Below are 111950 nucleotides of genomic sequence, written 5' to 3' on the forward strand. Positions count from 1 at the left end.
GGGTACGCGGAGCGCGGGTACGCGGAGCGCGGGTACGCGGAGCGCGGGTACGCGGAGCGCGGGTACGCGGAGCGCGGGTACGCGGAGCGCGGGTACGCGGAGCGCGGGTACGCGGAGCGCGGGTACGCGGAGCGCGGGTACGCGGAGCGCGGGCGCGCGGGGCACGGGTGCGCGGGCCGCGGAGCGCGGGAGCGCGGGAGCGCGGGAGCGCGGGGCACGGGAGCGCGGAGCGCGGGAGCACGGGAGCGCGGGGGGCGGGTGCGCGGGGCACGGGTACGCGGAGCGCGGGCGCGCGGGGCGCGGGGACGCGGGGCGCGGTGGGGGGTGGCGGGTGGTGCCGGCCGGGCGGGTGGTGGAAATGGAGCACATAGAGCCGCCCCCGGCGGATGCGCCGGGGGCGGGTTCTGTTAGACGACCGCGCCGCGGTCGGGTTCCCTGTCTCGGTCTCGTTGGGTGCGCTTGGGGCGGGGCGGTGGGGCTGGGTAGCGCTTTTCCAGCTCGACCAGGAGGGGGGCTGCTGTGAGGTTGGAGGAGTACGTGCCTACCAGGATGCCCAGGAGGAGCGCCAGGGCGAAGTCGCCCAGGGAGTCTCCGCCCAGGAACAGCAGCGCGGCCAGGATGAACAACGTGGAGATACCCGTGTTGATGGTTCTGGGGAGGACGTTGATGATCGCGGTGTCGACGACCGGGCCGAGCGCCTCGGTGGAGCGGGCGTTGCGGGTTTCCCGGATGCGGTCGAAGACGACGACGGAGTCGTTGACCGTGTAGCCGATGATCGTCAGCATCGCGGCCAGGAAGATGCCGTCGACGGGTTTGCCGGTCCAGGCGAAGACGCCGACGACCACCGCCACATTCTGCAGCAGCGCCAGTACGGCGCCCGCGCCGAACGTCCAGCGGAAGCGGACGGCCAGGTACGCGAGCTGCGCCAGCAGGGCCACGCCGAGGGCGATCAATGCCTTGTTGCGGAGCTCGTTGCCCAGCGATGGGCCGATGCTCTCGTTGCGGATGAGCTCGGTGCCGCCGCCGATGCGGGAGATCGACTCGCGGATCTTCTCCGCCTCGTCGTCGCTGATCCTGGCGGTGCGGACGGTGATGTCGTCGGCCCCGGAGGCCTGGACGACGGCGTTCGGGTAACCGGCCTCGGCGACCGCGGCACGCGCCTGGTCGGGCGTGATCTGCTGGGCCGTGCTGACCTCCAGCAACCGCCCGCCGGTGAACTCGATACCCAGGTTGAGCCCCCGGAGCGCGACACCCGCGACGCTCACCACGATCGCGATCACGGTGATCAGCAGCCAGCGGCGGCTGTGTGCCATCAGGGCCGGACTCTTCGCCTCCAGCCAGGTGCGGACCCGGCCGTGGCCGGCGATACCGCTCAGCGCCGGGCGGTTCAGCACGAACTTCCGCGACACCACGAACTCGGCGAACACCCGGGTGACGACGAGGGCGGACAGCATCGACGCGATCACACCGATCGACAGCGTCACACCGAACCCACGCACCGGACCGGCGGCCAGGAAGAACAGCAGCCCGGCAGCCAGCAGCGTGGTGATGTTGGAGTCGGCGATCGCGGACAGCGCGTTCTGGAAACCACTGCGCAGTGAGCGCCGCAGCCCGTCGGTCCGCCCGCCGATGAAGTCTTCCCGGGCTCTCTCGAAGACCAGGACGTTCGCGTCGACCGCCATACCGATCGCGAGCACGAAGCCCGCCAGACCGGGCAAGGTCAGCGTCGCCCCGATCACGGTCAGGGCGGCGTACGACATCCCGGCGTACGTGATCAGGCCGATCACGGCCATCAGGCCGACCAGCCGGTAGACGAAGACGATGAACAGAGCGGTCAGCGCGACGCCGATGATGCCGGCCAGCGCGCTCGCCTCGATCGCGTCCTTGCCGAGCGAGGGCCCGACGGTCCGCTGGTCGATGACCTCGACCGGCAGCGGCAGCGCGCCACCGGAGATCAGCGCCGACAGGTCCTTGGCCTCGGTCTCGCCGAAGTTGCCGGTGATCGTGCTGTTGTTCTCGGGCAGGCCGATGTTGCACAGCTGGGTGCCGCCGTTGGGGTCGACCTGCGGCGCGGTGAGCACCTCGTTGTCGAGCACGATCGCGATCAGCCGGCCCGGCGCACCGGCCGGCTGGCAGGCGGCCTTGCCGGTGATCTGCGACCAGATCTTCCCGCCGCCGTCCTTGAAGTTCAGCTGCACGATCCAGCCGGCCGCCACCTGCTGCGCGTCGAGCACGGCCTCGGCGCCGCTGACCTTGTCACCGGTCATCGCGGGCTTGCCCAGCTTCAGCACGCCGCCGCCGTCCTGGCTCGGCAGGTAGAGGTCACCCGTCGCGGGCTTGGCCGGCTTCTCGGCGACCTGGTCGAGCACCTCGTGGAAGCTCAGCTGCGCGGTCTTGCCGATCACCTTCGCGGCTTCGCGCGGATCCTGTACGCCGGGCAGCTCGACGATGATCCGGTTCTCGCCCTGCCGGGTGACGCTCGGTTCGGCGACGCCGAGCGCGTCGATCCGCCGGCGCAGTACCTCGAGCGCCTTGTCGGTGTTCTTCGCGTCGGCCTTGGCCGACGGGGAGTCGCTGGTCTGCAGGACGATCTGGGTGCCACCCCGCAGGTCCAGGCCGAGCTCCGGCTTCGCGGTCAGGACGGTGTACGTCGAGGCTGCGAGGACAAGGAACGCGAACAACGCGCGGACCAGGGACGACCGGTTCACTACGAGCCTCCGGGAGATGGGCACCCTGGGTACGGGTGTCGTGACGCAGAGCAGACCACGATGCGTGGAACGCACAGTGTACGGAGAGGACCAAGTCACCGGCCAGAAAGCATTCGTGGCCAATTCAACGTTGCAGACAAGGGAAACGGCCACCCAGTGCCATGGCATCACCGAGCACCCGAACTGATTGACGCGTCAGGTGAGCACGCCCTAACTTCTCCTCTCATCACTCGCTCCGTAACCGCTCCAGGACCGAGTGTGATCACCCCTCCGCCCCGGTGGGTGACCAAGTTCCCCGAGGAGGAACAGTGCGTCGTATCCGCCTTGCCCTTGCCGCCGTCGTCGTACCGGCGATCGCACTCACCACCGCCGCCGGCACCGCCGGCGCCGCTCCCGCCCCGGACCCCGGTGGCCGGATCATCCTCGTCCAGCGCGCACCCGCCGAGCCCGGCACCAGCGCGGTGAAGGACACCTACATCGTCGAGCTGAAGCAGGGCGTCAAGCTGAAGAGCTCGCTCGGCATCGCGCCGCAGCGCACGTACAGCAGTGCGGTCAACGGCTTCACCGCCAAGCTCACGCCGACCCAGCTGGCGGCGCTGCAGAAGAGCCCGGAGGTGGTCGCGATCTCCGAGGACGTGTACGTCGCGAACGCCCTCGACACCACCCAGACCAACCCGCCGTCGTGGGGCATCGACCGGATCGACCAGCGCAACCTGCCGCTGTCGAAGTCCTACACCTACACCCGGACCGGCACCGGCGTGCACGCCTACATCATCGACTCCGGGGTCGACCCGAGCCACCCGAACTTCGGCGGCCGGGCCAGCTTCGACTTCAACGGCCTGGACAGCAACAACACCGACTGCAACGGCCACGGCACCCACGTCGCCGGCACCATCGGCTCCACCTCGTACGGAGTGGCCAAGAACGTCCGGCTGCACGGCGTGAAGTGGCTGAACTGCAGCGGTGGCGGCACGGCGTCGGCCGCGATCGCCGCGGTCGACTGGGTCACCCGCAACGCGGTCAAGCCGGCCGTCGCCAACACGTCGTGGAACTTCAGCGCCAACACCACGCTGGAGAACTCGCTGCGCCGGATGATCAGCTCCGGCGTGTTCCTGGCCACCTCGGCCGGCAACACCGGCGGCAACTCCTGCACCCTGCTGCCGCGCAAGATCGAGACCGCCCTGGTCACCGCGGCCAGCACCAGCACCGACGCGCGGGCGTCGTACTCGAGCACGGGGTCCTGCGTCGACGTGTACGCACCGGGCTCGGCGATCATCTCGACGCTGCCGGGCAACACCACCGGCTCCTACAACGGCACCTCGATGGCCACCCCGCACGTCGCGGGCGTCGCGGCGCTCTACCTGCAGACCAGCCCGTCGGCCACGCCGGCGACGGTCAAGTCCTACATCGAGGCCAACGCGACCCCGAACGTGGTCAGCGGCGGCACCACCGGCGGCACCGTCAACCGCCTGCTCTTCACCAACGGCCTGTAGCTCTGCGATTCTTCCGCGCCTCCGGCACGGGGGCACGCTGAGTCAGCCGCCGTACCGCGCTTCCACCAAAGCCGGTACGGCGGCGCAGCCGGCTAGTCGGCGGCGTCGAGACCGTTCTCGATCGCGTAGCGGACCAGCTCGGCGCGGTTGTGCAGCTGCAGCTTGCGCAGCGTGTTCTGCACGTGGTTCTCCACCGTCCGGTGCGACAGGACGAGCCGCAGCGCGATCTGCTTGGCGGTCAGCCCGCGCGCGACGAGCCGCAGGACCTCGGTCTCCCGCTCGGTCAGCTGCGGAACCTCCGGCCCGGCGCCGAGCCGCCGGTACTCCCCCAGCAGCAACCCGGCCAGTCCGGCCGAGAACACCGCATCGCCTTCGGCAGTACGTCGTACGGCGTCGTCGAACTCCTCCAGGGACGCCGACTTCACCAAGTAGCCCGAGGCACCGTTCTTCACCGCGGCCAGTACGTCGGTCTGCTCGGCACTCGCCGACAGCACGAGCACCCGCGTGTCCGGCAGCGCCTGCGTGATCTCACGGGTCGCGTCGACCCCCGAACCGTCGCCGAGCTGCAGGTCCATCACCACCACGTCCGGCCGGGTCGCCAGCGCGATCTTCACCGCCGACACCACGTCGGACGCGGTCGCGCACACGTCGTACCCACGACTCCCCAGATCCCGCGCGACACCTTCGCGCCACATGGGGTGATCATCAACAATCATCACTCGGGTCATCTCGATACCGTCATTTCCCACTCGGTTCCTTCTCCCGGTGCCGTGCGGACCGTGACGCTGCCGCCCAGGTCCGTGATCCGGCCCCGGATCGACTGGCTGACCCCCAGGTGCCCGTCGGCGCGTGCCGCCTCGAGCCGATCCGGGGTGGTGCCGGCTCCATCGTCGCGGACCGACACCATCACCTCGGCACCGAGGTCCTCGACCACGACCCAGGACCGCGCGTCCGGCCCGGCATGCTTCGCGACGTTGCTGAGCGCCTCCTTGACCGCGGCAACGAGCTCGTTGACGACACCGACGGGCAGCACGACGGGCACCGCCGGTACGACGACGTCGACGCGCGTCGTGGCCAACGGCAACAACGCGCTGCACAGGTCGATCTGGCCCTGCCGTTGCCGGACCGGCCGCGACGCCATCAACGAGCGCAGCGCGACCTCCTGCTCGGCCGCCAGTGCGGCCAGCTCGACGGCCTCGCCGCCGATCGCCGTACCGCGACGCTGGACCTGGGCAAGCACCTGCAGCACGCCGTCGTGGATCGAGCGGCTGAGCCGGAGCCGTTCCGCGGTCGCGCTCTCGGCGGCGATTGCCTCGCGCAACCTCAGGTTGGCGCGGCGCATCGTGGTCGCGGCGTACCCGACGACCAGACCGGCGACGAGCAGCAGTTGCACGTTGGCGAGGATCTTGGACACGTTCTCCACACCACGCAGCGAAAGCAACGCGAGACTCACCGTGATCGCGCCGACCAGTCCCCCGTCACGACCGCGCGAGATCGCCAGTGCGATCACCGGCCCGGCGGCCCAGACCGACGTCAGCACAGAGGCTCCGGCGCGGATGTCGAGCAACGGCTGGGCGAGCAACGTCGCGTACATGCAGCCGACGGTGACGACCAGGTCGGCGAACGCGAACCGCGTGTTGCGGCGGCCCCAGTGCCGGCTGTAGCCGATCGAGGCAACGACCGTCCAGGCGCCCATGATCGCCAGCTGCAGGATCGCGCCGGACGGATGAACGATGCCGGTCCACCGCACCCAGACCCCGAAACAGGCGAAGCCGAAGGTGATCACGCGGAACACGACCAGCGCGCGCCACAGCGGCAGCAGCAGATCGGCGCGGTCGGAGTCCATCAGCACAGTCTGCCAACGATCGAGGCCGCGACCCTGCGTCGTCGTACTCCAGTGGACCGAGTGGTATTACCTACCGCGTCCGCGCAGGATTCCCCGCCCGAATCGAGGTATTTGATCAGAACCACTTCAGCATCGCCGGTTTTCCCCGTACTCTCGCGCAGAAGTTCCACGCTCGGGGGAGCATGTGGTCACGCTACGTCAAGTCACAAACGTCGCGTAGCGGACCTTTCACACGCAGGAGGGGAATCGTGCGCAAAGTATCTGCCGGGCTGTTCAGCCTGGCCCTGGCGGCGACGATCGGACTGAGCTTCGCCCAGTCCGGCACCGCCGCACCGCCCCAGGAGGGCCCGGCCGTCACGGCCGACGAGCAGGCAACGTCCGACGAGCTGCCCAGCCCGCTCGAGGACAAGCGCCGCGAGCTGCGCCAGGAGGCACTCACCAAGGTGCTGAACGGCTCTGCCAAGACCGAGAAGCGCGGAGCCAGCACCGTCGTCAAGCTGGGCAAGAAGACCGCGGCCGCGAAGGGTCAGAAGACCGCGAAGGCCAAGGTCGACCAGTACGTCGAGCTGTCGCGGGAGAAGACCGACCGCATCTTCGTCGTGCTCGCCGAGTTCGGCAACGAGCGGCACCCGAGCTACCCCGACCAGGACACCGCTCCGGCCGTGCCCGGCCCGACCACCTTCGAGGGACCGCTGCACAACGCGATCCCGGAGCCGGACCGCGCGGTCGACAACTCGACCGTCTGGCAGCCCGACTACAACCGCAAGCACTTCCAGGACATGTACTTCGGCGCCGGCAACTCGGTGAAGAAGTACTACGAGAAGCAGTCGTCCGGCCGCTACTCGGTGTCCGGCACGGTCACCGACTGGGTGAAGGTCAAGTACAACGAGGCCCGCTACGGTCGCTCGAACGGCTACCCGTGCACCGGCAACGTCTGCAACAACACCTGGGCGCTGGTCCAGGACGCGGTGAACCAGTGGGTCGCCGACCAGAAGGCGGCCGGCCGCACCGCGGCGCAGATCAAGGCCGACCTGAAGACGTTCGACCAGTGGGACCGTTACGACTTCGACGGTGACGGCAACTTCAACGAGCCGGACGGTTACCTCGACCACTTCCAGATCGTCCACTCCGGTGGCGACCAGGCCGATGGTGACCCGCACCAGGGTGAGGACGCCATCTGGTCGCACCGCTGGTACGTCGGTCAGGCCGGTGGCCCGGCCAACAACCCGGCCGGCGGCGCGCAGCTGGGTGACACCGGTTTCTACGTCGGCGACTACACGATCCAGCCGGAGAACGGCGGGATCAGCGTCTTCGCACACGAGTACGGCCACGACCTCGGTCTGCCGGACCTGTACGACACCTCCGGGGCAGCGGTCGAGAACGGCGTCAACTGGTGGTCGATCATGGCGCAGAGCCGGGTCGGCAAGCCGAGCGACGGCGGCATCGGCGAGCAGGCGGCCGACTTCGGCGCCTGGGAGAAGCTGCAGCTGGGCTGGCTGGACTACGAGATCGTGAAGGCCGGGCAGAACAAGACGCTCGACCTCGGCCCGCACGAGTACAACTCGCCCAAGGCCCAGGGCCTGGTCGTGACGCTGCCGAAGAAGTCGGTCACCACGCCGCTGCAGCCGCCGACGGCGGGCGCGAAGTCGTGGTGGAGCGGTGAGGGCGACGAGTTCACCCACACGATGAACCGTCAGGTCGCCGTACCGGCCGGGACCACCACGCTGACCTTCAAGGCCAACTGGCAGATCGAGGACTGCGACACCACGGCGTGCGACTACGCCTACGTCGAGGTCAACGACGGCACCGGCTACAAGCCGATCGCCGGCAACATCACCAAGGCCGCCGAGGGCAACGGGATCGACGGCGACAGCGGCGGCTGGGTTCCGGCCACGTTCGACCTGTCGGCGTACGCCGGCAAGACGGTCGGCCTGCAGTTCCGCTACACCACCGACGCCAACACCGGTGGCTACGGCTTCTTCGCCGACGAGATCAAGGTGGCCAACGGCGCGACCACGGTGCTCAGCTCGGGCGCCGAGGCGACGCCGGAGGGCTGGACGCTGAACGGCTTCAGCTCGGTCGGTTCGACGATCACGACGCAGTACGACAACTACTACCTCGCGTCGCACCTGAACTACACGTCGTACGACGCGCACCTGCAGACCGGCCCGTACAACTTCGGCTGGGCCAGCACGCTGGCCGACAAGGTCGAGCACTTCCCGTACCAGGACGGCCTGCTGATCTCGTACTGGGACGCCTCGCAGGGCGACAACAACACCAACACCCACCCGGGTGAGGGCCTGATCCTGCCGATCGACTCGCACCCGGCCCCGATCAACCGGCTGGACGGCCAGACCTGGCGTCCGCGGGTGAGCGGGTACGACGCGCCGTTCGGGCTCGAGAAGGCGGACTCGTTCACGCTGCACGTGAACGGCTCGGCCAGCTACGTCCGCGGTCAGGACGCGGTCAAGACGTTCAACGACAGCAAGTCGTACTGGGACGCCTCGCAGCCGCAGAACAGCGTGAAGGTGCCGAACAACAAGGTGAACATCACCGTGGTGTCGCGCACCGGCACGACCATGAAGGTCAAGGTGTCGGCGCGCAACTGACGGCGCTGACATGACGAAGGGCCCCGGGGATTTCCCCAGGGGCCCTTTCGTCGGTCGTCCTAGATGGCCGCGACCTGGTACGGCGCCAGCTCGCCCGCGAGCTGCGGGTGCACCCGCGCCGTCAGCCTGGTCCCGTCGCCGGTGTGCTCCAGGGTGTCGACGGCACCCTCGGAGTGGACCCGCGAGACCAGGTCGCCCCGGTCGTACGGCAGCAGCGCGTCGACCGTGATGTGCGGCTGCGGCAGCGCGGCCTCGACCAGCGCCTTGAGCTTGTCGATGCCGTCACCGGTCCGGGCCGAGACCACGATCGCACCGGTCTCGCGGTGCAGGATCGGGGCCAGCGTCAGCTGGTCGGCCAGGTCGCCCTTGTTGATCACGATGATCTCGGGGACGTCGACCGCCCCGATCTCGTGCAGCACCTCACGGACGGCGTGGATCTGGGCCACCGGGTCCGGGTGGGACCCGTCGACGACGTGCAGCAACAGGTCGGCGTCGGCCACCTCTTCCAGCGTCGAGCGGAACGCCTCGACGATGTCGTGCGGCAGGTGCCGGACGAACCCGACGGTGTCGGTGAAGGTGTAGACCCGGCCGTCGGACGTGGTGGTCCGCCGGGTGGTTGGGTCCAGGGTCGCGAACAGCGCGTTCTCGACCAGCACGCCCGCACCGGTGATCGCGTTCAGCAGCGAGGACTTGCCGGCGTTGGTGTACCCGGCGATCGCCACCGAGGGCACCGAGTGCCGGCGCCGCTCCTGGCGCATCGTCGAGCGGGTGGTCTTCAGCTCCTTGAGCTCACGGCGCAGCTTGGAGATCTTGGTGTTGATCCGGCGCCGGTCGGTCTCGATCTTGGTCTCACCGGGACCACGGCCACCGATACCGCCACCGGCCGCACCGACGCGGCCACCGGCCTGGCGGGACAGGTTTCCACCCCAGCCACGCAGGCGCTGCTTCATGTACTGCAGCTGGGCCAGCTCGACCTGGGCCTTGCCTTCCTTGCTCTTCGCGTGCTGGGCGAAGATGTCCAGGATCAGCGCGGTCCGGTCGACCACCTTGACCTTGAGCTTGTCCTCCAGGTTGCGCAGCTGCGCGGGGGCGAGCTCGCCGTCGGCGATCACCGTGTCGGCGCCCAGGGCGGCGACCAGGTTGCGCAGGTCGGCCACCTTGCCGGACCCGATGAAGGTCGCGGCGTCGGGCTTCTTGCGACGCTGGATCACGCCGTCCAGGACCTCGGAACCGGCGGTCTCGGCGAGCAGCTTCAGCTCGGCCAGCGAGTTCTCGGCGTCCTCGGCGCTGCCTTCGGTCCACACCCCGACCAGGAGCACCCGCTCCAGCAGGAGCTTGCGGTACTCGACCTCGCTGATGTCGGTCAGCTCGGTCGACATCCCCACCACGCGCCGAAGCGCCTGGCGTTCCTCGAGCTCCAGGCCTTCCAGGCCCGGGCCCTCATTGTCATAACCCGACGACGAAGTGTCCTCGTCGTCGAGCGCGTCGTCCTGCGTCAGGTCGAGGTCGACGTCGTTGGCTTCTTCGTACGCATTCGAATGGGTCGTCATATACCTTCCATCGTGGCACGGCTCACCCGTACGGGCGACCCGATTACTACTGTCAACGACCCGGTCACCCGGTGAATTCCCCGCTCAAGCGGGCAACCAGCCCCGGTCGAACTCTCCACGAGCGTGCACGACGGCGGGCCCCCGCAGCTCCAGGTGGTTGTCGGCGCGCCACGTCACCGACACCTCACCACCCAGTACGCCGACCCGGTACGTCACCGGGCGCTCCTGCCGGGCCGCCAGCGTCGACGCGACGGTGACCGCGCAGGTGCCCGTCCCGCAGGACCGGGTCTCCCCCGCGCCGCGCTCGTGCACGCGCATCTGGACGTCGTACGGGCCGAGGCGGTGCACGAACTCGACGTTCACGCCCGCTGGGAAAGCCTCTTCCGGGGACCAGGTGGGCTGGTCCACCAGATGTCCCGGCTCGCGCAGGTCGTCGACGAACGCGACCGCGTGCGGGTTGCCCATGTCGACGGCCACGGCGGGCCACTGGTGGCCGTTGGCGCCGACGACGACACCGGCCGGGCCGACCTGGGGCTCGCCCAGGTCGGCCGTGATCGTGCCGTCGTCGTGGACCACGACCTCCTTGACGCCAGCGCGGGTCCCGATCCGGACCGGCTTACCGGTCGTCAGGCCCTCGTCGACCAGGTACCGGACGAACACGCGGATCCCGTTGCCGCACATCTCCGCGGTCGAGCCGTCGGCGTTGCGGTAGTCCATGAACCACTCGCCGCCGTCCTCGACGTACGACTGCTTCGCCCCGTCGATCACCCGCAGCACCCCGTCCGCGCCGATCCCGGCGTGCCGGTCGCAGAGGAACCGGACCACCTCCGGGTCGAGGTCCCCGTGGATCGAACCGTCGGGGTCGGGCAGCAGCACGAAGTCGTTCTCCGTGCCGTGCCCCTTCAGCCAGGGAAAAGTGCTCATGGACCGATCTTAGCCAGCGGCGTCGTAACAGGTCTTGGTGAAGTTTCTCCACACCTCGTCCGGCCAGCCCTTCCCCGCGGGGGGCGGTACGTCGATGGTGGCTCCCGGCTTGAACACCACCGGGCCGCTCGACGAGGGCCGCATGAAGAAGATGTCCAGACCGGGGACGGACTCACCGAACGTCGCAGGATCCGTCTGCTGGGGGAACCCTCCCAGCCGCAGCTCGATACCGTCCGAGGTGTACTTGCCCGGCGGATCCGAGACCATCTCGCCCGGCCCCGGAGTCCTCGTCGTCCGCTCGATGCGGTAGTCCGTGACCACCTGGGCGCAGGTCGACGGTCCCGCACCCGGCCCCGAACCGGCTGCCACCGGGGTCTCACCGGACGGCGGCAACGTCAACGCCCAACCGCCGACGCCGACGGCCACGACGGCCGTCGCCGCTGCCACGGTGGCTCCGCGACGGCGCCGGGTCCGCCGGCCGCGGCCGATTGCCCCGGCCAGCTGCTCGTCGGTCAGCGACTCCTCGGGCCCCGCGGCTTCGTCGAGCAACTTCTTCAGGTCGGTCATCGCACACGCTCCAGGTTGTTCAGCGGGTCGTCGATGAGATCGCGGAGCTTGTCGAGCGCCCGGGACGTCTGGCTCTTGACCGTGCCCTCGCTGCACTCCATCAGCAGGGCGACGGTCGCCACGTCCAGGTCCCGGAAATACCGCAGTACGACGGCCGCCCGCTGCCTGCGCGGCAGCCGGGTGAGCGCGTCGAGCACGGTCAGCCGGTCGGCGTGGTCGGGACCGCTGACCGGTTCGGCGTCCATCAGCTCGGCCGTCGACGTCTCCCGCCGGCGCCAGAACCGCCGGCGCTCGTCGATGAAGACGTTGATCAGGATCCGGTCCGCGTACGACGCCGCACCGTCGCCCTGCCGCACCTTGCCCCAGTGCACGTAGAGCTTGGTGCACGCGGTCTGGACCAGGTCCTCGGCCCAGTGCACGTCACCCCCGGTCAGCAGGCGCGCCGTCCGCAGCATCCGGCCGTAGTGTCCGCGCAGGTACTCCGCGTACTCGTCGTCCCGGCTCATCGTTCTCCACTCCGTCGTGATCTCACCCTGAACTACAGGCCGGGTCACCGATCGGTTGCACGTAAAGTTCGAGCTGTGGAGATCGCGTACTTCTGGGAGCGTGCGGACGCCGAGGCGGTGGCCGAGCGCCTCGGTGGGGAGCTGAGCCGCGGGCGCTTCCACGGGGAGGACGACGACGAGGACCACCCGTGGGTCGTCGTGACGGCTGCCGATCCGGCAGTACTGGAGCGCGTGGCGGGTGAGCACGACGGCTGGCTGGAGGCGCCTACCCACGAGCCGACTCCCGCGCCGCCGCCGCTGCCGACCGAGCCGCGCAGACTGAAGAACCGCTGACTCAACTTTTCCGAAGGACTCGCCCCGGCCGGTTGGCGGTCGATACGCCGTCGCGCAGTACGGGCTCCCCGGCGACCAGCACGTGCTCGATCCCGACGGACAACTGCCACGGCTCGTCGTACGTCGACCGGTCCGCGACCCGCTCCGGATCCAGTACTACGAGATCCGCGACGGCGCCGGGTTTCACCACACCCCGGTCGTTCAGACCGAGCCGGGACGCGGGCAGCGAGGTCATCCGGCGGACAGCCTCCGCCAGGGTCAGCACCGCCTCATCGCGCGCATACCGGCCGAGCACCCGCGGGAAGGTCCCGAAGCTGCGCGGGTGCGGGTGGCCCTCGCCCGTCGCGCGGAGGATCCAGCCGTCGCTCGCGACACTCGTCCACGGATGACGCAGTACGGCGACCACGTCGTCCTCGCTCATCCCGTGATTGACGACGCTCACCGCGGCCTCGTGATTCTCCAGCACGCGCAGGGCTGCCTCCGCCCCGTCCACGCCGTCCCGCCCGCCGATCTCGGCGAGGCTGAGCCCGCGACAATCGTGGTAGCGCCCGGGCGGAAGCGACGCGATCACGACGTTGTCCGGATCGAGGATCGCCTGCTCTCGTACCGCGTCGAGGACCTTCGTGCGTTCGGTGGTGTCACTGAGACGCGCGAGCAGCCCCGCGGTGCCGCCTTCCATCGTCCAGGTCGGGAGGCGGGCCGTGAGGGTGGTGCTGGAGGCGGTGTACGGATAGACGTCGCAGGCAACGTCCACCCCTTCGGCCCGGGCCTCGGCCATGCGTTCGAGGGCGGCGCCAACCTTCCCGTGGTTGGCCGGGCCCATCGCCTTGAGGTGAGAAACCTGCAGCCTGGCGCCACCGGCCCGCGCGGCCTCGATCGCTTCGTCGAGCGCCTCCAGCAGCCGGACACCTTCGTTGCGGAGATGCGTGGAGTACAGCAGCCCGTACTCCGCCGCGGTGGCCACCAGAGCGGCGACCTCGGGCGGCTCCGCGAAGGTGCCGGGCGCGTAGATCAGACCCGTCGAGAATCCCACCGCGCCCTGCTCGGCAGCGTCCCGCAGCAGCGCCTTCATCTGCTCGAGCTCCGCCTCGGACGGCGCGCGTTCGGCACCGCCCAAAACAGCCAACCGAAGCGCCGAGTGGCCGACCTGCAAGGCGATGTTGATCGCCAGGCCGGCACCGTCCAGGACGTCAGCGAATCCCCCGCCGTCCTGCCAGGACCAGCTGTTGTCCGGAGCCAGGAACGCCGTACCGGCTCGCATCTGGTCCAGGTCGGTGATCGGGAACGGCGACCAGCCGCAGTTCCCGGTGACCAGGGTGGTGACGCCCTGGTGCAGCTGGGTGACGGCCTCCGGACTGGCCTCCATCGAGAAGTCCGCGTGCGAGTGCAGGTCGATGAAACCCGGTGCCACAATGTTGCCTCCGACATCGATCACCTCGAGGCCGGGTGGCAGCTCGGCGCCGGCGGGCAGCAACCCCGTGATCCGCCCGTCGTCGAGCAGGACGGTCGCGGCCACCGCCTCGGCCCCGGTCCCGTCCAGGACCAGGCCGCTGGTGATCGCGCCGATCATGTCGTCACCAGCAGGATGCCGGCGTACATCACGCAGGCCGGGACCAGCAACAGCCAGCCGGTGATCATCATGTTCTTCAGGTTGGACGACCGGGCCAGGCCCATCGCGCCGACCATGTTGGCGTTCGGGAACGGCCCATAGGTGTCGGCCTTCGAGGCGAACAGCAGCACCACGACCCAGGCGGCCGGTCCCACCCCGGCGCCGGCCGCGAGTGTCCCGAACACCTTGTCGAGCAGGACGACCTGCGCTGCCGTCGCGCCCGGGACCCCGACCCAGCCCAGGAAGGCGATCGCGATCGCGACGCCGAAGCCCGACACCGTCGCCAGCTCCGGTCCGATCGCGTCCAGGACGACCTGGAACGGCGCCAGCTTGTCGATCAGCGCGAAGAGGGCCGCGAGCAACCAGAACAGCAGCAGGATGCTGATCAGCTTGGCGCCACCGCGGTACATGCGCTCGGCGATGTCGCGCGCGGGTAGCCGCCCGGCGATGCCGGTGACGATGCCGAGCACCGGCAGCGCCAGCAGCGGGAAGTTGGTGCCGGCCTCGGTGATGGTCGCGTAGACGACGCTGGCGAGCAGCGCGACGATGAAGGCGATCGTCGCCGCCCGCGGCGCCCTGGCGGTCTGGGCGCTGTCGTCGGTGACGAGTTCGCTCAGGTCGTACTCGTCGCCGGTGCGGACTGTGCGGCGCTGGATATAGGCGACGACGAACGGCCCGAGCAGCAGGGAGAGCACGGCCAGCGGACCGGCGCCGTACCCGAGGTAGGTCAGGTAACTGACGTCCGCCGCCGTCATGATCGCCACGTTCGAACCGGCGAACGGTGCCACGGTCAGGCCGGCACAGCCGCCGATGAACAGCATCGAGGCGGTAGCCGAGCGGGTGTAGCCCAGACGGGCGGTGATCGGCAGCACGATCGGCGCCGCGATCGCCACCGCACCCGCCAGGGTGCCGAGGCTCGCGACCAGCACCAGGCAGGCGATCATCACGCCGAGCACGACCGCCGTACGGCTGCGGTCCCCGACCATCCGCATCACGCCGTGCACGATCGTCGACGCGACGCCGGTGACCCGGAGCACCTCGCCGACGCCGGCGCCCAGCACGATGATCAGGCCGATCGCGGTGACCGAATCGGCCAGCGACTCCCCCAGCAGCGTGCCGGTCTCGAGCGGGCTGAGGCCGACGATCAGAACACCGGACAGCACCGCGAGCACGGTGCCGACGACGATGTCCATGCCGAGCAGGCAGAGCAGGGCGTACATCACGATCGGCAGCAGGCCCCACAATGTCGGGCCGTCGGTCGCCAGGCCGGCCACGATCGAGGCCACCAGGCCGATGGCCGCGAGCAGGTTCACCAACCGGCGGCGACCGGGCGGCAGTTCGACGTCGTAGGCATTCGCACCCTGCTCCGGAGCGGTCTTCCGCGGGACGGCCTCGTCGGGGGCGGTGTGCGGCGGTCCGGTGGTGCCCTTGTCCTGGTTCATCAGGGTCCTGTCCTGTCGTGGCCGGGGGCGGTCAGTGCGCGGCAGAGCGCGTCAGAGGGAGGCGGTGGCGATCGTGGTGGCAGCAATCAGGTCGGTGTCGACGCCGTGACCGAGACCGGCCGACTCCGGCACCTGGACGACACCCCGGCGCGCGACGACCGGTGGGGTCACCACGTCGCGCGCGTAGTACTTCTCCGAGGCCGAGACGTCGGACGGGAGAGTGAAGCCGGGCAGACTGGACAGCGCGACGTTCGCCGCGCGGCCGATGCCGAACTCGTGCATGCCACCGCACCAGACCGCGATCCCCGACGCGCGGGCCAGATCGTGCGCGGCGCGTGCGGCGGTCAACCCGCCCATCCGCGACACCTTGATGTTGAGCACCCGCAGCGCCTCGAGCGACAATGCCGTCTCCAGGTCGTCCAGCGTCTCCACGCTCTCGTCCAGGCACACCGGCGTCTCCACCGCACGCTGCAGCCGGGTGTGCGCGAGCAGGTTGCGCGGCGCGAAGGGCTGCTCGATCATCGTCAGCCCGAACTCGTCGAGCGCCAGCAGGGCGGCCAGGTGGCCGGCGGACTCCGAATAGATGCCGTTGGCATCGACATGCAGATCGAGGTCCGGGTACTCCGCGCGGACCGCGCGCACGGGTTCGACGTCCCAGCCGGGCGCGATCTTCAGCTTCACCCGTGGATAGCCGGCGTCCACCTGACGCCGTACCTGGGTGAGCAGGTCGTCGATGGTCGGCTCGATCCCGAGGGAGACGCCCGCGGTGACCTCGGCGCGGGTCCCGCCGAGCGCCTGGGCCAGTGGTACTCCGCGCAGGGTGGACCAGAGCACCCAGGCGGCGACGTCGACCCCGGCCTTGGCGAACTGGTTGCCCCGCACCTTCGCCCACAGCCGCGGTACCTGCTCGGGCTCGTCCCACTCCTGCCCGAGTACGGCCGGGAGCAGGTAGCGCTCGGCGATGTGCCAGCACGACTCCACCGTCTCCGGCGCGTAGTACGGGTCGGACGGCGAAGCGATCTCACCCCAGCCGATCGCGCCGGAGGCGTCCTCCAGCTCGACCAGGATGTGGTCCAGCTCGGCCTTGCGGTGCGAGCTGGTCGCGAAGGCGTGGACCAACGGCAGCCGGACCCGGTGCAGCCGGGCGGCGGTGACGCGCACGGGAGTTCCCTTCGGTTCAGTCGACGACATACAGCCCCAGTTCGGTGTTCAGCCGGTCCCGTTCCCCGAGCCGGCGGCGGGCACCCTTGGCGCTTGCGGTGGTCAGGGTCGCCAGCACATGAAGGACCGCGGCGACCACGGTCGGCGAGTCCACGTACGACGCGCTGCCGGTCGCCACGTAGATGCACTGGTCCGCGATGTCGGCCAGCGGGGCGTCGTCGTAGTCGGTGATCGCCACGAGTTCGCCACCGGCCTCGACGAACCGGCGCGCGATCTCGACGGTGTCCCGCCGGTAGCGGCGCAACGAGAACGCCACCATCAGATCGCTGGAGCGGACGTCGGAGAGCACGTCGACGCTGCGGACCACCGTGCCGTCGATCAGCGTCACGTGCGAGAGCCCGGCACTGAGGTCGAAGGCGAGCAGGGACGCGTACGAGAAGGATTTGCTCGAGCCGACGATGAACCGGCGGCGCGCCGCGACGATCCGGGCCGCGGCCCGGGCGATCGAGTCGTCGGCGAGGATCAGGTCGAGCGCGGCGGCGATCGAGGCCCGCTCCTGCTCGACCACCCGCTGCTGCAGCAGGGTGGAGGACCTGCGCTGCAGGCGGGCGTCGTACCGCTCGTGCGGGCTGGCCAGCTCACGGTTGAGTGCCCGCCGCTCCTCGGCTTCAGACATCGATCGCCTCCTGGGCCGGGCCGAAGAAGTACACCGCGGTAGCGGCGTCGACTCGCTGGCAGGAGATCGCGACCAGGCCCTTGCCGAGCAGGTCGGCGAAGGCGGAGCGCACGTCGCGGCGGACCTGGTCGGCGACGTCCGGGCGGGTTGCGCTGACGGCTGCGAAGTCGGCCGGGAGTGCCAGCCGCGGTTCGTCACCGTCGCCTGCCGGAATGCCCCAATCCGCTGCGGTTGCCTCGACCGGAGACGTCCGCGACGGGTTCGGCTGGTCTCCCCCGCACAGGTCCCACTCGACCACCACCCGGTCGGTGCCCGGTTCGCCGTACAGGTCGGGCTTGAACCAGCGGCCGCGGGCGCCGAGGACGTCGAGGTTGAAGTGCGCGTTGCGGGTCTGGAACGGGTCGTAGGTCCAGCGCATCGAGGTCATCCCGTTCGCCAGGGCGATCTCGCGCTGTGCCCGCTTGAGCAGCCGGCCGAGGCCGAGGCCCTGCCGGTCGGCGGCAACCACCGCGGTCTGTGAGTAGTGGTAGACGTTCACGCCGTCCGTGCCGCAGAAGCCGTAGGCGAGGGCGACCAGACTGTCTGCTGTGTCCAGCACTCCCACGACGGAGCCGCCGTTGGCCACCAGCGCACCGAGCAGCCGTGGGTTGAGCGCGTAATCGGGGCGCTGATAGCCGAAGACCGCGCGGTAGAGCGCGGCCGCCGCCGCGAACTGCGCCGGGGTGGTGAGAGTGACGGTACGGAACCCGCCGGCCGTGCGCTGCGCTGTCATCGATCTCCTGCAACCAAAGATACGTAACGGATCTTGCTTCTTTACTGAGTCAACCCGCTGAGAAGACTCTGGTCAATGCCTATCCAACAGGCGAAATGCACGAGATCACGCCGGAAGGGTGATGATGATACGTTCACTATCATGGAGAACGGATGGCAGCAGGCGGCAGCCGGACAGGCCACGCGGATGCTCGAGCGGTTGCACGAGTACGTCGCGCACGAGACCCCGACGGGTGATGCGGACGCGCTGAACGCGTTCGCCGACGGCCTGATCGCCCGGTACGCCGGCCTCGGTGGCACCGCGCGAAGGGTGCCCGCGGCAACGGGCGATCACGTGGTCGCGAACCTGCCCGGCCGAGGTCCACGAGCCGAAGAGCCGCCGCTGCTCTTCCTGGCCCATCACGACACGGTGTGGCCGGTGGGCCGGCTCGACGGTCCGATGCCCTGGCGCGAGGAGGACGGCATCGTCCATGGGCCGGGCGTCTTCGACATGAAGGGCGGCCTGGTCGTCCTCGAGACCGCACTGCAGCTGATCGCGGAGCGAGGGGCCGACCATCGGCCGGTACGGATCGTGGTCGCCGCCGACGAGGAGGTCGGTTCACCCTCCGCCCGTGAACTCGTCACCGCGGAGTCGGAAGGGGTGGTCGCCGCTCTGGGGCTCGAACCCCCGCACCCGAACGGCGACCTGAAGACCGCCCGTCGGGGCAGCAGCCGGGTCCGGATCGAGATCACCGGGCGGGAGGCGCACGCCGCGCTGGATCCGGAGTCCGGCGTCTCCGCGATCGACGAACTGGTCGACCAGTTGATCGCCGTACGTTCGGTGGTCGGGTCCTTCGACGACGTGCTGTGCAACGTCGGCACCATCTCCGGCGGCGGGCGGACGAACGTCGTACCAGGGACCGCGTCGGCGGACATCGGCTTCCGCTTCATCGATCCGGAGACCGAGCGCGCTGTGCTCGAGTCGATCGGCAAGCTGGAGCCGGTGCGGGACGGTGCTCGAGTGCAGGTGTCGGTGATCTCGAATCGGCCTGCCTGGCAGCCTTCTCCTGAAGGCGATGAGCTGTTGGCGACGGCCGCGGCCGCGGGTCGTTCGGTTGGCCAGGAGGTTGGTGGCGCGGTCGCGGCCGGTGCTGCGGACACGAACCTGACGGGCTGGCTCGGGGTGCCCAGCCTGGATGGCTTCGGCCCGGTGGGTCAGGGCGCTCACGCGACCCACGAGCAGATCATTGCCGCGAGCCTGCCGGAGCGAGCGGCTCTACTCGCCGCGATCATCACCAGCCTCTGAGCATGACAGCACCCCCGTCGCCCGGTGGCGAGGGGTGCTGTCTTTCCGGGGTACGACGCTCGGCAGAGGTGCTGCCTATCGCCGTTCGGAGTCAGCGCGGCCAGAGTTGGTGCACCGTGCCGGCAGCGCCACCGCCGCGGCGCTTCGGTTCGGCTGCCGCGAGGTAGCCGCCACCAGGGAGGAACTCCAGGGCTGCGACAGCGCCGATCTCGGCCGCCGAGGTGAGAGCATCACCCGACGGGACGAGAACGTGGCCGTACGGCTTCAACGCGGCGCCGTAAGCGTCGATGAACGGCGGTTCTGCGCTGACGGTAGCTGTGTTGCGCTGCGACGCCCGCGGCGCGGCGACTGCCTCGGGCAGCGTCATGCCGCGGTCGAGCCGGTTGGTCAGCGTCTGCAGGACCGTGGTGATGATCGTCGAACCACCCGGCGAGCCGAGCGCCAGGAACGGCTTGCCGTGCTTGAGCACGATGGTCGGCGACATCGACGACCGCGGCCGCTTGTTCGGCTGGATCCGGTTCGGGTCGGCCGGGTCCGGGACGGCGCTGAAGTCGGTCAGCTCGTTGTTGAGCAGGAAGCCACGGCCCGGGACGGTGATGCCGGAGCCACCGGTCTGCTCGATCGTCAGCGTGTACGACACGACGTTGCCCCACCGGTCCGACGCGACCAGGTGCGTCGTCGACAGGCCCTCGGTGTCCGGATGCTCGGCCTTCGTCACGCCCGGCGCGCAGGCGGCGTACGAACCGTCGGGCGAGCCCGGCTTGACCGGCTTGACGGCTGCCTTCTTCGGGTCGATCTGGCAGGACCGCTCGGCGCCGAAGCCCTTCGACAGCAGCTGCTTGGTCGGGACGTCGACGAACTTCGGGTCCCCGACGTACGCGCCCCGGTCGGCGAACGACAGCGCCGACGCCTCGAGGTAGTTGTGCAGGGCATCCGGGGTCTTCAGCTTCGACAGCTTCTTCGGCGCCAGGATGTTGAGGGCCTCGCCGACCGTCGTCCCGCCGGACGAGGACGGCGCCATGCCGTACACGTCGAGGCCGTCGTAGCTGACCTTGGTCGGGTCCTGCTTGAGCACCTTGTACTTGGCGAGGTCGGCCGTCGTCACGTGACCGGGCATCACCGGCAGCGTCGTCCCGGGTGTCTTCGGTGGGCTCTTCACGACCTTCGCGATCTCGCCCGCGAGCGGGCCGCGGTAGAACGCGGACGGGCCCTGCTTGCCGATCAGGTCGTACGTCCGGGCCAGTTCCTTGTTCTTGAAGACCGACCCGACCTTCGGTGCGTCGCCACCGGGCAGGAACAGCTTCGCCGTCGGCACGATCGCCGAGAAGCGGGCCTTGTTGTCGAGCGTCTGGCTGCGGAACGTCTCGTCGACCACGAAGCCGCGGTCGGCCAGCTCGGTGGCCGGCTTGATCGCCTTCTTCAGCGGCAGCGAGCCCCACGACCTCAGCGCGGAGTCCCAGGTCGCGAGCGTGCCCGGGACGCCGACCGAGACGCCGGAGGTGACCAGGTCGGGGAAGAAGGTGTACGGCGCGCCGGTCGCCGGGTTGATGAAGGCGTCGGCGGGCATCGCCGCGGGCGCGGTCTCGCGGCCGTCGATCGTGTAGACCTTGCGGTTCTTCGCGCTGTAGTAGACGAAGTAGCCGCCGCCACCGATCCCGGCCGAGTACGGCTCGGTGACGCCGAGCGCGGCGGCGGTCGCGACGGCCGCGTCGACGGCGTTGCCGCCGCGGCGCAGGACGCCGATGCCGACGTTGGTGGCCTCGGGGTCGACCGAGGCGACGGCGCCGCCGTACCCGATCGCCGTGGCGTTCTTCGCGGGCGGCTTGGGCACATGGCTCTGAGGTGTTGCCTGAGCAGAGACTCCGCCGGCGGTGAGGCCGGTCAGGACGAGCGCACCCGTGGTCAGGGATGCGGCCAGCTTCTTCGGTGTCACCGGGGTCCTCCGCAGGGGTCGGCGTACTGGGACAGGCCCTGCCTACCGGAACGCAGAGGTCTACGCCAGTTCTGGCGCGTCAGGACACCGTGCAGGAGTCGAGGAAACGGCGGACGAGGTCGTCGTTCCAGTCCTTGTGCTCGATCGGCAGCTTGGCGACCAGCCAGCTCTCGCCGAGCTGGACCTGGCCGATCTCACGGCCGCCGGTGCTGCCGACGTGGAAGACCTTGCCGCCGGACTCGACCGCGCGGATCCCGCTCAACGGCTGCGGCTCCGGGGCGGTGAACAGCTCGAGCTGGGACCCGGTGTCGGCCGTCCGCGCGCTCGGTGGCGTCAGCACGACGCGCTGGTCCGCGTTCTGCGGGGCGGCCGTCCAGCCGAGCGGGGTGAGCTTGCAGCCGATCCCGTTCCAGGGCTTGGGGTTGGTGACCAGCTGCACGACGGTTGCCGAGTACGTCGAGAAGGTCTCCTCCTTCGTGACCGACGGAGCGGCCGAGCCGGCCGTCGCCGACTCGGGCTGCGGCTGTGTCTGGGGCTGGGCCTGCGTGGTCGCGGCGTCGGTGGCGACCTCCGCTTCGCCACCACCCCACCACTCCCCCTGGTCGCCGACCACCAGTACGGCGGTGGTCGCGGCCGCCACGCACAGGACCCCGGTGACCCGGCGGCGCGCCCTGATCCGGCGCAACGCCCGGCGCCCGCGGCTCACGTCCGCGTCCACGTCCGCCGGTGGCAGGCCGTCGACCGCTCGGTCGGCGAACTGCTCCAGCAGCCTCTTCACGTCGTCCACGTCAACTACTCCCGGTCGTCGGGCCCGAGGCCTGGTCGTCGGCCATCAGGTCCTTCAGTCTTTTCAGTGCTTTCGCGGTCTGGCTCTTCACGGTGCCTTCGGTGCACTCCAGGATCCGCGCGCAGGTGGCCACGTCGAGATCCTGGAAGTAGCGCAGCACGAGGACCGCGCGTTGCCGTGGTGCCAGGTCCAGCAGGGCGCTGCGTACCGCCATCAGGTCGGCATGGTCGGTGACGTCGGGCTCCCGCGGTTCGAGCGGGTCCGCGGTCACCAGCTCGGGGTGGCGGCCGGCCCGGCGACGCTCGTCCAGGAAGGCGTTCACCAGGATCCGGTGCGCGTACGGCCCGGCACCTTCGTGCCGGATCCGGTGCCAGTGCACGTAGACCCGGGTGCAGGCGGTCTGGACCAGGTCCTCGGCGGTGTGCACGTCCCCCGCGGTGAGCAGCATCGCCGTTCTCAGCAGGCGGGTGCGGTCCGCGAGCACGTACTCACGGAACTCGGCCTCACGGTCACCCCCTCGCATCGACAGCCCCCAGGCCCTCTTCCACCCTGTCTACGTCGGCGGGTGCGGTTTGGTTGCCTCTTAGTGCCTGAATCGCCTGCCCGATCAGGTCGGGTGCGTCGTAGGGCAACCAAGTGATCCGCGGGTCCTTGCGGAACCAGGAATCCTGCCGCCGGGCGAAGCGCCTGGTCTGCTGGGCGGTCTGCTCCCGCGCCTCGGCCTCCGACAGCTCACCGCGCAGCAGCTTCACCACCTGGGGGTAGCCGAGCGCGCGGTTCGCCGTACGGCCGTCGAGCAGTCCGTGGTCGAGCAGGCCCTTCACCTCGTCGACGAAACCCTGCTCGAACATCCGGTCGACCCGGCGGCCGATCCGCTCGTCGAGCACCGGCCGTGGGACGTCGAGGCCGAGTTGCACGGCGCCGGGGTAGATCGAGGTGTGCCCGGGCAGAGTCGCGGCGTACGGCGCTCCGGTGAGCTCGATGACCTCCAGCGCGCGGACGATCCGGCGGCCGTTGCTCGGGAGGATCTGCTCCGCGGCCGGTGGGTCGATCTCGGCCAATCGCTTGTGCAGCAGGCCGGAACCGTGCTCGGCGAGCTCCTGCTCGAGCCGCTCGCGGACGACCGGATCGGTGCCGGGGAACTCGAACTCGTCGAGGATCGCCCGGACGTACAGCGCCGAACCACCGGCCAGGACCGGCACCACCTGACGGCGCAGGCAGTCGTCGATCGCCGCGCGCGCGAGCTGCTGGAACTCCGCCACGGTCGCGGTCTGGGTGACGTCGAGGATGTCGAGCAGGTGGTGCGGTACGCCGGCCCGCTCGGCCACGGTGATCTTCGCCGTACCGATGTCCATGCCGCGGTAGACCTGGTAGGCGTCGGCGCTGACCACCTCACCGCCCAGGTGCTTGCACAGAGCAACGGACAGGTCGGACTTGCCGGCCGCGGTGGGACCGACGACGGCGACGACGAGTGGTGCGGCCATCGGTCCAGTGTGACAGTGCGGACGCCCGGCGTGACGCAAGCGGTGAACTCTGGGACAAGAGTGATCAGGAGGGGCTTGTGGAGAACCCCGCGTGGGGGTAGGAACGCAGGTGAAGCCGGACCACGACCCGGGAGGGAACCCGTAGTGACGAACCAGTTCGAGGAAGAGACCGCGGCGGCCAAGGACGCGATCGACAAAGGTCCGCAGCTGAGCGGCGGAGACGTGGAGCTGAAGCGCAGCGGCGGCGACGTCGAACGCAGCGGTGGAGACGTCGAGCGGGGCCCGAAGGGCAAGTCCGGTGGTGACATCGAAAGCGGTGGGGACGTCGAGAGCGGTGGCGACGTCGAAAGCGGCGGGGGAAACTGAACAACCTCCCACATCTGGGGCCGTTCGGGTGGGAAGATCCCGCTAGCTGTCTGTAAGCAGTTCACTACGCAAGAACGGGAACCCCAAGATGGGCATCTTCGACAAGTTCAAGGGCAAGGCCGAGGGCCTGAAGGACAAGGCGACCGACCTGGTCGACCAGCACGGCGACAAGGTCGGCGGCGGCCTGGACAAGGCCGGCGACTTCGCCGACCAGAAGACCGGTGGCAAGTACGGCGACAAGATCGACCAGGGCGTCGACGTCGCCAAGGACCGTCTCGACGGTCTGGACGGCCAGGACGACGACATCGAGAACAAGCCGAAGCCGGCCTGATCTTTCTGCACCGAAGGGCCGCGGGAGTCGCTCCCGCGGCCCTTCGGCCTGTCCGCGCCCGGGTGCCGAGGGCAAGCACCTGTCGGCGGGGCGGTCTAGGGTTCCGGGGTGGAGAGATTTCAGGTGGTTCCCGCGGCGTACGTCGTCCTGCGCCGTGGCGACGAGGTGCTGATGTTGCTGCGGGCCAACACCGGCTACATGGACGGCTACTGGGCCGTCCCGGCCGGGCACGTCGAGCAGGGTGAGTCCGTGCTGGCCGCGGCCCGGCGCGAGGTGCTCGAGGAGGTCGGTGTCGAGATCGACCCGGCCGACCTGGTTCCGCTGACCGCGATGCACCGCACGGGCGGTAACGGCGAGTGGATCGACGAGCGGATCGACTTCTTCTTCACCGCCTCGCGATGGAGCGGCGAGCCGAGGTCGATGGAGCCCGGCAAGGCCGACGGTCTCGCCTGGTACCCACTGGACCGGCTGCCCGACCCGGTCGTGCCGCACGAGGCGCGGGTGTTGGAGGGCGTGCGCACGGGCAACCTCCCTCCGGTGATCGCCGAGGGCTTCACCGATTAGAGCATCGAGCGGATGAGCTGGTCCTGCTTCGGCAGCAGGGCCAACTCCTCCTTGGTGAGCGTGACGTTGCGACCGCGGGACGCCAGGGCCGTCGGGAGGTGCGGGGTCGGATCGATCGAGTTCGCCAGGTAGGAGTTGAGGGCCTCGCGCAACAACTCGGACAGCTCGGCGAACGCGGGGTCGAGCACGACCTGGGCGAAGATGATCGCCGTCATCGCGATGTCGAACTCGGCCGGGCCTTGCTCGGCGTTGCGCCAGTCGATCACCACCGGACCGTCGGCGGTCAGCATCACGTTGTACGGATGCAGGTCGCCGTGCATGACCACTTGCCCGGCGGCACCGCTCGGCGCCGGGATCGCGTGCAACCGCCGGTGCAGGTCGGCGTGCATCTCCCCCAGCTCCACCGGCCCGAGGTCACCGGCGATCACCGCATCAGCCAGCGTCGGCCCGCTCAGCCGCTGAATCACCATGTCCGGCCCGTCCACCCGCCCAATTGCAGGCACCGGATACCCGTGATTCCCTACCCACCGCATGAACTCGGCCTCGTCCCGCACGGGATGACCGTCGCGGTACCGCCGCAGCACCCACTCGTCGTCGATCGAGTAGACGTCCGCGTCCCGCCCAGAGGCGAAAGGTTCAGCCTCTGGGCTCAGCATCAGTTGACCTGGCAGCCACCGACGGCCGGCTCCAGGGGGGCCGGCTTTCCGATCGTGGGCAGGCCGAGCATGACGCCGGGAGTCGAGGGCGCCGGGGCGTCCTGCAGTCGCTCCCAGGCGTCTCCTGCGCGCGTACGGCGTACGGAACCGAAGACGTCGGCGACCAGGTGGTGCGGGGCGCCGTACGTGACCTCGACTGTTGCCATGTCACCCGGTCGCGGTGCCTCGACGCCTTCGGGGAGGGCGAAGTGGACGAGGCGGTTGTCGCGAGCGCGACCGGACAGACGGTGGGTGGCGGCGTCCTTGCGGCCCTCGCCCTCCGCGACCAAGACCTCCAGCGACTTGCCGACGAGCGCCTTGTTCTCCGACCAGGCCATCTCGTCCTGCAGCGCGACCAGCCGCTCGTACCGCTCCTGGACGACCGCGCGCGGGACCTGGTCCTCCATCGACTCCGCCGGTGTGCCGGGACGCTTGGAGTACTGGAAGGTGAACGCACCGGCGAACCGCGCCTGCCGTACGACGTCCAGCGTGCCCTGGAAGTCCTCCTCGGTCTCGCCGGGGAAGCCCACGATGATGTCGGTGGTGATCGCCGCGTCCGGCATCGCCGCGCGAACGTCCTCGATGATCTTGAGGTACCGATCACGCCGGTACGAGCGCCGCATCGTCTTCAGGATCTGGTCCGACCCGGACTGCAGCGGCATGTGCAGCGAGTGCATCACGTTCGGCGTCTCGGCCATCGCCTCGATCACGTCGGCGGTGAAGTCGCGCGGGTGCGGCGAGGTGAAGCGGACGCGCTCCAGCCCGTCGATCGCACCGCAGGCGCGGAGCAGCTTCGAGAACGCGTACCGGTCGCCGAACTCCACGCCGTACGAGTTCACGTTCTGGCCGAGCAGCGTCACCTCGAGCACGCCCTCGGCGACCAGCGCCTCGACCTCGGCCAGCACGTCGCCCGGGCGGCGGTCCTTCTCGCGCCCGCGCAGCGCCGGCACGATGCAGAACGTGCAGGTGTTGTTGCAGCCCACGCTGACCGAGACCCAGGCCGAGTACGGCGACTCGCGGCGGGTCGGCAGCGTCGACGGGAACACGTCGAGCGACTCGAGGATCTCGACCTGGGACTCCTCGGCGATCCGGGCCCGCTCCAGCAGCACCGGCAGCGAGCCGATGTTGTGGGTGCCGAAGACGACGTCCACCCAGGGCGCCTTCTTGGTGATCGTCGCCTTGTCCTTCTGCGCCAGGCAGCCGCCGACGGCGATCTGCATGCCGGGCTTCTTCGCCTTCACCGGCGCCAGGTGCCCGAGGTTGCCGTACAGCTTGTTGTCGGCGTTCTCGCGGACCGCGCAGGTGTTGAAGACGACCACGTCGGCCTGGTCGCCCTCGGGTGCACGGACGTAACCCGCGTCCTCCAGCAGGCCGCGCAGCCGCTCGGAGTCGTGGACGTTCATCTGGCACCCGTAGGTGCGGACTTCGTAGGTACGCATAACAGCCACCAAGAGTACGTCGGAGGGTGGGGTTTTCCCTACCTGGGTCGGGGCTTTTACACCCCTGACCCACGGCGGCCGCGCGACGACAGTTGAGGCTATGAACAGTTCTCGCCGTCAGTTCCTCGCCCGTTCCGCCGTCGCAGGCGCCGCTGTCGTCGCCGGCGGCACCTTCGCCTCCTCCCCCGGCGCCGCGGTGGCCGCCGTCGGGACCACCCGGATCACCGCGCTCACCGGCGTCACCGTGATCGACGTCGCCACCGGTCACCGCGCCAAGCACCAGACCGTGCTGATCAGCGGCGACCGGATCATCGGCGTCGGCCGCCACCTCCCGGTCCCGCGCGGCGCGACCGAGATCGACCTGACCGGGAAGTTCGTGATCCCCGGCCTGGCCGACATGCACGTGCACAGCCTCGGCGACGAGCACGTCTCGCCGCCGCTCTACCTGGCCAACGGCCTGACCACCGTCCGCGAGATGGCCGCGCCCGATCCGGTCGTCTACGACTGGCGCGACCGGATCGACGCCGGGACGCTGCTCGGCCCGCGAATGATCGTGGCGAGCCAGATCATCGACGGCGACCCGACGTTGTGGGACCCGAACCTGCTGCACGTCCTGGTCGTGAACGACGAGGCGTCCGCGCGCGCCGCCGTACGGCAGGTGAAGGCCGAGGGCGCGGATTTCGTGAAGGTCTACTCGCGGCTCGGCCCCACGGCGTACCGGGCGATCCTCGACGAGGCGCGGCGACAGAAGCTGACCGTGCACGGCCACGGGCCCGACCAGATCTCGGTCCAGGAGGTCAGCAACGGCGGGCAGCGCACCATCGAGCACATCCACGCGCTCGCGCTGTCGGTGTCCAGCCGTGAGGCCGAGGTCCGCCGGATGCAGCGGGCGATCACGATCAAAACCGGTGACTACAACGGCTGGTTCCGTCAGGTGCACCCGATCGAGTGGATCGCCGCGAACTCCTTCAGCCGCGCCCGCGCCGCCGGCGTGTTCGGGCTGCTGCGCCGCAACCGGACCCGGGTCACCCCGACGCTGACCATGCACAACGTGCTCGACATGCCCGACCACACCGGCCTCGACCCGGCCACCAGCAAGTACCTGAGCGCCGACTCGATCGGAACCTACGAGTACGTGCTGGAGAACCTCTACAGCGCGAACCGGCCGCCCGAGGAAATCGCCCGCCAGCGCCAGATGTGGGCCTACCGCCAGCGCTTCGTCCGCGAGCTCTTCGCCCACGACGTCCCGATCCTGGCCGGCACCGACACCGGTACGCCGTGGATGGTGCCCGGATTCGCCCTGCACCAGGAGCTCGAGATGCTCGTCGGCGCCGGCGCGACTCCACGCCAGGCCCTGTACGCCGCCACGGCCGAGCCGGCCAGGTTCCTGGGGATGGCCGACGACCTGGGATCGATTGCCCCGCGCAAGATCGCCGACCTGGTCGTGCTGGACGCCGACCCGCTGACCGACATCCGCAACACCCGGAAGATCCACAGCGTCGTCACCCGCGGCCGGGTGATCTCGCCGGAGGCCCGGCGGCGGATGCTCGCCGACGTCGAAGCCGCCGTACAGGCTCCGCCCGTCGGTCCGGCCCTGGCGGCCGGTGGGTGCTGCGGAGGTCACTGACATCGACGTCCACGACGCGGGCTGTGACCGATCGGTCACGGTCCGCGCTCGTGGTCGCAGATCGTTACCTCCGCGGAATCGGAGGGCCGTGCGAGGCAACCCTTGCCTCGGCTAGGTTCACGCCATGAGCGATTCCGTCACCTCGACGAACACCGTTCCGGTCAGCACCGGCCTGGTCGCCCTGACGGGCGTCAACAAGCACTTCGGTGACCTGCACGTGCTGAAGGACATCAACCTGTCCATCAGCAAGGGCGAGGTCGTCGTCGTGATCGGCCCGTCGGGCTCCGGCAAGTCGACGCTGTGCCGCGCGATCAACCGGCTGGAGCCGATCGACACCGGCACCATCACGCTCGACGGCCAGCCGCTGCCCAGCGAGGGCAAGGCCCTGGCCAAGCTGCGCGCCGACGTCGGCATGGTGTTCCAGTCGTTCAACCTGTTCGCCCACAAGACGATCCTGCAGAACGTCACGCTCGGCCCGCTGAAGGTCCGCAAGCTCGACGCCAAGCAGGCCGAGCAGCGCGCGATGGAGCTGCTGGAGCGGGTCGGCGTGGCCAACCAGGCCCAGAAGTTCCCGGCCCAGCTGTCCGGCGGCCAGCAGCAGCGGGTCGCGATCGCCCGCGCGCTGGCGATGGACCCCAAGGTGATCCTGTTCGACGAGCCGACCTCGGCGCTGGACCCGGAGATGATCCAGGAGGTCCTCGAGGTGATGATCGACCTGGCCAAGCAGAACATGACCATGGTCGTGGTCACCCACGAGATGGGCTTCGCCCGGAGCGCGGCCAACCGGGTCGTGTTCATGGCCGACGGCGAGATCGTCGAGGAAGCCCACCCGGAGACGTTCTTCACCAACCCGACCTCCCGGCGCGCGCAGGACTTCCTCGGGAAGATCCTCAAGCACTAGACGCCCCGCCGGCGCACCAGCCGGTCGCAACCGCTCCACAAACACGAAGGGGATTCCCAATGAGAATGCGCAACCTCGTCGCCGCTGTCGGCGTCGCGGCCCTCGCGCTCACCGTCGGTGCCTGCGGCAAGGACGGGACACCGGCGGCCAGCGGGGGTGGCGGCAGCACCACCGGTGACTGCGGTGACCTGCACAAGTTCGACGTGGCGACCGCGGCCGACGTGGCCGGCAGTGCGACGTACGCCAAGATCAAGGCGCGGGGCAACCCGGTCGTCGGCATCAAGGCCGACCAGCCGAACCTGGGCTACAAGGACGCCAACGGCAAGCGCTGCGGCTTCGACATCGAGATCGCCCGGATGGTCTCGGCGCAGCTCGGCTTCGACCCGGAGAAGATCGAGTACAAGGAGATCCCGTCCGCGAACCGCGAGACGGCGATCGCCGGTGGCGAGATCGACTACTACGTCGGCAGCTACTCGATCACCGACAAGCGCAAGAAGCTGGTCTCGTTCGCCGGGCCGTACTACATCGCCGGCCAGGACCTGATGGTCCGCAAGGACGACACCTCGATGGATGCCGGCAAGGACGGTCTGAAGGGCAAGAAGGTCTGCTCGGTGACCGGCTCGACGCCGATCCAGAAGGTCAAGGACGAGAACCTCACCGAGGCCTCGAACATCTCGGAGTTCAAGACCTACTCCGAGTGCGTGTCGCAGCTGCTGGACAGCAAGACCGACGCCGTCACCACCGACGACGCGATCCTCAAGGGCTACGCGGCGAACGCGCCGGACGAGCTCCGCGTGATCGGCAAGCCGTTCAGCACCGAGAAGTACGGCATCGGCCTGCCGCTGGCCGACAAGCCGCTGCGGGACAAGGTGAACGCCGGCCTCGAGGCCTCGTTCACCGACGGCACCTGGAAGGCCGTGTACGACGAGACGCTCGGCAAGTCCGGCTCCGCCGCGACGCCGCCGCCGCTCGAGAAGTACTGATCCACCGCCCGGCCACGGTGTCCGGCTCGATCCGGCACCGTGGCCGGGCCGCGTTTCCCTCATCTTCTGGAAGGTCGCGATGCTCTCGGTCCTCACCGACAACTGGGAACTGTTCCGGGACGGGTTCTGGCTCACCCTCCGGCTGTTCGTGGTCGCCGCTCTGCTGAGTCTGGTCCTCGGGACCGTGCTGGCCGGGTTCCGGGTCTCCCCGGTCCCGGCGCTGCGCGGAATCGGCACCGGCTACGTCAACACGTTGCGGAACACACCGCTGACCCTGGTGTTCGCCTTCCTGTTCTTCGGTGCCGCGAAGATGCAGCTCAGCCTGCCGACGTTCTTCTGGGCCGCGGTCACCTCGCTGACGATCTACACCTCGGCGTTCGTCTGCGAGGTCGTCCGCTCCGGCATCAACACCGTCTCCCCCGGGCAGTCCGAGGCCGCCCGCGCGGTCGGGATGACGTTCCTGCAGGTACTGACCATCGTCGTGCTGCCGCAGGCCTACCGGGCGATCGTCCCGCCGCTGGCCAGCGTGCTGATCGCGCTGCTGAAGAACACCACGATCGCCGCCGGCTTCTCGGTGCTGGAGGCCGGCTCGATCCCGGCCGCGATGGCCGAGCGCGGTGAGAACCAGATGCTGACGCTGGTCTGGATCACCATCGGCTTCCTGATCCTGATCACTCCCCTGGTGCTGCTGCAGCGCTGGGCCGAGCGCCGGACGGCGGTGGCCTGATGACTTCGGTCCTGTACGACGTCCCCGGACCGCGGGCGAAGGTCCGCAACCGGATCCTCAACGTCATCGTGGTCGTGGCCGTGCTCGGCGTGGTCGCCTGGCTGATCCACCGGCTGGCCGTCAACGGCCAGTTCGACAGCCGCCGCTGGGCGCAGTTCCAGTACACCGCGATCCAGAACGAGCTGCTCAAGGGCCTGCTGAACACGCTGCGCGCGGCCGGGCTGGCCGCCGTGCTGGCGGTGCTGTTCGGTGCGGTCTTCGCCGCGGCGCGGATCAGCGACCACCGGATCCTGCGGGTGCCGGCGACCGCGATCGTCGAGCTGTTCCGGGCGATCCCGCTGCTGATCCTGATGTTCTTCTTCTACTACGGCAGCCTGCAGTTCCACCTCGGCCTGTCGCCGTTCTGGGCGGTCGTGCTGGGCCTGACGCTCTACAACGGCTCGGTGCTCGCGGAGATCTTCCGGGCCGGCATCGCCGCGGTCCCGAAGGGCCAGCGCGAAGCGGCGTACGCGACCGGCCTGCGCAAGAACCAGGTGGTCCGGCTGATCCTGCTCCCGCAGGCGATCAGCGCGATGCTCCCCGCGATCGTCAGCCAGTTGGTCGTCCTGCTGAAGGACACCGCGCTGGGCTTCATCATCACCTACAACGAGCTCCTGTACGTCGCCAAGCAGATGGGCGGCCGGCTCGAGTTCGGCTTCCCCTACATCCCGACGTACTTCGTGGTGGCGGTCGTCTACATCGGCCTGTGCTCCCTGCTGTCGCTGCTGGCCAAGTGGCTGGAAGGCCGCGGCCGTCGCCGCGCCAGAATCACCGGCGGCCCGGCCCCGATCGCCGCCCCGCTCGACACGGGCGACACCACGAAGCTCTGACCGACCGAACACCGAACAGCCCGGGTTGCACTCACGTGCGGCCCGGGCTTGTTGCTGTGACGGGGTCTCCGGGCCGGGGTGGCGGCCGCCGCGACACGGCGCCACCCCCGGCGGAGGGGGCCGGGGGTGGGCGGGCCAGTTGGGTCATCCAGGTCAGTAGATGTTCGAGGGGCGGACCATGCCTTCGGCGAGGTCGCCGAAGCCGGGGGCCATGATGGCGCCCGGGTTGCCGAGCACCTCCTCGACGATGGCGGTCTCGGTGGTGATCAGCAGGGCGGCGATGGACGCCGCGCTCTCCAGCGCCGAGCGGGTGATCTTGACCGGGTCCATCACGCCGAAGTCGAACATGTCGCCGAACTCGCCGGTGAGGGCGTTGAAGCCCTGACCGACCGGCAACTCCGCGACGGTCTTCACGACCTCGTCGCCGTCGTACCCGGCGTTGATGGCGATCCAGCGCAGGGGTTCGGCCAGCGATTGCCGGACGATCTCGCGCCCGGCCAGGGCGTCACCGGTGAGCTCGAGCTTGTCCAGGGAGTCACGGGCCTGGGTCAGCGCCGAACCACCGCCGGCGATCACGCCTTCCTCCAGCGCCGCCCGCGTGGCGGACAGCGAGTCCTCGACGCGGTGCTGCTTCTCCTTCAGCTCGACCCCGGTGGCCGCGCCGACGTGGATCACCGCGACCCGGCCGGCCAGCCGCGCGATCCGCAGCTTCAGGTTGTCCTGGTCGTGCTCGTTCTCGGTCCGCTCCAGCTCCTTCTCCAGCTGGTGCAGCCGCGCCTCGACCAGCTCGGCCGCGCCGGCGCCACCGACCATCGTGGTCCCGTTCTCGGTGATCGTGATCCGGTGGCAGCTGCCGAGGTCGGCGGTCGACACCGAGTGCAGGTTCACCCCGGAGTCCTCGCTGACGACCCGGCCGCCCAGGACGGCGGCCAGGTCCTCCAGCTCCGCGACCCGTCGGTGCCCGAACCCAGGAGCCCGTACGACGACCGACCGGAACGTGTCGTGCACGTTGTTGCTGACCAGCATCTGCAGCGCCGGCCCCTCGACGTTCTCGGCCAGGATCACCAGGGGCCGCCCCGACCGCGTCACCGCCTCCAGCGTCGGCATCAGGTCCTGCAGCTGGCTGATCTTCTGGTTGGTGAGCAGGATGTACGGGTCCTCGTAGACCGTCTCCATCCGCTCCTTGTCGGTCACCATGTACGGCGAGATGAAGCCGTGGTCGAACTCGATGCCGTCGACGACGTTCAGGCTCAGCCCGTACGCCGGCGACTCCTCGACGGTGACCACGCCGGTCTTGCCGACCCGGGTCATCGCCTGCGAGATCACCGCACCGATCTCCGGGTCGTCGTTGGCCGACAGCGTCGCGACGTACAGCAGGTCGGTCTCGCCGCCGATCTCGGAGGTCCGTTCGTGCAGCGTCTTCACGACCACCGCGACGGCCTCCTCGATCCCCCGCCGCAGCTGCATCGGGTTGGCGCCCTCGTCGACCGCGCGCAGCCCTTCGCGCACCAGTGCCTGGGCCAGCACGGTCGCCGTCGTCGTCCCGTCACCGGCGACGCCGTTGGTCTTCATCGCGACTTCCTTGACCAGCTGCGCGCCCATGTTGGCGAACGGGTCGCGCAGCTGGATCTCGCGGGCGATCGTGACGCCGTCGTTGGTGATGGTCGGCGGTCCGGTGAGCTTCTCCAGGACGGCGTTGCGCCCCTTCGGGCCGAGCGTCACCTTGACCGCGTCGGCGAGCGCGTTCACGCCCTGCTCGAGCAGCTGCCGGGCGTCGGCGGAGAAGCGGAGGTCCTTGGCCATGGTGGATCCTTTCGGTCAGGCGACCTGGACCGGCGCGGAGCCGATCGGCTTGTCGGTGTCGTCGGCAACGATCCGCAGCTCGGCGGGCACGTCGAGGTCGTACAGCTTGGCCGCGTTCAGCCCGAGGATCTTGCGCTTCACGTCGGGCGTCAGCACGCCGTACTCGGACTGCATGTCCTCGGGGATCTGGAAGTCGACGAACTGCTCCACCAGCCACTTGGGCTGCCAGATCGCGTAGTCGCTGGCGAAGGTGATCCGGTCCTCGCCGATCCAGTAGAGCAGCTCGCCGATGATCTGGGCGAAGTAGCGCGGCCGGCTGTGCATGAACGGCATCGCGACCGCCAGACCGCCGTACACGTTGGGCTCCTGCGTCGCGATCCAGCAGAAGTCCTCGAGCCGCGGCAGGCCGACGTGCTCGACGATGAAGTTCAGCTCGGGGAACATCGAGGCGGCGTAGTCGATGTCCTGCACGTCGAAGGCGTCCCGGTTCAGCGGGTAGATCGTGGGGCCCTTGTGGACGTGGATGTTGGTGATGCCGAGGTCGACGCACTTGCGCAGGTAGGGCTCGGCCGACGGGTCGGACAGCTTCCAGCCCTTGGAGTCGCCCTTCCACTCCGCGGTGTAGAGCTTGACGCCCTGCAGGTTCCAGCGCGCGTGCAGCTCCTCGAGCTTGTCCAGGCCCTCGGCGCCGTCGCGCGGGTCCCAGGCGCCGTTGGTGATGAACTTGCCCGGGTTGTTCTCGGCCACCGCGCCGTCGCGCTCGGTGGTGTTGAACCCGTCGACGTAGAAGTCGGTCAGGTACGTCGGCTGGAAGATCGCCTTGTCGACGTAGCCGATCTCGAACAGGTCGTGCAGCAGGTCCTCCTCGGAGTAGGCGCCGAACTTCTCCGGCGTCCAGACGTACTCCTGCGGCGACAGGTTGCGGTGGTAGTCGTAGAAGCAGTTCGTGAACCCCGCGCCGTACCGGTTCTTGTTGTTCTCCGGCCGGCCGTTCCAGAAGTGCACGTGACTGTCGACGACGTAGTACTTCTCGCCGTTGCTCTCATACATGGTTCTTGCCTCCCTGGCAGGCAACAGCCTGGGCCCCGGGCGACCGGGGCCCAGGGGTTTCAGCTGGTGACCTCGACGAGGTCGAAGTCGATGTACTCCGCGGCCTCCTCCGGACTGGAGAAGAGCATCGTCTTGTCGTCGAAGTGGACCATCCGCCCGTAGTGGGTGGACATGATCTCCTCGAAGTCGGACTGGTCGAACTCGGCGCCGAGCGCGTCGGAGATCTCCTCGAAGTCGAAGGTGATCGAGCCGACGCCGTCGACGCGGATCATCGACGGGTACTCGGTGATCGTCACGTTGTCCTTGCGGCCCATGATCTCGGCCACCACGTAACCGTTCTGGTTGTTCATCAAGGTCACGCCGCACATGTTCGAGAACGAGCGGTCGACCGCACCGAACTCCTTGGTCGTCGTCACTGGTCCAGCTCCTTCGGGATCTCGAGGTCGAGGTCGGACAAGACGGTGCGGAAGCTGTCCTTGGCGGCGGCCAGCGAGTCGGCGAAGGTGACCACCTTCTCGTTGGGCTGCGACCAGATCGGCTGCAGCTCGTGGGCGGCGCGCAGGCTCTGCGGCACCCAGGTCGCCAGCCACTCGCCGAGCACGGCCTTGTTCGCCTCGCCGTGCTTCTCGTCACGGGTCAGCATCGAGAACAGCGCCCGGCTGTAGCCCAGGTCGCGGCTGTAGTCGTTCTCGCCGGCCCCGACGATCGTCGGGGTGATGTAGTCGCCGTTGCGGGCCGAGACCTGCATCAGCAGGTCGGACCGGAACAGCACGCCGACCAGCGACTCGAAGACGATGTTCGTCGCGAACAGCGCCTCGGCCCAGTCGCCGATCGCGGTCAGCCGCTCGGTGTTCTCCCGGACGCCCTGCCAGACCGGGTCGTTCTGCCAGACGTCGCGGTGCACCTTCCCGTCGAAGTCGATCTCGGACTCGGCCAGGTCGAGGTTGAACAGCGCCAGGTCCTGGGCGAAGCGCAGCTTGTGCGCCGCGTTGACGGCCATCGCGTTGTTGATCATGTTCGTCGGCGCCGACCGCTGGGCGGCGGTGAACACGTGCATGCCCAGCCCGTTCTCGGCGTGCATCCAGGCGCCGAGGTTGCGCTGGATGAACTTGGTCCAGGCCGGGTTCCAGTGGCTGTACGCCTTGGCCCGCTTGGCGTTCTCCAGGCTGAGGCTGATCTGCCGGACGATCGCCGCGTTGTTGCGGTAGATCGTCTTCTCCCACTCCTCGTTGGGGTCGCGGAACTGGTGCCAGTCCGACGACTGCAGCCGGGTCCAGTCCTGCGGGTAGCCGCCGGGGGAGTTCGCGAAGCCGTAGATCCAGCCCTGCGACAGGTGCCGCTCGGGATCGGGCTGGACGTCGAACGTCACGTCCTCGTACGTCGTGGCCCGCGCCTTGGCCGGCTTGTAGTAGTTGTAGCTGCGGCTGGTGGAGCTCGGGAACGTGAGCGCACCGGCCTCGGAGTCGGTGAACTCCGGGTGCGGGAAGCTCCGTTCCTTCTGGGTTTCCGGGCTGGTCTGTGTCATGTCCGTCTCCTACTCGGCCACCGAGGTGGTGAACTTGTCGTAGTGGATGTGCTCCCGCGGTACGCCGGCCATCTCCAGCAGGTCGATCCCCGCATCGACCATCGGCGGAGGCCCGCACAGGTAGGCGTCGCACCCGGCCAGCCCTGGCTCCAGCCGCTGCACCACCTCCGTCACGAAGCCGGTGTGCTCCCAGTCCTCCGGCCAGCTCTCCGACAGGACCCCGACGAACGCGAAGTCACCGAGCTCGGCCCCGAGCGCCTCGATCTGGTCGAGGTAGAACAGGTCCTTCTCGGTCCGGGCGCCGTAGTAGAACCGGATCGGCCGGTCGATCCCGTCCCGCACCGCGTGCCGCAGCAGCGACAAGATCGGGGCCATCCCCGCTCCCCCGCCGATGCACACGATCGGGCGGTCCGACGACTTCTTCAGCGTGAACGTGCCGTACGGGCCGTCGAGCTCGAGCGGGTCACCGACCTTCAGCTCACCGTCGAGCAGCCCGGAGAAGTGCCCGCCGGGGTACTTCTTGATCAGGAACTCCAGCGGCTGGTCCGGCAGGTTGGCCATCGAGAAGGACCGGTGCGCGTCGTGGCCCGGGATCGCGATGTCGGCGTACTGGCCGGGCTTGAAGGTGAAGGCCGACGGCTCGACCAGGTCCAGCCGCAGCGAGACGATGTCGTGCGTGACCGGTTCGATCGCGGCGATCGTGGTCCGTAGGTGCTGCAGCGGTACGGCGTTGCGCAGTTCCTCCTCGTCGTAGTTGATCAGCTCGACGGTCAGGTCCGAGTAGGCGTGCGACTTGCAGAGCAGGATGTAGCCCTCGTCGCTCTCGTACTCGGCCAGCGCGAACGTCGAGTACCGGTCCATCTGCACGTCGCCGTCCAGCAGGAACGACTTGCAGGCGGCGCACTGGCCCTCCTTGCAGCCGTGCATCAGCGCGATGCCCTGCCGGAACGCGGCGTTCAGGACGGTCTCGTCTTCGTCGACCTCCATCTCGAGGTCGACCGGCTCGAACCGTACGACGTGCTTGTCACCCATCGACGACTCCTGTTCGGGGCTCGGGCGACCGGTGGCGGCGAGTGGTGCCAGGGTTCACCGCCACCGATCTGCCTGGGGGAGGCTCAGACCTTGGCGGGACGCCCGGCCGGTCCGCCGGCCGTGTACGCGGCGAGGTGCGCCTCGCGGTCGGCGTCGGACATCTCGTTGAGGGTGATGTTCGGGCTGGCGAAGTTGATCCCCCGGACGTCGTCCAGGGTCCAGAGCTTCTTCGGGTCGTCGAGGTCCAGGTGCGGCTGCGGGATCAGCGTCTTACCGTCGTCGCGCACGTAGCCGAGATCCTTGATGATGTCGGCCAGGTCCCGGTTGTGGTGCAGCGTCTCCCACTCGCGGTGCCCGGTCAGCCGGCCCATGTTCGGCGTCGGGCGGCCCTCGTACTCAGGACGGAACGCCTTGATGTCGGTCCAGGCGCAGGTCTCGGAGCAGTAGGTGCGCCACTGGCCGTCGACCTTCTCGGTGACCATGTCCTCGCGGATCAGCGCCGGGACCATGCAGGTCCAGCACCGGTGCGGGTACTCGTAGTCGACGTTCTCGAACGCGATCGGCTTGTTCTTGCCCGGGTAGCGCAGGCGGTTGTAGTTCTCCCACCACTTGCCGTACTTGTTGTACCAGCCCGGGTACTTGAACTCGAACCACTCGAAGTCCTCGTCCGTCATCGGGTCGATCCGCCAGTAGTTCACCGGCCAGCCGGTGGCGAAGAACTGCGCCACCTCGTGCACGTAGCCCTTGTTGTAGATCCGGTTCCAGGCCTCCTCGACCAGGTCGTGCGGGATCTTCAGGCCGTACTTCTCCAGCGGGATCAGGTAGCTGCGGTAGTAGTCGTCGTAGATCCAGCGCCGCCACATCTCGGCGTAGGAGTCGCGGTCCTTGCGGCGGTCCTTCGTGCCGTACTCGATGAAGGTGCCGATCGCGGCGTCGACGACGCAGTGGTTGTTCCACCAGGCGTAGCGCAGGTCGCGCTCGAGCAGCTGGCGGTTGTCCTCGTCGGCCAGGGCCATCAGCAGGATCGAGTACCCGTTGCTGATGTGCCGCGACTCGTCGGACTGGACCGAGTGGAACACCGTCGGCAGCAGGTAGTCGCCGTTGGCCGCGGCCTCGTCGGGCATCGCGACGAACAGCGTGTTGGTGAACGCGGTCTCGGCCACCACCGTGAGGTAGATGTTGGCCGCGGTGATCGCGTCACCGGTGATGAACCCCTCGCCGAACTGCCGGCCGATGGTGCCCGCGTAGTTGTTCGCGAACGCCTTCTCGGTGATGTCGAACCCGGCCGGGTCGATGTAGTGGTTCATGTACAGCTTCTTCAGGTTCATCTGGATCGTCGAGTGCCGGACCTCGTCGATCATCTGCACCGCGAGCCCGTTGTGGATCTCCGGGTTCGGTACGGCGTCGATCGCCATCGGCATCGCCCGGGCCGCGGAGATCTCCGGGAACGGGATGATCGACAGGAACAGCTTCTGCCACTCCATCCACCGCTGCTGCACCTGGCGGAACATGTTGCCGCGGATCGCGCCGTCCATGGCGCCGAAGACGCGGTTGTCCTTCTCCTCCTCCATCGGGAAGTAGGACCGCATGATCTGCTTGAGCGGGTCCTTCTTCGGAGCTTTGTCGAAGCTGTAGTCGGTCCCGAAGCGTGTCGCGGGAGTGGCGAAGGTCGGCTCCCAGGACAGTTCGGTGATCTTGGCATGGGCCTTGCTCAGACTCTGCCTGCTCACGGTCTGCCTCCTCGGTCAGGGTCAGGTACGACGCCGAGGGCGCCGTGGTGCTATCGGACACCGTCCGAGCCCTTGCGCTTGTCTCAATCTGAGACGGACGGTGGGGGCAGGTCCCCGTAGCCTGGGTGCAAGCCCCCGATGACGAGAGGCGCCGCCTGTGGACGACCGTCGTACCGCCAAATCGCGCGGAACCAGCCTGGTCCTGCGGCAGGCGAGGGACCTTTACCTGTCGTCGGGTGACTTCGATCCCCTGGTCCGCGCGCCGATCCAGGCGTCCTGGGTCCGGTCGTCGCGGCTGCGGGTGGACACCGACCACCTGGACCCGAGCTACCTCGGACCGATCGAGGAGCCGTCGCCGCTGGCGCTCAGCGCGCGCCCGGTGCTGGCCGCACTGGCCGAGGAGCTCGCCAACGAATCCGTGAGCATCATCCTCACCGACGCGCACGGACTGGTCCTGCAGCGCAGCTGCGCCGACCAGTCGCTGGTGCGGGAGCTGGATCGCGCGTACCTGTCCCCCGGCTTCAGCTACGCCGAGGAGCAGGTCGGCACCAACGGCATCGGTACGACCCTGGAGGCCGGCGTCCCGACGATGGTCACCGGCAGCGAGCACTTCACCGGCCGGCTCGGCGGCTTCGCCTGTGCGGGCGCGCCGATCCACCACCCGATCACAGGCGCGCTGCTCGGCGTACTGGATCTGACGTCGTCGGTGGCGCACTCGAACGCTCTGCTGATGTACTGCGCCCGCTCGACCGCGCAGAAGATCGAGCAGCAGGTGCTGGCGCGGGCCGGTGCGCGGGAGCTGGCGCTGTTCCGGGACTACCTGGCGGCCTGCCAGCACCCGGGGAACGGTGTGCTCGCACTGAGCAAGGACCTGGTGATGATGAATGCCCAGGCCCAGCAACGGTTCGACCCGGCCGACCAGGCCGCGCTGCTGGCTCGCTCCGCCGATGCTGCCGGGGAGCCCGACCCGATGACGTTGGTGACCGACCTGCCGAGCGGGTTGGTCGCCCGGATGGACTACAAGCCGGCGTTCAGCGGTGCTGAGCTGGCGGGCGGCGTTCTGCGGATTCAGGTGCAGTCCGGTCTGGACTCCTCGACCGGTACGACGCCCTGCGTCGTACCGGTGATGCCGGGGCTGGCTGGGACCAGTGCGACCTGGCAGCGGGTCTGCCACGCGGTGGACAGCTCACGGCAGAGCGGCTCGTGGGTCGTGCTGGAGGGTGAGGCCGGCGTCGGCAAGATCGCGCTGCTGCGCTCGGTGAACCAGCTGCGCAACGGCTCCGGGCACTTTCGGGTGATGGACGCGTCCGAGGCCGGTCCGGCCTGGCTGGACACGATCTCCGACGAGCTGGCGGCCGGTGCAGGGTCTCTCGTCGTACGGCGTGCGCACCTGCTCGACGCGGAGACCGTGAACGGTCTGTCCGACCTGCTGCTCGAGTACGCCGACCAGCGGAGCGGGGTGTGGGTCGCTCTGACCATGCGCAGCGAGCCTCGCAACCCGGCCGTCGACGCGCAGCTGCTGCCGCACTTCGCGCACACGATCGAGGTGCCGCCGCTGCGGCACCACCTGGAGGACATGCACAAGCTGGTCCCCCACCTGCTCGGCCGACTCAACCGGGGCAACCAGCTCAGCATCTCGTCGTCCGCGCTGGCGCAGCTGATGCGCCTGCCGTGGCTGGGGAACGTGGAGCAGCTGCGGCGGGTCCTGCTGCGGGTGGCTCAGCACCGGCGGTCCGGCACGATCCAGCTCGACGACCTGCCGGGTGAGTGCCGGGCGACGACCCGGCGTCGGCTGACGCAGCTGGAGTCGCTGGAGCGCGACGCTGTGGTCAAGGCGCTCGTGATCCATCGCGGCAACAAGGACAAGGCCGCGAGCGACCTGGGGATGTCGCGGGCGACCATCTACCGCAAGATCCGTGACTACGGGATCGTGCTGACGATCTGAAACTGCGTGCGACCTGTCAGGGCAGGAGTTCGAAGATCTTGCTGACGATACCGAGCGCCGGAGCCGCGATGTCCGCGGCTCGTCCGACGGTCGTCTTGATCCGCTCGAGCTTGTGACGGGCATCTTCCGGTTCGGTCTGTGCCGCGCCGAGCTCGTCGGCGAGTTCGTGAATCAGCCGGGCGACTGCCTCGCGACCTGAATCGTCGAGCTCCTCGCTGCTCAGCACCAGCTCCAGCAGCGACGCCAGATCCTGACCGGCCGGCGCCGTGGAGTAGCTGTTCTGGAAATCCCTGACGACGGTGTTCACCGGACGATTGATGAAAGTCGTCGGGCCGTGAAAGTTGAAGTTCTCGGTCATGGAATCTCCTCCGGAGTTGATGATCACCGTCGCGCCCTTGAACTCGAACGTCCCGACCGCCCGGTCGGTCGACCGGGCCAGCTCGGCCCGGAACCGCTCTTCGGCCTGCATCAAGCGCTCCAGGACGGCATCATCCACCGCCGCCTTCCGCGCTCGCCCCGGCGCCGGCGAGGCGGAGTCGCTCCCCGTCCAGGCAAACTCCCAGTCGCGCGATCGGTCGAGTTGCTGCTCGAGCGCAGCCTGAGCCGGCCTGCCGCCGTGAATCGTCTCGGAGAGGTGACCGAAAAGCCTTCTGAACTCGGACAACGACGCGTTCTGCAGCGGAAAGACGAAATTCTCGCCGGCACCGATCGGGTTGAAGAGCACCAGACACGGCAGATCGCTCAGCCGTACGCCGAACCGGCGGGCGTTCTCGTACACGTCGCTCGCGTCGTACGGGATCCATTTCAGCCACTGCAGCGCCGCCAGCAGGCGGTAGAGCTGCGGCCGCGTCCTGGGTTTCCAGTACCGCTTGGCCCGCCGCCAACTCACCGGTCGCTCGTGCACGAAGATCTGAAAGAGTTCGCCGGACAGCGCGTTCAACTCGTCGAAATGGGTCCGGACGAACGTCGCCAGCTCCACGTCGGCGTCCGTGTAGAGCAACACTCCGCGGATCTTCGGCGCATCTTCCACCGCGTCCGCCAGTTGCAACTGAGCGAAGAGGTGCGCCGTGTTCGGTGCCGGCATGAGGCTGTACATGGCCTCAGGCGGATGCTCCACACAGAGGACCACGAGATCGCCGTCCTCCAGACCGGCCGATCGCACCGTCGCCCGCAGGTCGAACTCCGCGTCGGTAACGGGGTCCGCGAGCCAGGATCGAGCTCTTGCGGTCGAGGATGCCTCGAACTCGGCCTCGGTCAGGATGGTGTTCTGCCCCACGGGTTCAAGCAGCAGACCGGCTGACCGTGCCGCGGACAACGCGGCGGCGGTCAGATCGGCGATCGATTGGTCGGCGTCGATGTCCACCGAGCAGGTGGCCGACGCAAAGACCTCGGACAGGGCGTCCCAGCGGTCCGCGGGCCCGAACGTCAACGGCGTACCTTCGAAAGCACCACCCTCGACCATCAACCGGGCGATTCTCACGCCGAAAGGCGACCAGGTGGTGTCCACGAAGTCGCCTTCACGAACGGCGATGGTGATATGCATCGTCCCCACTCCGGTGTCTCCCAACGCCCGTGCTGACGTCCGCGGCGGCTCGAAAGCCTAGCGCATTCGTCAGCACTGAAATCGTGTTGTGCGTGGCCCTGCTCTTGTCCACACTTGCCGGGATGAACCAGATCTCGAAAGCTGACGGACGCGGTGGGATCGATGCCGGGCTGGTACGGCGGCTGGTGAAGGCGCAGTTCCCGCAGTGGGCCGAGCTGCCGGTCGAGCCGGTGAAGGTGGACGGGTGGGACAACCGGACGTACCGGCTGGGCTCGTCGATGACGGTGCGGCTGCCGAGCGCGGCGGCGTACGCGGACGCCGTGGGCAAGGAGAACGAGTGGATTCCGCGGCTCGCGCCCTTGTTGCCGGTGCCCGTGCCGGAGGTGCTGGGCAACGGCGTGCCGGGTGAGGGGTACGGCTTCCACTGGTCGGTGCGGCGGTGGCTCGACGGGGAGACGTCGTCGCTCGAGCGGATCTCCGATCTGACCGCGTTCGCGGTGGCGGTCGGGGAGTTTCTGCTGGCGCTGCAGGCGTGCGACGCGACGGGCGGGCCGGTGCCGGGTGGGCACAACTTCCACCGGGGTGGGCCACCGGCGTACTACGACTCGGAGACTCGTGCGGCCCTGGTGGCGCTGGACGGGCAGGTCGATGGTGCGGCCGCTTCGGCGGTGTGGGAGGCCGCGCTGGCCAGTCGCTTCGACGGGCCGCCGGTGTGGTTTCACGGAGACATTGCCTCAGGCAACCTTCTGGTGCGGGACGGGAAGCTGTCGGCGGTGATCGACTTCGGGACCTCAGGGGTCGGGGACCCCGCCTGCGACCTGGTGATCGCGTGGACGATGTTCTCGGGCCCGAGTCGTGAAGCGTTCCGGCGTACCGTCGCTGCTGATGCCGGCACGTGGGCGCGGGCGCGCGGCTGGGCCCTGTGGAAGGCGCTGATCGTGCTCGCCGACGGCCGCGACGAAGAGACCAACCGACTGGTGATCGACGAAGTGCTCGCCGACCACCAGCGCCACGCTGTCGGCGGCTGACCTCGCCCCCCTGCTTTCCTCACGCGCCGGCCCGCCGCAGGCGGGCCGGCGCGTGCTCTAGCGGAGGGTGTTGAAGGAGTCCCGCAGGATCTCGATCGCCTCGGTCGTCTCCGGCTCGGTCAGCGTCATCGGCGGGGCCATCCGGAGGACGTTGCCGTAGAGGCCGCCCTTGCCGACCAGCAGGCCGCGGTTCTTCGCCTCCTGCTGGAGCTTGGCCGTGGTCGCCGCGTCCGGCGCGTTGTCGCCCGGGTTCACGATCTCGGCGGCCAGCATCAGGCCCTTGCCGCGGACGTCGCCGAGCTCGGGGAACTCGTCCGCGATCCCCCGCAGCCCGTCGGCCAGCTGCGCGCCGCGCTTGGCGGCGTTGGCCTGCAGGTCGTGGTCGAGCAGGTACTCGATCGTCGCCTTCGCGGCGCTGGTCGAGATCGGGTTGCCGCCGAACGTCGACAGCGAGTTCGCGTTCAGGCTGTCCATCAGCGCGGGCGTCGCCACCACACCACCGATCGCGAACCCGTTGCCGAGCCCCTTCGCGAACGTCATCGCGTCCGGTACGACGTCGTGCGCCTGGATCCCCCAGAAGTGCTCGCCGGTGCGCCCCCACCCGGTCTGCACCTCGTCGGAGATCAGCAGGATCCCGTACTCGTCGAGGACCTCCTTGAACGCGGCGTACAGACCGTCCGGCGGCGAGGAGAACCCGCCGACGCCCTGGATCGGCTCGACGATCAGGCAGGCGACGTCGCCCGCGGTCGTGGTCGCGATCACCTCGCGCAGGTCGTCGACGCACGCCTTGACGTAGTCGGCGTCGGGCAGGTCCTTGAACGGGCTGCGGTAGCGGTAGGCGCCCTGCAGGTACTGGACGTTGACCGGCGACAGACTGCTCGCCGACCAGCCGCGGTTGCCCGTGATCGCGACCGTGCCGAAGCCGCGGCCGTGGTACGAGTTGCGCATCGCGAGCACCTGGTTCGACCGGCGCTTCTGGGTCGCGAACAGCAGCGCGGCCTCGTTCGCCTCGGTGCCGGAGTTGGTGAAGAACACCTTGGCGTCCGGGATCCCGGACAGCTCGGCGATCTTCTCGGCCAGCTCGATCTGCCGGCGGATCAGGTACACGGTGGAGGTGTGCGCGACCCCGGTGCTGAGCTGCTCGCGGACGGCGTCGGAGATCTCGGCGATGTCGTACCCGATCGCGTTGGTCAGGATGCCGGCGAAGAAGTCGAGGTACTGCTTGCCTTCCCCGTCAGTGACCCGGCGGCCGGATCCCTGGACGATCTCGATCGGCTCCTCGTAGTACAAGGCGAGCCAGTCCGGCATGACGGCCTTGTGACGCTCCCACAGCTCCGCATGTGTCATGTCTTAGCAATACCTCATCTCGGGGTTGACCGACAGTGCCCTAGGGTGCTGCGGTGACGCAGCCGAGCATCCCGCACGTGGACATCGAATCCCTCGCCCACTTCGACGAGGTCCTGGCCGCGGGAGCGACCTCGATGAACGGCTGGCGGGTCCAGTCCGTCGACCTGTCCGCCCGTACGGCGGCGCTGCTGCGCCTGACGCCGATGGGCTCGCTGTTCCTCGGCTGCGCGCTCGAGGAGCCGGCCGCCACCTGGATCCGCGACGGCGGCGGGTTGCTCTTCCCGGCCATCCCGAAGCTGCCGTTCGACCCGTACCGCGGCACCCTGTACGACGCCGACCAGCTGTACGCCGGCCTCGACGCCGGCTACGCGGCGACCCCCGACGCCCAGATCTACGCCTGGTCACGGCAGCACGACGAGAAGGGTGACACCAGCCGAACCCTCGCGGCAGCGCTGCACGACCACTCGATCGCCGACGCGTTGCACGAGCTGCCCGACGGCCGACCCTGGATCGGGGTGATGGGCGGCCACGGGATCAAGCGCGGCGACCCGACGTACCGGTCGGCCGTCGAGCTCGGGCGGGTGCTCACGCTGGCCGGTCTGACCGTTGCCACCGGCGGCGGCCCGGGCGCGATGGAGGCGGCGAACCTGGGCGCCCTGCTCGCGTCGTACGACGTTGCCGCGGTCGACGCGGCGCTGGAGACGCTGGCCGCCGTACCGTCGTTCCGCCCGTCGATCGCCGCCTGGGCAGCGGCCGGTCTGGAGGTCCGGCAGTCGTACCCGGGCGACGGCGGTGTCTCGATCCCGACCTGGTTCTACGGCCACGAGCCGCCGAACGTGTTCGCGTCGTCGATCGCGAAGTACTTCTCCAACGCCCAGCGCGAGGACGTCCTGCTCAGCCGGGCCCGCGGCGGCATCATCTACCTGCCCGGCGCGGCCGGCACCGTCCAGGAGATCTTCCAGGCCGTCACGCCCAACTACTACGGCGACCCGGCGACCCAGATCCCGATGGTCCTGGTCGGCGTCGACCACTGGACGTCCCGGCTGCCGGTCTGGCCGCTGCTGCAGTCCCTGGCCGCCGGCCGCCCGATGGAGTCGTCCGTGCACCTGGTCGACTCCATCGAGGACGCCGCCAAGCTGGTTCAGACCACGCGCTGAGGCTTGAACTGCATCCGCGGGTTCGCGTAGGCCTCCTGCGACTCGACGAGCTGCAGCTCGCGCTCGCCCGACTCGTGGGTGCGCGTGAGCAGGTCGAACACGCTCGACGTCGTCCGCGCGAGCGCCTCGGCGAGATCGCCCGTACGCCGGTAGTGCGCCGTGAACAGCGCGGCCGTCACATCGCCCGAGCCGTTGGCCTTCATCGGGATGTACGGCGTCCGCACGATCCACGCGCCGCTGTCGTCGACGGCGAGCATCTCGATCGTGCCGTCCTCGCGGTCCGGGCGCTCGACACTGGTGACGAGCACCGTCCGCGGCCCGGTCGCGCGCACCAGCTCCACCGAGGCCAGCGTCGACTCGAGCGTGTCCGGCTCGGTGCCGGTCAGGAACCCCAGCTCGAACTGGTTGGGCGTGATGATGTCGGCCGCCGGCACCACCCGGTCCCGCAGCAGCACCGGGATCGCCGGCGCGACGAAGCACCCGGACTTCGCGTTCCCCATCACCGGGTCGCACGAGTACACCGCTGACGGGTTGGCCGCCTTGACCCGCTCCACGGTCTCGAGGATCACGTCGGCGATCCCCTCGCCGCCCTGGTACCCCGAGAGCACCACGTCGATCTGCGGCAGCACCCCACGGTCCTCGATCCCGAGCAGCACCTCGCGCACGTCGTCCGGGCTGATCATCGGTCCCCGCCACGCGCCGTACCCGGTGTGGTTGGAGAAGTTCACCGTGTACACCGGCAGCACCTCCACCCCGATGCGCTGAAGCGGGAACACGGCCGCGGAGTTACCCACGTGCCCGAAGGCGACGGCGGACTGGATCGAGAGGATCTTCACCGCTCGATCATGTCACTGCGGCAGCTCCAGGAGGGCGAGGGGGACGTGGTGCTGGCCGGCGTGGATGTCGCGGTCGTGCAGGCTGCCTTGCGGGACCGGGCGGGGGAACGAGATCTTCACGACCCTCAGCGCGGGGATGCGGAAGATCTGTACGCCGGCCGGCGGTACGCCGTACAGGGTGCAGATCACGTCCTCGTTGAGGAACGTCTCGTCGGCGGTGAGGTGGTAGGTCGCGTCGTCGCGGAGGAAGACCTCGAGGGTGATCCAGAACGGGCCGGCGTTCTTCGAGCGGACCTCGACAGCGCGGTCTTGCAGGGTGTCAGGCATCGGCGGAGGCCTTCCGGAGCTCGGTGCGGAACATCGCGGTCGGGGTCTCGGAGTCGACGACGTGGTTGAGCGCGAACTCGTAGATGGGACCACGCTCGGTCTCGGCGGGTGAGGTCGCGAACGCCAGGCTCGGCAGGTAGTCCATGTCGGGGGTCGGCAGGTGCAGCATCAGCGGGTTGGCGATCTTGGCGACGGCCGTCGCGGAGGCCTGGTCGGCGGCCCGGACCAGCAGCATCACGCCGACCTCCCGGGCGGGCGTGGTCGCCGGATCCAGCGCACCGAGGATCGCGTTGTGACCGTAGAGCCGGATGTCGAGCTGGTAGTCGGTCTCGCCCAGCGTCTGCTGCACGCGATCGATCAGGACCTTCTCGAGCAACGCGGCCCAGGTCTCGATGTTCGCCAGGATGTGCGGGTCGCGGATCGCAGTGAACGACATCGTCTCGTAGCCGGTGAGCCGGGCACCTTCGAGCTTGACCGTGTGCTGCCCGGCGGGCTCGAACACCGAACCCTCGACGCGCACGATCCGGTCGTCGACCGCGGCGTACGTCGCCTGGGTGACGTCGAGGGTGCCGGCGGGCTCGCGCATGCGGAACGGGTTGGCGGTCTCGTACAGCATGTGGGCGGCCACCGACGTCGGCGTACAGGAGACGGCGGGATCGAGTGGTTCGATCGTGAAGCCGGTCCGGTCGATCCGGGCGAAGACGCCACCGGAGCGCGGGTTGGTCGTGCACTGGCCGCCGCACTCGACGATCTTGGCCGCGTGCCAGGTCGGCCCGGCCGGCATGCCCTTCATCAGCGCGAACGCAGCCACCACCGCGGTGTCGGTCGCCCGCCCGGCCAGTACGACGTCAGCTCCCGCGCGCAGAGCCTCCTCGATCGGTTCGTGGCCCATCATCCCGACCACGCGCACGCAGCTGTCGAGGGTCTCCCGGTCGAGCGGGCCGAGCGGGGCCAGCGGGTGGATCGCCTGCTCGGCCAGCCTCTGCCGGAGGTACGCGGGGTCCTGCTCGCTGTAGATCGTGGCGACGGTGAGATCAAGGCTCTCCTCGGCGAGGATGCCTTCGGTGATCCCCGCGATCCACTCGACGCCGCTGTCGGCTCCGCTCGTCCCGCACGACCCGATGACGAGCGGGATGCGTGCCTTCGCCGCCGCGCGCAGCAGCAGCCGGAGGTCGCGGGCGACCGCGGCGGTCGACGTCTTCGGCGTACCGGATCCCAGGTAGTACGGACCCGAGTCCGTCGATCCGCCGTCGACCGCGATGACGTCGGCGCCCAGCGCCAGGCCTCGCTCGACGGTCTCCGGCGCGAACCCCGCGCCGATCATGCCCGCGGGCACGAGCACGCCCACTGTCGTGTCGTTCAACTGATTCTCCTTCAGAGAGCTTTGGCAAGGCCGGCCGGCGACCGGCGGCGCAGCACTTCGATCCGTACGACGGCCACCAGCGCGAGCGCGGCGAACAGGGCGGCGTCGATCGGCATGTAGTCCCAACCGGTGAGGTCGACCAGTCCGCCGACCACCGCCGGACCGACGAACCCGCCGCTCGCCCAGCCGACGGTGTACAGCGCGGTGTAGGTACCGAGCACGCGGGTCGACGGCGCGAGGTTCCACAGCACGACGGCGCCGTTGATCACGAACCCGGCCGCCCCGACCGCGCCCACGGCGAACGCGATCACGGTCGCGGTGGACGTGTGCACGAGCGTTCCGACGGTCAGCGACACGACGAAGACCGTCGCGCCCAGCGCCATCACCCGCAGCCGCCCGATCCGCTCGGACAGCAGCGCCAACGGGTACGCCGCCAGCAGGAACGCGACGCCGCTCGGCAGGGTGAGCCCACCGGCCTGGCCGCGGGACAGCCCGAGGCTCTCGATCCCGTAGTTGGTGATCAGCGACCGCGACGCCGCCCAGGCGGCCCCGAAGAGCAGGATCGCGCCGATCACCAGGAGCCGGACGCGGTCGGTGTCGGTGACGATGTCGCGGACGATGTCCCGCATCCGGGTCGCCGGTACGTCGTACTGGTCGGGCCTGCTGTCCTGCTCGACCGCTTCCCGGTACGCCGGGGAGGTGCTGTCCCTGACGCGCAGAACGAGCACGGCCGCGGAGATCAGCATGATCAGGGCGGGGACCGAGAAGGCCAGCTTGGGGTGCGAGTCGATCAGGAACGTGCTGATCAGCGCCGCGACGATGATGGTCAGGCTGGACGCGATCTTCACCGCGGCGTTGGCCCGGCTGCGGCGCTCCGGCCGGATGAAGTCGGGCAGCAGCGCCTCCCCCAGCGGCTTGAAGCTGTTGGCCACCAGCGCGTACGCGAACATCAGCGCGACCAGCGACGGCAGGGTCGACGCGAGCGGGATCCCGGCGAACAGCAGCGCGGCGACGGGCATGCCGACCGCCAGGTACGGGATCCGCCGGCCCCAGCGGGTGCGGGTGTTGTCGGACCGGTTGCCGATCCAGGGCTGGATGAAGATGCCGAGCAGGTTGTCCATGCCCATCAGCAGGCCGATCAGCGCGGCGCTGCCGACGTGCTCGCGCAGGAGCGGCGGCACCTGCGCGTCGTAGAAGTTCCAGGTCGACTCCTGGGCGAAGACCGCCAGGGCGACGAAGAAGGTGATGTGCCGCCCGGTGTGGGTCGCCGTGCTCGCTGTGGTCATCTGCTCTCCTCCTCTGCGGGCAGGCTAGTTTTGCTATAGCAAAACTGTCAACAGTTGCTTACTGGCTTGCTATCGCTGAGTTACGATGGGTCTCATGGACTCGACGCTGGCGGATCGCACCTATCGCGCGGTGCAGACGGCGATCGCGGGCGGCGAGCTGCGGCCCGGCGAGAAGGTCACCGAGCGCGGGCTGGCCGAGCGGTTCTCCGTGAGCCCGACGCCGATCCGGGAGGCGATCCGGCGGCTGGAGCAGGACGGCCTGATCGAGCGGGCGGGGCCGCGCACGGTGGTCGTGGCGTCGATCGGGGCTGCCGCTGTTGCCGACCTGGCCGAGGTGGAGGTCGCGCTGCGCGGACTGGTCGCACGCTTCGCCGCTCGCCATGCGACTCCGGTCCAGCTCGACCAGCTGGACGCGATCCTGGACGAGGCCGACGACCTGGTGATCGTCATGCGCCAGCGGCATGCTGCGGGACAGCCTGTCGATCGGTACCTCGGGACGCTGCTCGACGCCTTTCAGCGGTTCAACGACGCGGTCAGCGCTTGTGCCGGGAACCCGGTGCTGGTGCGGCTGCTGGAGCAGAGCCGGGTGTTCTCGCGGGACGAACGGCGGACGCGGTTGATCGAGCACGTGATGGCGGACGACAAGTTCGGCCTGGATCGGTACTCGAGCCATCGGGCGCTGGTGCACGCGCTGCGGGCCGGCGATGCGGCCGAGGCGGAGCGGTTGGTGACGAAGGACGCGCGGGGTGGGCTCGACGATCTGCTGCGGGCGCCGGGCGGGTCTGCCGGGTCCTGACGGCCGCCGGCTGCTGGACTGTCGGTGGGCTGCCCTAGGTTCTCGGGCATGGTGAACTTCGTGCTGGTTCCGGGGGCGTGGCTGGGCGCGTGGGCGTGGGACGAGGTCGCCGATCTGCTCGACGCCGACGGCCACGGGGTGTATCCGGTGACCCTGACCGGCCTGGCCGAGCTGCACCGGCCGGACTCGGCGCAGACTCCTCAGGCGCAGCACGTGGCCGACATCCTCGACGTGGCGAGGCCGCTGTCGGACGTGGTGGTGGTCGGCCACAGCTACTCCGGCATCCCCGCCGGGCAGGCTGCGGCCGCTCTGGGCGACCGGTTGCGCCGCCTGGTGTTCCTTGACTCCAACATCCCGATCGGCGGCCAGTCCTTCGCCGACGGCTGGTCGGTCGAGGGACGGGCTTGGCTGGCCGGGCAACTGGCGGAATCAGGCGGCTTCTGGCCGCCCTTGACCGCCGAGGACTACGCCGGGCAGGACCTGACCGCCGACCAGATCGCCACGATCGTCGAGCGTGCCACACCACACCCGGGCCGCGCGATCACGGAGCCGGCGGTGCTCCCCCGGCCGATCACCGAGCTGCCGACGACGTACGTGAAGTGCCTGATGGACGGCCCGACACCGAACGGCCCGGTCCTGCAGCACCTCGAGTCGCCGTCGTGGACCTTGGCCGAGCTCGACACCGGGCACTGGCCGATGATCTCCCGACCGGCCGAGCTGAGCCAGCTGCTGCTCAGCGTGAGCTGAGCCAGTACGCCGTACGGGTCAGCTGTTGGCGGCCGCGAGCTGGCCGCAGGCGCCGTCGATCTCCTGGCCGCGGGTGTCGCGGACCGTCGTCGGGATGCCGCCGGCCTGCAGGCGGCGGACGAACTCGCGCTCGTCGGCCGGGTCGGAGGCGGTCCACTTCGAGCCCGGGGTCGGGTTCAGCGGGATCAGGTTGACGTGCACCCAGCCCCAGTCGCCGCGGGCGGCGAGCTTCTCGGCGAGCAGGTCCGCGCGCCAGGCGTGGTCGTTGATGTCGCGGATCATCGCGTACTCGATCGAGACCCGGCGCTTGGTCTTCTCGGCGTAGGCCCAGGCGGCGTCGAGCACCTCGTCGACCTTCCACCGGTTGTTGATCGGGACCAGCTCGTTGCGCAGCTCGTCGTCCGGCGCGTGCAGCGACAGCGCCAGCGTGACCGGGATGCCCTCGTCGGCGAGCTGGTTGATCCGCGGCACCAGGCCGACGGTCGAGACCGTCACGCCCCGCGCGGAGATCCCGAGACCCTCCGGCGACGGCGCGGTGAAGCGCCGTACGGCACCGATGACGGCCTTGTAGTTGGCCATCGGCTCGCCCATGCCCATGAACACGATGTTGTTGACCCGGCCCGGACCGCCCGCGATCTCGCCGCGGGACAGCGCCCGGGCGCCGTCGACGACCTGCTCGACGATCTCGGCGGTGGTCATGTTCCGCGTCAGGCCGGCCTGGCCGGTGGCGCAGAACGGGCAGGCCATGCCGCAGCCGGCCTGGGACGAGACGCACATCGTGGTCCGGTCGGTGTACCGCATCAGGACCGACTCGACCAGCGAGCCGTCGAGCAGCTTCCACAGCGACTTGCGGGTCTGGCCGTTGTCGCACTCCAGGTCGCGGACCTTGGTGAGCAGCGGCGGCAGCAGGTCGGCGGCCAGCTTGTCGCGGGTCGCGGCCGGCAGGTCGGTCATCTCGGCCGGGTCGGACACCAGGCGGGAGAAGTAGTGGTTGGACAGCTGCTTGGCCCGGAACGCGGGCTCCCCCAGCGCCACCACGGCGGCCTTGCGCTCCTCCCCGCTGAGGTCGGCCAGGTGCCGCGGCGGCTTCTTGGCACGGCGCGGTTCATCGAAAACAAGCGGGAGGGAGGTAGTCATAGCTTCCCCATTGTCGCGCGCGCCGTGACCAGTTCACAAATTCACATCCGTCACGTGCGCGGAATCACAACGCTCCGGCGCCTGCTGCGCGACCACGCGACGCCGACAGTGACGACCAGTACGCCGAGCGGGACAGCCCCGATCGACCAACTGAGCCACAGCGGCGGACCCGGTTGCTCCAGCACCGCCAGGCCGGTGAGCTCTCCGACCGCCTGTCCCTGCGGCCCGTCGACCGCGAAGCGGAACGTCCAGTCGCCTTCGTCCCCCAGCGCCGCGATGTCCAGACCCCAGACGTCGAGCGCGCGCGGATGCCGTACGAGGGGAGTCTCCTCCGAGGCTCCGTCCGGCGAGACCCGGGTCAGCGTGCCCGTCTTGCCGCTGATCCCGTCCGCCGGCCGGAAGGTGAAGTCGAGCGACTGCAGCGCCCGCAGCGGCCAGACGCTGAACCCGATCTTGAGCGTGTACGGGCCCGCCTGCACCTGCTCGGTGTGGACGACGCGCACCGGGCTGACCGCCGCCGCGGGCGCGGCCGACATCGGTACGACGACCGCGAGGGCCAGCGGGATCGCCGCCACTCGGCGCAGCGTCATCGCGCGACCCCGGCGCAGCGTCATCGCGCGACTCCGGCGCATCATCGCGCGATCCCGGCGCATCATCGCGCGATCCCGGTCCGCCGGAGCATGGCACCGAGCTCGTGGCCGATGACGCCGGCAAGAGCACCTGCGACAACACCGACCACCACCGCCGGAAGGACTCGGGTGGGCGGCTCCCCGTCGTACACGATCATGTCCTGGTACGGCGCACAGGCGGCGACCCCGCCTGCGAGCAACGCGCCGATCGCGGGGTACCGCCAGCGGTTGCGCCCGTCGATCCGGAAGACCAACTCGGCCGCCGAGGCGACGAGCACGAGGCCCATCGGCATCAGCGCGGCCATCACCGGGACGCCGAGGATCGAGTCCCGTAGCGGCAGCGAGACCGAATCGGCGTACACCCGCGTGGCCCACGGCGAGACCCACCACAGGATCACCTGGAGCACGCCCAGCGCGGCCGCGGTCAGCACGATCACGCCCGTCCGGGCGACCAGCGCCCGGATCATCAACAGCAGCAGCGCCGCGATCACGCCGGTCCCCACCGCAAGCCAGTTGACCGTGTCGCCGAGGGCCTGCAGCACGACCACGATCAAGCACCAGAACCCGAGCAGGAGGCTCGTCGCGGCGACCAGTCCGACCAGGCCCCAGCGCTGGTCGAGTGCGGCCGAGAAGGTGATGATCGCGCCGATCATCGTGATGGAGATCGACAGCAGCAGCCCGATGTGCGGCGGCGACTCGAGCACGGCGTCGAAGCCGTAGAGCGTGTGCCACCACAGGTCCCACAGGCCGTAGAGCAGGAACGACGCCGCACCGCAGCCCGCGACCAGGTAGCCGATCGGGGCCTGAAAGGTGCCGAGAACACCGATCGGCCGACCGCCTGCGGTGATCGGACGCCCGGCGCGGGCCGCGGCCGTCGCGGCCAGGACGACGGCGAGGCTCGCCGTACCGGCGATCGCGCTGCCGGAGTACAGGAGGAGGTGCGGCAGGGTGAAGAATGTGTCCGGGCCGACGTCGGAGTGCCACTGGGCATCCCAGCTGAGTCCCAGCAGCGAGACAAAACTGCCGATCAGTACGGCGAACGCGGGCCGATGGCCGCTGGTGGCTCGCCCGAGTACAGCGGTGCTCATGGAGATCCTTCTCTACTTGGTGACCTGGACGGGAACGACGATCTCTTCGTGGGTCGCCCCGCGGCGCAACCGCACGGTGATCTCCCACTGGCCCGGCATCGGCAGCTGGACGCCTTCGGCCCGGTAGCGGCCCGGCTCCTCGAGCGTCGCGGTGACCGGCTCGGTCGCGTGCCCCATCTGCGGCATCGACGGGTCGAGGGTGACCTGATCGACGGTGACCGGCTTGCCCGCGCGATCGGCGACCTCGACGGTCCACGGATCGGCGCTCGGTCCGTCCCGGACGATGCGGACGGAGTAGTCCTCCGAGCCGCCGGTCGAGACCTCCTGGTCAGGTCCTCGGGTGACCAGGAAGATCGCTGATCCGGCGACGACCGCGATCACCGCACCGGTCAGCGTGCGTCTGTTCATCGTTGTTCTCCGTTCGCGAGCGGTACGTCGAGGACGAGCGGAACGGTGAGCACCGCGAAGTCCCGTTCGACCTGGATCCAGAGGTGGTAGCGGCCCGGGTACGGGAAGGTGGTCGTGAACCGCACCTCCGGGCCGAACGCCGCGACGGTCTCGTCGGGCGGGTTCGCCGTCACCGGGCCGGGGGCCATCGCGTGGCCGTGCAGCCAGACCGGCACCTGGTCGAACCCCGATCCGGTGACCGGTCCGGCGACGATCAGGTGGCCTTGCATTCCGAGCCAGAGCTGCAAGGCGGCGTCGACGGTCACGGTGATCGTGGTCGCGCTTCCGGCCGCGAGGCGGTCGGTGGTGATGGTGAGCTTGGTGCCGTCGACTGTTCTGGTGCCTGGTGGCTCAGGTGTTTGCGGTGGTTGCGCTGGTCCGGCGACGGTGAAGCCGGTGGGGCGGATCAGCTGCGTGCCGCCGCCTCGGCGGGCCAGCTCCACGGACACGGCGAAGCGGCCGGCGTCGTACGGGGTGAGCTCGACGCGGTACTCCCCCGCGGCGACCCGGATCGGGTGCAGGTGCGACATCTGGCCGGCCGGGCTGATCACCACGAGGTGCATCAGCGCTCCGTGGTGCGGTAGCAGATCGTCGACCGGGCGTCCGGTTGCGCCGTCGGTGAGCAGCAGACGCATCTCGGTACGGCGACCGATGGTTGCTCTGGGCGCCTGGACCTGGATGTTGACCGGTGGTCGCGCCAGGTCGCCGCGTGGCACGGGTGCGTACGGGGCACGCGTGTTCGCGAGAGTCGCGTCGGTCTCGCTGCCGGGGGCCGCCGGCGGTCTGATGGTTGGCGAGAGCAACGCACCGGTCACGGCCACGGCGATCGCCGCGATCATGCCGCCGGTGGCGACCATCGCGACTCCCGCGCGTCGTCCCCGGGTCGCTGCGAACAGCGCACACAGCAGGCAACCACCGGCCGCGACGAACCCGCCGTACGCTACGCGCTCGGCCGGCGGGATCACCTTGGCGGGCAGGGCGAACGGGATCCGCGCGGTGCGTCGGCCGTCGGAGAGCTCGAGCTCCCACGGACCGGGCCGATCCACTCTTAGCGTGGCGCCGTACAGGTCCGGACGCGGGCCGAGCTGGACGTTCGCGTGGGCCGTGGCCTGGCCGGGTGCCGACAAATTATCGGCGGCGTCCCGTGGGACGAGGGCGAGCGTCAGGGTGCCGGGCGGAGTCCCGCGGTGCGTCACGACGTCGACGCGGAGCGGACCGGGAATCGTCTCGACGCGACGGACGATCACGGTCAGCTCGCGGTCACCGAGGGACTGTGCGAAGGACTGGTCCTGGCCGGTCGGGCCACCGTCGGCGGCTGCTGTTCCCAGCGAGGTTGCCTGCAGCAACAACACGCCGGCCAGCAGGAGGAGGATTCTCATCGCCGCCGAATCTAGGGCCGTGCGGCCCTGGAGTCGTCACGGCGACGGGGGATCCGGCATCCCCCGTCCGGGGGATGCCACCCCGTGGCGGTAGGCGTAGACGACGGCGTGCACCCGGTCGCGCAGCCCGAGCTTCGACAGCACCCGGGAGACGTGGGTCTTGACCGTCTCCTCCCCCACGCCGAGCGCGGCGGCGACCTCGGCGTTCGACCGCGCGTCGGCGATCAGCACCAGGACCTCGCGCTCGCGCGGGGTGAGTCGATCGAGTCCCGGCGCGGTCGGCGTGGGGGCGCAGGTTGCGGCGAACCTCGCCACCAGCCGCCGGGTCACCGACGGGTCGATCAGCGCGTCACCCCGGGCCGCGATCCTGATCGCCGCCAGCAACTCCTCCGGCGGCAGGCTCTTCAGCAGGAACCCGCTCGCCCCGGCGTCGAGCGCGCGGTAGACGTACTCGTCGGAGTCGTACGTCGTCAGCACCAGGACCCGCGTCCGGTTGCCGGGCCCGGACAGGATTGCGCGGGTCGCCGCCAGTCCGTCCAGCCGCGGCATCCTGACGTCGATCAGCGCGACGTCCGGCCGCAGCCTGTTGCTCTCGGCAACCGCTTCGTGCCCGTCACCGACCTCGGCGACGCACTCGAGATCGGGCTGGGTGGCCAGTACGGCGCGCACCCCGGAGCGGAACATCCCGTGGTCGTCGGCCAGCAGGACGCTGACCGTCATCCCTGCTCCACCGGAAGGCGTACGCGCAGGTGCCAGCGCGAGCCGTCCGGGCCGTAGCTGACGTCGCCGCCGAAAACCTGAGCCCTGGCACGGATCCCGGCCAGACCACGACCGGCCGTCCACTGCCCGGGCCCAGTCAGACCGTTGCTGACGGCGACCTCGATCTCGCGCGATCCGTAGCTGAGACTCACCACCGCATCATCCCCGCTGCCGTGCCGCAGTGCGTTGGTGAGGGCCTCCTGCACGATCCGGTAGAGCGCGACGTCCAGCGAGGCGGGCAGCTCGCGCTGCGGTCCCTGGACGATCGCCTCGACCTTCAGTCCGGCCGACCGGACCCCGTCGAGCAAGGTGTCGAGGCTCTGCAGGCCCGGCTGGCGGTCGGACTCGTCGTACGGCCTGTGCAGGAGATCCAGCAGGCGGCGCAGGTCGAGCAGGGCGGAGCGGCCGGCGGTCTCCACCGCGGTCACTGCTTGCTGTACGGCGGCTCGCTGGTCCTTGGTGTCGCTACTGAGGTTGAGCCTGGCAGCGCCGGCGTGCACGGCGATGGCGCTCATGTGGTGCGAGAGCCCGTCGTGCAGGTCCCTGGCAATCGCACCCCGGTCGTTGGCGACGGCCTCCTGGATCGCCGCCTCCCGCTCGCGTGTCAGGTGCTCCAGCTCCGTCAGGTGCGTCCGGCGCGTCGTCGTCAGGCGACCGAGCAGCCCGGGCAGCAGGACACCGGCTCCGGTGATCACCAGCACTGCGGGCCAGTCGTCAACCGCCTGGTTGACCAGTCCCCCGGCGGCCAGAGCAGCCAGCGCCGCCACGGCCGCAGGGGTCCGCAGCCACGCCCCGGCCAGGAACGCCGCCACCCACGCGCCCAGGTTGTTCATCTCGGGCTCGGCGACCGCCCGGTCGGGCAGCAGCAAGGGACTGGTGACCAGTGCGACGGCGTGCGCCGCCGCGACCCAGCCCGCCCACCGCGGTGGCAGTGCGAGCGCCAGGTCGACCAGGATCAGCGCTCCCAGCGCGGCGATCGGCTTCCAACCGTCCAGCGCGGGGCTGGGCCGCAGCAGAACGGCCGAGTCCGTCAGCGCGCACAGCACGGCGACCAGCAGGGCCGCTGGACCGAACCGTCCTGGCGGCCACCACCAGGACAGTCGGGTCATCCGTCCACGTCTCCTAGGCCTCGGGCACGTCAGTCCGAGGAGCGTACCGTCAGGCGGCGTAGCCCTTCGGCGGGATCAGAGTGGCGAGCTGGTTGAAGGTGAGCCAGTACGTCGCCGTCGGCGCGAAGCCGGCCGGGTCGGCGATCAGCACGGTCATGTCGGCGGAGTCGTACCCGATCACGGTGAAGTAGTGGTAGATCGTGTAGTTCGGGTAGCCCGGCGGGTGGTTGCCGGCCGGAGCGACGATGTTGGCCACGATCGGGTAGTTGTTGTCGATGTCGAGCACGATGTCGTTCCACAGCAGGTCGCGCTGCGCCTGCGTCGGCGGGTCGTTCGGCATCTCCTTGGTCTCGTACCAGCCGGTGCCGACGCGGTTGTTGAGCACCCGCGTCACCTGACCGATCCAGTCGGTGCCGTTCGTCGTGGTGGGCAGCTCGTTGGCCAGCTGCTGCTGGCTCGGCGGAGTGACCCGCGCCGACAAGGCGATCCGCGTCGCCGCCGGACCGCACCAGTAGCCGGTCTCCTGGTACTGGAAGTCGACCTGCAGCGTCTTGGCGGTCAGCGTCGTCGTGGCACCGCTGGGCACGGCCTTGGTGGCTACCGGCTCCGCTGCTGGCCCGGCTACCGCCGGGCCTGCTGTTGGCATCAGCAACGCGCCGGTCAGCACCAGACCGCTGAGCACGGCTATCGCCTTCTTGCTCATCTCAGCTCCTCACAGTCGCCCCCGATGGCCGGGCGTGGCCATCCCAGCACCCAGTGCAGTCGCATTCGCTGGCGATGTAAAGAACTAACTACTGACTGGTTTTCATGGGTGCTTCTTTTCTCGCGCGGAATGACCGGCCCTGCCGGCGCCGTTGAACTGGACATCATGACTTCTTCGCTGCGTGGTGTGCCGCTGTCCGTGCTGGACCGATCGCGGACCCGCGTGGGCGAGACCGAGGCGGAGACCCTGCGTGGGACGGTCCGGCTCGCGCAGCAGGTTGAGCAGCTCGGCTACCACCGGTTCTGGGTGTCCGAGCACCACAGCGTGCCCGGAGTGGTCGGCTCAGCCCCGACTGTCCTGGCCGCGGCCGTCGCAGCGTCCACCGAACGGATCCGGGTCGGCACCGGCGGCGTGATGCTGCCCAACCACCGGCCGCTGGTCGTGGCGGAGCAGTTCGGCGTACTGGAGTCGCTGTACCCCGGACGGATCGACATGGGCCTCGGCCGCTCGGTCGGCTTCACCAACGGGATCCGCCGGGCGCTCGGCGTCGAAAAGGACGCGGCGGAGGACTTCGTCGACCAGGTGCGTGAGCTGCTCGGGTTCTTCACCGGTACGCAGCAGAACCACCTGCAGGTCCATGCGCGGCCCGGCGAAGGGCTGCGCGTACCGGCGTACGTGCTGGCTGTCGGGGAAGGCGCCCAGCTCGCGGCCTCACTGGGCTTGCCGCTGGTCATGGCCGGCGTGCGTGGTGAGTCTGCTCTGGTCGACTCGCTGGCTGCCTACCGGTCGAGCTTTGTGCCTTCGGTCTGGGCTGAGCGGCCGTACGTCGTACTGGCGGCTACTGCGGCTGTTGCCTCGACGACCGAGGCAGCTCGGCAGTTGCTGTTGCCCGAGGCCTGGTCGAGTGCGTACTCGCGGACCCGTGGCGTCTTTCCGCCGCTGGAGCCCGTGGCCCTGCGGCGGGAGATGAGTTCGAAGGAGCGTGGCTTCTTCGAGCAGTCGTTGCAGGGCCAGATCTACGGAACTCCGGCCGAGGTGGACGCGGCTTTGGGCGGGCTGGTCGAGCGAACGGGCGCCGACGAGGTGCTGATCACGACCAACACGTTCGACCGCGCCGAGCTCCTGGAGAGCTACCGCCTGCTCGCCGAGCTCACCCACTGATGCGGGCGAGCAGACCCTTCCGTACGTCGGGCCACTCGTCGGACAGGATCGAGAAGACGACCGTGTCCCGCCAGCTGCCGTCGGGCTGCTTGACGTGGCGGCGCAGCACGCCTTCGCGGGTCGCACCGAGCTTGGCGATCGCGGCCTGCGACCTGGTGTTGACGAGGCTCGTCTGGATCTTGACCCGGTTGAACCCGCAGTCCTCGAACGCGTGCTGGAGCATCAGGAACTTGCACGCCGGGTTGACCGCTGTCCCCCAGACGGCCGGCGCGTAGCCGGTCCAGCCGAGGTGGATCCGCTCGTTGGCCAGGTCGACGTCACCGAGGCTCGTCGTACCGACGACGGTGCCCTCGGCCCCCACCGCGGAGTCCTTAGCCAGCCGTACGACGTACGCCGTCCGGGCCTGGGTCGCCTTCGTCCACTTGACGCGCATCTCCTCGACCCCGGCCGGGCGACCGGCGGGCCCGCCGCTGAAGCCCGCGGCGTACACCCGGTCGTCGTCGATCGCGGCGTACAGCTGATCGGTGTCAGCGGCAACAAAACGGTCGAGGCGTACGAGGTCGCCGATCAGCGGGCGGCCGTCCGGAGCGATGGTCATGGAACCAGCCAACCTCCGGAACGGCGACCGGTCAAACCAAGAGGTGCAGCAGCAGCCAGACGACCGGGGCTGTGGCCAGCAGGGAGTCGAGCCGGTCCATCACGCCGCCGTGGCCGGGCAGCAGGTTGGACATGTCCTTGATGCCGAGGTCGCGCTTGATCATCGACTCGCCGAGGTCGCCGACCGTTGCCGTCAGCACCGCGACGGCACCCACGATCGCGCCGGCCCACCAGTGGCCGTCGAGCAGCCAGACGACCGAGCCGATGCCGGCGCCGATGCAGGCCAGCGTCGAACCGGCGAAGCCCTCCCAGGACTTCTTCGGGCTGATCGTCGGAGCCATCGGGTGCTTGCCGAACAGCACACCGGCCACGTAACCGCCGACGTCGCTGGCCACCACGACCAGGAAGAACGTCACCACCCGCTGGGGCCCGTCGTCGTCCGGCTGGACCAGCAGGACGGCGAAGCCGGCGAGCAGCGGGATATAGGCGAGCAGGAACACCCCGGCGGTGACGTCCCGGACGAAGCCGATCGAGCCGCTGGGCATCCGCCAGAAGATCGTCGCCAGCACGGTCAGCGCGAGGCCGACCAGCAGCGCCATCGGGCCACCGAAGTACGCCGCGACCAGCATCGCCGTCGTACCGACGAGCACCGGGACGCGCGGGATCACCGCGCCGCTGGTCTTCAGCGCGCGGATCATCTCGTCGACGGCGACCAGCACCGCGGCGAGCACCACGAGCACGAACAGCGACTTCTGCCAGAGCAGCGACCCGATGATCACCGCGCCGAGGGCGACGCCGACACCGATCGCCGCCGGCAGGTTCCGCCCGGCGCGGCTCGGCACAGGCGGGCTCTGGTCGAGGCCCATCACACCTCGAGCAGTTCGGCTTCCTTGTGCTTGAGCAGCTGGTCGATCGAGTCGACGTACTTCTTCGTCATCCCGTCCAGCCGCTTCTCAGCACTCTTGCCTTCGTCCTCGCCCGCTTCGCCGTCCTTGACCGACTTGTCGATCTGGTCCTTGGCGTGCCGGCGGATGGAGCGGACCGAGATCTTCGCGTCCTCGCCCTTGGTCTTGGCGACCTTGATGAACTCCTTGCGGCGGTCCTCGGTGAGCTGCGGCATCGAGACCCGGATCACCGAGCCGTCGTTGCCGGGGTTCACGCCCAGGTCGGAGTCGCGGATCGCCTTCTCGATCGCCGCCATCGCGCCCTTGTCGTACGGCGAGATGAGCACGGTCCGGGGGTCGGGGACCTGGAAGCCGGCCAGCTGCTGCAGCGGCGTCGGCGAACCGTAGTAGTCCGCCACGATGTTCGAGAACATCGACGGGTGCGCCCGGCCGGTGCGGATCGCGGCGAAGTCGTCCTTGGCGACCTCCACGGCCTTCGCCATCTTCTGCTCGGCTTCGCGGAGTGCTTCGTCGATCACGACATTCCTCGCTTCCTCGGGGCCGCGTCGGTGCGGCCGCTCAAACCCTACGAACGCTGGTGGACCGGTCCGCGGACGTGGTCCGCGTGTCGGTGATCCTAGTACCCCGGCGCGCTGACGCGGGGACCTACTGCCCCGGGGAGACGACCGTCCCGATCTTCTCGCCGCGCACGACCCGGGCGATGTTGCCCTCCTCGAGGCCGAAGATCACGATCGGCAGCGCGTTGTCGCGGGACAGGCTGATCGCGGTCGCGTCGGCGACCCGCAGACCGCGGGCCAGGAAGTCGTCGTACGACAGCTGGTCGAACTTCACCGCGTCCGGGTTCGTCTTGGGGTCGGAGTCGTAGACCCCGTCCACACCCTGCTTGCCCATCAGCAGCGCCTCGGCGCCGATCTCCAGCGCGCGCTGGGCGGCGACGGTGTCGGTGGAGAAGTACGGCATGCCGGACCCGGCGCCGAAGATCACGACCCGGCCCTTGGCCAGGTGCCGGTCGGCCTTGCGCGGGATGTACGGCTCGGCGACCTGACCCATCGTGATCGCGGTCTGAACCCGTGTCTCCACGCCGAGCTTCTCCAGGAAGTCCTGCAGCGCCAGGCAGTTCATCACGGTGCCGAGCATGCCCATGTAGTCTGCGCGGTTGCGCTCCATCCCGCGCTGCTGCAGCTCGGCGCCACGGAAGAAGTTGCCACCGCCGACCACGACGGCGACCTGGACGCCCGCCCGGACCACCTCGGCGATCTGCTTGGCGATCGAGTTCACCACGTCAGGGTCGACGCCGAGCTTGCCGCCGCCGAACACCTCGCCCGAGAGCTTGAGCAGGACCCGGTGGTAAGCCGGTGGCGAAGAGGCCGGACTCGTCTCGGTCCCCAGGGTTTCCGTCACGATTCCGGCCTCCTCGTCGATGATGCTGTGCTGTTTCGCCCTAACCGATGACGGTCAGGCGCCGACCTCGAAGCGGGCGAACCGCTTCACGGTCACGCCGGCCGCGTCGAGAACGGCCTTGACGCTCTTCTTGCTGTCCTGGACCGACGACTGCTCGGTCAGCACGATCTCCTTGAAGAAGCCGTTCACCCGGCCCTCGACGATCTTCGGCAGGGCGCCGTCGGGCTTGCCCTCCTCGCGAGCGGTCGCCTCCGCGATCCGGCGCTCGTTCTCGACCGTCTCGGCCGGGACCTCGTCGCGGGTGGTGTAGAGCGGGCGCATCGCGGCAGCCTGCATGGCGGCGCCACGGGCGGCCTCGACGTCGTCGCCCTCGAACTCGACCAGGACGCCGACCTGGGCCGGCAGGTCGGCCGCACGCTTGTGCATGTAGGCGGTGACCTTGCCGTCGAACACGGCGACCTTGCCCAGCTCGAGCTTCTCGCCGATGACCGCGGCGAGCGCCTCGATGTTCTCGGCGACGCTCTTGCCGTCGGCGAGCTTCTCGTTCAGCAGGCCCTCGACGTCGCCGACCTTGCTGGCCGCGGCGTGCGCCACGATGTCGGCCGCGAGCTGCTGGAACTGCTCGTTCTTGGCGACGAAGTCGGTCTCGCAGTTCAGCTGGACCAGCGCGTTCTCGGCGGCGGCGATCAGGCCGTTGGAGGCCGACCGCTCGGCGCCACGCTTGGCGGCCTTGGCGGCGCCGTGGATGCGCAGCTCCTCGATCGCCTTCTCGAAGTCGCCGTCGGTGGTCTCGAGCGCCTTCTTCGCGTCCATCATGCCCGCGCCGGTGGCGTCGCGGAGCTTCTTCACGTCAGCGGCGGTGTAGTTCGCCATTCCTCGTTCTCTCGATCTAGTCGGTGCGATCAGCTGGATGGGTCGCCGCCCGGGTGCCGAAGCGTTGCCGGGCGATCGGGGTTCCGGGCCCGTTGGGCTGCGGAACCTTGTCGATCCTGGTGAAGCCTTCGAGTTTTCCGGACCGGTGGCTGGTGGTCCCGGGCTTTCGCTCGGGCGGCCGTCGGGCTGGGTTCCAGACCGGGTGGCCGATGGTCCCGTGCTTTCGCACGGGCGGCCGTCGTACTGGTTCCAGACCGGCTGACCGATGGTCCCGGGCTTTCGCCTGGGCGGCCATGGTGCTGGTTCCAGACCGGGTGGCCGGTGACCCCGGGCTTTCGCCCGAGCGGCCGTCGTGCTGGTTCCAGACCGGCTGGCCGGTGACCCCGCGCTTTCGCTCGGGCGGCCGTCGTACTGGCGGATCGTGCGCCCGGATCCTGGGATCCGGGGCTTGATCCAGACCTCGCGGTCCGGGCCTTTCCTGGTCCGGGCCACCGCTTCCTGCTCGCCGGTCCGGGACCCTCGCGGGTCCCGGCGGCCGGTGTCAGGGAGTCGGCGGCCCGGAACGGGATCAGCTCTCGGTCTTCGGCGCCTCGTCGGCAGCGGCCTCGGCCGGAGCCTCGGTGGCCGGAGCCTCGGTGGCCTCGGCGGCCGGAGCCTCAGCAGCGGGAGCCTCGGTCTCGGCGGCCTCAGCAGCCGGAGCCTCGGCAGCAGGGGCCTCGGTGGCCTCGGCAGCCGGGGCCTCAGCAGCGGGGGCCTCAGCAGCGGCCGGAGCCTCGGTCGGCGCGGCCGGAGCCTCGTCGGCCTTGGCCGGAGCGGCCGCGGCGGCGTTCTGGCTCTCCAGCAGCTCGCGCTCCCAGGCAGCCATCGGCTCCTCGGCGCCCAGCTCCTCGCCGGCCGCCGCAGCGCCCTGGCCGCCACGCGACATCAGACCGTCGGCGACGGCGTCGGCAACCACGCGGGTCAGCAGGCCGACCGAGCGGATCGCGTCGTCGTTGCCCGGGATCGGGAAGTCGACCTCGTCCGGGTCGCAGTTGGTGTCCAGGATGCCGATGATCGGCAGCTTGAGCTTGCGCGCCTCGTCGACCGCGAGGTGCTCCTTCTTGGTGTCGACGATCCAGACCGCGGACGGGACCCGGCCCATGTCGCGGATGCCGCCGAGGGTCTTGAGCAGCTTGTCGTGCTCGCGACGCTTCTGCAGCAGCTCCTTCTTCGTCACGCCGGAGGCGGCGACGTCGTCGAAGTCCAGCAGCTCGAGCTCCTTGAGGCGCTGGAGCCGCTTGTTGACGGTCTGGAAGTTGGTGAGCATGCCGCCCAGCCAGCGCTGGTTCACGTAGGGCATGCCGACGCGGGTCGCCTGCTCAGCGATCGCTTCCTGGGCCTGCTTCTTGGTGCCGACGAACAGGATCGCGCCGCCGGAGGCGACGGTGCTCCGGACGAACTCGTAGGCGCGGTCGATGTAGGACAGCGACTGCTGCAGGTCGATGATGTAGATGCCGTTGCGCTCGGTGAGGATGTAGCGCTTCATCTTCGGGTTCCAGCGGCGGGTCTGGTGCCCGAAGTGCACGCCGCTCTCGAGCAGCTGCTTCATGGTGACGACGGCCATGACGTGGTTCTCTCCTGTCGCGTCCCGCACGGGTTACCCGTCTCGGTGACGCTGTCTCGGTTGTCCCGCGCCGGACCGGGGTTGGTCCGTCGCGCCTGACGCCCGCGCGAATCCCTCCCCGGCGGACCGGGACCAAGGGGATTCGGATGTGTGCAGGCGTGCGAAGTCGCCCCACCGAGGTGGGACGCCACCAGAAAGTCTACGCGAGAAGACCACCCCTGGTCGAACCGGCCCCCAGCCTGTCCACAGGCCCCGATCGACCCCACGAATTCCGCCCTCTCACCTGCACCTTTACAGCATGAGCCCGCTCCCGCTGATCCCCCTCGTCCCACCGCCCCCCGACGCGGCCTGGCCCCTCGACCCGCGCCCCCGAATCGTCCGCGCCTTCACCCCACCCCCCAAGCCCTGGCTCCCCGGCCACCGAGGCATAGACCTGGCCGGCACCCCCGGCCAACCAGTCCTCTCCGCCACCCCCGGCACCATCACGTTCGCCGGCCCAGTAGCAGGCCGCAGCGTGGTGGTAGTAACCCAAGGCCCCCACCGCACCACGTACGAGCCCGTGATCCCGTCTCTCCCCACCGGCACCACCGTCCAACAGTCCCAACCCATCGGCCACCTCTCAGCAGCCGCCTCCCACTGCGCCCCCGCGACTTGCCTCCACTGGGGCCTCCTAGAAGGCAAGACCTACCTCAACCCGCTGGACCTCCTACCGGCCCAACCAGTCCGCCTACTCCCCACACCCCCGGCCCAACCAGCCCGGGTATTCCCCACACCCCCGGCCCAACTACCGACCCAAGCCCCAACAACTCTTTCCCCGGCGCATGCCGAGCAACCGGCATCCCCACCCGACGCCCACCACAGCCCACTACCAACCGTGATCGTCACCCTCAGCGCCCTTGCCACCCTCGGCGCAACAATCCTGATCAGAAACCACTGACCAGAAATGCACTCAACTCCCCGGCACCCGCGCCTGCCACGCGTCCTCGTCCTTCGACCGCCGCTCGACCCCCGCCGGAAGCTTGCCCTTGGCAAGGTCCGTCAGCGTGGTGTGCTCGAGCACGTCCCGCAGACTCGCCCGCGCGGCGATCCACACCCGCTGCAGCACGACAGCGCGCTCGTTGTACTCGACGCTCTCCGGCCGCACCCCCGAGATGCTCACGATCGGCCCGTCGACAGCGCGCATCACGTCGGCGACCGAGATCTCGTTCGGGTCCACCGCGAGCTTCCACCCGCCGGACTGCCCGCGCTGGCTCGTCAGCACACCGGCCCGGCGCAGATCGGCCAGGATTCCCTGCAGGAACCCGTGCGGGATGCCCTGCTGCCGGCTGAGCTCCTCCGCCGACACCACCGAGGGATCGTTGGCCACCCAGCGCTGAGTGATCTCGATCAACGCCCGCAACGCATAGTCAGATTTTGCCGAAACCCGCATGGCCCGCAGTCTGCCCCATTCCCCCACCAGCCGCCCATCACCCCGCCGCACCCCCACCCACGACGGGCCCCGGATCCCACCCGAACCGCCACGCCAGCAGCGAGATCAGGCCCGCGGATGCGCTTGCTGGTACGCCGCCCGCAACCGCTCGCTCGACACGTGCGTGTACACCTGCGTCGTCGCCAGCGACGCGTGCCCGAGCAGCTCCTGCACGCTGCGCAGATCCGCCCCGCCTTCGAGCAGGTGCGTCGCCGCCGTGTGCCGCAACCCGTGCGGCGACAGGTCCAGCGCCTCAACCGCCCCGATCCGAGCGTGCACAACCCGCCGTACGGTCCGCTGATCGATCCGCCCGCCACGCGCTCCCAGGAAGAGCGCCGCCCCACTCCCGTCCCGGACCAACTGCCCCCGTACGGCCAGCCACTGCTCCAACGACTCACCCGCCGGTACGCCGTACGGGACCGACCTCTCTTTACGCCCCTTACCGAACACGCGAACCACCCGCCGGTTCCGGTCGACCTCGTCCAGGTCCAGCGCACACAGCTCCCCGACCCGGATCCCGGTCGCGTACAGCAGTTCCATGATCGCCAGGTCCCGCAGCCCGAGCGGGCTCCCGTCATCGGCCGCGACCGCCGCCGCATCCAGCACAGCGCGCGTATCCGCCTGCCCCAGCACGCCTGGAAGCGTCTTGTGCGCCTTCGGACTGGCCAGCAGAGCGCCCGGATCGGTCGCGATCCGCCCGGTCCGCTGGGCCCAGGCGGTGAAGACCCGCGCCGCCGTGGCCCGCCGCGCCATCGTGCTGCGGGCTTTGCCCAGGCTCTGCTGCTTGGCCAGCCAGGACCGCAGGCCCCGGATGTCGAGCGCACTCAGCTCATCGTGACCAAGCCGATTCAAATGATCGATCAAATCGGTGACGTCACCCATGTACGCTCGGACCGAATGTTCGCTGAGGCCTCTTTCCGCCGCCAGATGCCGTTCGTAGTCAGCCAGTAACGCAGCGAATTCCTCCGGTACGGAGGGCCCTTGGCTGACGTCGTCCGGTGCCATGGCACGACCATGCGTGAGCGGCCCCGGCATCGCAAGCAGCCGCGCGGCGGCGACACGAAGGAGGTCTGGCCCGTAGTCCCCCGGTCGACTACTGTTCGGCCCGATTGCCCTAGTAGCAACGGAGGCACCCCTGACCATGGCCCCCTCAGCGAACGGACAGACCGTAGGCCGGCGCCTGCCGGTCGAGTCGGCGTTCACTCGAGTCGAGGAGGCGCGGCACCGACTACCGCGTCTGTTCGGTCGACGCGACCTTGTCGTGCTCGGCCTCGGTGTGATGATCGGTTCCGGCATCTTCAGCCTGAGCGGCAAGCAGGCCGCGAACGTGGCCGGCCCTGCCGTCATCCTGTCGTTCGTGGTCGCGGCGCTCGTCTGCCTGCTGGCGGCCGCGTGCTACGCCGAGCTCTCGTCGACCATCCCCGTGTCCGGCAGCGCGTACACGTTCAGCTACGTCACCTTCGGTGAGATGTGGGCGTGGCTGGTCGGCTGGGCGCTGGTGCTCGAGCTCGTCACCGCCGCCGCGATCGTCGCCCGTGTCTGGTCCGCCTACTTCCTTGCCACACTCAACGGTTTCGGCGTGGTGCTGCCCGAAGGGCTGGCCCAGTTCTTCGGCCCCGAGGCCAAGGTGAACCTGGTCGCGCCGCTGCTGATAGTGCTGCTGACCGCGATGATCGTCACCGGCACCAAGCTCTCGTCACGGGTGCTGACCATCGTGGTGGCGGCCAAGGTGGCCGTGGTCCTGCTGATCGTGGTGGTCGGCGCGACGCACATCAAGATGGAGAACTTCAAGCCGTTCGTCCCGATGGAGCGCCCGGCGCCCGCGACCGCGGACCCGACCTTGCTGGGCTGGATGCTGGACTCGTCGTTCGGCTCGTTCGGCATCATGGGGATCTTCACCGCGGCCAGCGCGATCGTGTTCGCCTTCATCGGTTTCGACCTGATCGCGACCGCGTCCGAGGACGCCCGCAACCCGCGCAAGACGGTCCCGCAGGGCATGCTGCTCGGCGTCGTGGTCGTCACGATCCTGTACGTCGCGATGGCGGTCGTCCTGGTCGGCCTGCGGCCGTACGGTCAGCTCGGCGGTGGCGCCCCGGTCTCGGAGGCGATGGAAGCGGTCGGTGTCGGCTGGGCCGCGGACGTGGTCAATCTCGGTGCCTTGCTGGCGATGTCGACGGTGATCATGGTGGTGCTGATCGCCCAGAGCCGCGTGCTGTTCAACATGGGCCGTGACGGACTGCTGCCGAAGAGCCTCGGCCGGGTCAGCCGGGTCTACTCGTCGCCGGCCCGCGCGGCCACGGCGGCCGGTCTGGCCGCGCTGGCGCTCACGCTCTACCCGAAGGTGGTCGAGCTCGAGGAGCTGCTGGTCATCGGAGCCCTGTTCTGCTTCGCGTTCTGTGCCGTCGGAGTCCTCCGCCTGCGCCGCACCGAGCCGAACCTGGAGCGCGGCTTCCGCGTCCCGCTCGTTCCGCTGATCCCGCTGCTGTCGCTGGCCGCGACCCTGTGGCTGATGCTCAACCTGAAGACCGGCACCTGGAGCAAGTTCGGCATCTGGATGCTGATCGGCCTGGCCATCTACGGCCTCTACGGCCGCTGGCACAGCCGCCTGGCCAACGAGGAGAGCTGGGACTTCGAGGTCGGCGACACCGACCCGGGCACCGGCGGGCTGCAGGTCATCCGCCACGATCCCAACGAGTTGAAGGCGGAGCGCACGCCTCCGAAGTCCAACCGCGGCAAGCACATGCGCAACTGATCCACCGCGCCACCAACGCCGGCCAGGCCCTCGGGCCCGGCCGGCGTTTTCGTTGTCCACAGCCTTCGAAGTCGTCCCCGAGATCACCGCGGATCCCGGCATCTTCTTGAGTGGAGGTGGTCATCGATGAGGACCAAGGACGCAGTCGGGCAGTACGGCGAACAGCTCGCCGCGGAACATCTGAGCCAGCAGGGCTTCGCGATCCTCGCGCGCAACTGGCGCTGCGAGCAGGGCGAGATCGACATCGTCGCCCGCGACGGCCGGGCACTGGTCGTCTGCGAGGTGAAGACCAGGCGCGGCCTCGGCTACGGAAGCCCCCTGGAATCAATCACCTATCGCAAGCTCAGCACCCTGCGCCGGCTGGTCGGCCGCTGGCTGCAGGAGCACGAGCTCCGCCCACCGGAGGTCCGGATCGACGTGATCGCCGTCCTGGTCCCGCCCGGCGGCGCGAAGCCCACCATCGAGCACCTGAGGGGCGTGGGCTGATGTCCCTCGCCCAGGCCTGGTCCGTCGCTCTCGTCGGCCTGGAAGGCCACCTCGTCGAGGTCGAGGCCGACATCGCCCAGGGTCTGCCCAAGACCACGCTGATCGGCCTTCCCGACACCTCGTTGTCCGAGGCAAGGGACCGCGTCCGCGCGGCGGTCGTCAACAGCGGTGAACGGTTCCCCGACCGCAAGGTCACCATCGGCCTGTCCCCCGCGACCCTGCCCAAAACCGGTTCGCACTACGACGTGACGATCGCGTGCGCCCTGCTCGCGGCCAGCGGCGTGCTCCCGATCGGCGAGCTGCGGCACTGCGCCATCATCGGAGAACTCGGCCTCGACGGCCGGATCCGCGAGGTGCGCGGCGCGCTCGCGATGACGCTGGCCGCCGCCCGCGCCGGCTTCACCCGCATCATCGTGCCCGAGCTCAACGCCAACGAGGCCCGCCTCGTGCCGGACATCAGTGTGTACGGCGTGCGCTCGCTGCGGCAGGTGCTGGCGATGATCCGCGGCGAAGAGATCCCCGACGAGGAGCCACCGCGCGCCGAGCCGCGCTTGATGTCGGAGTCCCTGACCCGCGTCCCGGAGGTCGACCTCGACGACGTCCTCGGCCAGCGCGAGGGCCGCCGAGCCATCGAGGCAGCCGCGGCAGGCGGCCATCACCTGTACCTCTACGGCCCACCAGGTTCCGGCAAGACCATGCTCGCCGAACGCCTGGCCGGCCTGATGCCCGACCTGGGCACCGACCAATCCCTGGAGGTCTCGGCCGTGCACTCTCTGGCAGGCCTGCTCACCAACGACGCGGAGCTGGTCACGCGCCCACCGTTCATCGCCCCGCACCACACCGCGTCCCTGGTCAGCCTGGTCGGCGGCGGCTCCGGCGTCCCGCGTCCGGGCGCGATCAGCTGTGCCCACCGAGGGATCCTCTTCATCGACGAAGCACCCGAGATGCATCCGCTGACCTTGGACACCCTGCGCCAGCCGCTCGAGTCCGGCTTCGTCGAAGTTCATCGGGCGGCAGCCGTCGCGAAATTCCCTGCTCGCTTCCTCCTGGTCCTGGCCGCGAATCCCTGCCCCTGTGGCCAGTCCGGCACTCCGACCGGTATCTGCACCTGCACACCCCAGATCCTCAACCGCTACCGCCAGCGCATCAGCGGCCCGATCAAGGACCGGATGGACATCCAGCGCCAGATCCTCCCCGCCGCCCGAGGCGTCGGCACCGGCGACCACCCCGAGTCCACCGCCGACGTGGCAGCCCGCGTCCGCGCCGCCCGCGACCGACAAGCCCACCGCTACCGCGATACTCCGTGGCAGCTCAACAGCGAGGTCCCCGGCCCGGTCCTGCGCCGCGAGTTCCCGCTCGACACCACCAGCCAGTCCATCCTCGAAGCCCATTACGCCGAAGGCCGCCTCACCGCCCGAGGCCTCGACCGCGTCGTTCGTCTCGCCTGGACCCTCACCGATCTGGCAGCCGAACTCGTCCCCACTCCCGCCCTCACCCACGAAGCCTTCCAGCTCCGCACCGGCGCCCCGCTGACTCCCCTCGAAGACACCCGCCCCCTCAGAGAACCCGTCCCCACATGACCAACACCCCCGATCCTCAGCCCGTCCACCCCGGCAATCTCGCCGACGTGAGTCACCTCGGCCACCCCGCCCAGCCCAGTCGCCCCGCCCAGCCCAGTCGCCCCGCCCAGCCGAGCCGTCCCGCCCGGCCGAGCCGTCCCGGCGGCTTCGCCTGCGCTGACCGTTCCACCGACCCGGTAGTTGCCTCTAGCAACGCCCCCTCCACAGCCCTCACCGATCCGCCCTCCGACGAGGAACGACTGGCGAGAGCGGCGCTGTCCCGAGTCATCGAACCAGGCGACCCAGCCACCTTGAAGACCTTCGCCGACCTGACCCCGCTGGAGATCTGGGAGCTCCTCCGCAGCAAAGCCCCCGGCCTGGAGCGCTGGTCCTCCCGCCTCTCACACGTCTCCCCCGACAAGGACCTGGCCAAGGCTCACGCGGCCGGCGCCCGCTTCGTCATCCCCGGCGATGACGAGTTGCCCGACCAGATCGAAGTGCTCACCGAGGCCGGTCAGCAAGCCCGCCGCGGCGGCACGCCGTACGGTCTCTGGGTCAGAGGCACGCCCAACCTCCGCCACCTGCTCCAGACCTCGGTCGCGATGGTCGGCTCCCGAGCCTGCTCCTCGTACGGCGAAAACGCCGCCGCGGAGCTCGCAGCCGGTCTCGCCGACCAAGGCACCACCGTCGTCTCCGGCGGTGCCTACGGTATCGACGCGGCCGCCCACCGCGGCGCCCTGGCCAGCACCGGCACCACCATCGCCATCCTCGCCTGCGGCGTGAACGTCAACTACCCAAGGAGCAACTCAGCCCTCTTCGACCGAATCGCGGGCACAGGCCTCCTGGTCAGCGAACTCCCACCCGGCTGCGCCCCCACCAAGCTCCGCTTCCTGGCCCGCAACCGCCTGATCGCCGCCGCCACCCAAGGCACGGTCGTCGTCGAGGCGGCCATCCGCAGCGGAGCCCTCAACACCGCCACCTGGGCCGAACAGTGTGGCCGCCCGGTCCTGGCGGTCCCCGGCCCCATCACGTCCCGAATGTCCGACGGCGCCCACCTCCTCATCCGAGAACGCAATGCCACCCTCGCCACCTCAGTAGCCGACATCCTCGAAGCCACAGCTCCCCTAGGCCGCCACCTCACTGCCTACCCCCACAGCCCACCCACCCCCGAAGACGCCCTGACCCACGACCTCCGCCGCACCCTCGACGCTGTCCCAGTCCTCCGCCCCTCCCCCTCCACCCGTATAGCCACCATCGCCGGCCTGGCCCACACCACCGTCCAGGAGTGCCTCCAAACCCTCACCGAAGCCAACCTGGTCACCCACGAGGACTCCGGCTGGCGCCTCTCCCCCACCCAAAGACGCGCCCCCTGATGCGACGGCAGGATGAACCCATGCGCACCCTTCGGCCGTCTTCCGAGGACGAGATGGTCGCAACCTTCCTGGCTGCCGAGCTGACCTCGCCCCGCTTCAAGCTGTCCCTCACCGAGACCCTCGCCAAGCTCGGTCACCCACAGGCGCTGATCACCCAAGCAGACCTCTCCGACCCCGTGCAGAACAAGCAACGCCGACAGGTCCTCGGCGACTTCAGGGGCTACCGCCAGAACCGCGAACTCTTCACCGGCTTCCCAGAAGAACTCAGCTGGCAACTGGAGGCGCTCACCCCTCCAGAGTTCCTCAACATCCTCTACATCGACTACAGCTACTGGACCGCCCTGACCAACGGCACCCGCCGCCCTACTGACGCAGCCCAGTTCATCCGGCACGGGGGCCTGGTCTTCGACCACCTCCCCACCGAAGACTTCCTGCACCTAGCCGACCTCTTCCGCACCGGCACCACATGGGAACCACTCATCTGCGTACGAGCCGCCCCCGACACCCCACTCGTAGTCCTCGAAGGCCACAGCCGCCTCACAGCCATGGCCTTGGCAGCCAACCAACTCCCCCATGAGACTCCGTCCTCCTCGGCACCTCCCCAACCATCTCCAGCTGGCCCTGCTACTAGAACCACCCATCCACCGAGTCGATGCGGCCGCACTTCGCGGTGCCAATGCGACGCAGTACGCCGACGCTTAGACGGACTCCGCGTGGCGCAGCGCCGCTCGATCGCTCCCGGCGAAGCGGGCGCTCAGGTAGGCGCAGCACGGATCCATCCGACGACGGAGGCGCGGCCCAGATCCGCCATCTAGTCGGTGCGCCATGCCTACGCTGCGGCGCGCTGGCTGCCCGCACCGCACAATCGCTCCCCCATCCACACGACCGAGCTCGGCCCGGGCTGACCCGGCCCGGGGCAGGGAGGTGTCCGCTTGACGCGGGCGCGCTGGAGGAGGGTCTGCTTGCCGCGCGGACGGGATGCGGGTCGGCTGCTACTGGCTGTCGGGTGAGGTGTGGGTTGGCTGCCACCGGCTGTCGGGTGAGGCGCGGGTCGGCCGCCACCGGCTGTCGGGTGAGATGCGGGCGGCCGCCACCGGCTGTCGGGTGAGATGCGGGCCGACCGCCACCGGCTGTCGGGTGAGGTGCGGGTCGGCTGCCACCGGCTGTCGGGTGAGATGCGGGTCGGCTGCCGCTGTCGGGGGGCGCGGGTTGGCCGCGACTGGCTATCGGGTGAGGCGCGGGCTGGCTGTCCGTGGGTGGTTAGGAGAGATCTCGTCGGAGGGGGACGAGGGTGGCGATGCCGGCTGCTGCGGCGGCGTAGCCGGCGAGGATCAGGGCGCCGGCGGCGGCCGGTAGCAGTGTTGGGGTGCCGAGTGAGTTCTGGTCGGCGATGGTGGAGCTGAGGAAGGTGAAGCTCGTCAGGGAGGCGGTCGCTCCTCCGGGGAGGAACGGGTAGATGACGTTGACGCCAGGGAGGATCATCAGCACGTACTCGAGGAAGTAGAAGTAGCCGAGCACGATGCCGATGGCAAGCAGTTGGTTTCTGGCGAGGGCCCCGATGCCCACGCCGAGGACCATGTAGACGGCCGCCGCGATCGCGAGCTGGAGCAGGAGGGTCACCAGACTGCCCACGGAGACAGGGAGATCGACTCCGCGCGCCAGTACGGCGGCGGTCAAGGCGATCCCGGAGGCCAGAGACGCGGTCACTCCGTAGGCGAGACCGAACACGCCGTAGACCACCAGCTTCGCCCTGAGGACCCTGCCTCGTCGCGGGACTGCCAGGAAAGTTGTTCCGATCGTGCGGTGCCGGTACTCGCCGGTGACGGCGATCGTGCCGAGCAACGCCGGTACGAACAGCAGCACCCCGGTGATGCCGACGACGATGCCCACACCTTCGGGGGTATCGATCCCCGGCATCGGCGGTGAGGCGTGCTCCGGGCCGATGAACGCGAGCAGCCCGGTCAGTCCAGCGCCGCACCCAACAGCCGCAAGCGCCGCCCACCGCGGCAGCCGAGTCGCGAACAATCGGGTGATCTCGCCACGAATCAACTGCTTCACGCGGTCTGCTCCTTGTCCGTGTGGACGTAGGTCCGGGTGCGCTGATGGCCGGCGTTCACACCGTCCGCTGCCCGGGCCTGTGCGCGGGGATGACGGGGACCGCTCCCCGCTCGTGGGGTGGGGATCACGTGACCTGCTCCTTCGTTGTCAGGGCGAGGAAGGCCTCTTCCAGGGTTGAGCCTTCGGTGGCGAAGGCTGTCAGCGGGCCGGTCCAGGCGACTTGGCCTTGGTTGATCAGGACGAGGTCGTCGATGCTGTGCTGCAGTTCGGTGAGGACGTGGCTCGAGATCAGGACGGTTCGGCCTGAGGCGGAGAAGTCACGGAGGAAGGTGCGCAGCCAAACGATGCCTGCCGGGTCCAGACCGTTGGACGGTTCGTCCAGGACAAGGACGTCGGGGTCGCCGAGCAGTGCGGTGGCCAGGGCCAGTCGTTGGCGCATGCCGGTCGAGAAGCCGCGGACCCGTCGGTCGGCGTAGCCGGCGAGGCCGGCCACTTCGATGACGTGATCGACGCGGTCCCGGGGATGACCACCGAGGTCGCAACTGATGCGCAGGTGGCCTCGGGCGGTGGAGGACGGGTGGGCCGAGGCGATGTCCAGCACCGCTCCGACTGTGCTTGTCGGTAACGACAGGTCTCGGTAGGCGACATCACCGAACAGCGCAGTGCCTTGGTCCGCGCTGGTCAGACCCAGGAGCATCCGCAGGGTTGTGGACTTACCGGCTCCGTTGGGGCCGATGAAGCCGGTCACCCGGCCTGCTTCGGCTGTGAACGTCACATCAGAGACCGCAACGACCTGGCCGAACCGTTTGGTCAGCCCGGAGACCCGGATCGCCACCGCGGTCATCGGTTCACCGCCGTACGGGCTTCGGCGACGAGCGCGCCGGCGTACGAAGTGACACGCCTGTCTTCGGCTGGAGTGCCCGCCGGCGCCTCGTTGCTCAGTGCGGCCATGGCGGTGCTCCCTCGTTGATAGCCTGAATCATAGTGAGAACATTATCAGAGTGATAATAATCGGAGGACGGGATGGCGAAGAGGTCGCCGGTTGCCGACGTGGTGATGCATCCGGTGCGGTTGCGGATCATCCAGCAGTTGGCCGGTCGCGAACTGACCACCGCGCAACTGCGGACGGCGTTGCCCGAGATCACTCAGGCGACGCTCTACCGGCATGTCGCCGCCTTGGTGGAGGCCGGGATCCTGGCCGTCGTGGCGGAGCGCCGGGTGCGGGGAACGACGGAAAGGACGCTCACCCTCGGGGAGCGGATGGCGCACGCTGATCTCGACGAGCTCCGGACCATGAGCCAAGGGCAGCTGCAGAGCGCCTTCCTGGCGTTCCTCAGTCACCTGGGCGAGGGGTTCGACAGGTTCCTCGCGAGCGAGGATCAGGCGCTGCGCGAGTACGTCGGCTTCGGGCAGACGCAGCTGTACGTCACCGCCGAGGACCTACCGGTGATCCAGGCCGGCTTCGCCGAGCTCCTCGCGCCGTACCTGACCGACCAGGGCGACGCCGGGCGGCTGCGCGTCGCGCTCAACACCGCCCTCATCCCCGACCCGGCACCGCCGGCCGATCAGTAACAACCCTCAGGTGCTTCGTCGTGGGGAGACGTTGCGGCGGAAGGCTGGGGCCTCCTCGGCATGTCGCGGGAGGCAGGCGCGCAGGCACAGGCGGCCGGCGTACGGGAGCAGGCGTGCGGACGGGCTGAGCGGGCGTCTCCGGGGAGGCGCCCGCTCAGAAAGTCGTCAGCGGCCGAAGTCGGAGTCCTTGGGGACTTCCAGGTCGGACTTGGCGAGTTCTTCGATGTTGACGTCGCGGAAGGTGACGACCTTGGCGTTCTTCACGAAGCGGGCCGATCGGTAGACGTCCCAGACCCAGGCGTCGGCCATCGTCACTTCGAAGTAGACGTCGCCGCCTTCGGTGCGGACCTTGAGGTCCACGGCGTTGCACAGGTAGAAGCGCCGTTCGGTCTCCACGACGTACTTGAAGATCCCGACGACGTCCTTGTACTCCCGATAGAGCTGTAGCTCCATATCGGTCTCGTACTTCTCGAGGTCGTCAGCGCTCACGCCTCCACCTCGCTAGCGCTCGGCTCCGGCGTGAGCGCTAGGGCAGCTGTGCTCTTTGTTCGCTCGCTACGCTCACTCATCGGCTCTCCACTCCGGTGGGACTGGTCACAGTCTGTCCCATATCGGGCCGCAGACTGCGGCGGACATTCTCGAATCGCCGTCGATGTTGCGGACACGGGCCGTATTTGTCCAGCGCCGCCTGGTGCTCGGGCGTGCAGTACCCCTTGTGGACCGCGAAATCGTACTCGGGGTAGACGGTGTCCCAGTGCTGCATGATCCGGTCGCGGGTGACCTTCGCGATCACTGAGGCGGCAGCGATGCAGGCGGCGACCCGATCGCCTTTCCAGATCGCCAGGCCCGGTACGCCGAGGCCGTCGACGCCGAAACCGTCGGTCAGCACGTACGACGGGCGCACGTCGAGCCGGAACAGGGCCCGGCGCAGCGCCTGGACGTTCGCGACGTGCATGCCGAGACGGTCGCACTCGTCGGCCTCGATCGAGACGACCGACCAGGCCAGCGCGCGGGCGCGGATCTGCTCGTAGCAGCGGTCGCGCGCCTTGGCCGTGAGCAGCTTCGAGTCGGCGAGCTCGGGGATCTGACCGCGCTTGCCGTCGGGCAGGATCACCGCGGCGGCGACCAGCGGCCCGGCGCACGGTCCCCGGCCGGCCTCGTCGACACCAGCGATCGGGTCGAGACCAACACGGCGCAGGGCGCGCTCGTAGCCGTACAGGCCCGCGTCACGGCGAATCGTGCTGCCGCGTGGGAGAGCGCTCATCCGACCCTCCCCACACGGCACAGGCGAACACCACCACAGGACGAAGTACGACGCCTCGAGCCGACCGCCACCCCGTGCGCGGAGGTATCGAGGGCCGGTACTTGAGCCAACCAGCCGGCCGCTGGCGGGTGGGCGTCGGCGGTGCCGGGCGCGTGGGTGCCGAGCGGGTCGGCGCCGGCGCCGCCGGGCGCATGGGTGCCGGGCGCGTGGGCGTCGGCGGTGCCGGGCGCGTGGGTGCCGGCCGGCGAACGGGTGGAGACGTGAGGAAGCGAAGAGCTGGACCTCGTACGGCGTGCGGAGGTGGGCGGGTGTGCGGTGAGGGGCACGGGGGCTCCGCTTACTTGGGGGGTGCTGTCAGGGAGATCGACGGCTTCGCCGGCGGCGGTTCGGCGGCGGGCGGGATGGATTTGAAGGTGTCGGGGACGCCGAGCTTGGAGAAGTTGCTGGCGGGCCAGACGACCAGGATGGCGCGGCCGGTGACCTTGTCGAGGGGGACGAAGGCGGCGTCGCCGGGGCTGCCGCCGTCGGGGCCGGTGTCGCTGAGGTGGACGCGGGAGTCGCCGGACTCCGAGCGGTGGTCGCCCATCACGAAGACCTTGCCGGCGGGCACGGTGACCTGGAACTCCATCGCCGACGGCGCGTCACCGGGGTACAGGTACTGCGACTCCTCGAGCGGCTGGCCGTTGACCATCAGCCGGCCCTTCTCGTCGCAGCAGGCGACCTTGTCGCCGGGCATGCCGATCAGGCGCTTGATCAGGTGACCGTGGCTGGAGTCCGGGAGCAGGCCGACGACCTCGAAGAACCGGCCGATCGAGCCGCGCTTCTGGCCGCTCTCCTCGGTGCCGAGCCAGCCGCCCGGGTCCTCGAAGACGACGACATCGCCGCGCTCGACGTCGGTGAGCTTCTCGACCACCACCCGGTCACCGACCAGCAGGGTGTTCTGCATCGACTCGCTCGGGATGATGAACATCTGCCCGACGAACGCCCGCAGGATCGACGAGACGATCAGCGCTCCGACCACGATCAGCACGAACTCGCGGGCCGCGGCGGCCAGCCCCGAGCGGTGGGTGGGTTTGTCCGGCGTCGCCTCGGTCGATGTATCGGTCACTTCTTCAGCCCCGGCTTCTTGAAGGTTTCCGGAGGACGCAGCATCGTCATCCGGTCAGACGGCCAGATTACGCAACAGGCCCGGCCAACCACGTTCTCGATCGGCACGAACCCGCCACCGGGACCACCCATGTGCGCGCGGGAGTCGGCCGACTCGGCGCGGTTGTCCCCCATCACCCACAGGTGACCAGGCGGTACGACGACGTCGAACGGCTGCAGCGACGGCTTCGCGTCCTTCAGCAGGTACTCCTGCTCGTCGAGCGGGATCTTGTTGACCAGGATCCGGCCCGACCGGTCGCAGCAGAACACCCGGTCGCCGGGCAGCCCGATCACCCGCTTCACCAGGTGACCCTCACCGCTGCGCGGCAGGATCCCGACGAACTCGCCGACGCGGCGCAGCGGACCTGGGGTCGTCGGCTCCTCGTTCAGCCAGTTCGCGGGGTCCTTGAAGACGATGATGTCCCCGCGGTCGACGTCGCGGTGCAGGTAGCTGACCTTCTCGGCCAGGATGCGGTCGTTCGTCGTGAGTGTGTCGTACATCGACTCCGAAGGCACGTAGAACGCCTCGGCGACAAAAAGCCGCAGAACGACCGTGATGACCAGGGCGAGCACCGTCACCGTGGTCATCTCGATCAGCAGGCTCAGCAGCGGGTTGCGCTGCTTGAGCCTGCGATGTCGTCCTTTGCTGCGACGTGCCCTCTTGGCTACCGGGCGAGCGCGAGTCGCAGTGCTCGGCGCCATACCTGACCGTCGTCGCTAGGACTCAGGCGTCCCGCTTCTCCTTGATCTTCGCAGCCTTGCCGCGCAGCTCACGCAGGTAGTACAGCTTGGCGCGACGCACGTCACCGCGGGTGACGACCTCGACCTTGTCGACGATCGGGGTGTGCATCGGGAAGGTGCGCTCGACGCCGACGCCGAAGCTGACCTTGCGGACCGTGAAGGTCTCCTGCAGGCCACCACCCTGGCGACGGATCACGACGCCCTTGAACACCTGGACGCGGGAGCGGCTTCCTTCGATGACCTTGACGTGCACGTTGACCGTGTCGCCGGGGCGGAAGGAGGGGAGGTCGTCACGCTTGCTCGCGTTGTCGAGCTCGTTCAGGACGTTGGTCATCAGGTGTTCGCTTTCTCGCGCGTGCCACAGGTCACCCACGAAATAGGTGGTGAGAAGCTGAAGGATGTCGCCGTGCGGTGGTCACCCCCTGTGGCAGGAGCACCGCACACGCAACAGCGACCAAGTTTGCCACACGGCCCGGTCGCAACGAAATCAGCGTCGGCGCCGCCGCTTGGCGAGCAGCACGAACTCGACCTTCGCGGTGTGCGGCTCCCGCCGCACCTCTCGGTAACCGGCCTGGCGGTAGAGCCCCAGGTTGCGCTCACTCTCGGTACCGGTGAACAGCTCGTACGCCGTGACCTCGGGCGGCGCGGTCTGCTCGGCCACCTTCAGCAGCCTCTTCCCGACGCCCTTGCCCTGCCAGTCCGGCACGACCATCAGCCGCCCGATCCGGCCCACGGAGCCGTCGACGGCCAGGTGCACGGACCCGACGATCCGCGTGCCCGCCACGGCTTTCCAGACCGTGCCCTGGCGGATCCGCTCGAGAGTGCCCTCCACCGGCTCCAGCAGCGGCGGGATGGTGAAGTCGTCGTACGCCAGCGCCTCGGACAGGTACGCGGCCCGCTGCAGCGTGAGCAGCTCCCCCGCGTCGCTCTCGACAGCCGGCAGTACGTCGATCAGCCCGGCCGCGTCGTCCTTGCCTGCGACAACGCCTCCCCAGGCGGCCAGCAGGTCGGGGCGGCGCTCGGCGGTGCGCCGTACAGCCTGGTCGTGGCGCCACTGGGCGATCAGGGCGTGGTTCCCGGACAGGAGGACGTCCGGGACGTCGTGGCCACGCCAGGAGGTCGGCTTGGTGTACACCGGGTACTCCAGCAGGCCGTCGCCCGAGTGGGACTCCTCGGCCAGGGACTCCGGGTTGCCGATCACGCCGGGCAGCAGCCGGGCCACCGCCTCGACCATGACCAGTACGGCGACCTCACCGCCGTTCAGCACGTAGTCGCCGATCGAGACCTCGTCGACGCGCATCCGCTCCCCCGCGTACGCCGCGACGCGCGCGTCGATCCCCTCGTACCGGCCGCAGGCGAAGGCCAGCCAGGGCTCGGCGGCCAGCTCGTACGCAAGCTCCTGGCTGAACGGCCGACCAGCAGGCGTCGGCACGATCAGGCGAGGCTGTGCCGGGCCATCAAGAGGAGCCACAGCGTCCAGCGCCTCGCCCCACGGCTCCGGCTTCATCACCATGCCCGCACCGCCGCCGGACGGGGTGTCGTCGACCGTGCGGTGGCGGTCGTGGGTCCAGTCGCGCAGGTCGTGCACCCGGACGTCCAGCAGACCGCTCTTCGCCGCCTTGCCGACCAGACTGAGGTCCAGGGCGGCCAGGTACTCCGGGAAGATCGAGAAGACGTCCAGCCTCATCAGCCGGCGTCCGGATCGGTCGGGACGACCTCAGCGCCCTCCGGGTCGAGCAGGCCGGGCCGGTCGGCCACCAGCACGAAGCCCGCACCCAGGTCGATCTTCGGGACCAGCTCCTCGACCAGCGGAACCAGTACGGCGTTGCCGCCCGGACGGCGGATCTCCAGCAGGTCCTGCGACGGCAGGTGGACCACGTCGATCACCTCACCGGCCTGCTCGCCGTCGGTGGTGCGGACGGCCAGGCCGATCAGCTCGCGGTCGTAGTACTCCTCGGGGTCCTCCGGGCGCTCGTCCTCGCCGATCTCGGCCTGCAGGGCGAGGTTGCGCAGGTTCTCGGCGGCGGTCCGGTCGGGAGCCTCGACGAACTTCACCAGCAGGCGGCCGGAGTGCCAGCGGCTGGACTCGACGGTCAGGGCCCGGGCCGGCTGGTTCTCCGTCATCAGGACGGCGCCGTCGGCGAACCGGAGGTCCGGCTCGTCGGTCCGGACGATCATCCCGACCTCACCCTTGATCCCGTGTGCCCGGCCGATCCGGCCGACGGTCACCAACACCCGTGTGTCCCTCTCTGCTCCCACCGGCCCAGGCGGACCGGCGTACTGCCGAAAAATCAAGCGAAGGGCCGCACCCAGGGGGTACGGCCCTCCACAGAGACTGCTGCCGAGTCAGCGGCGCGGACGCCGGTTCTGCTCGTCGACGAAGTCGATCCGGACCGACTGCTCGGAGCTGAGCGCCCCGACCACCGTGCGGATCGCGGTCGCCGTGCGGCCGTTGCGGCCGATCACCTTGCCGATGTCGTCGGGGTGCACGTGCACCTCGAGCGTGCGGCCGCGGCGCAGGTTGCGCGACCGGACGCTGACGTCGTCAGGGTTGTCGACGATGCCACGGACCAGGTGCTCCAGCGCCTCGGTCTCCATGACGATCAGGCCTTGGCGTCGTCGGCCGGCGCGGCCTCGGCGGCCGGGGCCTCGGGCTCGGCGGCCTTCGGCTCCTCGGTCTTGGCCTCAGCCTTGGCCTCGGTCTTCGCCTCGGTCTTCGCCTCGTCCTTGACGGCGTCGTCCTTCTTGTCGGCCTTCTTCGCCGCGGCCTTCTTGGTGACGGCCTCGGTCTTCAGCGTGCCGTGGGCCTCGGCCAGCGCCTCGTTGAAGATCTCCAGCTTGTCGCGCTTGGGCTCCTTGACGCGCAGCGGCGCCGGGGCCTCGAGACCCTTGAACTTCTGCCAGTCACCGCTGGCCCGGAAGATCGCCTGGACGGCCTCGGTCGGCTGCGCGCCGACGCTCATCCAGTACTGCGCCCGGTCCGACTCGACGTGGATGAAGGACGGCTCGGCCTTCGGGTTGTACTTGCCGATCTCCTCGATGGCGCGGCCGTCACGCTTGGCGCGGGCGTCCATCACGACGATGCGGTAGTGCGGCGCACGCTTCTTGCCGATGCGCTTCAAACGGATCTTGACTGCCACGTTTGTGTGGTCTCCCTCGGGAAATACAGGTGGGTGAGCTGCACGCCGTCGTGGGGACAACGGATGACCACTCGAATGGGCCGGCCGGGGCGTGGAGTTAGAGGGCTGCACAACATCCGGACGGACTCAGCCTGACATTCTGCCAGATCGGGGGCTCGCAACCCAATCCGCACCAGTACGGCGTACGAGCGCCGCCGTCAGGCGCGGAACGCGGCCAGGTCCGGCAGGTGGTCGACGTACCCGTCGAGCAGCTTCCCGGCGGTGTTGACCGAGTCGATCAGCGGGTGCCAGGCGAAGGCGCGCAGCGCGGTCGCGCGCGAGCCCGACGCCGCGGCCTCGATCGTCGACCGCTCGACGGCCTTGACCGAGCTGACCAGGCCGGCCTGGTGGTCGGTGAGCTGGGAGACCGTCAGCGGGCGAGCGCCGTTCGCGTCGACCGTGCACGGGATCTCGACCACCGCGTCGTGGTCGAGGTGCTCGAGCGTGCCGCGGTTGCGGACGTTGAGGATCAGCGAGGCGCGCTCGTTGTGGGCGATCGCGCGCATCAGCGACAGCGCGACCTGCTCGTAGCCGCCGGCCGACATGTCGCGCTCGTCGCGTTCGCCGGCGTCGGCGACCTCGCGGCTCTCCACCATGTACGTCGACTCGCGCTCGGCGCGGGTCTTCTGCCACAGCTCGAGCGCGTCGCCGGGGTGGCGGGCGGTCTCGGCGTAGAAGTCGGACTGCTGCTCGAGCAGGAACTTGCCGCGGGTCTTCTCCACCGACTGCACCGCGGCGAGGGTCTCGCGGGCGAAGTAGTAATAGTGCAGGTACTCGTTCGGGATCGAGCCGAGCGAGCGCAGCCACTCGACGCTGAACAGGCGGCCCTCCTCGAAGGCGCCGAGGGCCTGCGAATCGGCGAGCAGCTCCGGCAGGCGGTCGACCCCGTCGTACTGGAGGCCGCGGAGCCAACCGAGGTGGTTCAGGCCGGCGTAGTCGTAGAAGGCCTGCGAGGCGTCCAGCCCGAGCGCCAGCGCGGCGCGACGGCCGAGGCCGGAGGGTGAGTCGCAGATGCCGATCACGCGGTCGCCGAGGTACGGCAGCATCGACTCGGTGACCATGCCGGCCGGGTTGGTGAAGTTGATGACCCACGCGTCCGGAGCCAGTACGGCGATCCGCCGCGCGATGGCAGTTGCCACCGGCAACGTTCGCAGCCCGTAGGCGATCCCGCCGGCGCCGACGGTCTCCTGGCCCAGTACGCCGAGATCGAGGGCGACCCGCTCGTCGATGGTGCGCCCTTCGAGGCCGCCCACGCGAATGGCGGAGAAGACGAAGTCGGCACCACGAATTGCTTCGTCGAGATCAGTAGTTGGACTCACCACTGGAGCATCGGAAAAAGAAAGTGCTTGCTGCTTCAGTACCGCGGTGATCGCGTTCAGGCGGTTCTGGTCGGTGTCGTACAGGGTGACCGCCGTGATGCGGCCCTCGCCCTGGTCGCCGAGCAACGCCTGGTGGACGAGGGGGACGCGGAAGCCGCCGCCGCCGAGAATGGTGAGTTTCACGCCAGTACCACCTGTACTCCTGCTTCGGTCAGTTGGACCCACCTGTTTATCGCCCGCACCACGGAACGACCGTAGCAAGGGACCGCTAGGCTGCGCGGAACTGGAGCAGGCCGGAGTGCGTCGGAAGGTGCGTCATGGTGGGGAAGCGGGGACGCGTGATCGGGCGGGTGGGTCCGGGAATCGTCGGCGAGGTGATGCTGCCGGTCCGCGGTGCCACCGAAGCCTTCTACGCTTACCCCGCGACCGACGAGGTCATCGAGGTCGGTACGCCGGTGGTGGTGGTGGAGTTCGACCCGCCCCGCTCGGTGTACGTCGCTCGCGCCTTCTGATTGTTTACGTTCCCTGGAGGGGAAATGTTCTGGACTTACCTGATCGGTGGCGCGGTTGCCCTGGTCGTGCTGCTGCTCCTGTTCCGGATGGTCTGGCGGGTGGCGGAGCCGAACGAGGCGCTGATCATCTCCGGTCTCGGCGCGCACTCCAGCGTCGAGCAGGTCAACGAGACGCTCGGCTTCAAGATCGTCGTCGGCCGCGGTACCGCCGTGCTGCCCGGTTTTCAGACTGTCCGGCGGCTGCCGCTCGACATCCGCGCGACGCCGCTGACCGTCACCTGCGTGTCCAGCCAGGGCATCCCGCTGCACATCAAGGGCGTCACGGCGTACAAGGTCGGTGACGACTACGGCTCGATCGCGAACGCGGCCCGGCGGTTCCTGGAGCAGAGCGACGAGCAGGTGATGGGCACCATCCACGAGCTGTTCGCGGGTCACCTGCGGGCGATCGTCGGTTCGACCACGGTCGAGGAGATGCTGCACGACCGGGAGACGCTGACCACGAACATCCGCGGCTCGCTGGCCGGCGACATGGAGAAGCTCGGCCTGGTGGTCGACTCGCTGCAGATCCAGGAGATCGACGACGAGTCCGGCTACATCAAGAACCTCGGCCGCCCGCAGGCCGCCGCGGTCGAGGCCGCGGCCCGGATCGCGCAGGCCGAGCGGGACCGCGAGGCGACCGAGCGCGAGCAGGTCGCCGCCGCGGCCAAGGCGGCCGCCGTACGGCAGAGCTCGATCGCGCAGGCCGGGTACCAGGCCGAGGTCGACCAGGCGAACTCGAAGGCCTCGCAGTCCGGGCCGCTGGCCGAGGCGCTGGCCCGCCAGCAGGTCGTGGTCGCCGAGACCGAGACCGCGAAGCTGAACGCTTCGCTGGCCGAGAAGCAGCTGGAGTCGAGCGTCCTGAAGCCCGCCGACGCCGAGGCGTACAAGCAGCGCACGCTGGCCAACGCGTCCCGGGACGCGCAGATCGCCTCCGCCGAGGCGAACGCCCGCGAGGTCACGCTGCGCGGTGAGGCGCAGGCCAAGGCGACCGAGCTGAACGGTACGGCCGAGGCGCTCGCCGTCCAGGCCAAGGCGATGGCCGAGGCCGCCGGTATCAAGGCGCGCGCCGAGGCGCTGGCCACGAACACCGACGCCGTCGTCGCCCAGCAGCTGGCCGAGGCCTACCCGGAGATCGTCCGCGCGGCGGCGAGCTCGTTCGAGAAGGTCGGCAACATGGTCGTGCTGAACGGTGCCCAGGGCATCGAGGACACCCTGGTCAAGACGATCACGATGGGTGGTTCCGGCTTCGCGCTGGCCAAGCAGCTGATCGACTCGCTGAGCACCAAGCCGGCCGAGCCGGCGACGCCGCTGGAACCGGTCAAGGACTGACCTTTCGACCGTAGGTTAATCAGTAACTGCACCTGAGCTGTATCCGTTCCTACCTGACGACGTCTGCGCTAGCTTGTTGGTCATCACTCCAGGCGTCACGGACATCACCGCCCGTGACCGGTCGCTTGAGGGACTGATCATCGTGCTCAGACGAACTCTCGCTGTGCTCGCCTCACTCCTGGTCGGTGCCGCCACCCTGGTGGCGGTACCGACGCAGGCGCAGGCAGCGCCCAACTTCAAGGCCCCCTTCCCCTGTGGTCAGCGCTGGACCTTCAGCCACCACTCGGCCGAGGTCCGCCGCGCTCTCGACTTCGTCCGCGCGGACGGCGGTACGACGAACGGCACGCCCGTGCTCGCCTCGGCGGGCGGTGTCGCGACCCGCTACTCCCAACCCTCCGGGGCCGGCAACTACATCGCGATCGACCACGGCGCCGGCTGGAAGACCTACTACTTCCACCTGTCGGCGTACTCCGTGCCCAGTGGCGCTACCGTCGCCCAAGGCCAGCAGATCGGGGTCACCGGAAGCACCGGCAACTCCTCCGGTCCCCACATCCACTACGAGCAACTGCTCAACGGCGTCGGCCAGAACATCGTCATCAACGGCCAGGGCCTGCCGTACCCGGGCTCGTACAACCAGAACTTCCTGACCAGCGACAACGGCTGCGGAGGCGGCGGCGGGACGCCGTTCACGACCTGGGGCTCCGGCATCCGGATCCGCTCCGACGCCCGGCTGGCCGCTCCGGTGGTCGGAACGCTGGCCGGCCCGACACAGGTGTTCGTACTCTGCCAGAAGCAGGGCGACACGGTGACGGCCGAGGGCTACACCAACAACTGGTGGTCCAAGCTGCGCGACCAGAACGGCTTCATCACCAACATCTACATCAACCATCCGGCGGCGCAGCTGCCCGGCGTACCGAACTGCTGAACCTGGTCCCGGATCCGCCTTGCCTGCAAGGCGGATCCGGGATTTCTGTCAGGCGGTGTGCAGCGTCAGGCCGTACGCGCCGAGGATCTCGTTGACCGGCTGGAACCAGGTCTCGCCGCCGCTGGAGCAGTTGCCCCAGCCACCGGACGTCACGCCCTGGGCCTGGTCTCCGGTGATGAACGAGCCGCCGGAGTCACCGCCCTCCGCGCAGACGTTGGTCTTGGTCGCGCCGTAGAAGAGCGCGCCGTTGCCGTAGTTCACGGTCTCGTTCTTGGCCAGGATCGTGCCGCAGTGCCAGTGGGTGGTCGACCCGCTGCGGCAGACCGACGTACCGACCGGTGCTTCCCAGGAGCCACGGACCAGCTGGTCGCTGACCTGACCCCAGCCGAGCACGACCGGTACGGTCCACCAGCCGCTGTCGACCTGGACCCACGCGTAGTCGTTGCCGGGGAACGAGGATCCGCGGAACACGCCTTGGGCCGAGCCGTCCCAGCCGCTGGTCCTGGCACCGGCGCCCGAGCAGTGGCCGGCGGTGACGAAGCCGCCGTGCACGGAGAAGCCGATCGAGCAGCGGACGTTGCCGGTGTAGTACGGGTCTCCCCCGACCGTTCCGGCCGCGAAGGTCCGCGGGGCCTGGGCCGCGACCTCCTTGACCGTGATGGCGCCGGTCGTGGCGAGCTTGTTGACGAAGGCATCGGTCGCCGCGGATCGCTTGCCTGCTTGGACGTTGACGACGATCGTGCCGGACCTGGGGTCGGTCGACCAGCCGCTCACTGCGGCCGGGACGTTCTTGCCGGCGAGCTTGTCGACGGCAGCCTTCCGCTGATCGAGTACGGCGGCCGGCACCTTGACTTGTTCGGCCTCGGCGCCGGTGCGCCTGACAGCGTCCGCGGCGGCCGGCGTCGTCACGCCGACGACGAGCTTCTCGCTCGCCGCGTCGTACCAGACGCCGCCGAACGCAGCACCGGCTGCCTTCTGCGCGGCAGGGACGAGCTTGGCGGCGACGGACTCGGCCTGCAGGCGTTCACGGACCTGCTGCTCGGTCAGGCCGAAGTCCTTCTGCATCGCAGCCGTCTGTCCCGGCACGGCCAGCGGCTGCTGTGTTGCCACGGCTTGCGTCGGCACGGCCAGCACTGTGGCGACCAGGGCTGTGGTCACGAAGATCTTCATGGTTGGGACTCTCCTCACCTCGGGGCGGTTGGGGTGCGGTGAGAGCGCTCTCGCGACACAGCGTGCTGGATCGCGCACGAACCGTCAAGAGTTCGTTGTCAGGGCAAACGCTTACAGCCCGAGATGAGCCAGTACGGCGAGCACGCGGCGGTGACCGGAGTCGGTCGGCGGCAGGTCGAGCTTGAGGAACACGTTGCCGACATGCTTGTGCACGGCCCCTTCGCTGATCACCAGCTTCTGGGCGATCGCGGTGTTGCCGAGCCCTTCGGCCATCAGCGCGAGCACCTCGCGCTCGCGCGGCGTGAGCCGGTCGAGCGGGTCGTTGCGCTTGACCATCAACTGGCTGACGACCTCGGGGTCGAGCACGGTCCCGCCGGCGGCGACCCGTCGTACGGCCTCGAGGAACTCGTCGACGCGGGAGACCCGGTCCTTGAGCAGGTAGCCGATGCCCTCGCTGCCGGAGGCGAGCAACTCGGCGGCGTACACCTCCTCGACGTACTGGGAGAAGACGAGCACGGGCAGCCCCGGCCGGACGCGGCGCGCCTCGATCGCGGCGCGCAGGCCCTCGTCGGTGAAGGTCGGTGGGAGCCGGACGTCGACGACCGCGATCTCCGGCGGGCTCTTGTCGATCAGGGCTTCGAACTCGGCCACGTCGGCCGCGACCCCGATCACCTCGAAGCCGGAGTTGCCGAGCAGCAGGCCGAGGCCCTCGGCGAGGATCGGGTTGTCCTCGAGGATCACGACCCGCACGGCAGGATCACCTCGACCGTCGTCGGCCCGCCGATCGGGCTGGTCAGTTCCAGGTGTCCGTCGATCGCTTCCACCCGGTGCATCATGCCGCGCAGCCCGCTGCCCCGGCCGAGCAGGTCCGGCTGGTCGCCGATCCGGGCGCCGCCGATCCCGTTGTCGCTGATCGCCAGGTAGAGCTCCGGGCCGCGCCGTTCGAGCAGCAGGTCGACGTGTCCGGCGGCCGAGTGCTTGGAGACGTTGGTCAGCGACTCCGCGACCACGAAGTACGCCGCTGCCTCGACTGCCGCCGGGACGTTGCCGAGCTCACCGACCCGCAGGTCGACCGGGATCGGGCTGCGGGCGGACAGGGCGGAGACCGCTCCGGACAGGCCCCGGTCCTGCAGGATCGGCGGGTACATGGTCCGCAGTACGCCGCGCAGCTCGGTCATCGCCTGCTCGGCGCCGTCCCTGGCGTCGTCCAGCAGCTCAGCAGCTTTCTCCGGGTTGTCAGCCATCAGCTGCTTGGCCACACCGATCCGCATGGCCAGTGAGACCAGCTGGGCCTGCGTGCCGTCGTGCAGGTCGCGCTCGATCCGGCGCAGCTCGGCACCGTGCGAGTCGACCGCTCCAGCGCGGCTCCTGGTGAGCTCCTCGACCCGCTGGGCCAGCTGGGCCGTCTCCAGCTCGGCCGGGCTCGGCGCGAGAGCCTTCTTGATCGCACTGGCGTAGGCAGTCGCCGCTGCCGGCGCAATCCACGTCAGGAAGGCCACGCCGGTGAGCATCTGCAGCGGGCCCAGCGTGAACGCGTCGCCCCAGGTGTGGACCGCGAGACCGGCCAGCGTGAACTGCCCCGGGTCGAGCTTCCAGAGCACCATGCCGAGCAGAGCGCTGGGCACGGCCAGCAGGGAGAAGACCGCCACGAACAGACCGATGAAGGTCAGCAGCGACAGCGGCAGCAGCCACAGACTGCGCCGGAACGACGGATCCCTCGCCAGCGCGCTCACGTCGAACGCCTTGCGCTGGGCTGCCGCCGGCAACTGCGGCTGCTCCGCAAGCTCCAGGTACCGGTTGGCGGCGGTGTGCTCGGCGTTCGCGAACCTGACCAGTCCCACGGTGACCCCCGGGATCGCCCACCCCAGCAGCAGCGCGAACGGCGCCGCCACGATCGTCGCGGTGCCGTACACGAACCGGATGAGCAGGTAGCTGCTGGCCCGCCAGCCGCGGGTGATGATCTTCGTGAGCATCGTCGTGCCTCCATCGTCGTCAGCACCGATCCTCCGCCACCGACGGACCCCGCGTCGGTACAGCAGGCTCTACTCTTCACCCGGGTACTGACTGGATCGTACCGAGCGCCCGACGCTTCTAGCGTCGATCGCCATGACGACTACCGTCCGACGACGCGCCGACCTCCCGGCATACCTCCTGATCGCCTTCAGCGGCATGTGGCTGGCCATGCTGCCCCTGCTGATCACCGGCTACCACCGCGACAGCAACGAGCCCGGCATGGGCGCACTGCAACAGATCTGCGTGTACGCCGCCATGACCAGCCCCGCCCTGGCTGCCCTGTTCGTGCTCCGGTACGTCGCCCGGGTGCCGGACCTGCGCGCCGCGCTGGGCCTGGTCCTGCCCAGGCCGTGGCGCAAGGGGCTGGCCGACTGCTTGCTGGCGCTGTTCGTGCCGCTGGCGCTGACCGTGGCCGCGCTCTGCGTGGGAGCGGCGTTCGGGGTCTACGCCTTCGATCTGCGGGACCTGTCCGGGTTCCGCGCCGAGTTCGCACCAGATGCCGGAGGCAACGGGATCCCGTGGTCCACGGTGGCCGGCTGGGCCGTCGTACTGATCCTGCAGATGCTCGTCTCGCTACCGTTCTTCTACGGCGAGGAGCTGGGCTGGCAGGGCTATCTGCTCCCCCGCCTGATGCCCTACGGCCGGCTGATCGGCTACGCCGGTACGGCCCTGGTCTTCGCTCTGTGGCACCTGCCGACCCTGATCATGGGCGGCCAGTACCCCGGCTACTCGCTGCTCGCCTCGGTCGGCGCGCTGGTCGTGTCCTGCCTGCTGGTCGTCCCGATCTTCAGCTGGCTGCGCCTGCGGTCGAACTCCGTCCTGCCCGCCGTACTGGCGCACACCGTGGTGAGCAGTGCGACGGTCCGCACCGCCTGGCTGCTGAGCGACTCCGACGTGGAGATGGATCCGATGTCGATCGGGCTGCAGGCCTGGCCGGGGTGGATCGTGATGGGGCTGTTCGTGGTCTGGCTGGTCCGGACCCGGCGGATCTGACGCCGCCGGGTCCGGATCAGGCGTCAGCAGACCGCGACACCCGGGAGTTTGGCGGACGGGCTGTCGATGTAGATGTTGGACATGTACCCGCCCTGGTCACGCAGCTTGGCCCACCAGTTGTTGCTGGTGCCCTCGGCGTTGACCGTGTCGCCCTGCTTCTGGCAGGAGACGAAGACCTGCGTCGGGCCGGGCAGCTCCATGATGATCGAGGCGGTCAGCTTCGCGTCCGAGCGGACCCGGACCCCGGCGCCGTACGTGGTGAAGTTGTACGTCGGCGGGTTCGGGTCGCCGCCGTTCACCAGCTGCATGTAGTAGGTCCAGTTCCAGTTCGGACCCGGGTCGGTGTGGTCGTTGCCGGGCATCTCGTTGTGGCCCTTGATGTACGTCCGGGTCTTCGGGATGCCGCGACGCTCGGCGATGTTCTTGGTCAGCGCCGCCGAGGCCCGGTACATCGCGTCGGTGAACCACGACGGCTGGGCGACGTAGCCCTCGTGCTCGATGCCGACCGTGTACGGGTTGGTGTTGCGGGCGTGGTAAGCGGTGTCTTTCTCGGCCACCATCTGGGTGACCTGCCCGTCGCTGGAGCGGACCACGTAGTGCGAGCTGACCTGCGACGAGGCGTTCTTGAACCAGCTGATCGTGCCGGCGTACGAGCCCTGCGCCACGTGGATCACGATCGTGCTGATCGCGGCGGTCCGGCCGACCCGGTAGTTGGCGCTGTTCGCCGCGTTCCAGATCGCACCCGGGTAGTCGGCGGCCTGGATCGAGGCCGGCGTCCGGGTGCCGAGCGGGGCCACGTTCGCGTACTTGCCGCGGTCCGGGGTCACCTTGACCGGCTGGGTGGAGACGCCCTCGGCGCCGACGCCGAGGCCGATGATCCGGTAGACCTCGTCGGTGTAGAGGCGGGCGGTCGGGCCGTCGGCGGAGTGCGAGTACTGCGCGACGACCTCGTACCACTTGCCGATGTCCTGACGCGTTTGCCCTTGCAGGCCGGCCTTGTCGGCGTACGCGTCGAGGACCGCAGCGGCGCCTCTGACGTTCGCGTCCTGGTCCTTGGCCAGCTTCTCGACCGGGAGCCCGGTGAGCTTCGCGGCCTCGGACATCGTCGGGTTCGTCGGGTTGCCGGCCAGGTGCATCACGCCGTACCCGTTGGCCTGGCTGGGCTGACCGTCGTGGCCGTCGAGGTGCGACTCGGCGTAGCCGATGCCGACCAGGAGCTCACGCGGTACGTCGTACTGGGTGGCGGCGGTCTTGAAGGCTTCGGCCAGGGTCGAGGTGGTGCCGGTCTCGACCGGGGTGGCGGCGTTGCTGGGCAGTGCGCTGAGCGCGAGCGCTCCGGCGGCGGCCGTGGCGAGCACGGCGGTCAGTCTGCGAACGGTGTGACTCATGGGCGGGAATCCTTCCGAGGGGCGGCGGAGGTTTCCCTCACGGTAGGGCAAAAACTTCCGGCCAGACCAGTAGTTGAGTGAACTTTTTCCCGTCACCCGGTGAATTGGTCTCGTCACTCGCAGAATAGTTCAGCCCTTGACGACTTTGCCTCGCAACACGATCAGCTTCGGCGCGTCGAGCACGCGCGGATCCAGCCGCGGGTCAGCGTCGTACACGACCAGGTCGGCCGGCGCTCCCGGCGCCAGCTCCCCCGGTACGCCGAGCCACTCGCGCGCCGCCCACGAACCGGCCGCGAGCGCCTGCTCCCCGCTCATCCCGATCTCGGTCAGCGCCCGGATCTCGTCGGCGACCAGCCCGTGCCCAAGCACGCCACCCGCGTCGGTGCCGGCGTACACCGGGACGCCGGCCTCGACCGCGTTCCGCAGGGTCTCGTGGCGGCGGGCGTAGAGGTCACGCATGTGGGCGGCGTACTGCGGGAACTTCGCCTCGGCCTGATCGGCGTACTCGGGGAAGTTCTCCAGCTGGATGATCGTCGGTACGACGGCGACGCCGCGCGCGGCCATGTCGTCGAGCAGCTCCGGCCGCAGCCCGGTCGCGTGCTCGAGGCAGTCGATGCCTGCGGCCAGCAGATCCGGCAGCGCGTGCTCACCGAAGACGTGCGCGGTGACCCGCGCGCCGAGCTCGTGCGCCCGGGCGATCGCCGCGTCGAGCGCGTCCGCCGGCCAGCACGGCGTCAGGTCGCCCGCGTCGCGGTCGATCCAGTCGCCGACCAGCTTGACCCAGCCGTCGCCGCGGCGCGCCTCCTGCTCGACGTACGCGACCAGCTCGGACGGCTCGATCTCCCAGCCGTAGTTGCGGATGTAGCGCTTCGAGCGGGCAATGTGCCGACCGGCCCGGATGATCTTCGGCAGGTCCTCGCGGTCGTCGATCCAGCGAGTGTCCGCGGCCGAGCCCGCGTCGCGGACGAGCAGCGCACCGGCGTCCCGGTCGGCGATCGCCTGCTCGAGCTGGGTCTCCTCGTCGACCGCACCGCGCTGGTCGAGACCGATGTGGCAGTGCGCGTCGACCAGCCCCGGGACGATCCAGCCGTCGGTGCTCAGCGTGCTGACCTCGCCGGTCGCAGGCCGGTCGACAACCAGCCCACCGCTGAGATGGAGCTCCTGCCGCTCACCGGCCGGCAGCACCGTGCCGACGAGTCTGAGTGTCCCAGGTCCAATCGTCGTCATACCGCCGACCGTAACGGGGCCAGCGTCACGTTGCATCCACACCCCCGCCCCCACCTCCCCGCCGAGCTGCGCCCGCCGCGCCCACGGCTGGAACGTTCCGCGACCCGCTCGGAGATCGGCTCATGCGATGCACCACGTCTGCACCCCAGGCGACCCTCCACCTGTTCCCGGCCGGCACGGCACCAGCCACCACCTCGTTCCCGGCCAGCCCGGCATCGACCATCGTCGGCCGCACGGGCCACCGGCCTGTTCCCGGCCGGCACGGCATCACCCTCTAGCTTGCTCCCGGCCGGCGCGGCACCAGCCATCGACGGCGTCGTCGGCCGCACGGGCGCCGGCCTGTTGTTGGGCCGCACTCGACCGACTCACCCCTGGAAAACCAGCAGGTCCGCGCGACTCCGAAGAGTCGCGCGGACCTGGACCTGTGCTGCAGCAGGAGTGGTTACCCGTGGGACCCACTGCCCTGGGTGCAGGGGGTGGGGTTGCCCTCGGTCGCGCACGGCGAACCGGTCGGGCTGTCCGTCGGGGTCGGGGTGGGCGTCGGAGTCGGGGTCGGCGTCGGCGTGGGGGTCGGCGTCGGCGTCGGGGTGTCCTCGGTCGGCGTCGGCGTCGGCTTGTCCGTCGGCGGCTTGGTCGGACGGGTCGTCGGCCTGTCCGTCGGCGGCGGCGTCGGGTCGATCTGCGGCGGCGGCGTCGTCTGGATCGGCGTCGTCGGCTTCGAGGTCGGCGTCGGCGTCGGCGTGGTCTTGGTGTCGTCCGGCACGTCCGGTACGTCGCGCGGGTCGACCTTGCGCTCGGCGTTGCCCAGCGGCTTCGCGGCCGACAGGTTGCCCTTCGCGTTCGGGATCAGTACGGCGCTCTTGCTGTAGACGCGCATCCAGCGCAGCACGGTGGCGACGAAGTCCTTGGAGTGCTGGTACCGCAGCAGGGCGGCGACGAGGTCGCGCGGGCGCTTCAGGTCGTCGCCCTCGGAGCACAGGTAGACCGCGACCGTGGTGACCGCGTCGTACACGTTGTTCGGGTTGCGGAAGCTGTCGCCGTTGCCGTCGGCGCCGAACTCGCTCCAGACGCCCGGAACGATCTGCATCGGGCCGACCGCGCGGTCCCAGACCCGGTCGCCGTCGTACCGGCCGCGGTCGGTGTCGGCGATCTTGCCCAGGCCGGACTTGCCGTTGAGCACCGGGCCGAGCAGCTTGCCGCGGGTGGTGCCGGCCACGTCGACCCGGCCCCCGCTGGCGTGGTTGGACTCGACCTTGCCGATCCCGGCCAGCAGCGGCCAGGTGAGACCGCAGTTCGGCCGGACCACGGCGAGATTCGCGGTGGCGCGGCGATAGGCGGGGAAGACCCCGCGGGGGATGCCGTTCACGGCGTTCGGCCGGCCGGGACGGACGACCGAGCGGCCGTCGGTGGCCCCTTGCACGGGGACGTCGGCACGGGCGGGCTTGTCCGATCCGATCCGGCCGTCCACTCCGGGACGCTGCGGAACGATCATCGTCAGTTCGTCGAATTCACCGCTGTTCAGTCCGGCTCCAGGCGATGGGGCGACCGGGCTGTCCGCCGCGAGCTGGCCGGAGGCACCGGCTCCGCCCGAGGCGACTGTCACGATGGCCCCCACCAGGAGGGGGGCCGTGCACAGTGAAGCGATGATTATTTTGACCCGACGGTTTCCACTACGGGTTAGGCGCATAGACCCCTCAACGATCGATGCGCCAGAAAGTTATCGAGATCTGACGGAAAGTTAACGTAGCCGGTGGCCCGTCGCGCGGGAGCTCGCTCGGCGTACGGTGTATCGCTGCGCGGACGGGTGGCGTCGATCGTTGCCCCGCGTACGGTAGCCGGTTGCCCGGGGCCCCGCTCGGCGGTCCACTGGGCGGACTCCCGGGGTCCACCGGTTGCCCACGGCCCAGGCTTCCGGCTTGATCGCCCGCTCCCCCGCCGCGCCGTTCAGGGCCTCGGGCCCTGATCTATTGGGCCTGCGGCCCCGATCGGATCAGTTGCCCGGCTTCGGGGCGTCGTCAGAGGTGGAGTTGTTGGCCGAGCCATCCGGTGTCGTGCAGGTCGGCTCACCGGTCGGTGTGCTCGTCGGCGTCGCGGTGGGAGTTGGCGTCTCACCCGGCGCGCAGGTCGTCGGCTCACCGGTCGGCGTCGTCGACGGCGACTCGGTCGGCGTGACCGTCGGGCTCTCGCTCGGCGTGGTCGACGGCGTGTCCTCGGTGTTCGTCGGGCTCGTCGTCGGAGGGGTCGAGGGAGGCGGCGTCAGCGTCGGCGGCGTGGGCTTCGTCGGCGGCTTCGGCGTGTTCGTCCACGGCGGCAGCGAGCTCGGCGGCGGGGTCGGCAGCGACGACGGGGGCTTGGTCGGCGTCGGCGTCGACCGGATGGGCTGCGTCGGCCGCGTGGACTGCGTCGGCTGGGTCGTCGCCTGCGTCGTACTGGCGGTGGCCGTCGGCTTCGGCGTGGTGTCGTCGTCGCCCGGGATGTCGGTCGGGGTGTCGTCCTTGCGCACGTTGCCGTCGTCGCCCGGCGGGTCGATCACGCCGTCGTCGTTCGGGGTGGTGATGGTCGAGTTGCTGTACGACTTCATCCAGCGCAGCACCGTGGACACGTAGTCCATCGAGTGGTTGTACCGCAGGACGGCCTCGACCAGACCCTGCGGGGTGCTCAGGTCGGCGTTCGCCGAGCACAGGTAGTCAGCCGCGGCGCGCGAGGCGTCGAACACGTTGTGCGGGTTCTTCACGCCGTCGTTGTTGCCGTCGGCGCCGAAGCCCTTCCAGGTGCCCGGGATGAACTGCATCGGGCCGACGGCCCGGTCCCACTGCGCGTTCCCGTCGTACTGGCCGCCGTCGGTGTCCGCGATCGCCGCCATCCCCGGACCACCGTCGAGCACCGGCCCGAGGATCTGCCCGCGGGTGTTCCCGGTCGCGTCGACCCGGCCACCGCTCGCGTGCGCGGACTCGACCTTCCCGATACCCGCCAGCAGCGGCCACGTGATGTGACAGCCCGGCTTGGCGGCGGCGAGATCGTTCGCGGCCTTCTGGTACGCCGCCAGCACGGTCCCCGGGATGCCCGAGACCGCGCCGCTCGGCCCGATCACCGTCTGCTGCTTGCTGTCGGTGGCCCCGGTCACCGGGACCTCGATCGTCGACTTCTTCTCCGACGGGATGCTGCCGTCCGCGCCGGGCTGGGTCGGGACGTCGTCGAGCAGGTCGTCGAACACCGAGTCCTGCCGCGGCTGGCTGAGCGCGTGCGCGTCGACCACGAACGTGTTCGACGGGATGCCGCCGACGACGAACACGGCGACCAGCGCGGTCGGTGGGGCAAGGCAGATCAACGTCGCGGTCAACTTGCCCCGCCACGTGTCGAGATCCTTGAACTGCCGCCTCATCCGAACCCGTCTCCTCGACGTATTCCGCAGTACGCCCGTGCTCCGGGCGCAGGCACGATCTTAACCGGTGACCGGTCAGGGACAACCGGTCACGGTGAGTCTCTCGTTCTTCACACCCGGTTCGCAGCACTCGTACGGCGTACCAGGGCCCCTTGGTTCTCACCGTACGTAGCGGTCGGGGCCCCGGCATCCTCCACCTGGACTACTTCTTGTCGTCGTCCCCGTCGATCAGGTTCTTGAACGCGTCCGGGAGCTCGAAGTTGCTGCTCCCGAGCTGGCCGCCGAAGGCTGCCGGCAGCTCGCCCGGCGCCGGCTCGGCGGGCTGGGCCGGACCCTTGGCGCGCTTGGCCGGGTTGCCCGAGCCGCGCTTGGGCTTGGCCTTCTTCGCCTGCTGCTTGCCCTTCTTGCCGCCGCCGCCCATCCCCGGCATGCCTGGCATCCCGGGCATTCCCGGCATGCCCTTGCCGCTGGCCATCGCGGACATCATCTTGCGGGCCTCGAAGAACCGCTCGACCAGGCCGCTGACGGTGGCGACCTCGGTGCCCGAGCCCTTCGCGATCCGGGCCCGGCGGGAGCCGTTGATGATGTGCGGGTCGGTGCGCTCGGCGGGCGTCATCGAGTGGATGACGGCCTCGATCCGGTCGATCTCGCGCTCGTCGAAGTTCTCCAGCTGGTCCTTGAACTGGGCCGCGCCGGGCAGCATCCCGAAGATCTTGGTCAGCGGGCCCATCTTGCGCACCGACTGCATCTGGGCGAGGAAGTCGTCCAGGGTGAACTCCTTGCCACCCTTCTTCTGCAGCTTGGCGGCGGTCTTGGCGGCCGCGTCGGCGTCGAAGGTCCGCTCGGCCTGCTCGATCAGGCTCATCACGTCGCCCATGCCGAGGATGCGCGACGCCATCCGGTCGGGGTGGAAGACGTCGAAGTCCTCGAGCTTCTCGCCGTTGCTGGCGAACATCACCTGGCGGCCGGTGACCTGCGCGATCGACAGCGCGGCACCACCGCGGGCGTCGCCGTCCAGCTTGGACAGCACCACCCCGTCGAACCCGACGCCGTCGAGGAAGGCCTGCGCGGTGTTCACCGCGTCCTGACCGATCATCGCGTCGACGACGAACAGGATCTCGTCCGGCGTGACCGCGTCGCGGATGTCCGCGGCCTGCTGCATCAGCTCGGCGTCGACACCCAGCCGGCCGGCCGTGTCGACGATCACGACGCTGTACTGCTTGGTCCGCGCCTCGTCCATCGCCTGCTTGGCGACCTGGACCGGGTCACCGACCCCGTTGCCCGGTTCCGGCGCGTACACCGGTACGCCGGCCCGGTCGCCCACCACCTGCAGCTGCGTCACCGCGTTCGGGCGCTGCAGGTCGGCCGCCACCAGCATCGGGGTCTGGTGCTTGACCTCCTTGAGCCACTTGGCGAGCTTGCCGGCCAGCGTCGTCTTACCGGCACCCTGCAGGCCCGCCAGCATGATCACCGTCGGCGGCCGCTTGGCCATCCGCAGCTCACGCGTCTCGCCACCGAGGATCTTGACCAGTTCCTCGTTGACGATCTTGATCACCTGCTGCGCCGGGTTCAGCCCCCCACGCACCTCGGCCCCACCGGCCCGCTCCTTGACCGCGGCGATGAACTCCTTCACCACCGGCAGGGCGACATCGGCCTCCAGCAACGCGATCCGGATCTCCCGGGCGGTCGCGTCGATGTCGGCGTCGGTCAGCTTGCCCTTGCCCCGCAAGTTCTTGAACGCACCAGAAAGCCGATCGGAAAGCGTGTCGAACACAGCAAAGTCCGTTTCTTCAGTCCAACCCAGACAACTCGACGAGTCTACCGGCCACCCCTACCACCCCGAACCTGTGGATAACTCCGACCCGCCCGCGGCCGCTCCGGATACCGTTGCTGCCAAGCCGGACGTCGTCGCGGGGAAAGATCGTGCCAGTGGACATCGAGCAGTTCACGACCGCCGTCTCGCGCGCTCGCGACCGCATTCGCACCGGCGCCGAGCCGGGCGACGTCGCCTCCGAGCAGCCAAGCTCCGTGCGTTGGTGCCCGCGGACGCGACCGAGCACGAGACGGTCTGGACGACCGAGCTGATCACCGGGCTGGCCGCGGCCCCGCCGACACCTCCGGAGCGCAGCGCGCTCTACCACGAAGCCGGCCGGATTCATGCCGAGGCGTTCCGGACCGACGGGACCGCCGACCGCGGCGCTCGATGACGCCCGTCGCCGGATCTTCGCGCTCGCGAACGACGCCGACGAGGACGAGACGGCAGAGATCCGCGCGATGACCAGGGCCCTCGACCACACCGAGGACCACCTCCGCGACCCGGTCTGGCCTTCGGAAGATCCGCCCGGCCAGGCCGACTGACCCATGCCCGACGGCGACCGCCTCGTCCCTCGCGACTCCGCCGTCCACCGAGAGTTCACCCGCCCCTATCAGGTCAGCCGTTCGCTGCGGGAAACGCCGGTCGATCGCTGGAACGGCGATCTGTACGCGACGTACCAGGCGCCGGACGAGGACCCGAGGTGGGGCAGGTTCGATCCGAAGACCGGCGCCCTGCACATGTCGGCGGACCTTGTTCTACGCCACCTGACCGGCTCGGTCGCCGAAACCGGGCGCCAGCGTCAATCCCAGGCACTCGCCACCGTGCTGCACGAGTCGACCCACACGGGGATGTTGACCGATGCACCGGGCGAGCCCAACGCTGTCCGCGACGACCGCTCCCTAGGTGTCATGGAAGGCGTCGCCGAGTACCGCGCCGTCTTCGACTTCGACAACTACGTGGGCGTGGCCGGCTATCACGGCCTGGTCCTCGCCCAACCGCAGTACCCCGGCCCCTTCGCGGCGATGGACGACCTGGTCGCTCAGGTGTCAGGCCCCAGCAAGGACCGCCAGACACTCTTCAAGGAACTCACCAGCGGCCCCGGCGCCATGCGCTTCGACCAGTTGGCCGACAGCGTCGTCCGCAACAGACTCGCCGACGTCGTCCCGAGCCGCCCGCAGGACCAGCAGGCGGTGAAGGCAGCACTCATCACCCGCCTCGCGAACCCACTCTGGCCAACCCTGCTGAAACGCCCAGCCGGATCCGGCCTGGCCCTCGTAGGCGAGATCCGCCAGCACCTCAACTCCGAGGTCGACAAGACCCGCCACCACTACGGACGCACACCTCAAACGCCGTACCCGTCCGACGCACCGAACCCGGCTGCAGTCGAGCTGTCCACGGGTGGAGATCGACCAGCTCAACCCGAGCGGGCCTCCCCCGGCCCCGTCGTCGAAATGCGCTTCCTCGATGCCCAGCCTCCCGCATCCAGAGCGACGTCGACCCGACCGTCCCTGGGGCAAGGAGTGCGCGGAGCCGGCGCGCCAGCAACATCGCGGACACAACGTCCGACCGAGCGTCGCTGGGACCAGGCGACCGACAAGTCTTGGCTGTGGATAACTCCCGCGCCGTTGAAGTCGATCCCGCTACCTTCATTTCGACGACCTCCACCGACGGAGCACCAGTGCCACTCGACATCGCAAAGTTCAACTCGGCGTACACGGAAGCGCGCTTTCAGGTAGAGGAGCATCAGGCTGATGTCGCGGCCGAGCAGGCCAAGCTCCGGGAGCTGATCCCGGGCGACACCGGTGCGGAGGACCGCGACTGGGCCGAGTACTTGGTTGCCTCCTTGGCCGAGCCGCCGGAGCCGCCCCGGCAGTGGAGTGCGCTCTACCACGAGGCAGGAGTGGTGGCCACCGCTGCGTACGAAGGTGGCGGCAGCGCCGAGGAGAGGATCGCGGCCATCCAGCAGGCACGCCGGGAGATCTTCGCGATCGCTGCCCGCGCGACCGAGGACGAGGCTCCGCACATCCAGGCGATGACACGTTCGCTCGAACACATCGAGAACGCGCTGCGCAACCCGAACTGGCCGGCAGATCCTCCCCGCGGCCACTGACTGACCGATGATTCCAGGCGCGACGCTCGTTCCGCGGTGGTCGCCGGTCTATCGCGAGTTCGAACGGTTGTACGGCCTGGCTCAGACCCTCCGGCCCACAGTGGCCAACCGGTGGAACGGCGATCTGTATGCCACCGAGGGCGACACCTGGGGTGGATTCAACCCGTCGACCGGCCGCATCGCCCTGTCACACCATCTGGTCCTACGGCATCTGAAAGGCTCGGGGCACGTCACCCACCCCGCGGAACAAGCGCAAGCGCTGGCGACGGTTCTGCACGAGGCGACCCACGCCCAGATGTGGACGGACGCCCCGGACCAGCCCAACGCCGTACGCTCCGAACACTCGCTGGGTGCGATGGAGGGCTTCGCCGAGGTTCGCGCGATGAAAGACTTCCGAGCCTTCGCTCGCCAGTGCGGGTACCCGGGACTGGATTTGCCGAGGCCGCACTATCCCGCCGCCTTCGCCGCCGTCGAGGATCTGCTGAAGCAAGCGTCCGGCCCACGAAAGACCTTCGCCGAGCTGATCACCGAAGGAACGCGCGGACCAGGCGTCATGCACTTCGATCAGTTGGCCGACGGGGTGTTGCGCAACCGGCTGCATGACGTCGTACCGGATCGGGCGGGGGATCGGCTGGCGGTTCGGGCCGCGTTGATCGAGACGATGATGCATCCGGCGTGGCCGGGGTTGAAGAACGTGAGGGACTCCGGCATCGGGCAGGCGGTCGCGGCGAACATCCGCGCGAAGCTCGACAGGAAGGTCGACCAGATCCGGCGGCACTACCGGGCGACGCCCGGGCGGGTGTTTCCGGCGGAGGGTGCCAACGCCGAGGTCGTGCGAGTTGCTGAGGGCAACAAGTTGGCGGCGTTGCCGGCGCCTAACGCGGATGATCGGGTCGAGAGGCCTGCGCGCGGTGGGGAGATGCCGTCGCAGGAGGGCACTCGGGCGAGCTATGGGATCGGCGATCTCGGGCCTAGTGGTCGGGTGGAGGCGGGTGGGGTCGGCGACGGGCAAGCATCGCGGGGCTTGGGCAGTTGTCCGGAGGTGCGCGGGGCGGAGGGCGGGAGGAACGAGCGCGGGGCGGAGGGAGAGAAGAACGAGAGGGAGGTGGAGGGCGAGGGAAAGCGGCGGGGGGCCGGTGGTGGGGAGGACGCCATGCGGGTCTTGGGCGGGCAGGCGCCTGCGGCCGGAGCCACGGGGTGGCGGCCGCGGTTGGGGCAGGGCGCGCGGGGAGCGGGGCGAGGTGGTCAGGCAGGGCAGCGGGTCGATGCGCCGGAGCGTTGGCAGCGGGTGAGTGACAGCGGGAGCGGGGCGGGGCGGACTGGGCGGGTGCCCTAGCGGGAGCGTTGGCCGGGGCGATCGGCGACGGCGGTAGGCGCGGGTGGATCGGCGGGTGGGATTGTGATCGACAGGGGTGGGTGGGGCGCCCAGGATTAACCGCTACTGGTTGAGCTAATGGTTAGGGGTGTTTGGTGGTCAAGCGGCGGGTTGTGGTGGATGGGCCTTCTAACTTGGGGTTGCGGCCGCCCAAGGACGGGACTGTGCCGGGCTGCTACAAGTTGGCAGGGGCGCTTCGGGATCTGGGGTTCTTGGGGCGGATCGGGGCTGTGGACGCTGGGTGTGTGACGCCGCCTCGGTACGACCGGGGGGACTGGAAGCCTGGGGACGGGGTTTTCAATGCGGCGGGGATCGCGGAGTACAGCTTGCGGGTTGCCGAGCGGGTGGGGCGGTTGGTTGATGAGGGCAACTTTGTCGTGCTGCTGGGTGGGGAGTGCAGCAATTTGCTCGGGCCTGCGGTGGCGTTGCGGCGGCGGGGGCGGTTCGGGGTGGTTTACCTGGATGGGCACTCGGACTTCAGGACGGTCGAGAACTCGCCGTACGTGGGGGCTGCTGGTGGGGAGGCCTTGGCGTTGGTGACCGGGCGGGGGCAGGCGGATCTGGCGGATCTTGAGGGGTTGTCGCCGTACGTGCGGGATGAGGATGCTGCGCTGCTGGGGATTCGGGAGGACGACGAGGATCTGGAGGAGCTGCGGTCGGTGGGGATCGCTACCTGGCGGGCGGGTGAGATCGATGGGGAGGCGCCGGGGAAGGTGCTGGAGCGGATGGAGGCGCTCGACGGGTTCTGGGTGCATCTGGATGTGGACATCCTCGACGCCTCGGTGATGCCGGCGGTGGACAGTCCGGATCCGGGTGGGATTCAGCATGAGCAGCTCAGGGAGCTGTTGAGGCCGCTGCTCGCGTCAGAGAAATGCGTGGGGATCGACATCGGGATCTTCGACCCGGATCTCGATCCGGACGGGAAGTACGCGGCCGAACTGACGGACACGCTCGTCGACGCTCTGACCTGAAGCTCTGACAGAGGAGAAGGCCCCACCCGGGCCGCCATGCGCGGGTGGGGCCGACAGTGGCGAGCCGAGAACTCGCTACTGCTCGGCCGGGGGCTGCAGCCACCTGACAGCTGCCACCGGCCGAGGACCGGTCGGCTGACCGACTGAGAAGAGGTCAGCCGGACCGGCGTCGGATCTTCAGCTACCAAGCCGATGGAGACCTAACGGAGAAGCCCTTGGTCTCATCGACCGCAGAGTCAGCTGAAGGAGACAGGGATGTACACATCGCCCGTGCGGTCGTTCGCAGCGAAGTGGTCTCGGCGGGAGACGATGGCGCAGGTGAGGTCGGGGTCGCTGCAGTCGAGGCCGTTGTTGACCTCGGCGACCCGGATCTGGGCGGTGAAGGTGCCGTTGGCCGCGATCGGGTACGACGCACTGCCGCCGAGTGGGCTGTTGGTGACCCAGGCGGACGGGCCGACGGTGGTGCCGCCCTGGCCGTCGCCGCCGGCGCACGGGCTCGGCTTGGTGCCGTAGCTGTAGTCGGACGGCACCGCGCACAGCGCGACGTAGTAGCCGTGGCTCGGGTTGTACCCGCTGCCGGTGACGGTGATCGTCTCGCCGGGCGCGGCCAGGCCGGTCGCGTTCGACGCGCTCAGGCTCTTGCCGAGGTTGCTCGCGCTGCCGGGCGCGGCGTGGGCGGGGTTGACCAGACCGGCGGCCAGCGCGGTAGCGGCGGCGAGGGTCAGGACGGTACGACGGATCATCTGGGCGGAATCCTCTCGTCTGAATTAGGTAAGCCTTACCTAACTAAGGCTCAGACTAAGAGTTCCTCACCTGGAAATCCAGCCTCACTCCCAGACCGCGGGCAGCCCGTGCGGCGCCGCGTGACCGAGAACACGCCGTACGCCGCCAGGCCAGGTCTGCAGCACGATCAAGAACTCGTACGGCGCATCGGGCGTGCGCCGCATCGGTTCGAGACAGAGCCGCGCCAGTGGGGTCGTCGCGGTCGCCCGCTCCCCCAGGCCCGCGATCGCCGCGTCGGCGACGATCCGGTCGTCGGCGGTCAGGTACTGCCACATCACCGAGTGCCAGACGACCGTGACGTGCCCCTCGGACAGCTCGAGGTTGCGCAGGAACGAGACGGCGTTCTCGCGACGAACGTCGGCCGGCACCACCCGGGCAACCCCCAGCGCGCCGCGCAACCGCTCCAGCCGGGAGAGCATGTCCGGCCACACGTACGACGTGAGCGTGAGCTCGCCGTCGAGCGTCAGCGGGTTGACCGGGTTGATGTCGCTGCCGACGCGCTCGGCGATGCGCAGGTCGGGCGCGGGGACCATCGGGCGGCCGGACCAGGCGTCGGTGAAGACGACCGGGCTGTCGGGGGCGCCGAAGACGAGAGCTTCGGCTGGAGCCTGCTCGGCTGCCGGACTGCTCGGGGTGGCGCCGACTTGGGAGGTCGTGAGGTCAACACCCGAGGTGGAGGGGTCGGCCTCGGAGGTCGCCCGGCCTACCGACGACGTGGTCGGCGCGTCCGGCGAGGAGGTAGGCCCGGACTGCGAAGTAGTCGGCGCGACCGGCGACCTGACCTCGTACCGAAAGCAGTCCGCGCGTAGGTTCAGCCCGCCCGATGCCCCGATCTCGAACAGCCGGACCGGCAGCGGGACGACCTCGTGGAGCCGCAGCAGCCCGCCGTACAGCGCAGTCGACCGGCCGACCTCGTTGGTCTGGGGCGGTTGGTCCAACAGGTTCTGGAGCTCGGCGCCGCGCGACTGCAGCACCTGCTCGAACGCCTCCCACCCGAGAACCGGGTCCCACTCACCGCCGGCGCTCGGGTAGAACACGGCGAGTTCCGGCGCTTCCCTGGCGAGTACGAGCCGGTGCACCGAACCCAGCAACCGCAGCGCGAGCGCCGACGGTCCCGGGTCCTGCTCGTGCCCGGCCAGCACGCGGGTGGTGACTCCACCGAGCTCGTAGTCATCCACGAGCCGGCGGAGCAGGTCGGCGTACAGCGGCGAGCCGAGCTCTTCACACGCGGTCGCCTGCAGCTGAAAGGCCTCTACGACATCCACACCGCAGACACTAAGAGGTCAGGCGATCCAAGACGGTCTTGGCCGTCACCCGCGCGTCCTCGTCCTCCAGCGGCGAGCCGTGGGAATCCGTCAGGTAGAACACGTCGACACACTCCGCCCCCAGCGTCCCCACGTGCGCCGACCGGATGTCCGCGCCGGTCGCAGCGATCGCCGCCGTGACGTCGTAGAGCAGCCCGGGCCGGTCGTGCGCCCTCACCTGCAGCACGGTCGCCGTCTCAGAGGCCTCCGGCAACAAATCGACACGGGCAGCCGGCCCCTTGCGAGCAGGGTCGCGCGCCGCCAGGCGCCGTACGAGGTCGCTGTTGTCGCGCAGGGCCACAGCCAGCCGGTCCCGCAACCGCACGGGGTCAGGCGCCGATCCAGCAACCGTCCACGACGAGATGCCGAGCCCTTCGACCGACGTGATCACCGCAGAGCGCACAGCAAGCCGCTCCACAGCCAGTACGGCGGCCACAGTCGACAGCGTCCCCACCTGGTCCGGCACAGCCACGTTGACCCGCAGATCCCCGTGGTGCTCCGACACCGTCACGCCCAGCCGTCCCACGCCGACCACCTGGTGCAGCTCCGGCGTCGGCAGCGGCGGAGTCTCGTTCCACAACCCCGCACCGCCCCCGGACAACTCACCACGCACCCGCCGAGCCAGCTCCCCCACCAGCCGCAAACGCCACGGCGACGAGGCTGCAGGCCCTGCGGCCCGCGCGTCGGCGTACGTCAACGCCTCCAGCAGGTCCAACGTCTCCGTGTCACCAACAATCCCCGCAACGAGGTCAACCGTCATCGGGTCGTCCAGATCCCGCCGGGTCGCCACCTGCGCGAGCATGAGGTGCTGCCGCACCAGCAGCGTGATCGTGTCGACCTCAGCCTCGCCAAAGCCCAGCCGACGCGCCACAACCGCGGCAATAGCAGCACCGGTCACGCTGTGGTCGCCCTCGACCGCCTTGCCCAGGTCATGGATCAGCGCAGCGACCAGCAGCAGGTCCGGACGCCGTACGTCGCGCACCATCGACGACGCCTCGACACAGGTCTCCAGCAGGTGCCGGTCGACCGTGTACCGGTGGACGGCCGACTGCGGCGGCCGGAAGCGCACGGTGTCCCACTCCGGCAACAGGCGAGAGATGTAGCCGGTCTGGTCCATCGTCTCCCAGACCTCGAGCAGTCCCGGCCCAGCACCGAGCAGCGCACAGAACAGCCGCCGGGCCTCCCCCGGCCAGGGCTCCGGCAGGTCAGCAGCAGTAGCCGTAAGCCGTGCAGCAACAGAAGGCGACAGCACCAGCTCCCTGTCAGCAGCAACCGCAGCAGCCCGCAGACCGAGTGCAGCGTCGCGCTCCGGCCGGGCATCCGGCATCAGCACGACCTCACCCTCGTGCTGCCCGACCCCCTCGTCCAGCGCAAGCAGCAACGGCCCACCAGTACGACGACGCCGCGAGCGAGGCGGCCTGGCCACCAGGCTCTCGATCCGCCGCCAGGACACGTCACACACGTGCGCCAGCGTCCGGCCGGTCGAGTACACGTGCCGCAGCAGCGCGTCGCGGTCCGGCAGGCCAAGCCCAGCAGCGACATCGCCCGTCACGTCAGCAACCAGCCGGTCGGTTCCCCGCCCAGCAACAGCATGCAGCTCATCCCGTACGTCGAGCAGATCCTGCCGGGCCCGCTCCACCACCGGATGCGGTACGTCGACCAGCCACGACGCCACCAGCGCACGCAGCACCACAGCGTCCCGCAGCCCGCCGTACGCCTCCTTCAGGTCCGGCTCGGCCAGGTGCGCAAGCTCCCCGACCGTCCCAGCCCGATCCCGGCACGCCTGAGCCAAAGCAGGTAAGCGATCACGAGCCGTACGACGCCAGTCCGCCATCAGCACGGACCGCAGCTGCAGTGTGAGGTGCGAGTCCCCGGCAACGTGCCGCGCGTCCAGCAGCCCCAGCGCCACACGTACATCGTCAGCAGCTGCCTGACGTGCTTCGTCCAACGTGCGCACACTGTGGTCCAGCTTGGTCCGCGAGTCCCACAGCGGGTACCAGATCTGTGCGGCGAGCTCGTCCACCCGTGGGTACCCCTCGACGTGCACGAGCATCACGTCGAGATCGCTGTACGGCGAAAGCTCCTCCCGGCCGTAGCCGCCGACGGCGACCAGCGCGACGCCCTCGGTGGGCTGTCCTTTTTTACTCAGGCCGAGGGCGTCGCAGGCTTTCGAGAGGAGCAGGTACAGCAGCGCGTCGGCCTCCTCGGCCCGTGCGCGCCGCTGTGCTGCCCGGTCCACCATCTACAGCGCGTCTCCGTCGACCTCGCCGGTGCGGACCCGGACGATCGTCTCGACCGGGGTCACCCAGACCTTGCCGTCGCCGATCTTGCCGGTCTGCGCGGCCTTGACGATCACGTCCAGTACGTCGGAGGCGTCACCGTCCTCGATGACGACCTCGAGCCGGACCTTCGGGACCAGGTCCACCTCGTACTCGGCGCCGCGGTAGACCTCGGTGTGGCCCTTCTGCCGGCCGTAGCCGCTGGCCTCGGTGACCGTCATGCCGGTCACCCCGAAGGTCTCGAGCGCCGTCCGGACGTCCTCCAGCTTGTGCGGCTTGACCACCGCGGTGATCAGCTTCATGCGTTCGCACCTTCCTTCTCAGAAGAGTCCTTCTTCTCCGGAGTGTCCTGCACCTCGGCCGGTGCCGGGGTGCGCACCACCGTGGCCGGTCCGCGCAGACCGGAGCCCGCGGCCAGGAAGTCGTACGCCGACTCGGCGTGCTCCAGCTGGTCGATGCCGGTGACCTCGTCGTCCTCCTTGATCCGGAAGCCGATCGTCAGGTCGATCAGCTTGGCCAGGACGAAGGCGACCACGAAGGAGTAGACCCCGACGATCAGGTTCGCCAGCGCCTGCCGGCCGAGCTGCCCCGCACCGCCACCGTAGAACAGGCCGTCGACCGCGGACGGCGCCGCGGCCGTGCCGAGGAAGCCGATCGCCAGCGAGCCGACGAGCCCGCCGACCAGGTGCACCCCGACGACGTCGAGCGAGTCGTCGAAGCCCAGCTTGTACTTCAGCGAGACCGCGAAGGCGCAGATGCCACCGGCAACGACACCGAGGATCAGCGAGCCGACCGGGGTGAGCGCGCCGCAGGCCGGGGTGATCGCGACCAGACCGGCGACCGCGCCGGAGGCCATGCCCAGCGTGGTGGCCTTGCCGTGCCGGATCCGCTCCACGATCAGCCAGCCGATCACCGCGGCCGCGGTGGCGCACTGGGTGTTCACGAAGGTGACGGCGGCCGTCGTACCGGCGGTCAGGGCGGAGCCGGCGTTGAAGCCGAACCAGCCGAACCACAGCAGGCCGGCGCCGAGCACGACCAGCGGCAGGCTGTGCGGCCGCATCGGGTCCTTGCGCCAGCCGACCCGCTTGCCCAGCACGATCGCCAGGGCCAGCGCGGCCGCACCGGCGTTCACGTGCACCGCCGTACCGCCGGCGAAGTCGATCGCCTTGATGCCGGTGCCGATGAAGCCTCCGCCGCCCTCGCCGTCGAGGTACCAGACCGAGTGCGCGACCGGGAAGTAGACCAGCGAGGTCCACAGCGCCACGAACACGATCCAGCCGCGGAACGACGCCCGGTCGGCGATCGCACCCGAGATCAGCGCCGGGGTGATGATCGCGAACATCAGCTGGAAGCCGACGTAGGCGAGCGTCGGGATGGTGCCGCTGACCGCGTCGGGCGCGATCAGTCCCTTCAGGCCGGCGACCGAGAAGTTGCCGATCACCCCACCGTTGTCACCACCGAAGGTGAGCGAGTAGCCGACCACCACCCACAGCACGGTGACGACCCCGATGGTGATGGCACTCATCATCATCATGTTCAGCACGCTCTTGACGCGCACCATGCCGCCGTAGAAGAAAGCCAGGCCCGGTGTCATCAAGAACACCAGGGCGGCACTGACCAAGACCCAGGCGGTATCGCCGGCGTTGATCTCCATCAACGTCATCCCTTCCATCGATCTGGGGTGGCCCGCGTCCTCATCGAGGAGTTCTCCACAACGCCGGGAAGCCCACGCAGCGCCACACCGCAAACGGTGTCGGCGCGCCGTTTCAGCCGATCGGTCCGGATGTTTCAGGCATGTGACAAAGCGGTCGGTCAGGTGACATCCAGGTGACAGCGGGTCATGTGTGGCACTCTGGCCTCACCACACGGCCCGCAGCCGCGCCACTGCGACCGTCCGAGCTGGGGAACACGACCGATGGGAACGAACAGCGGGGACAAACCACGCCGGGGCCGGCCACGGGACCCGGACGCCGAGCCGAGGATCCGGCGGTACGCCGTCCAGCTGCTGCTGGAGCGCGGCTTCGACGGCATGACCGTCGACGACGTCGCGGAGGCGGCGGGTGTCGGCAAAGCGACCATCTACCGGCGCTGGGCCAGCAAGGACCAGCTGGCCAACGACGCGCTGGCCGACCTGTTCGACGTCGAGATCCCGGACGCGGACACCGGTTCGATCGCGGGCGACCTGCGCCAGGTCTACCGCGACGCGCTGGCGTTCGTGAACACTCCCGAGGGAGTGGCCCTGGTCCGGCTCGCCGTCACCGAGATGAACCGCGACGAGCAGTTCGCGGTGTTCTACCGGGCCTTCCTGCAGCGCCGCGTCGACCAGGCCGAGGCGACGCTGACGCGCGCCCGGGCCCGCGGCGAGCGCGTCCGGGACAACGCCGACCCGGTGCTGATGGTGCAGTGGCTCGCCGGGGTCCTGATCGTCCGCGCGCTGACCGGGGAGCCGATGCCCGGCGTCGACGACACCGACCACCTGGTGCAGATGACGCTGCGCTGCATCGTCGAGTAGCCCGTACGCCGTTCCGCCTTGCAGGGAAGGCTTGCAGGGCAGGCTTGCAGGGCAGGGCGGCGGGTCAGCCGCGCAGTCCGGGGCCGATGGCAACGACCCCGACCTTCAGCTCGGCCACCCGGCGTACCTGGCCGGTCTCCAGGCTCCACGCGAGCATCCAGTCGGTCGCCCGGAACAGCACGGTGTCGCTGTCGTACCAGCCGAGCACGAAGCAGCAGCCGCGTTCCCGGACCGCGTCCGGCGTCTGCGGCCCGGTCGGTGGCGGTGTGGCCGGCGGGGTCTCCCCCAGCACCAGCAACCGGCTCGGCTGGCTGTCCACCGCCGAGACGGCGGCAACCACTTGCGGGCGTGAGGCAACCGTCTCCACCTGCGGCAGCTGGTCCGCCACGAACACCCGCGCTGCGACGTTCCCACTGGTGAACGTCTGGCCTGCCCAGCTCTGCACCGGCAGCTGCAGCGGGCTGTCCGCCGCCCAGCCGCGCAGTGTGGACCGCATCAGCACCACCTGCGCTGTCACCCCGTCCAGCCTGTACGGCGCGGTCGCCGCGTCCGGGTCAACGCTCGCCTGAACCCGGACGACCTCCTGGCCGGTGGCCGACACCCGGTAGGTGCTCCGCAGCCCGCTCACCAGCAGCCGCTCGCTGTCACCGAACCAGGCGACGCTGCGGACGTCCCGGTCGGGCAGCGGGATCCGCCGGACGGCCGCGCGGGTCGAGTCGACCACCACGACGGCCCCCGGTTGAGGGAAGGCCACCAGCCGGCCACTGGGAGCGACCGCACCGGTACTGAGAGGTGCACCTGTGGCTATCGGGACCAGATCGACGGCCGCCTCGGACCATTTCGCCGTACTCGCCAGGAGCAGCGGCCGGAAGTTGTCGCCGTTGCGCGAGAGCACCACCGCGGCGATCTGGTCGACCGGCTGCTCGGCCAGCGGCTCCGGGTTGTCCGGGTAGTCGAGCTCGCCGCCCAACGGAGTGACCATCCGGTTGAGCCACGCCTCGCTGCCGGCCCGCGGCGCCATCCAGAAGTCCATCCCGGCGATCTGCCCGGTCGGCGGCACGTATCCCGGCGGATGAGTCGGTACGTCGTCCGGTGCGTTCAGCCCGAACGACGGCCCTTTGACCGCCACCAGGACACCCGCCACAGCCACCACGAGTACGACGACCGCGGCCGCGATGACCTGCGTACGCCGCCTCTTGCGCCGGATCGCCCGGGCACCGGCCCAGGCGGAGTCGGCCAGGTCCGGCTCCGGCACGTCGTCGATCGCCTGCGCCAGCAGGGGTCTGACGTCCTCGCGCCTCATCGCCGGTCCGCCGGGTTCCGCCAGTCGCCCAGGCCCAGTCCGCTCCGGAACCGGGTCAGGGCGGTCTGGCCGTGCCCGTGGACCGCCGTGTGCGACAGGGTGAGCAGGTC

The 111950-nt window shown here is 69.5% G+C and carries 109 protein-coding genes (1 of these 109 only partly in view); 36 read left to right on the top strand and 73 right to left on the bottom strand.

Annotation, left to right across the window (positions count from 1 at the left end; all coding sequences use genetic code 11):
- Positions 1 to 407: 407 nt before the first annotated feature.
- Positions 408 to 2708: a protein translocase subunit SecD gene (gene secD, locus ACLQ2O_RS34205; RefSeq protein WP_425840231.1), complete on the bottom strand. Its 2301-nt coding sequence runs from the start codon at positions 2706 to 2708 to the stop codon at positions 408 to 410.
- Between the two features lie 308 nt (positions 2709 to 3016).
- On the opposite strand from secD, the gene ACLQ2O_RS34210 reads away from it, so the two are divergent.
- Complete coding sequence (locus tag ACLQ2O_RS34210; RefSeq protein WP_425840233.1) at positions 3017 to 4201, top strand: S8 family peptidase; 1185 nt, start codon at positions 3017 to 3019, stop codon at positions 4199 to 4201.
- Between the two features lie 92 nt (positions 4202 to 4293).
- On the opposite strand, the gene ACLQ2O_RS34215 is transcribed toward ACLQ2O_RS34210, so the two are convergent.
- Both ACLQ2O_RS34215 and macS read right to left on the bottom strand, forming a co-directional pair.
- Positions 4294 to 4929 carry a response regulator gene (locus ACLQ2O_RS34215; protein WP_425840235.1) on the bottom strand — a complete coding sequence of 212 codons (636 nt, stop codon included), beginning with the start codon at positions 4927 to 4929 and terminating at the stop codon, positions 4294 to 4296.
- Complete coding sequence (gene macS / locus ACLQ2O_RS34220; RefSeq protein ID WP_425840237.1) at positions 4926 to 6047, bottom strand: MacS family sensor histidine kinase; 1122 nt, start codon at positions 6045 to 6047, stop codon at positions 4926 to 4928. The genes ACLQ2O_RS34215 and macS overlap by 4 nt, the downstream gene beginning before the upstream one ends.
- A gap of 248 nt (positions 6048 to 6295) precedes the next feature.
- Between macS and ACLQ2O_RS34225 the strand changes: the two genes are divergently transcribed.
- Positions 6296 to 8656 (top strand): immune inhibitor A domain-containing protein, encoded by a 2361-nt coding sequence (locus ACLQ2O_RS34225; protein ID WP_425840239.1) that lies wholly within the window; start codon positions 6296 to 6298, stop codon positions 8654 to 8656.
- A gap of 59 nt (positions 8657 to 8715) precedes the next feature.
- Here the strand turns inward: ACLQ2O_RS34225 and hflX are convergent, their stop codons facing one another.
- The 4 genes from hflX to ACLQ2O_RS34245 all read right to left on the bottom strand — a co-directional run bounded on the left by hflX (position 8716) and on the right by ACLQ2O_RS34245 (position 12203).
- Entirely contained in the window at positions 8716 to 10206 is a 1491-nt protein-coding gene (hflX, locus tag ACLQ2O_RS34230) for a GTPase HflX (RefSeq protein WP_425840241.1), read from the bottom strand.
- An 84-nt stretch (positions 10207 to 10290) separates the two neighbouring features.
- Positions 10291 to 11130, bottom strand: coding sequence for a diaminopimelate epimerase (dapF, locus tag ACLQ2O_RS34235; protein ID WP_425840243.1), 840 nt, complete (start codon positions 11128 to 11130; stop codon positions 10291 to 10293).
- Positions 11131 to 11139: 9 nt separating this feature from the next.
- A complete protein-coding gene (locus ACLQ2O_RS34240; RefSeq protein ID WP_425840245.1) occupies positions 11140 to 11697 on the bottom strand; it encodes a hypothetical protein in 558 nt (185 codons plus the stop codon).
- Positions 11694 to 12203 carry a SigE family RNA polymerase sigma factor gene (locus tag ACLQ2O_RS34245; RefSeq protein WP_425840247.1) on the bottom strand — a complete coding sequence of 170 codons (510 nt, stop codon included), beginning with the start codon at positions 12201 to 12203 and terminating at the stop codon, positions 11694 to 11696. Before ACLQ2O_RS34245 ends, ACLQ2O_RS34240 begins: the two co-directional genes overlap by 4 nt.
- Before the next feature lie 75 nt (positions 12204 to 12278).
- On the opposite strand from ACLQ2O_RS34245, the gene ACLQ2O_RS34250 reads away from it, so the two are divergent.
- Positions 12279 to 12536, top strand: a complete 258-nt coding sequence (locus ACLQ2O_RS34250) for a hypothetical protein (protein WP_425840249.1) — start codon at positions 12279 to 12281, stop codon at positions 12534 to 12536.
- 1 nt (position 12537) lies between these two features.
- Here the strand turns inward: ACLQ2O_RS34250 and ACLQ2O_RS34255 are convergent, their stop codons facing one another.
- From ACLQ2O_RS34255 to ACLQ2O_RS34275, 5 genes are read right to left on the bottom strand one after another with little or no spacing between them, the layout of a single operon-like run.
- The gene (locus tag ACLQ2O_RS34255) at positions 12538 to 14106 is read right to left on the bottom strand and encodes an N-acyl-D-amino-acid deacylase family protein (RefSeq protein ID WP_425840251.1); all 1569 of its coding nucleotides are present in this window, start codon (positions 14104 to 14106) and stop codon (positions 12538 to 12540) included.
- Positions 14103 to 15587, bottom strand: coding sequence for a Na+/H+ antiporter NhaC family protein (locus tag ACLQ2O_RS34260; protein WP_425840253.1), 1485 nt, complete (start codon positions 15585 to 15587; stop codon positions 14103 to 14105). Before ACLQ2O_RS34260 ends, ACLQ2O_RS34255 begins: the two co-directional genes overlap by 4 nt.
- A gap of 51 nt (positions 15588 to 15638) precedes the next feature.
- Positions 15639 to 16748 (bottom strand): o-succinylbenzoate synthase, encoded by a 1110-nt coding sequence (gene menC, locus ACLQ2O_RS34265; protein ID WP_425840255.1) that lies wholly within the window; start codon positions 16746 to 16748, stop codon positions 15639 to 15641.
- 16 nt (positions 16749 to 16764) lie between these two features.
- Positions 16765 to 17424, bottom strand: coding sequence for a MurR/RpiR family transcriptional regulator (locus ACLQ2O_RS34270; RefSeq protein ID WP_425840257.1), 660 nt, complete (start codon positions 17422 to 17424; stop codon positions 16765 to 16767).
- On the bottom strand, positions 17417 to 18196 hold the full coding sequence (locus tag ACLQ2O_RS34275; protein WP_425840260.1) for a GNAT family N-acetyltransferase: 780 nt from the start codon (positions 18194 to 18196) through the stop codon (positions 17417 to 17419). Before ACLQ2O_RS34275 ends, ACLQ2O_RS34270 begins: the two co-directional genes overlap by 8 nt.
- Positions 18197 to 18337: 141 nt before the next feature.
- Here ACLQ2O_RS34275 and ACLQ2O_RS34280 point away from each other — a divergent pair, with 141 nt between their 5' ends.
- Positions 18338 to 19480 carry a M20/M25/M40 family metallo-hydrolase gene (locus ACLQ2O_RS34280; RefSeq protein ID WP_425840262.1) on the top strand — a complete coding sequence of 381 codons (1143 nt, stop codon included), beginning with the start codon at positions 18338 to 18340 and terminating at the stop codon, positions 19478 to 19480.
- Between the two features lie 91 nt (positions 19481 to 19571).
- On the opposite strand, the gene ggt is transcribed toward ACLQ2O_RS34280, so the two are convergent.
- The 4 genes from ggt to miaA form a co-directional block, all read right to left on the bottom strand.
- Positions 19572 to 21413, bottom strand: coding sequence for a gamma-glutamyltransferase (ggt, locus tag ACLQ2O_RS34285; protein ID WP_425840264.1), 1842 nt, complete (start codon positions 21411 to 21413; stop codon positions 19572 to 19574).
- A gap of 79 nt (positions 21414 to 21492) precedes the next feature.
- The gene (locus ACLQ2O_RS34290) at positions 21493 to 22200 is read right to left on the bottom strand and encodes a hypothetical protein (protein ID WP_425840266.1); all 708 of its coding nucleotides are present in this window, start codon (positions 22198 to 22200) and stop codon (positions 21493 to 21495) included.
- Position 22201: 1 nt separating this feature from the next.
- Entirely contained in the window at positions 22202 to 22723 is a 522-nt protein-coding gene (locus ACLQ2O_RS34295; protein WP_425840268.1) for a SigE family RNA polymerase sigma factor, read from the bottom strand.
- The gene (gene miaA / locus ACLQ2O_RS34300; RefSeq protein ID WP_425840271.1) at positions 22710 to 23684 is read right to left on the bottom strand and encodes a tRNA (adenosine(37)-N6)-dimethylallyltransferase MiaA; all 975 of its coding nucleotides are present in this window, start codon (positions 23682 to 23684) and stop codon (positions 22710 to 22712) included. Before miaA ends, ACLQ2O_RS34295 begins: the two co-directional genes overlap by 14 nt.
- 144 nt (positions 23685 to 23828) lie before the next feature.
- Between miaA and ACLQ2O_RS34305 the strand changes: the two genes are divergently transcribed.
- The 3 genes from ACLQ2O_RS34305 (at position 23829) to ACLQ2O_RS34315 (ending at position 24945) form a co-directional block, all read left to right on the top strand.
- On the top strand, positions 23829 to 24050 hold the full coding sequence (locus ACLQ2O_RS34305) for a hypothetical protein (RefSeq protein ID WP_425840274.1): 222 nt from the start codon (positions 23829 to 23831) through the stop codon (positions 24048 to 24050).
- 88 nt (positions 24051 to 24138) lie between these two features.
- Positions 24139 to 24381 carry an antitoxin gene (locus ACLQ2O_RS34310; RefSeq protein WP_425840277.1) on the top strand — a complete coding sequence of 81 codons (243 nt, stop codon included), beginning with the start codon at positions 24139 to 24141 and terminating at the stop codon, positions 24379 to 24381.
- 108 nt (positions 24382 to 24489) lie between these two features.
- Positions 24490 to 24945 (top strand): NUDIX hydrolase, encoded by a 456-nt coding sequence (locus ACLQ2O_RS34315; RefSeq protein ID WP_425840280.1) that lies wholly within the window; start codon positions 24490 to 24492, stop codon positions 24943 to 24945.
- Here the strand turns inward: ACLQ2O_RS34315 and ACLQ2O_RS34320 are convergent.
- Together ACLQ2O_RS34320 and miaB are read right to left on the bottom strand one after the other, a co-directional pair.
- On the bottom strand, positions 24942 to 25601 hold the full coding sequence (locus ACLQ2O_RS34320) for a phosphotransferase (RefSeq protein ID WP_425840283.1): 660 nt from the start codon (positions 25599 to 25601) through the stop codon (positions 24942 to 24944). The genes ACLQ2O_RS34315 and ACLQ2O_RS34320 overlap by 4 nt on opposite strands.
- Positions 25601 to 27079 (bottom strand): tRNA (N6-isopentenyl adenosine(37)-C2)-methylthiotransferase MiaB, encoded by a 1479-nt coding sequence (gene miaB, locus ACLQ2O_RS34325; protein ID WP_425840285.1) that lies wholly within the window; start codon positions 27077 to 27079, stop codon positions 25601 to 25603. The genes ACLQ2O_RS34320 and miaB overlap by 1 nt, the downstream gene beginning before the upstream one ends.
- Before the next feature lie 100 nt (positions 27080 to 27179).
- On the opposite strand from miaB, the gene ACLQ2O_RS34330 reads away from it, so the two are divergent.
- The 5 genes from ACLQ2O_RS34330 (at position 27180) to ACLQ2O_RS34350 (ending at position 32186) form a co-directional block, all read left to right on the top strand.
- Complete coding sequence (locus ACLQ2O_RS34330) at positions 27180 to 28706, top strand: amidohydrolase family protein (protein WP_425840288.1); 1527 nt, start codon at positions 27180 to 27182, stop codon at positions 28704 to 28706.
- Between the two features lie 172 nt (positions 28707 to 28878).
- Positions 28879 to 29607: an amino acid ABC transporter ATP-binding protein gene (locus ACLQ2O_RS34335; RefSeq protein WP_425840980.1), complete on the top strand. Its 729-nt coding sequence runs from the start codon at positions 28879 to 28881 to the stop codon at positions 29605 to 29607.
- Positions 29608 to 29666: 59 nt separating this feature from the next.
- Entirely contained in the window at positions 29667 to 30590 is a 924-nt protein-coding gene (locus tag ACLQ2O_RS34340; protein ID WP_425840290.1) for a glutamate ABC transporter substrate-binding protein, read from the top strand.
- 79 nt (positions 30591 to 30669) lie between these two features.
- Positions 30670 to 31317 carry an amino acid ABC transporter permease gene (locus ACLQ2O_RS34345; protein ID WP_425840293.1) on the top strand — a complete coding sequence of 216 codons (648 nt, stop codon included), beginning with the start codon at positions 30670 to 30672 and terminating at the stop codon, positions 31315 to 31317.
- Positions 31317 to 32186: an amino acid ABC transporter permease gene (locus ACLQ2O_RS34350; RefSeq protein WP_425840296.1), complete on the top strand. Its 870-nt coding sequence runs from the start codon at positions 31317 to 31319 to the stop codon at positions 32184 to 32186. Before ACLQ2O_RS34345 ends, ACLQ2O_RS34350 begins: the two co-directional genes overlap by 1 nt.
- Positions 32187 to 32339: 153 nt before the next feature.
- Here the strand turns inward: ACLQ2O_RS34350 and groL are convergent, their stop codons facing one another.
- The 6 genes from groL to ACLQ2O_RS34380 form a co-directional block, all read right to left on the bottom strand.
- The gene (gene groL / locus ACLQ2O_RS34355; RefSeq protein ID WP_425840299.1) at positions 32340 to 33989 is read right to left on the bottom strand and encodes a chaperonin GroEL; all 1650 of its coding nucleotides are present in this window, start codon (positions 33987 to 33989) and stop codon (positions 32340 to 32342) included.
- Positions 33990 to 34004: 15 nt separating this feature from the next.
- Positions 34005 to 35039 (bottom strand): amidohydrolase family protein, encoded by a 1035-nt coding sequence (locus tag ACLQ2O_RS34360; RefSeq protein WP_425840301.1) that lies wholly within the window; start codon positions 35037 to 35039, stop codon positions 34005 to 34007.
- Between the two features lie 59 nt (positions 35040 to 35098).
- A complete protein-coding gene (mimD, locus tag ACLQ2O_RS34365) occupies positions 35099 to 35455 on the bottom strand; it encodes a propane 2-monooxygenase effector subunit MimD (RefSeq protein ID WP_425840304.1) in 357 nt (118 codons plus the stop codon).
- Entirely contained in the window at positions 35452 to 36564 is a 1113-nt protein-coding gene (locus tag ACLQ2O_RS34370; protein WP_425840307.1) for an aromatic/alkene monooxygenase hydroxylase subunit beta, read from the bottom strand. Before ACLQ2O_RS34370 ends, mimD begins: the two co-directional genes overlap by 4 nt.
- A 9-nt stretch (positions 36565 to 36573) precedes the next feature.
- Positions 36574 to 37596 carry an FAD-binding oxidoreductase gene (locus ACLQ2O_RS34375; protein ID WP_425840309.1) on the bottom strand — a complete coding sequence of 341 codons (1023 nt, stop codon included), beginning with the start codon at positions 37594 to 37596 and terminating at the stop codon, positions 36574 to 36576.
- 83 nt (positions 37597 to 37679) lie between these two features.
- The gene (locus ACLQ2O_RS34380; RefSeq protein ID WP_425840311.1) at positions 37680 to 39326 is read right to left on the bottom strand and encodes an aromatic/alkene/methane monooxygenase hydroxylase/oxygenase subunit alpha; all 1647 of its coding nucleotides are present in this window, start codon (positions 39324 to 39326) and stop codon (positions 37680 to 37682) included.
- A 157-nt stretch (positions 39327 to 39483) separates the two neighbouring features.
- Between ACLQ2O_RS34380 and ACLQ2O_RS34385 the strand changes: the two genes are divergently transcribed.
- Positions 39484 to 41271 (top strand): sigma-54-dependent Fis family transcriptional regulator, encoded by a 1788-nt coding sequence (locus ACLQ2O_RS34385; RefSeq protein WP_425840314.1) that lies wholly within the window; start codon positions 39484 to 39486, stop codon positions 41269 to 41271.
- A gap of 16 nt (positions 41272 to 41287) precedes the next feature.
- Here ACLQ2O_RS34385 and ACLQ2O_RS34390 read toward each other — a convergent pair whose 3' ends face one another.
- Entirely contained in the window at positions 41288 to 42634 is a 1347-nt protein-coding gene (locus ACLQ2O_RS34390; RefSeq protein ID WP_425840317.1) for a hypothetical protein, read from the bottom strand.
- 302 nt (positions 42635 to 42936) lie between these two features.
- On the opposite strand from ACLQ2O_RS34390, the gene ACLQ2O_RS34395 reads away from it, so the two are divergent.
- Entirely contained in the window at positions 42937 to 43842 is a 906-nt protein-coding gene (locus tag ACLQ2O_RS34395; protein ID WP_425840320.1) for an aminoglycoside phosphotransferase family protein, read from the top strand.
- Positions 43843 to 43899: 57 nt separating this feature from the next.
- Here ACLQ2O_RS34395 and ACLQ2O_RS34400 read toward each other — a convergent pair whose 3' ends face one another.
- Positions 43900 to 45189, bottom strand: a complete 1290-nt coding sequence (locus ACLQ2O_RS34400; protein ID WP_425840323.1) for an aspartate aminotransferase family protein — start codon at positions 45187 to 45189, stop codon at positions 43900 to 43902.
- A 53-nt stretch (positions 45190 to 45242) separates the two neighbouring features.
- On the opposite strand from ACLQ2O_RS34400, the gene ACLQ2O_RS34405 reads away from it, so the two are divergent.
- Positions 45243 to 46346, top strand: a complete 1104-nt coding sequence (locus ACLQ2O_RS34405; RefSeq protein WP_425840326.1) for an LOG family protein — start codon at positions 45243 to 45245, stop codon at positions 46344 to 46346.
- Here the strand turns inward: ACLQ2O_RS34405 and pdxY are convergent.
- Genes pdxY through ACLQ2O_RS34425 form a run of 4 tightly spaced genes read right to left on the bottom strand, consistent with a single transcriptional unit; the run spans position 46331 to position 50158 of the window.
- Positions 46331 to 47182 (bottom strand): pyridoxal kinase PdxY, encoded by an 852-nt coding sequence (gene pdxY, locus ACLQ2O_RS34410; protein ID WP_425840329.1) that lies wholly within the window; start codon positions 47180 to 47182, stop codon positions 46331 to 46333. The two genes, ACLQ2O_RS34405 and pdxY, sit on opposite strands and share 16 nt — an antisense overlap.
- A 12-nt stretch (positions 47183 to 47194) precedes the next feature.
- Positions 47195 to 47509, bottom strand: a complete 315-nt coding sequence (locus ACLQ2O_RS34415; protein WP_425840331.1) for a DUF4387 domain-containing protein — start codon at positions 47507 to 47509, stop codon at positions 47195 to 47197.
- The gene (locus ACLQ2O_RS34420) at positions 47502 to 48872 is read right to left on the bottom strand and encodes an acyclic terpene utilization AtuA family protein (protein WP_425840333.1); all 1371 of its coding nucleotides are present in this window, start codon (positions 48870 to 48872) and stop codon (positions 47502 to 47504) included. Before ACLQ2O_RS34420 ends, ACLQ2O_RS34415 begins: the two co-directional genes overlap by 8 nt.
- Positions 48873 to 48883: 11 nt before the next feature.
- The gene (locus ACLQ2O_RS34425; protein WP_425840336.1) at positions 48884 to 50158 is read right to left on the bottom strand and encodes an MFS transporter; all 1275 of its coding nucleotides are present in this window, start codon (positions 50156 to 50158) and stop codon (positions 48884 to 48886) included.
- Between the two features lie 94 nt (positions 50159 to 50252).
- Here ACLQ2O_RS34425 and ACLQ2O_RS34430 point away from each other — a divergent pair, with 94 nt between their 5' ends.
- Both ACLQ2O_RS34430 and ACLQ2O_RS34435 read left to right on the top strand, forming a co-directional pair.
- Positions 50253 to 50954 (top strand): GntR family transcriptional regulator, encoded by a 702-nt coding sequence (locus ACLQ2O_RS34430; RefSeq protein WP_425840339.1) that lies wholly within the window; start codon positions 50253 to 50255, stop codon positions 50952 to 50954.
- Between the two features lie 48 nt (positions 50955 to 51002).
- A complete protein-coding gene (locus tag ACLQ2O_RS34435) occupies positions 51003 to 51701 on the top strand; it encodes an alpha/beta fold hydrolase (protein WP_425840342.1) in 699 nt (232 codons plus the stop codon).
- Between the two features lie 18 nt (positions 51702 to 51719).
- Here the strand turns inward: ACLQ2O_RS34435 and rlmN are convergent, their stop codons facing one another.
- From rlmN to ACLQ2O_RS34475, 8 genes are read right to left on the bottom strand one after another with little or no spacing between them, the layout of a single operon-like run.
- Positions 51720 to 52838 carry a 23S rRNA (adenine(2503)-C(2))-methyltransferase RlmN gene (gene rlmN / locus ACLQ2O_RS34440; RefSeq protein WP_425840345.1) on the bottom strand — a complete coding sequence of 373 codons (1119 nt, stop codon included), beginning with the start codon at positions 52836 to 52838 and terminating at the stop codon, positions 51720 to 51722.
- A 50-nt stretch (positions 52839 to 52888) separates the two neighbouring features.
- On the bottom strand, positions 52889 to 53494 hold the full coding sequence (locus tag ACLQ2O_RS34445) for a hypothetical protein (RefSeq protein ID WP_425840348.1): 606 nt from the start codon (positions 53492 to 53494) through the stop codon (positions 52889 to 52891).
- Positions 53491 to 54555, bottom strand: coding sequence for a hypothetical protein (locus ACLQ2O_RS34450; protein WP_425840351.1), 1065 nt, complete (start codon positions 54553 to 54555; stop codon positions 53491 to 53493). The genes ACLQ2O_RS34445 and ACLQ2O_RS34450 overlap by 4 nt, the downstream gene beginning before the upstream one ends.
- A gap of 12 nt (positions 54556 to 54567) precedes the next feature.
- Complete coding sequence (locus tag ACLQ2O_RS34455) at positions 54568 to 54963, bottom strand: FixH family protein (protein ID WP_425840354.1); 396 nt, start codon at positions 54961 to 54963, stop codon at positions 54568 to 54570.
- Positions 54960 to 56381: a hypothetical protein gene (locus ACLQ2O_RS34460; protein WP_425840356.1), complete on the bottom strand. Its 1422-nt coding sequence runs from the start codon at positions 56379 to 56381 to the stop codon at positions 54960 to 54962. Before ACLQ2O_RS34460 ends, ACLQ2O_RS34455 begins: the two co-directional genes overlap by 4 nt.
- Before the next feature lie 36 nt (positions 56382 to 56417).
- Positions 56418 to 57101 (bottom strand): response regulator, encoded by a 684-nt coding sequence (locus ACLQ2O_RS34465; protein WP_425840359.1) that lies wholly within the window; start codon positions 57099 to 57101, stop codon positions 56418 to 56420.
- Positions 57098 to 58249, bottom strand: a complete 1152-nt coding sequence (locus ACLQ2O_RS34470) for a sensor histidine kinase (protein WP_425840362.1) — start codon at positions 58247 to 58249, stop codon at positions 57098 to 57100. The genes ACLQ2O_RS34465 and ACLQ2O_RS34470 overlap by 4 nt, the downstream gene beginning before the upstream one ends.
- Positions 58250 to 58298: 49 nt before the next feature.
- A complete protein-coding gene (locus ACLQ2O_RS34475) occupies positions 58299 to 58952 on the bottom strand; it encodes a C39 family peptidase (RefSeq protein ID WP_425840365.1) in 654 nt (217 codons plus the stop codon).
- A 165-nt stretch (positions 58953 to 59117) separates the two neighbouring features.
- Here ACLQ2O_RS34475 and ACLQ2O_RS34480 point away from each other — a divergent pair, with 165 nt between their 5' ends.
- On the top strand, positions 59118 to 60113 hold the full coding sequence (locus ACLQ2O_RS34480) for an LLM class flavin-dependent oxidoreductase (RefSeq protein WP_425840368.1): 996 nt from the start codon (positions 59118 to 59120) through the stop codon (positions 60111 to 60113).
- Here the strand turns inward: ACLQ2O_RS34480 and ACLQ2O_RS34485 are convergent.
- The 6 genes from ACLQ2O_RS34485 to rpsB all read right to left on the bottom strand — a co-directional run bounded on the left by ACLQ2O_RS34485 (position 60103) and on the right by rpsB (position 65492).
- A complete protein-coding gene (locus ACLQ2O_RS34485; RefSeq protein ID WP_425840371.1) occupies positions 60103 to 60711 on the bottom strand; it encodes a GNAT family N-acetyltransferase in 609 nt (202 codons plus the stop codon). The two genes, ACLQ2O_RS34480 and ACLQ2O_RS34485, sit on opposite strands and share 11 nt — an antisense overlap.
- A gap of 31 nt (positions 60712 to 60742) precedes the next feature.
- On the bottom strand, positions 60743 to 61576 hold the full coding sequence (locus ACLQ2O_RS34490; protein WP_425840374.1) for a phosphatidate cytidylyltransferase: 834 nt from the start codon (positions 61574 to 61576) through the stop codon (positions 60743 to 60745).
- On the bottom strand, positions 61576 to 62130 hold the full coding sequence (gene frr, locus ACLQ2O_RS34495) for a ribosome recycling factor (RefSeq protein ID WP_425840983.1): 555 nt from the start codon (positions 62128 to 62130) through the stop codon (positions 61576 to 61578). Before frr ends, ACLQ2O_RS34490 begins: the two co-directional genes overlap by 1 nt.
- Positions 62131 to 62260: 130 nt before the next feature.
- A complete protein-coding gene (gene pyrH, locus ACLQ2O_RS34500) occupies positions 62261 to 63016 on the bottom strand; it encodes a UMP kinase (RefSeq protein WP_425840377.1) in 756 nt (251 codons plus the stop codon).
- A gap of 54 nt (positions 63017 to 63070) precedes the next feature.
- Complete coding sequence (gene tsf, locus ACLQ2O_RS34505) at positions 63071 to 63889, bottom strand: translation elongation factor Ts (RefSeq protein ID WP_425840380.1); 819 nt, start codon at positions 63887 to 63889, stop codon at positions 63071 to 63073.
- A gap of 568 nt (positions 63890 to 64457) precedes the next feature.
- Positions 64458 to 65492 carry a 30S ribosomal protein S2 gene (rpsB, locus tag ACLQ2O_RS34510; RefSeq protein ID WP_425840382.1) on the bottom strand — a complete coding sequence of 345 codons (1035 nt, stop codon included), beginning with the start codon at positions 65490 to 65492 and terminating at the stop codon, positions 64458 to 64460.
- Positions 65493 to 65790: 298 nt separating this feature from the next.
- Here rpsB and ACLQ2O_RS34515 point away from each other — a divergent pair, with 298 nt between their 5' ends.
- Positions 65791 to 66429, top strand: coding sequence for a peptidoglycan DD-metalloendopeptidase family protein (locus ACLQ2O_RS34515; RefSeq protein WP_425840385.1), 639 nt, complete (start codon positions 65791 to 65793; stop codon positions 66427 to 66429).
- A gap of 12 nt (positions 66430 to 66441) precedes the next feature.
- On the opposite strand, the gene ACLQ2O_RS34520 is transcribed toward ACLQ2O_RS34515, so the two are convergent.
- Both ACLQ2O_RS34520 and ACLQ2O_RS34525 read right to left on the bottom strand, forming a co-directional pair.
- A complete protein-coding gene (locus tag ACLQ2O_RS34520; protein WP_425840388.1) occupies positions 66442 to 66921 on the bottom strand; it encodes an RrF2 family transcriptional regulator in 480 nt (159 codons plus the stop codon).
- Between the two features lie 105 nt (positions 66922 to 67026).
- Positions 67027 to 67965, bottom strand: coding sequence for a tyrosine recombinase XerC (locus ACLQ2O_RS34525; RefSeq protein ID WP_425840391.1), 939 nt, complete (start codon positions 67963 to 67965; stop codon positions 67027 to 67029).
- A gap of 136 nt (positions 67966 to 68101) precedes the next feature.
- Between ACLQ2O_RS34525 and ACLQ2O_RS34530 the strand changes: the two genes are divergently transcribed.
- The 5 genes from ACLQ2O_RS34530 (at position 68102) to ACLQ2O_RS34550 (ending at position 73945) form a co-directional block, all read left to right on the top strand.
- Complete coding sequence (locus ACLQ2O_RS34530) at positions 68102 to 69712, top strand: APC family permease (protein ID WP_425840394.1); 1611 nt, start codon at positions 68102 to 68104, stop codon at positions 69710 to 69712.
- Between the two features lie 126 nt (positions 69713 to 69838).
- Positions 69839 to 70198, top strand: coding sequence for a YraN family protein (locus tag ACLQ2O_RS34535; protein ID WP_425840397.1), 360 nt, complete (start codon positions 69839 to 69841; stop codon positions 70196 to 70198).
- Positions 70198 to 71778 carry a YifB family Mg chelatase-like AAA ATPase gene (locus ACLQ2O_RS34540; protein WP_425840400.1) on the top strand — a complete coding sequence of 527 codons (1581 nt, stop codon included), beginning with the start codon at positions 70198 to 70200 and terminating at the stop codon, positions 71776 to 71778. Before ACLQ2O_RS34535 ends, ACLQ2O_RS34540 begins: the two co-directional genes overlap by 1 nt.
- A complete protein-coding gene (gene dprA, locus ACLQ2O_RS34545) occupies positions 71775 to 73130 on the top strand; it encodes a DNA-processing protein DprA (protein WP_425840403.1) in 1356 nt (451 codons plus the stop codon). Before ACLQ2O_RS34540 ends, dprA begins: the two co-directional genes overlap by 4 nt.
- Positions 73131 to 73150: 20 nt before the next feature.
- Positions 73151 to 73945: a hypothetical protein gene (locus tag ACLQ2O_RS34550; RefSeq protein ID WP_425840406.1), complete on the top strand. Its 795-nt coding sequence runs from the start codon at positions 73151 to 73153 to the stop codon at positions 73943 to 73945.
- 445 nt (positions 73946 to 74390) lie between these two features.
- Here ACLQ2O_RS34550 and ACLQ2O_RS34555 read toward each other — a convergent pair whose 3' ends face one another.
- Together ACLQ2O_RS34555 and ACLQ2O_RS34560 are read right to left on the bottom strand one after the other, a co-directional pair.
- Positions 74391 to 75188, bottom strand: coding sequence for an ABC transporter permease subunit (locus ACLQ2O_RS34555; protein ID WP_425840409.1), 798 nt, complete (start codon positions 75186 to 75188; stop codon positions 74391 to 74393).
- 124 nt (positions 75189 to 75312) lie between these two features.
- Positions 75313 to 76032, bottom strand: a complete 720-nt coding sequence (locus ACLQ2O_RS34560; RefSeq protein ID WP_425840411.1) for an ABC transporter ATP-binding protein — start codon at positions 76030 to 76032, stop codon at positions 75313 to 75315.
- Between the two features lie 179 nt (positions 76033 to 76211).
- Between ACLQ2O_RS34560 and ACLQ2O_RS34565 the strand changes: the two genes are divergently transcribed.
- Positions 76212 to 76760, top strand: a complete 549-nt coding sequence (locus tag ACLQ2O_RS34565) for a helix-turn-helix domain-containing protein (protein WP_425840414.1) — start codon at positions 76212 to 76214, stop codon at positions 76758 to 76760.
- A gap of 165 nt (positions 76761 to 76925) precedes the next feature.
- On the opposite strand, the gene ACLQ2O_RS34570 is transcribed toward ACLQ2O_RS34565, so the two are convergent.
- The 10 genes from ACLQ2O_RS34570 to ACLQ2O_RS34615 form a co-directional block, all read right to left on the bottom strand.
- Positions 76926 to 77249, bottom strand: coding sequence for a DUF2469 domain-containing protein (locus ACLQ2O_RS34570; protein WP_012922325.1), 324 nt, complete (start codon positions 77247 to 77249; stop codon positions 76926 to 76928).
- Between the two features lie 76 nt (positions 77250 to 77325).
- Positions 77326 to 78024, bottom strand: coding sequence for a ribonuclease HII (locus tag ACLQ2O_RS34575; protein ID WP_425840419.1), 699 nt, complete (start codon positions 78022 to 78024; stop codon positions 77326 to 77328).
- 337 nt (positions 78025 to 78361) lie between these two features.
- Positions 78362 to 79132 carry a signal peptidase I gene (lepB, locus tag ACLQ2O_RS34580; protein WP_425840422.1) on the bottom strand — a complete coding sequence of 257 codons (771 nt, stop codon included), beginning with the start codon at positions 79130 to 79132 and terminating at the stop codon, positions 78362 to 78364.
- Positions 79129 to 79758 carry a signal peptidase I gene (lepB, locus tag ACLQ2O_RS34585; RefSeq protein ID WP_425840425.1) on the bottom strand — a complete coding sequence of 210 codons (630 nt, stop codon included), beginning with the start codon at positions 79756 to 79758 and terminating at the stop codon, positions 79129 to 79131. The genes lepB (ACLQ2O_RS34580) and lepB (ACLQ2O_RS34585) overlap by 4 nt, the downstream gene beginning before the upstream one ends.
- 136 nt (positions 79759 to 79894) lie before the next feature.
- Positions 79895 to 80245, bottom strand: coding sequence for a 50S ribosomal protein L19 (gene rplS, locus ACLQ2O_RS34590; protein WP_425840428.1), 351 nt, complete (start codon positions 80243 to 80245; stop codon positions 79895 to 79897).
- Between the two features lie 153 nt (positions 80246 to 80398).
- Complete coding sequence (gene trmD, locus ACLQ2O_RS34595; protein WP_425840431.1) at positions 80399 to 81598, bottom strand: tRNA (guanosine(37)-N1)-methyltransferase TrmD; 1200 nt, start codon at positions 81596 to 81598, stop codon at positions 80399 to 80401.
- A complete protein-coding gene (rimM, locus tag ACLQ2O_RS34600; protein ID WP_425840433.1) occupies positions 81598 to 82146 on the bottom strand; it encodes a ribosome maturation factor RimM in 549 nt (182 codons plus the stop codon). Before rimM ends, trmD begins: the two co-directional genes overlap by 1 nt.
- 111 nt (positions 82147 to 82257) lie before the next feature.
- Positions 82258 to 82509: an RNA-binding protein gene (locus ACLQ2O_RS34605; protein ID WP_344183870.1), complete on the bottom strand. Its 252-nt coding sequence runs from the start codon at positions 82507 to 82509 to the stop codon at positions 82258 to 82260.
- A gap of 5 nt (positions 82510 to 82514) precedes the next feature.
- The gene (gene rpsP, locus ACLQ2O_RS34610) at positions 82515 to 83051 is read right to left on the bottom strand and encodes a 30S ribosomal protein S16 (protein ID WP_425840436.1); all 537 of its coding nucleotides are present in this window, start codon (positions 83049 to 83051) and stop codon (positions 82515 to 82517) included.
- A 197-nt stretch (positions 83052 to 83248) separates the two neighbouring features.
- Complete coding sequence (locus ACLQ2O_RS34615) at positions 83249 to 84592, bottom strand: 6-phospho-beta-glucosidase (protein WP_425840439.1); 1344 nt, start codon at positions 84590 to 84592, stop codon at positions 83249 to 83251.
- A gap of 134 nt (positions 84593 to 84726) precedes the next feature.
- Between ACLQ2O_RS34615 and ACLQ2O_RS34620 the strand changes: the two genes are divergently transcribed.
- The 3 genes from ACLQ2O_RS34620 to ACLQ2O_RS34630 all read left to right on the top strand — a co-directional run bounded on the left by ACLQ2O_RS34620 (position 84727) and on the right by ACLQ2O_RS34630 (position 87214).
- Positions 84727 to 84921 (top strand): hypothetical protein, encoded by a 195-nt coding sequence (locus ACLQ2O_RS34620; protein ID WP_425840442.1) that lies wholly within the window; start codon positions 84727 to 84729, stop codon positions 84919 to 84921.
- A 24-nt stretch (positions 84922 to 84945) separates the two neighbouring features.
- On the top strand, positions 84946 to 86289 hold the full coding sequence (locus ACLQ2O_RS34625; RefSeq protein WP_425840445.1) for a flotillin family protein: 1344 nt from the start codon (positions 84946 to 84948) through the stop codon (positions 86287 to 86289).
- Between the two features lie 142 nt (positions 86290 to 86431).
- Complete coding sequence (locus ACLQ2O_RS34630; protein WP_425840448.1) at positions 86432 to 87214, top strand: peptidoglycan DD-metalloendopeptidase family protein; 783 nt, start codon at positions 86432 to 86434, stop codon at positions 87212 to 87214.
- 48 nt (positions 87215 to 87262) lie between these two features.
- Here ACLQ2O_RS34630 and ACLQ2O_RS34635 read toward each other — a convergent pair whose 3' ends face one another.
- From ACLQ2O_RS34635 to ACLQ2O_RS34645, 3 genes are all read right to left on the bottom strand, one after another.
- Positions 87263 to 88384 carry a S1 family peptidase gene (locus ACLQ2O_RS34635; protein ID WP_425840451.1) on the bottom strand — a complete coding sequence of 374 codons (1122 nt, stop codon included), beginning with the start codon at positions 88382 to 88384 and terminating at the stop codon, positions 87263 to 87265.
- A 111-nt stretch (positions 88385 to 88495) separates the two neighbouring features.
- Entirely contained in the window at positions 88496 to 89134 is a 639-nt protein-coding gene (locus tag ACLQ2O_RS34640; protein ID WP_425840453.1) for a LuxR C-terminal-related transcriptional regulator, read from the bottom strand.
- On the bottom strand, positions 89122 to 90357 hold the full coding sequence (locus tag ACLQ2O_RS34645; protein WP_425840456.1) for a sensor histidine kinase: 1236 nt from the start codon (positions 90355 to 90357) through the stop codon (positions 89122 to 89124). The genes ACLQ2O_RS34640 and ACLQ2O_RS34645 overlap by 13 nt, the downstream gene beginning before the upstream one ends.
- A 133-nt stretch (positions 90358 to 90490) precedes the next feature.
- On the opposite strand from ACLQ2O_RS34645, the gene ACLQ2O_RS34650 reads away from it, so the two are divergent.
- Positions 90491 to 91390, top strand: a complete 900-nt coding sequence (locus tag ACLQ2O_RS34650) for a CPBP family intramembrane glutamic endopeptidase (protein ID WP_425840459.1) — start codon at positions 90491 to 90493, stop codon at positions 91388 to 91390.
- Positions 91391 to 91413: 23 nt separating this feature from the next.
- Here ACLQ2O_RS34650 and ACLQ2O_RS34655 read toward each other — a convergent pair whose 3' ends face one another.
- The 5 genes from ACLQ2O_RS34655 to ffh form a co-directional block, all read right to left on the bottom strand.
- Positions 91414 to 92778, bottom strand: coding sequence for an N-acetylmuramoyl-L-alanine amidase (locus ACLQ2O_RS34655; protein WP_425840462.1), 1365 nt, complete (start codon positions 92776 to 92778; stop codon positions 91414 to 91416).
- A gap of 129 nt (positions 92779 to 92907) precedes the next feature.
- Positions 92908 to 94005, bottom strand: a complete 1098-nt coding sequence (locus ACLQ2O_RS34660) for an amidohydrolase family protein (protein ID WP_425840465.1) — start codon at positions 94003 to 94005, stop codon at positions 92908 to 92910.
- 442 nt (positions 94006 to 94447) lie between these two features.
- Complete coding sequence (locus ACLQ2O_RS34665; protein ID WP_425840468.1) at positions 94448 to 95608, bottom strand: lytic transglycosylase domain-containing protein; 1161 nt, start codon at positions 95606 to 95608, stop codon at positions 94448 to 94450.
- A gap of 387 nt (positions 95609 to 95995) precedes the next feature.
- Complete coding sequence (locus ACLQ2O_RS34670; RefSeq protein WP_425840471.1) at positions 95996 to 97387, bottom strand: lytic transglycosylase domain-containing protein; 1392 nt, start codon at positions 97385 to 97387, stop codon at positions 95996 to 95998.
- Positions 97388 to 97589: 202 nt separating this feature from the next.
- Positions 97590 to 99161 carry a signal recognition particle protein gene (ffh, locus tag ACLQ2O_RS34675; protein ID WP_425840474.1) on the bottom strand — a complete coding sequence of 524 codons (1572 nt, stop codon included), beginning with the start codon at positions 99159 to 99161 and terminating at the stop codon, positions 97590 to 97592.
- Between the two features lie 259 nt (positions 99162 to 99420).
- Here ffh and ACLQ2O_RS34680 point away from each other — a divergent pair, with 259 nt between their 5' ends.
- The 6 genes from ACLQ2O_RS34680 (at position 99421) to ACLQ2O_RS34705 (ending at position 103659) form a co-directional block, all read left to right on the top strand.
- Positions 99421 to 99594, top strand: a complete 174-nt coding sequence (locus tag ACLQ2O_RS34680; protein ID WP_425840477.1) for a hypothetical protein — start codon at positions 99421 to 99423, stop codon at positions 99592 to 99594.
- Positions 99545 to 99745, top strand: a complete 201-nt coding sequence (locus ACLQ2O_RS34685; protein WP_425840479.1) for a hypothetical protein — start codon at positions 99545 to 99547, stop codon at positions 99743 to 99745. The genes ACLQ2O_RS34680 and ACLQ2O_RS34685 overlap by 50 nt, the downstream gene beginning before the upstream one ends.
- Positions 99746 to 99748: 3 nt before the next feature.
- A complete protein-coding gene (locus ACLQ2O_RS34690; RefSeq protein WP_425840482.1) occupies positions 99749 to 100939 on the top strand; it encodes a hypothetical protein in 1191 nt (396 codons plus the stop codon).
- Positions 100882 to 101313, top strand: a complete 432-nt coding sequence (locus tag ACLQ2O_RS34695; protein ID WP_425840485.1) for a hypothetical protein — start codon at positions 100882 to 100884, stop codon at positions 101311 to 101313. Before ACLQ2O_RS34690 ends, ACLQ2O_RS34695 begins: the two co-directional genes overlap by 58 nt.
- A 100-nt stretch (positions 101314 to 101413) precedes the next feature.
- On the top strand, positions 101414 to 102649 hold the full coding sequence (locus ACLQ2O_RS34700; protein ID WP_425840488.1) for a hypothetical protein: 1236 nt from the start codon (positions 101414 to 101416) through the stop codon (positions 102647 to 102649).
- A gap of 284 nt (positions 102650 to 102933) precedes the next feature.
- The gene (locus tag ACLQ2O_RS34705; protein WP_425840490.1) at positions 102934 to 103659 is read left to right on the top strand and encodes an arginase family protein; all 726 of its coding nucleotides are present in this window, start codon (positions 102934 to 102936) and stop codon (positions 103657 to 103659) included.
- 236 nt (positions 103660 to 103895) lie between these two features.
- Here ACLQ2O_RS34705 and ACLQ2O_RS34710 read toward each other — a convergent pair whose 3' ends face one another.
- The 5 genes from ACLQ2O_RS34710 to ACLQ2O_RS34730 form a co-directional block, all read right to left on the bottom strand.
- Entirely contained in the window at positions 103896 to 104402 is a 507-nt protein-coding gene (locus ACLQ2O_RS34710; protein WP_425840493.1) for a hypothetical protein, read from the bottom strand.
- Positions 104403 to 104486: 84 nt separating this feature from the next.
- Entirely contained in the window at positions 104487 to 105707 is a 1221-nt protein-coding gene (locus ACLQ2O_RS34715; RefSeq protein WP_425840496.1) for a DUF2332 domain-containing protein, read from the bottom strand.
- A 10-nt stretch (positions 105708 to 105717) separates the two neighbouring features.
- Entirely contained in the window at positions 105718 to 107988 is a 2271-nt protein-coding gene (locus tag ACLQ2O_RS34720; RefSeq protein ID WP_425840499.1) for a [protein-PII] uridylyltransferase, read from the bottom strand.
- Positions 107989 to 108327, bottom strand: a complete 339-nt coding sequence (locus ACLQ2O_RS34725; RefSeq protein ID WP_184795999.1) for a P-II family nitrogen regulator — start codon at positions 108325 to 108327, stop codon at positions 107989 to 107991. It lies immediately after the preceding gene.
- Positions 108324 to 109688: an ammonium transporter gene (locus ACLQ2O_RS34730; protein WP_425840503.1), complete on the bottom strand. Its 1365-nt coding sequence runs from the start codon at positions 109686 to 109688 to the stop codon at positions 108324 to 108326. The genes ACLQ2O_RS34725 and ACLQ2O_RS34730 overlap by 4 nt, the downstream gene beginning before the upstream one ends.
- Positions 109689 to 109940: 252 nt before the next feature.
- Here ACLQ2O_RS34730 and ACLQ2O_RS34735 point away from each other — a divergent pair, with 252 nt between their 5' ends.
- Positions 109941 to 110537, top strand: coding sequence for a TetR/AcrR family transcriptional regulator (locus ACLQ2O_RS34735; protein ID WP_425840506.1), 597 nt, complete (start codon positions 109941 to 109943; stop codon positions 110535 to 110537).
- Positions 110538 to 110601: 64 nt separating this feature from the next.
- Here the strand turns inward: ACLQ2O_RS34735 and ACLQ2O_RS34740 are convergent, their stop codons facing one another.
- Together ACLQ2O_RS34740 and ACLQ2O_RS34745 are read right to left on the bottom strand one after the other, a co-directional pair.
- The gene (locus tag ACLQ2O_RS34740) at positions 110602 to 111840 is read right to left on the bottom strand and encodes a hypothetical protein (protein ID WP_425840509.1); all 1239 of its coding nucleotides are present in this window, start codon (positions 111838 to 111840) and stop codon (positions 110602 to 110604) included.
- Positions 111837 to 111950, bottom strand: the 3' portion of a protein-coding gene (locus tag ACLQ2O_RS34745) for a sigma factor-like helix-turn-helix DNA-binding protein (RefSeq protein WP_425840512.1). 339 nt of this gene lie beyond the right edge of the window; the window shows 114 of its 453 coding nt (coding positions 340–453); the start codon falls outside the window, past its right edge; it ends in the stop codon at positions 111837 to 111839. The genes ACLQ2O_RS34740 and ACLQ2O_RS34745 overlap by 4 nt, the downstream gene beginning before the upstream one ends.

Source organism: Kribbella sp. DT2, assembly GCF_049844575.1.
In the GTDB taxonomy this organism is placed as follows: Bacteria; Actinomycetota; Actinomycetes; order Propionibacteriales; family Kribbellaceae; genus Kribbella.

Bases quoted from the DNA above. Each gene is read 5' to 3' on its own strand.
- ACLQ2O_RS34215 (WP_425840235.1), bottom strand. From the start codon at position 4,929: ATGACCCGAGTGATGATTGTTGATGATCACCCCATGTGGCGCGAAGGT.
- macS (WP_425840237.1), bottom strand. From the start codon at position 6,047: ATGGACTCCGACCGCGCCGATCTGCTGCTGCCGCTGTGGCGCGCGCTG.
- hflX (WP_425840241.1), bottom strand. From the start codon at position 10,206: ATGACGACCCATTCGAATGCGTACGAAGAAGCCAACGACGTCGACCTC.
- dapF (WP_425840243.1), bottom strand. From the start codon at position 11,130: ATGAGCACTTTTCCCTGGCTGAAGGGGCACGGCACGGAGAACGACTTC.
- ACLQ2O_RS34240 (WP_425840245.1), bottom strand. From the start codon at position 11,697: ATGACCGACCTGAAGAAGTTGCTCGACGAAGCCGCGGGGCCCGAGGAG.
- ACLQ2O_RS34245 (WP_425840247.1), bottom strand. From the start codon at position 12,203: ATGAGCCGGGACGACGAGTACGCGGAGTACCTGCGCGGACACTACGGC.
- ACLQ2O_RS34255 (WP_425840251.1), bottom strand. From the start codon at position 14,106: ATGATCGGCGCGATCACCAGCGGCCTGGTCCTGGACGGGACCGGGGCC.
- ACLQ2O_RS34260 (WP_425840253.1), bottom strand. From the start codon at position 15,587: ATGAACCAGGACAAGGGCACCACCGGACCGCCGCACACCGCCCCCGAC.
- ACLQ2O_RS34270 (WP_425840257.1), bottom strand. From the start codon at position 17,424: ATGTCTGAAGCCGAGGAGCGGCGGGCACTCAACCGTGAGCTGGCCAGC.
- ACLQ2O_RS34275 (WP_425840260.1), bottom strand. From the start codon at position 18,196: ATGACAGCGCAGCGCACGGCCGGCGGGTTCCGTACCGTCACTCTCACC.
- ACLQ2O_RS34280 (WP_425840262.1), top strand. From the start codon at position 18,338: ATGGAGAACGGATGGCAGCAGGCGGCAGCCGGACAGGCCACGCGGATG.
- ACLQ2O_RS34295 (WP_425840268.1), bottom strand. From the start codon at position 22,723: ATGCGAGGGGGTGACCGTGAGGCCGAGTTCCGTGAGTACGTGCTCGCG.
- miaA (WP_425840271.1), bottom strand. From the start codon at position 23,684: ATGGCCGCACCACTCGTCGTCGCCGTCGTCGGTCCCACCGCGGCCGGC.
- ACLQ2O_RS34310 (WP_425840277.1), top strand. From the start codon at position 24,139: ATGGGCATCTTCGACAAGTTCAAGGGCAAGGCCGAGGGCCTGAAGGAC.
- ACLQ2O_RS34320 (WP_425840283.1), bottom strand. From the start codon at position 25,601: ATGCTGAGCCCAGAGGCTGAACCTTTCGCCTCTGGGCGGGACGCGGAC.
- miaB (WP_425840285.1), bottom strand. From the start codon at position 27,079: ATGCGTACCTACGAAGTCCGCACCTACGGGTGCCAGATGAACGTCCAC.
- ACLQ2O_RS34330 (WP_425840288.1), top strand. From the start codon at position 27,180: ATGAACAGTTCTCGCCGTCAGTTCCTCGCCCGTTCCGCCGTCGCAGGC.
- ACLQ2O_RS34340 (WP_425840290.1), top strand. From the start codon at position 29,667: ATGAGAATGCGCAACCTCGTCGCCGCTGTCGGCGTCGCGGCCCTCGCG.
- ACLQ2O_RS34345 (WP_425840293.1), top strand. From the start codon at position 30,670: ATGCTCTCGGTCCTCACCGACAACTGGGAACTGTTCCGGGACGGGTTC.
- ACLQ2O_RS34350 (WP_425840296.1), top strand. From the start codon at position 31,317: ATGACTTCGGTCCTGTACGACGTCCCCGGACCGCGGGCGAAGGTCCGC.
- groL (WP_425840299.1), bottom strand. From the start codon at position 33,989: ATGGCCAAGGACCTCCGCTTCTCCGCCGACGCCCGGCAGCTGCTCGAG.
- ACLQ2O_RS34360 (WP_425840301.1), bottom strand. From the start codon at position 35,039: ATGTATGAGAGCAACGGCGAGAAGTACTACGTCGTCGACAGTCACGTG.
- ACLQ2O_RS34370 (WP_425840307.1), bottom strand. From the start codon at position 36,564: ATGACACAGACCAGCCCGGAAACCCAGAAGGAACGGAGCTTCCCGCAC.
- ACLQ2O_RS34375 (WP_425840309.1), bottom strand. From the start codon at position 37,596: ATGGGTGACAAGCACGTCGTACGGTTCGAGCCGGTCGACCTCGAGATG.
- ACLQ2O_RS34395 (WP_425840320.1), top strand. From the start codon at position 42,937: ATGAACCAGATCTCGAAAGCTGACGGACGCGGTGGGATCGATGCCGGG.
- ACLQ2O_RS34400 (WP_425840323.1), bottom strand. From the start codon at position 45,189: ATGACACATGCGGAGCTGTGGGAGCGTCACAAGGCCGTCATGCCGGAC.
- ACLQ2O_RS34415 (WP_425840331.1), bottom strand. From the start codon at position 47,509: ATGCCTGACACCCTGCAAGACCGCGCTGTCGAGGTCCGCTCGAAGAAC.
- ACLQ2O_RS34425 (WP_425840336.1), bottom strand. From the start codon at position 50,158: ATGACCACAGCGAGCACGGCGACCCACACCGGGCGGCACATCACCTTC.
- ACLQ2O_RS34430 (WP_425840339.1), top strand. From the start codon at position 50,253: ATGGACTCGACGCTGGCGGATCGCACCTATCGCGCGGTGCAGACGGCG.
- ACLQ2O_RS34435 (WP_425840342.1), top strand. From the start codon at position 51,003: ATGGTGAACTTCGTGCTGGTTCCGGGGGCGTGGCTGGGCGCGTGGGCG.
- rlmN (WP_425840345.1), bottom strand. From the start codon at position 52,838: ATGACTACCTCCCTCCCGCTTGTTTTCGATGAACCGCGCCGTGCCAAG.
- ACLQ2O_RS34445 (WP_425840348.1), bottom strand. From the start codon at position 53,494: ATGATGCGCCGGGATCGCGCGATGATGCGCCGGAGTCGCGCGATGACG.
- ACLQ2O_RS34450 (WP_425840351.1), bottom strand. From the start codon at position 54,555: ATGAGCACCGCTGTACTCGGGCGAGCCACCAGCGGCCATCGGCCCGCG.
- ACLQ2O_RS34455 (WP_425840354.1), bottom strand. From the start codon at position 54,963: ATGAACAGACGCACGCTGACCGGTGCGGTGATCGCGGTCGTCGCCGGA.
- ACLQ2O_RS34460 (WP_425840356.1), bottom strand. From the start codon at position 56,381: ATGAGAATCCTCCTCCTGCTGGCCGGCGTGTTGTTGCTGCAGGCAACC.
- ACLQ2O_RS34465 (WP_425840359.1), bottom strand. From the start codon at position 57,101: ATGACGGTCAGCGTCCTGCTGGCCGACGACCACGGGATGTTCCGCTCC.
- ACLQ2O_RS34470 (WP_425840362.1), bottom strand. From the start codon at position 58,249: ATGACCCGACTGTCCTGGTGGTGGCCGCCAGGACGGTTCGGTCCAGCG.
- ACLQ2O_RS34475 (WP_425840365.1), bottom strand. From the start codon at position 58,952: ATGAGCAAGAAGGCGATAGCCGTGCTCAGCGGTCTGGTGCTGACCGGC.
- ACLQ2O_RS34480 (WP_425840368.1), top strand. From the start codon at position 59,118: ATGACTTCTTCGCTGCGTGGTGTGCCGCTGTCCGTGCTGGACCGATCG.
- ACLQ2O_RS34485 (WP_425840371.1), bottom strand. From the start codon at position 60,711: ATGACCATCGCTCCGGACGGCCGCCCGCTGATCGGCGACCTCGTACGC.
- ACLQ2O_RS34490 (WP_425840374.1), bottom strand. From the start codon at position 61,576: ATGGGCCTCGACCAGAGCCCGCCTGTGCCGAGCCGCGCCGGGCGGAAC.
- tsf (WP_425840380.1), bottom strand. From the start codon at position 63,889: ATGGCGAACTACACCGCCGCTGACGTGAAGAAGCTCCGCGACGCCACC.
- rpsB (WP_425840382.1), bottom strand. From the start codon at position 65,492: ATGGCCGTCGTCACCATGAAGCAGCTGCTCGAGAGCGGCGTGCACTTC.
- ACLQ2O_RS34515 (WP_425840385.1), top strand. From the start codon at position 65,791: ATGAGCCCGCTCCCGCTGATCCCCCTCGTCCCACCGCCCCCCGACGCG.
- ACLQ2O_RS34520 (WP_425840388.1), bottom strand. From the start codon at position 66,921: ATGCGGGTTTCGGCAAAATCTGACTATGCGTTGCGGGCGTTGATCGAG.
- ACLQ2O_RS34525 (WP_425840391.1), bottom strand. From the start codon at position 67,965: ATGGCACCGGACGACGTCAGCCAAGGGCCCTCCGTACCGGAGGAATTC.
- ACLQ2O_RS34530 (WP_425840394.1), top strand. From the start codon at position 68,102: ATGGCCCCCTCAGCGAACGGACAGACCGTAGGCCGGCGCCTGCCGGTC.
- ACLQ2O_RS34535 (WP_425840397.1), top strand. From the start codon at position 69,839: ATGAGGACCAAGGACGCAGTCGGGCAGTACGGCGAACAGCTCGCCGCG.
- ACLQ2O_RS34540 (WP_425840400.1), top strand. From the start codon at position 70,198: ATGTCCCTCGCCCAGGCCTGGTCCGTCGCTCTCGTCGGCCTGGAAGGC.
- dprA (WP_425840403.1), top strand. From the start codon at position 71,775: ATGACCAACACCCCCGATCCTCAGCCCGTCCACCCCGGCAATCTCGCC.
- ACLQ2O_RS34550 (WP_425840406.1), top strand. From the start codon at position 73,151: ATGCGCACCCTTCGGCCGTCTTCCGAGGACGAGATGGTCGCAACCTTC.
- ACLQ2O_RS34560 (WP_425840411.1), bottom strand. From the start codon at position 76,032: ATGACCGCGGTGGCGATCCGGGTCTCCGGGCTGACCAAACGGTTCGGC.
- ACLQ2O_RS34565 (WP_425840414.1), top strand. From the start codon at position 76,212: ATGGCGAAGAGGTCGCCGGTTGCCGACGTGGTGATGCATCCGGTGCGG.
- ACLQ2O_RS34575 (WP_425840419.1), bottom strand. From the start codon at position 78,024: ATGAGCGCTCTCCCACGCGGCAGCACGATTCGCCGTGACGCGGGCCTG.
- lepB (WP_425840425.1), bottom strand. From the start codon at position 79,758: ATGACCACGGTGACGGTGCTCGCCCTGGTCATCACGGTCGTTCTGCGG.
- rplS (WP_425840428.1), bottom strand. From the start codon at position 80,245: ATGACCAACGTCCTGAACGAGCTCGACAACGCGAGCAAGCGTGACGAC.
- trmD (WP_425840431.1), bottom strand. From the start codon at position 81,598: ATGAGGCTGGACGTCTTCTCGATCTTCCCGGAGTACCTGGCCGCCCTG.
- ACLQ2O_RS34605 (WP_344183870.1), bottom strand. From the start codon at position 82,509: ATGGAGACCGAGGCGCTGGAGCACCTGGTCCGTGGCATCGTCGACAAC.
- ACLQ2O_RS34620 (WP_425840442.1), top strand. From the start codon at position 84,727: ATGGTGGGGAAGCGGGGACGCGTGATCGGGCGGGTGGGTCCGGGAATC.
- ACLQ2O_RS34625 (WP_425840445.1), top strand. From the start codon at position 84,946: ATGTTCTGGACTTACCTGATCGGTGGCGCGGTTGCCCTGGTCGTGCTG.
- ACLQ2O_RS34635 (WP_425840451.1), bottom strand. From the start codon at position 88,384: ATGAAGATCTTCGTGACCACAGCCCTGGTCGCCACAGTGCTGGCCGTG.
- ACLQ2O_RS34645 (WP_425840456.1), bottom strand. From the start codon at position 90,357: ATGCTCACGAAGATCATCACCCGCGGCTGGCGGGCCAGCAGCTACCTG.
- ACLQ2O_RS34650 (WP_425840459.1), top strand. From the start codon at position 90,491: ATGACGACTACCGTCCGACGACGCGCCGACCTCCCGGCATACCTCCTG.
- ACLQ2O_RS34655 (WP_425840462.1), bottom strand. From the start codon at position 92,778: ATGAGTCACACCGTTCGCAGACTGACCGCCGTGCTCGCCACGGCCGCC.
- ACLQ2O_RS34660 (WP_425840465.1), bottom strand. From the start codon at position 94,005: ATGACGACGATTGGACCTGGGACACTCAGACTCGTCGGCACGGTGCTG.
- ACLQ2O_RS34670 (WP_425840471.1), bottom strand. From the start codon at position 97,387: ATGAGGCGGCAGTTCAAGGATCTCGACACGTGGCGGGGCAAGTTGACC.
- ACLQ2O_RS34685 (WP_425840479.1), top strand. From the start codon at position 99,545: ATGCCGAGGCGTTCCGGACCGACGGGACCGCCGACCGCGGCGCTCGAT.
- ACLQ2O_RS34690 (WP_425840482.1), top strand. From the start codon at position 99,749: ATGCCCGACGGCGACCGCCTCGTCCCTCGCGACTCCGCCGTCCACCGA.
- ACLQ2O_RS34710 (WP_425840493.1), bottom strand. From the start codon at position 104,402: ATGATCCGTCGTACCGTCCTGACCCTCGCCGCCGCTACCGCGCTGGCC.
- ACLQ2O_RS34720 (WP_425840499.1), bottom strand. From the start codon at position 107,988: ATGGTGGACCGGGCAGCACAGCGGCGCGCACGGGCCGAGGAGGCCGAC.
- ACLQ2O_RS34725 (WP_184795999.1), bottom strand. From the start codon at position 108,327: ATGAAGCTGATCACCGCGGTGGTCAAGCCGCACAAGCTGGAGGACGTC.
- ACLQ2O_RS34730 (WP_425840503.1), bottom strand. From the start codon at position 109,688: ATGACGTTGATGGAGATCAACGCCGGCGATACCGCCTGGGTCTTGGTC.
- ACLQ2O_RS34735 (WP_425840506.1), top strand. From the start codon at position 109,941: ATGGGAACGAACAGCGGGGACAAACCACGCCGGGGCCGGCCACGGGAC.
- ACLQ2O_RS34740 (WP_425840509.1), bottom strand. From the start codon at position 111,840: ATGAGGCGCGAGGACGTCAGACCCCTGCTGGCGCAGGCGATCGACGAC.